This is a genomic window from Candidatus Jettenia sp. AMX1 (assembly GCF_030263775.1).
GTDB lineage: Bacteria > Planctomycetota > Brocadiia > Brocadiales > Brocadiaceae > Jettenia > Jettenia caeni.
Genome location: NZ_SZPP01000040.1, coordinates 1 through 87,674, shown reverse-complemented (window position 1 = coordinate 87,674; position 87,674 = coordinate 1). Strand labels below are relative to the sequence as shown.

The 87,674-nt window shown below is 39.0% G+C and carries 81 protein-coding genes and 3 pseudogenes; 39 read left to right on the top strand and 45 right to left on the bottom strand.

Annotated features, from left to right (window positions below):
- Positions 1-591: 591 nt before the first annotated feature.
- The 7 genes from FBQ94_RS12550 (at position 592) to FBQ94_RS12520 (ending at position 9,946) form a co-directional block, all read left to right on the top strand.
- Complete coding sequence (locus tag FBQ94_RS12550; RefSeq protein ID WP_040543143.1) at positions 592-1,005, top strand: hypothetical protein; 414 nt, start codon at positions 592-594, stop codon at positions 1,003-1,005.
- A 55-nt stretch (positions 1,006-1,060) separates the two neighbouring features.
- Entirely contained in the window at positions 1,061-2,062 is a 1,002-nt protein-coding gene (locus tag FBQ94_RS12545; protein ID WP_007220100.1) for a Vgb family protein, read from the top strand.
- 490 nt (positions 2,063-2,552) lie between these two features.
- Entirely contained in the window at positions 2,553-4,328 is a 1,776-nt protein-coding gene (locus FBQ94_RS12540; RefSeq protein WP_007220101.1) for a hypothetical protein, read from the top strand.
- Positions 4,329-4,960: 632 nt separating this feature from the next.
- Positions 4,961-6,019 (top strand): dual-specificity RNA methyltransferase RlmN, encoded by a 1,059-nt coding sequence (rlmN, locus tag FBQ94_RS12535; RefSeq protein WP_007220102.1) that lies wholly within the window; start codon positions 4,961-4,963, stop codon positions 6,017-6,019.
- Positions 6,020-6,739: 720 nt separating this feature from the next.
- Positions 6,740-8,170, top strand: a complete 1,431-nt coding sequence (locus tag FBQ94_RS12530) for a TldD/PmbA family protein (protein ID WP_007220104.1) — start codon at positions 6,740-6,742, stop codon at positions 8,168-8,170.
- Positions 8,167-9,633, top strand: a complete 1,467-nt coding sequence (locus FBQ94_RS12525; protein ID WP_007220105.1) for a TldD/PmbA family protein — start codon at positions 8,167-8,169, stop codon at positions 9,631-9,633. Before FBQ94_RS12530 ends, FBQ94_RS12525 begins: the two co-directional genes overlap by 4 nt.
- Positions 9,634-9,757: 124 nt before the next feature.
- A complete protein-coding gene (locus tag FBQ94_RS12520) occupies positions 9,758-9,946 on the top strand; it encodes a ferredoxin (protein WP_007220106.1) in 189 nt (62 codons plus the stop codon).
- Between the two features lie 67 nt (positions 9,947-10,013).
- On the opposite strand, the gene FBQ94_RS12515 is transcribed toward FBQ94_RS12520, so the two are convergent.
- Positions 10,014-10,151: a large ribosomal subunit protein bL34 gene (locus FBQ94_RS12515; RefSeq protein ID WP_007220107.1), complete on the bottom strand. Its 138-nt coding sequence runs from the start codon at positions 10,149-10,151 to the stop codon at positions 10,014-10,016.
- A gap of 430 nt (positions 10,152-10,581) precedes the next feature.
- Between FBQ94_RS12515 and FBQ94_RS12510 the strand changes: the two genes are divergently transcribed.
- Both FBQ94_RS12510 and FBQ94_RS12505 read left to right on the top strand, forming a co-directional pair.
- Entirely contained in the window at positions 10,582-10,902 is a 321-nt protein-coding gene (locus FBQ94_RS12510; protein WP_007220108.1) for an HU family DNA-binding protein, read from the top strand.
- Between the two features lie 15 nt (positions 10,903-10,917).
- Positions 10,918-11,373 (top strand): SoxR reducing system RseC family protein, encoded by a 456-nt coding sequence (locus FBQ94_RS12505; protein WP_007220109.1) that lies wholly within the window; start codon positions 10,918-10,920, stop codon positions 11,371-11,373.
- Positions 11,374-11,401: 28 nt separating this feature from the next.
- On the opposite strand, the gene gcvPB is transcribed toward FBQ94_RS12505, so the two are convergent.
- The 4 genes from gcvPB to carA form a co-directional block, all read right to left on the bottom strand.
- A complete protein-coding gene (gene gcvPB, locus FBQ94_RS12500; protein ID WP_007220110.1) occupies positions 11,402-12,892 on the bottom strand; it encodes an aminomethyl-transferring glycine dehydrogenase subunit GcvPB in 1,491 nt (496 codons plus the stop codon).
- 11 nt (positions 12,893-12,903) lie between these two features.
- Positions 12,904-14,244 carry an aminomethyl-transferring glycine dehydrogenase subunit GcvPA gene (gene gcvPA, locus FBQ94_RS12495; protein WP_007220111.1) on the bottom strand — a complete coding sequence of 447 codons (1,341 nt, stop codon included), beginning with the start codon at positions 14,242-14,244 and terminating at the stop codon, positions 12,904-12,906.
- A 93-nt stretch (positions 14,245-14,337) separates the two neighbouring features.
- The gene (gene carB, locus FBQ94_RS12490) at positions 14,338-17,643 is read right to left on the bottom strand and encodes a carbamoyl-phosphate synthase large subunit (RefSeq protein ID WP_007220112.1); all 3,306 of its coding nucleotides are present in this window, start codon (positions 17,641-17,643) and stop codon (positions 14,338-14,340) included.
- A 104-nt stretch (positions 17,644-17,747) separates the two neighbouring features.
- Positions 17,748-18,875: a glutamine-hydrolyzing carbamoyl-phosphate synthase small subunit gene (gene carA, locus FBQ94_RS12485; RefSeq protein ID WP_007220113.1), complete on the bottom strand. Its 1,128-nt coding sequence runs from the start codon at positions 18,873-18,875 to the stop codon at positions 17,748-17,750.
- Between the two features lie 644 nt (positions 18,876-19,519).
- Here carA and FBQ94_RS12480 point away from each other — a divergent pair.
- Complete coding sequence (locus FBQ94_RS12480) at positions 19,520-20,068, top strand: CDP-alcohol phosphatidyltransferase family protein (protein WP_007220114.1); 549 nt, start codon at positions 19,520-19,522, stop codon at positions 20,066-20,068.
- Positions 20,069-20,249: 181 nt separating this feature from the next.
- Entirely contained in the window at positions 20,250-21,479 is a 1,230-nt protein-coding gene (locus FBQ94_RS12475; protein ID WP_007220115.1) for a bifunctional 3,4-dihydroxy-2-butanone-4-phosphate synthase/GTP cyclohydrolase II, read from the top strand.
- 107 nt (positions 21,480-21,586) lie between these two features.
- Here FBQ94_RS12475 and hutU read toward each other — a convergent pair whose 3' ends face one another.
- Both hutU and FBQ94_RS12465 read right to left on the bottom strand, forming a co-directional pair.
- Positions 21,587-23,269, bottom strand: coding sequence for a urocanate hydratase (gene hutU / locus FBQ94_RS12470; protein ID WP_285442168.1), 1,683 nt, complete (start codon positions 23,267-23,269; stop codon positions 21,587-21,589).
- A gap of 20 nt (positions 23,270-23,289) precedes the next feature.
- Complete coding sequence (locus FBQ94_RS12465) at positions 23,290-23,457, bottom strand: hypothetical protein (RefSeq protein ID WP_007220117.1); 168 nt, start codon at positions 23,455-23,457, stop codon at positions 23,290-23,292.
- Positions 23,458-24,295: 838 nt separating this feature from the next.
- Between FBQ94_RS12465 and FBQ94_RS12460 the strand changes: the two genes are divergently transcribed.
- The 8 genes from FBQ94_RS12460 (at position 24,296) to FBQ94_RS12425 (ending at position 30,758) form a co-directional block, all read left to right on the top strand.
- A complete protein-coding gene (locus FBQ94_RS12460; protein ID WP_007220118.1) occupies positions 24,296-26,005 on the top strand; it encodes a 2-oxoacid:acceptor oxidoreductase subunit alpha in 1,710 nt (569 codons plus the stop codon).
- Between the two features lies 1 nt (position 26,006).
- A complete protein-coding gene (locus FBQ94_RS12455) occupies positions 26,007-26,867 on the top strand; it encodes a 2-oxoacid:ferredoxin oxidoreductase subunit beta (RefSeq protein ID WP_007220119.1) in 861 nt (286 codons plus the stop codon).
- Positions 26,868-27,239: 372 nt separating this feature from the next.
- The gene (gene tpx / locus FBQ94_RS12450; protein ID WP_007220121.1) at positions 27,240-28,088 is read left to right on the top strand and encodes a thiol peroxidase; all 849 of its coding nucleotides are present in this window, start codon (positions 27,240-27,242) and stop codon (positions 28,086-28,088) included.
- 79 nt (positions 28,089-28,167) lie between these two features.
- Positions 28,168-28,680, top strand: coding sequence for a type 1 glutamine amidotransferase domain-containing protein (locus tag FBQ94_RS12445; RefSeq protein WP_007220122.1), 513 nt, complete (start codon positions 28,168-28,170; stop codon positions 28,678-28,680).
- Between the two features lie 12 nt (positions 28,681-28,692).
- Complete coding sequence (locus tag FBQ94_RS12440; protein ID WP_007220123.1) at positions 28,693-28,926, top strand: SHOCT domain-containing protein; 234 nt, start codon at positions 28,693-28,695, stop codon at positions 28,924-28,926.
- A 51-nt stretch (positions 28,927-28,977) separates the two neighbouring features.
- On the top strand, positions 28,978-29,202 hold the full coding sequence (locus FBQ94_RS12435) for an SHOCT domain-containing protein (RefSeq protein WP_007220124.1): 225 nt from the start codon (positions 28,978-28,980) through the stop codon (positions 29,200-29,202).
- Positions 29,203-29,299: 97 nt separating this feature from the next.
- Entirely contained in the window at positions 29,300-29,530 is a 231-nt protein-coding gene (locus FBQ94_RS12430; RefSeq protein WP_007220125.1) for an SHOCT domain-containing protein, read from the top strand.
- A 166-nt stretch (positions 29,531-29,696) separates the two neighbouring features.
- Entirely contained in the window at positions 29,697-30,758 is a 1,062-nt protein-coding gene (locus FBQ94_RS12425) for a class I fructose-bisphosphate aldolase (RefSeq protein ID WP_007220126.1), read from the top strand.
- A 95-nt stretch (positions 30,759-30,853) separates the two neighbouring features.
- Here FBQ94_RS12425 and FBQ94_RS12420 read toward each other — a convergent pair whose 3' ends face one another.
- From FBQ94_RS12420 to rpmE, 26 genes and pseudogenes are all read right to left on the bottom strand, one after another.
- Positions 30,854-31,144 (bottom strand): gas vesicle protein K, encoded by a 291-nt coding sequence (locus tag FBQ94_RS12420; RefSeq protein ID WP_040543338.1) that lies wholly within the window; start codon positions 31,142-31,144, stop codon positions 30,854-30,856.
- A 104-nt stretch (positions 31,145-31,248) separates the two neighbouring features.
- Positions 31,249-31,488 carry a hypothetical protein gene (locus FBQ94_RS12415; protein ID WP_007220128.1) on the bottom strand — a complete coding sequence of 80 codons (240 nt, stop codon included), beginning with the start codon at positions 31,486-31,488 and terminating at the stop codon, positions 31,249-31,251.
- Between the two features lie 17 nt (positions 31,489-31,505).
- Positions 31,506-31,808, bottom strand: coding sequence for a gas vesicle protein (locus FBQ94_RS12410; RefSeq protein ID WP_007220129.1), 303 nt, complete (start codon positions 31,806-31,808; stop codon positions 31,506-31,508).
- Positions 31,809-31,969: 161 nt separating this feature from the next.
- A complete protein-coding gene (locus FBQ94_RS17500) occupies positions 31,970-32,176 on the bottom strand; it encodes a gas vesicle protein (RefSeq protein WP_040543340.1) in 207 nt (68 codons plus the stop codon).
- Between the two features lie 301 nt (positions 32,177-32,477).
- Positions 32,478-34,754, bottom strand: a complete 2,277-nt coding sequence (locus FBQ94_RS12400) for an ArsA family ATPase (RefSeq protein WP_007220131.1) — start codon at positions 34,752-34,754, stop codon at positions 32,478-32,480.
- Between the two features lie 222 nt (positions 34,755-34,976).
- Positions 34,977-35,279 (bottom strand): gas vesicle protein GvpG, encoded by a 303-nt coding sequence (locus FBQ94_RS12395; protein ID WP_007220132.1) that lies wholly within the window; start codon positions 35,277-35,279, stop codon positions 34,977-34,979.
- A 208-nt stretch (positions 35,280-35,487) separates the two neighbouring features.
- Positions 35,488-36,234: a GvpL/GvpF family gas vesicle protein gene (locus tag FBQ94_RS12390; protein WP_007220133.1), complete on the bottom strand. Its 747-nt coding sequence runs from the start codon at positions 36,232-36,234 to the stop codon at positions 35,488-35,490.
- Between the two features lie 65 nt (positions 36,235-36,299).
- Positions 36,300-36,617 carry a hypothetical protein gene (locus tag FBQ94_RS12385; RefSeq protein WP_007220134.1) on the bottom strand — a complete coding sequence of 106 codons (318 nt, stop codon included), beginning with the start codon at positions 36,615-36,617 and terminating at the stop codon, positions 36,300-36,302.
- A gap of 13 nt (positions 36,618-36,630) precedes the next feature.
- On the bottom strand, positions 36,631-37,635 hold the full coding sequence (gene gvpN / locus FBQ94_RS12380) for a gas vesicle protein GvpN (protein ID WP_007220135.1): 1,005 nt from the start codon (positions 37,633-37,635) through the stop codon (positions 36,631-36,633).
- A 63-nt stretch (positions 37,636-37,698) separates the two neighbouring features.
- The gene (locus tag FBQ94_RS12375) at positions 37,699-38,049 is read right to left on the bottom strand and encodes a hypothetical protein (RefSeq protein ID WP_040543150.1); all 351 of its coding nucleotides are present in this window, start codon (positions 38,047-38,049) and stop codon (positions 37,699-37,701) included.
- A gap of 134 nt (positions 38,050-38,183) precedes the next feature.
- Positions 38,184-38,342: pseudogene (gvpJ, locus tag FBQ94_RS12370) on the bottom strand (gas vesicle protein GvpJ); the annotation flags it as partial.
- 47 nt (positions 38,343-38,389) lie between these two features.
- On the bottom strand, positions 38,390-38,587 hold the full coding sequence (gene gvpA / locus FBQ94_RS12365; RefSeq protein ID WP_285442166.1) for a gas vesicle structural protein GvpA: 198 nt from the start codon (positions 38,585-38,587) through the stop codon (positions 38,390-38,392).
- 537 nt (positions 38,588-39,124) lie between these two features.
- Positions 39,125-39,508, bottom strand: coding sequence for a response regulator (locus FBQ94_RS12360; RefSeq protein ID WP_007220138.1), 384 nt, complete (start codon positions 39,506-39,508; stop codon positions 39,125-39,127).
- An 88-nt stretch (positions 39,509-39,596) separates the two neighbouring features.
- Positions 39,597-41,078, bottom strand: a complete 1,482-nt coding sequence (locus FBQ94_RS12355) for a PAS domain-containing sensor histidine kinase (protein ID WP_007220139.1) — start codon at positions 41,076-41,078, stop codon at positions 39,597-39,599.
- A 238-nt stretch (positions 41,079-41,316) separates the two neighbouring features.
- The gene (locus tag FBQ94_RS12350; RefSeq protein ID WP_007220140.1) at positions 41,317-42,081 is read right to left on the bottom strand and encodes a GvpL/GvpF family gas vesicle protein; all 765 of its coding nucleotides are present in this window, start codon (positions 42,079-42,081) and stop codon (positions 41,317-41,319) included.
- A 232-nt stretch (positions 42,082-42,313) separates the two neighbouring features.
- Entirely contained in the window at positions 42,314-43,282 is a 969-nt protein-coding gene (locus tag FBQ94_RS12345; RefSeq protein WP_007220141.1) for a GvpL/GvpF family gas vesicle protein, read from the bottom strand.
- A 112-nt stretch (positions 43,283-43,394) separates the two neighbouring features.
- Positions 43,395-46,862 (bottom strand): PAS domain S-box protein, encoded by a 3,468-nt coding sequence (locus FBQ94_RS12340; protein ID WP_007220142.1) that lies wholly within the window; start codon positions 46,860-46,862, stop codon positions 43,395-43,397.
- Positions 46,863-48,983, bottom strand: coding sequence for a CDC48 family AAA ATPase (locus FBQ94_RS12335; protein ID WP_007220143.1), 2,121 nt, complete (start codon positions 48,981-48,983; stop codon positions 46,863-46,865).
- An 81-nt stretch (positions 48,984-49,064) separates the two neighbouring features.
- The gene (gene hsp20, locus FBQ94_RS12330) at positions 49,065-49,586 is read right to left on the bottom strand and encodes an archaeal heat shock protein Hsp20 (protein ID WP_007220144.1); all 522 of its coding nucleotides are present in this window, start codon (positions 49,584-49,586) and stop codon (positions 49,065-49,067) included.
- 53 nt (positions 49,587-49,639) lie between these two features.
- The gene (locus tag FBQ94_RS17625; RefSeq protein ID WP_502872693.1) at positions 49,640-49,786 is read right to left on the bottom strand and encodes a helix-turn-helix domain-containing protein; all 147 of its coding nucleotides are present in this window, start codon (positions 49,784-49,786) and stop codon (positions 49,640-49,642) included.
- A 216-nt stretch (positions 49,787-50,002) separates the two neighbouring features.
- Positions 50,003-51,039: pseudogene (locus tag FBQ94_RS12320) on the bottom strand (AAA-type ATPase lid domain-containing protein); the annotation flags it as partial.
- A 259-nt stretch (positions 51,040-51,298) separates the two neighbouring features.
- Positions 51,299-51,886, bottom strand: a complete 588-nt coding sequence (locus tag FBQ94_RS12315) for a hypothetical protein (RefSeq protein ID WP_007220146.1) — start codon at positions 51,884-51,886, stop codon at positions 51,299-51,301.
- 235 nt (positions 51,887-52,121) lie between these two features.
- Positions 52,122-53,396, bottom strand: a complete 1,275-nt coding sequence (murA, locus tag FBQ94_RS12310) for a UDP-N-acetylglucosamine 1-carboxyvinyltransferase (RefSeq protein ID WP_007220147.1) — start codon at positions 53,394-53,396, stop codon at positions 52,122-52,124.
- 103 nt (positions 53,397-53,499) lie between these two features.
- Positions 53,500-54,435, bottom strand: coding sequence for a peptide chain release factor N(5)-glutamine methyltransferase (gene prmC, locus FBQ94_RS12305; RefSeq protein ID WP_007220148.1), 936 nt, complete (start codon positions 54,433-54,435; stop codon positions 53,500-53,502).
- Positions 54,436-54,763: 328 nt separating this feature from the next.
- On the bottom strand, positions 54,764-55,855 hold the full coding sequence (prfA, locus tag FBQ94_RS12300) for a peptide chain release factor 1 (RefSeq protein WP_007220149.1): 1,092 nt from the start codon (positions 55,853-55,855) through the stop codon (positions 54,764-54,766).
- A complete protein-coding gene (gene rpmE, locus FBQ94_RS12295) occupies positions 55,852-56,082 on the bottom strand; it encodes a 50S ribosomal protein L31 (RefSeq protein ID WP_007220150.1) in 231 nt (76 codons plus the stop codon). Before rpmE ends, prfA begins: the two co-directional genes overlap by 4 nt.
- A 285-nt stretch (positions 56,083-56,367) precedes the next feature.
- Here rpmE and ffh point away from each other — a divergent pair, with 285 nt between their 5' ends.
- From ffh to FBQ94_RS12235, 12 genes are all read left to right on the top strand, one after another.
- On the top strand, positions 56,368-57,723 hold the full coding sequence (gene ffh, locus FBQ94_RS12290) for a signal recognition particle protein (protein WP_040543354.1): 1,356 nt from the start codon (positions 56,368-56,370) through the stop codon (positions 57,721-57,723).
- Positions 57,724-57,778: 55 nt separating this feature from the next.
- Complete coding sequence (gene rpsP / locus FBQ94_RS12285) at positions 57,779-58,033, top strand: 30S ribosomal protein S16 (protein ID WP_007220152.1); 255 nt, start codon at positions 57,779-57,781, stop codon at positions 58,031-58,033.
- A gap of 3 nt (positions 58,034-58,036) precedes the next feature.
- The gene (gene trmD / locus FBQ94_RS12280; protein WP_007220153.1) at positions 58,037-58,717 is read left to right on the top strand and encodes a tRNA (guanosine(37)-N1)-methyltransferase TrmD; all 681 of its coding nucleotides are present in this window, start codon (positions 58,037-58,039) and stop codon (positions 58,715-58,717) included.
- A 38-nt stretch (positions 58,718-58,755) separates the two neighbouring features.
- Positions 58,756-59,109 (top strand): 50S ribosomal protein L19, encoded by a 354-nt coding sequence (rplS, locus tag FBQ94_RS12275; protein WP_352246745.1) that lies wholly within the window; start codon positions 58,756-58,758, stop codon positions 59,107-59,109.
- 127 nt (positions 59,110-59,236) lie between these two features.
- Positions 59,237-59,746 (top strand): YraN family protein, encoded by a 510-nt coding sequence (locus FBQ94_RS12270; RefSeq protein WP_007220155.1) that lies wholly within the window; start codon positions 59,237-59,239, stop codon positions 59,744-59,746.
- Between the two features lie 13 nt (positions 59,747-59,759).
- On the top strand, positions 59,760-61,130 hold the full coding sequence (locus FBQ94_RS12265) for a TatD family hydrolase (protein WP_007220156.1): 1,371 nt from the start codon (positions 59,760-59,762) through the stop codon (positions 61,128-61,130).
- Between the two features lie 129 nt (positions 61,131-61,259).
- Positions 61,260-61,721: an N-acetyltransferase gene (locus FBQ94_RS12260; RefSeq protein ID WP_007220157.1), complete on the top strand. Its 462-nt coding sequence runs from the start codon at positions 61,260-61,262 to the stop codon at positions 61,719-61,721.
- A gap of 103 nt (positions 61,722-61,824) precedes the next feature.
- Positions 61,825-62,874: a 4Fe-4S dicluster domain-containing protein gene (locus FBQ94_RS12255; protein ID WP_007220158.1), complete on the top strand. Its 1,050-nt coding sequence runs from the start codon at positions 61,825-61,827 to the stop codon at positions 62,872-62,874.
- Entirely contained in the window at positions 62,871-63,974 is a 1,104-nt protein-coding gene (locus FBQ94_RS12250; RefSeq protein ID WP_007220159.1) for an RnfABCDGE type electron transport complex subunit D, read from the top strand. Before FBQ94_RS12255 ends, FBQ94_RS12250 begins: the two co-directional genes overlap by 4 nt.
- 49 nt (positions 63,975-64,023) lie before the next feature.
- The gene (locus tag FBQ94_RS12245) at positions 64,024-64,746 is read left to right on the top strand and encodes an RnfABCDGE type electron transport complex subunit G (protein WP_007220160.1); all 723 of its coding nucleotides are present in this window, start codon (positions 64,024-64,026) and stop codon (positions 64,744-64,746) included.
- Positions 64,740-66,155 (top strand): Rnf-Nqr domain containing protein, encoded by a 1,416-nt coding sequence (locus FBQ94_RS12240; RefSeq protein ID WP_007220161.1) that lies wholly within the window; start codon positions 64,740-64,742, stop codon positions 66,153-66,155. Before FBQ94_RS12245 ends, FBQ94_RS12240 begins: the two co-directional genes overlap by 7 nt.
- 99 nt (positions 66,156-66,254) lie before the next feature.
- Positions 66,255-67,883: an NADH:ubiquinone reductase (Na(+)-transporting) subunit F gene (locus FBQ94_RS12235; protein WP_007220162.1), complete on the top strand. Its 1,629-nt coding sequence runs from the start codon at positions 66,255-66,257 to the stop codon at positions 67,881-67,883.
- A 187-nt stretch (positions 67,884-68,070) separates the two neighbouring features.
- On the opposite strand, the gene FBQ94_RS12230 is transcribed toward FBQ94_RS12235, so the two are convergent.
- Entirely contained in the window at positions 68,071-68,316 is a 246-nt protein-coding gene (locus tag FBQ94_RS12230; protein WP_007220163.1) for an HP1242/YdcH family protein, read from the bottom strand.
- Positions 68,317-68,769: 453 nt separating this feature from the next.
- Here FBQ94_RS12230 and FBQ94_RS12225 point away from each other — a divergent pair, with 453 nt between their 5' ends.
- Positions 68,770-70,305: an AMP-binding protein gene (locus tag FBQ94_RS12225; RefSeq protein ID WP_007220164.1), complete on the top strand. Its 1,536-nt coding sequence runs from the start codon at positions 68,770-68,772 to the stop codon at positions 70,303-70,305.
- Positions 70,306-70,404: 99 nt separating this feature from the next.
- The gene (gene murB / locus FBQ94_RS12220) at positions 70,405-71,319 is read left to right on the top strand and encodes a UDP-N-acetylmuramate dehydrogenase (protein ID WP_007220165.1); all 915 of its coding nucleotides are present in this window, start codon (positions 70,405-70,407) and stop codon (positions 71,317-71,319) included.
- A 257-nt stretch (positions 71,320-71,576) separates the two neighbouring features.
- On the opposite strand, the gene FBQ94_RS12215 is transcribed toward murB, so the two are convergent.
- Positions 71,577-72,032 carry an Hsp20/alpha crystallin family protein gene (locus FBQ94_RS12215; protein WP_007220166.1) on the bottom strand — a complete coding sequence of 152 codons (456 nt, stop codon included), beginning with the start codon at positions 72,030-72,032 and terminating at the stop codon, positions 71,577-71,579.
- Between the two features lie 97 nt (positions 72,033-72,129).
- Positions 72,130-72,573 (bottom strand): Hsp20/alpha crystallin family protein, encoded by a 444-nt coding sequence (locus FBQ94_RS12210; RefSeq protein ID WP_007220167.1) that lies wholly within the window; start codon positions 72,571-72,573, stop codon positions 72,130-72,132.
- A gap of 273 nt (positions 72,574-72,846) precedes the next feature.
- On the opposite strand from FBQ94_RS12210, the gene FBQ94_RS12205 reads away from it, so the two are divergent.
- The 4 genes from FBQ94_RS12205 (at position 72,847) to FBQ94_RS12190 (ending at position 76,954) form a co-directional block, all read left to right on the top strand.
- Positions 72,847-74,592 carry a DUF1858 domain-containing protein gene (locus FBQ94_RS12205; RefSeq protein WP_007220168.1) on the top strand — a complete coding sequence of 582 codons (1,746 nt, stop codon included), beginning with the start codon at positions 72,847-72,849 and terminating at the stop codon, positions 74,590-74,592.
- A 520-nt stretch (positions 74,593-75,112) separates the two neighbouring features.
- A complete protein-coding gene (locus FBQ94_RS12200; protein ID WP_285442170.1) occupies positions 75,113-75,514 on the top strand; it encodes a cytochrome c in 402 nt (133 codons plus the stop codon).
- Between the two features lie 123 nt (positions 75,515-75,637).
- Positions 75,638-76,348, top strand: coding sequence for an MBL fold metallo-hydrolase (locus FBQ94_RS12195; RefSeq protein WP_007220170.1), 711 nt, complete (start codon positions 75,638-75,640; stop codon positions 76,346-76,348).
- Positions 76,349-76,594: 246 nt separating this feature from the next.
- On the top strand, positions 76,595-76,954 hold the full coding sequence (locus tag FBQ94_RS12190) for a hypothetical protein (RefSeq protein ID WP_007220171.1): 360 nt from the start codon (positions 76,595-76,597) through the stop codon (positions 76,952-76,954).
- A 137-nt stretch (positions 76,955-77,091) separates the two neighbouring features.
- Here the strand turns inward: FBQ94_RS12190 and FBQ94_RS12185 are convergent, their stop codons facing one another.
- The 7 genes from FBQ94_RS12185 to FBQ94_RS12155 form a co-directional block, all read right to left on the bottom strand.
- On the bottom strand, positions 77,092-78,180 hold the full coding sequence (locus FBQ94_RS12185) for a type III polyketide synthase (protein ID WP_007220172.1): 1,089 nt from the start codon (positions 78,178-78,180) through the stop codon (positions 77,092-77,094).
- Between the two features lie 2 nt (positions 78,181-78,182).
- Positions 78,183-79,610: a B12-binding domain-containing radical SAM protein gene (locus FBQ94_RS12180; RefSeq protein ID WP_007220173.1), complete on the bottom strand. Its 1,428-nt coding sequence runs from the start codon at positions 79,608-79,610 to the stop codon at positions 78,183-78,185.
- Positions 79,611-79,629: 19 nt separating this feature from the next.
- Positions 79,630-80,001, bottom strand: coding sequence for a cupredoxin domain-containing protein (locus FBQ94_RS12175; protein ID WP_007220174.1), 372 nt, complete (start codon positions 79,999-80,001; stop codon positions 79,630-79,632).
- Positions 80,002-80,200: 199 nt separating this feature from the next.
- Entirely contained in the window at positions 80,201-80,401 is a 201-nt protein-coding gene (locus FBQ94_RS12170; RefSeq protein ID WP_007220175.1) for a cold-shock protein, read from the bottom strand.
- Positions 80,402-81,138: 737 nt separating this feature from the next.
- Positions 81,139-82,809, bottom strand: a complete 1,671-nt coding sequence (locus tag FBQ94_RS12165) for a tetratricopeptide repeat protein (RefSeq protein ID WP_285442163.1) — start codon at positions 82,807-82,809, stop codon at positions 81,139-81,141.
- A 1-nt stretch (position 82,810) separates the two neighbouring features.
- Positions 82,811-84,214 (bottom strand): undecaprenyl-phosphate glucose phosphotransferase, encoded by a 1,404-nt coding sequence (locus tag FBQ94_RS12160; protein WP_007220177.1) that lies wholly within the window; start codon positions 84,212-84,214, stop codon positions 82,811-82,813.
- A complete protein-coding gene (locus FBQ94_RS12155; protein WP_007220178.1) occupies positions 84,208-85,356 on the bottom strand; it encodes a glycosyltransferase in 1,149 nt (382 codons plus the stop codon). The genes FBQ94_RS12160 and FBQ94_RS12155 overlap by 7 nt, the downstream gene beginning before the upstream one ends.
- A gap of 224 nt (positions 85,357-85,580) precedes the next feature.
- On the opposite strand from FBQ94_RS12155, the gene FBQ94_RS12150 reads away from it, so the two are divergent.
- Positions 85,581-86,267: a class I SAM-dependent methyltransferase gene (locus FBQ94_RS12150; RefSeq protein ID WP_007220179.1), complete on the top strand. Its 687-nt coding sequence runs from the start codon at positions 85,581-85,583 to the stop codon at positions 86,265-86,267.
- Positions 86,260-86,655 (top strand): Ig-like domain-containing protein, encoded by a 396-nt coding sequence (locus FBQ94_RS12145; protein ID WP_285442162.1) that lies wholly within the window; start codon positions 86,260-86,262, stop codon positions 86,653-86,655. The genes FBQ94_RS12150 and FBQ94_RS12145 overlap by 8 nt, the downstream gene beginning before the upstream one ends.
- A 274-nt stretch (positions 86,656-86,929) precedes the next feature.
- Here FBQ94_RS12145 and FBQ94_RS12140 read toward each other — a convergent pair whose 3' ends face one another.
- Positions 86,930-87,343 (bottom strand): hypothetical protein, encoded by a 414-nt coding sequence (locus tag FBQ94_RS12140; protein ID WP_285442169.1) that lies wholly within the window; start codon positions 87,341-87,343, stop codon positions 86,930-86,932.
- 147 nt (positions 87,344-87,490) lie between these two features.
- Positions 87,491-87,674 (bottom strand): annotated as a pseudogene (locus FBQ94_RS12135) (heme transporter CcmC); the annotation flags it as partial.

Here is an 87,674-nt window from a genome sequence, read left to right as displayed (position 1 = left end):
ATGATGAAATTAGGAATGCCGGAAAGTTATGCGATCTCATAAATTGCATACTACAGGGAAAAACTGCTTTTTTATCGGATTTGTGCAACAAAGCCGTTTGCAGTTAATAAACAGGTGCTACAATTGCTACATCGCTGCGAATAGCTGGTCTGCACTCTGATAATGTAAGTACCTGACAACAAATTTTTGTGCATGTATCTTTGCATACAAGGGTTTTCAGTACGCAAAAATTTATGTCCCGGTACTTATAAGAGTAAAATCCATTGGGGTTAAAAATTATTGGCTGAAGAGAAAATCCCGAAGGGATGATATACAACGGCAATAATGAAAATATATCACCCCTTCGGGGTTAGAAAATAATTGCGTATCGATATGCTATAATAATTACATCCCTTCGGGATTAAAAAAACCATGCGAAAATAATTACGGTGTTGTTTGGGCGTTCAAACCAACAGCGTCTGATTTACAATTGACAAAAGCTTATTTAAAGATAGTAGACAATCTTTAGATAAGCGCCTGACCACAAATTTTTGTGCATGTATCTTTGTATACAGGGGTTTTCAGCATGCAAATATTTATGTTCAGGTACTTATGATATCTCCTTTACGGAAAGATCGCGATATAGAAAACCATGTAGCTTTAAAATCGGTACCGCACCACATACTGATATCTTCTGGACCTGAGATACAAGATTTTACAGATGATATGACTCCTTATGGCAAGTTACCAATTGTAAACTTAGCGTTGAACTATTATAATATTTGTATTATCATTTACTGCGGATTCGAAGGCATGCTGATATCAGAAGACAACAGATTGTGGATATTATTAAAGTATATTATTTCTTTCAAGGGTATTAAACATATTACGATAAGCGGAGTAACAAGCCGGATAGGGACTATAAAAGCCGCGATATACATGCATGAAGATTTATGGCAAATTTATAAACAGGGAATAATTGCTTACCACGACTCAGCAAACGAGATAATTCACGAGCGACTTTAGATTTATCCATCTTTTATGAATATTATGCATGGTATTATGACGGGAGGATGAAGCAATGAGAGGGCCTCTTAATATTTTAAGTATTTTTTGGGGTGTGGTATTCATATTATCCACTTCTGCTATATCGATAGGGGATTCGTGCAATAAATTTATAGAAGGATTCGTTATCACACGGTTTCATACACTTCAAAAGAATACTTTATGCTGGTATGATACAGCCTCACGTAGCCTTACCTTCATGGTAGGTTTTAACCCCTATGGGTTGGCTTTTGACGGTACCAATATCTGGGTTACTAATTATGGCAGTGATAGCATCTCGAAGCTAAGGGCAAATGATGGAACTCTCCTTGGAACCTATGCTGTAGGCTTTAACCCCCGAGGGATAGCTTTTGACGGCGCTAATATCTGGGTAGCAAATGCTAGCAACAATAGTGTAACAAAGTTGAAGGCAAGTGATGGGTCTATGCGTGGTACTTATGGTGTCGGTTTCTATCCATATGCGGTTGTTTGTGATGGAGTCAACATTTGGGTAACAAATTCTGGAAGTGGTACCATATCAAAATTGCGGGCGAGTGATGGAGTTACGCTTGGCACTTATGCTGTTGGCGCCAATCCAAGGGGTATAACCTTTGATGGATCTCATATCTGGGTGACAAATGCTAACAGCAATAATGTGGTAAAGCTGAGGGCAAGCGATGGCGTTATACTGGGCCGTTATGCCATGAACTTCTATCCCTATGGGATTGCTTCTGATGGAAGCAATATATGGGTAACAAATCGCAGCGGCAATAATGTGATAAAGTTAAGGGCAAGTGATGGAAGTGTGCTTGGCTCTTATTGTGCAGGCATCTACCCATATGGAGTAGCTTTTGATGGAAAAAACATATGGGTAACAAATTCTGGCAGCAACAATGTGATGAAGCTAAGGGCACATGACGGAGTCTTACTTGGCACATACTCAGTAGGTTTTAATCCAATGGGAATCATATTTGACGGTACTAATATTTGGGTAACAAATTATGATAATGGTACCGTAACGAAACTACAAACGGACTAAAATATTTCGTTATTGGGAATGCGTATTATTATGTTATTAATCGACGAAATACCGTGAAAATATTTTTATAGATAAACGAAACAGGGAAAAATTTCTGGAATACCTTGCAAAATGAATATCTTGTCCTGCTTTCCCAGTATATCTATCTTAACTCTGTTCGTGCAAAGAGAGTAACATATCTTCTCGATTATTCCCTGAATGATAAGATAATAACTTGAAGAAATAATTTGAGATGTGACTTCCACTCAGATCCAAGATAGAAAAGGTACTATATCCAATGGATTATGATGTAAAAATTTCTTCTTGAGTGTTCGTTTAAATAAGCTATACTTGCGCGAAAGTTTTATTATGCAGACAACATGTGCTTGTGGAAGTATAGATTATATTGAGGTCTTATCCGCTCAGTTTTCATAACTTTTCTTTTTTATTAATTTAATGCAAAAGAAATTGTTATCACGGTATTCAATAATGGAGGCTATGTAAATATACGATGAAAATGAAGGCAGGTCTTATTGCGCTTTTTATCGTCATTTTGTCTTTCTTTTTTTTGAAGAATCATCCAGTGTGTGGGCAAACGGAAAACCGGGAACTCCCTGTTGCCGGTAAACTGGTTGCCACAGAAGAGGTAAATACCGTAGACGCCCTTACTGATATTGTTCAGGTGATTGTGGAATTAGGGAAAGAAATTGAAGACAAAAAAGCGAAACTCCATGTGGCGGAAACACACGAAGAGAGATCAGAAATATCAAAAGAAATTGATAAACTGAATGAACGGTTGGGAGCTCTCAAGGTAAATTTTGAGGAAATTGCAACCGGGCTGGATTTAGGAACGTTTTATACAAAGCCACAAAAACGTTTCGATTGGAAGGAGGAAATCCAAACCCTGATAGGACCGATTATTAATGACTTGAAAAGCTTGACCGCCCGCCCCCGGTTAATCGAAAATCTGCGAACACAAGTGGCTTACTACGAAAAACAAATTTTCCTGATAAAAAATGCCATAGAAAATATCCATAATCTTGCCGCTCAAGTGAAAAGCGAAAATCTGAAAACTCAACTCGTTGGCCTTGAAACCGACTGGTACAATAAAGGAAGACAAATTTCAAGCCAGCTTACCGTGTCAAAATACCAATTGGCTGATAAATTGAGTGAAAGGAAATCTTTTCTTGAATCGAGCAAAAATGTCGTACAGGTATTTTTCAAAAGTCGGGGGAGAAATTTTATCTTAGCCGTATTTGCATTCCTTTTTGTATTCTTTTTGCTTCGTTATATTCATCGTAACATTTATAGAGGCAGTTTTATTCATAGAACGGTAGCGAGTTCATTTTACATTCGTCTTGCAGAAGTGCTATATTATATACTCACTTTTGTCGGCGCCACGGGGGCGTTGTTGCTCGTATTGTATGTTTGCGGCGATTGGGTCCTTTTAGGTATTGCATTCATTTTTATTTTAGGGCTTATTTGGGCAGCAAAACAAACCCTTCCTCGTTTCTATGAACAAGGCGCCCTTTTATTAAACCTGGGAACTGTAAAGGAAAATGAGCGCGTAATTTACAATGGCCTTCCATGGAAGGTGGTTTCGTTACACCTCTCTACCCACCTGGTCAATCCGGAATTGAAGGGAGGAATGCTCAGGATTCCCATACGAGATCTTAAAGATATCAGATCTCGCCCATACCATCCGGATGAACCCTGGTTTCCTTGTAAAGAAAACGATTGCGTTCTTCTGGCAGATGGGACAATGGGCAGGGTGATTACGCAGACTCCCGAGGTTGTACAACTTATGATCGGCGGTGGCAGTTATAAGACGTATCGTACAGAGGAATTTTTGAATCAAAATCCAACCAATATTTCTAAGAATTTCCGCGTTAATGTTACCTTTGGTATTGATTATCAATATCAGTCAATAAGTACTACAGAAATTCCTGAGAAACTGAGAGAAATGATAGAAGCAGGGCTTATAAACGAAGGTTATGGAAATGATATGATCAAGTTTACTGTGGAATTTAGCGAAATAGGCGATTCATCTCTCAACTATGTAATTTTTGCAGATTTTTCGGGACGAGTTGCAAAAGATTATAATAAACTTTCCCGAATTATTCAAAAATTAGCATTGGACACCTGCAATAAATTTGGGTGGGAAATTCCTTACACAACATTTACCATACACACTGCTCCATCCCAGTATCAGCAAGGAATTTCAGCGCCAGTTGAACTCGCCGCAGATACTGTAAAGGTCGCAAGCAGGGCAAACGTATCAAAATGAGATTAGAGAAATAGGAGTAACAAACAGGGCAATTGCATCAAAGTGGGAATTGTTCAGCCCGTTTTGGGTGGCGCTGACAAACTCTGTTTATCAGTGTTTTCCCTTCCCTATCCCTGTGTGCATTCAAACAGGCACGGACAAATCCCATCCCTGTTCAAGACATACGGGGACAGAGTTTGTCCGGGCAACCCCGTCCGGAAGGCATTGCAAAACTTCAAATGTTAATTTCATGCATATAAGGCAATGCCCTATTGGCTAAATTTAATGCGATTGACCTGAGGTCACAGGAACTTCATCTTGATGGTCAATACCCTTACGGTTTTCACACTTCATCTGACTTTGTGCATTCTCAAACGACTTAATAAACACACACTTCTTCTCCATCATATGCCGTTCGGTTTCAACTATTAATTACAATAATCCAAGCCTGAATGGCTGTCATGTTTATCGATAATGAACAAAACCATAAACCAATAACCCCGAAGGGGTAATATTGTATTATGTATTGTATTGATAGTACATACTCATATATGTATAATTTATTAAAAATCGAATATTATAGAAAAATCAACATTACCACGGCCTGTCTCAGGAGAAATGCGTAACTCTACGTCTTTACCATCAAAAATATCATGTATAAAACAGAAATTTCCTCAATTACCAATATGTCTTTGGCAGAACTCGAGGCAGTATGCGCCTCAATCGGAGAGCCTGTTTACAGGGCCAAACAAATACTTTCCTGGATTTATAACAAAGGGGCAACCGATTTTAACCAGATGTCTAACCTGCCGAAAGACCTGAGAAGGAAGCTTGCAGAAAAGTGCCAGGTCTTCCAAACAACAGTCGATACCCTTACACAAACAAAAGATGGAACAGAGAAATTCTTAGTTCGTTTACCTGATGGGAATGAAATTGAGTGTGTCTTATTACGGGAAGGCAAAAGAATCACCGTATGCGTTTCAACTCAGGTAGGTTGTGCGATGGCCTGCCGGTTTTGCGCTAGCGGCATGCCCGGTTTGGAAAGAAACCTTAACGCCGGTGAAATTGTTGAACAAGCCCTTCATGTTAAAAATCATCTTCCGCCTGACGAACGCCTTACCAATATTGTCTTTATGGGTATAGGCGAACCCCTTGCAAATTATGATAATGTTATCAAGGCCATCAGGATCATAAATGCCAAATGGGGGTTAGGAATTGGGGCACGGCGCATCACTATCTCAACCGTTGGAAATATTCGTGGTATACACCGATTGGCTCAAGAGGAACTCCAGATAAATCTGGCAATATCCCTTCACGCGCCAGATGATGTTACCCGGTCTAAAATAATTCCATCGAACAAAAAAACTGGTATTAAAAATATTATAGCTGCAACTCAGGAATATTTTCAAAGTACCGGAAGAGATATCAGTTTTGAATATATCTTAATTGATGGCATGAATGCATCCAGACAAGATGCTGAATCACTGGCCCGTTTACTCAAGGGTATCCAATGCAACATCAATCTTCTTCCCTTAAATCCCATCGAAGAATTCAACTTCAAGCCTCCATCACGAGAAGCAATTGAAACGTTTTGTAAGATATTGAAAAAACACGGCCTTATTGTCACTTTACGAAGGAAAAAGGGTGATCATATCAATGCCGCATGTGGTCAACTCCGCCTACAAAGTATAAATTTTTATGGAAAAGATTAGAAGTTTTTTGTTAAATAGATTCTGCCATTTTCTGCTATTTTACAAATATAAATTAAGCCTTCGGTAACCTTTATCTTTTATCAAAACGTAGGGCAGGGCTTTAGCCTTGCTTCCCCGCCTGAATTGTATATGAGGATAGCAAACCTAAAAAGGCTGTCCGAGAATGCTTTCACACGACAAATTCTATACTATATGCTGACAAAATATTAGCATGATAACAATATTTAGTCTGGCATTTGTGGGTCGATTGAATTCTCGGACAGCCTGTAAAGGTTTGCCCTACGGAATTGAAATTCCTATACATCAAATTAAGCTACCATAAGTAGCAACTTCTTTGCTTATTCCCAAATTCTTCCCCATGCCCTCATGAACATAGGGAAGAATTTGGGAACAAGCAGTTACAAATTGAAATTCCTGAATATTAATTAAGTTCCTCGTTTTGCCCGAATAGCATTTTGGTGTTACCATACATTTTGAAGACAAAACAGCCGAAGAATCTCAAACACTGAGGTTCCGGACATGGACTTAATGCCTATCTCTGTAAATCATACTAAATCCTAGTTAGATCCGTTATTTTTATTAATAAGGAGAATTCCTATCGCAAGTCGTATAAAAATTGCGCTCATAGATGCATTACAGGAAACGGTTACTAAGGTCATTCAACAGACTGATTCGCTGCACACTTGTAAATATGCCGATATTAGAATTGGTATTAATGAGATGAAACATGCAAGCGCTGAGGACGGCAAGGCTAAAGGGGCGGGAGAAGATGTCTCCATCTCTTTTGGAATCAGGGCGCTAGCTGGTGAAATGACTGCATGGGGATATTACGGCCAGGAACTGGGAGAGGCTGAATCTAACCCGAAAAGTATTCATAAAAGACTCACGTTAGGAATGCATACGGCATATGCACGGGCTATTACCAATGCAAAGAAAAAGGCAGAGTTTCAATCTCTTGCCCCCTCATTAAGGGAAGTAAATCTCGCTAAAATTGACATCTGCAATGATACCATTCATGCTACCTTCGATGAGGACCCCAGAAATGTACTCTTGAAAGATATCGTTACTCTGTGCACAACAACATCTCAAGATATGCGCAGTATTAGCAAAGATGTGCGCTATACGTATGCCTATGTGCAAACAGGTATAAACAGGGAGCTCTTTTGTAGCACTGAAGGCGCCTGTATTGACCAATCATATGCGCTTACGCAGGGAGTGGTCTCTGTAGTAGCACAAAAGGTTGGCGGTATTCCGGAAATCTGTTATGATTATGTAGGAGACCTTCGCGGATGGGAAGTTCTCAAAAATAAAAATGTTTATCAGCAATCATTTGATGAATTTGCGTTATTGCGGACACGTGAGACCCTGGAGCTTATCGATGCAGAATTTTTATCCGCTACAGACGAACCGGTTATCGTGGTGACAAATCCACATTTTAATGCGCTCCTCGTCCATGAGATTGTAGGGCATCCAACCGAAGCTGACAGGGCGCTGAAATTAGAAACGGCATACGCAGGACGGTCATGGCTATTCCGGGATTTTGATGATAATGAATTGGGGAAACAGATTGCATCGCCACTCTTAACTGCATATTCTGACCCATCTATACATGGATATGGACATTATAAATACGATATGGAAGGAACACCCGGTAAACGGGTAAATCTCATTGAGAACGGGATATTCAAAGGGTTTATGAACGGACGTGAACAGGCTGCAATTCTTAACCAGCCTCCAAATGGCTCAATGAGAGCAACAGAATCGTATTACGTCCCTGTTGTACGAATGACCAATACCGTTTTTGCAAACGGAGATACCCCTCCCTCAGAGATAATTGCTGAAGTCAGGGATGGATATTATATCGTCAATCATCGGATTCCATCTATTAGCGAATCCCGGGAAAATTTCCGTATATCATCTCAGAGGGTATACAAAATAAAAAATGGACAGATTACAACCTTGTACCGGCAAGGTGGTATCACGGCAGATTCAAAAGACTTTTTAATGAATATCGATGCTGTTGGAAATGATTTTGAAGTCTTTCCCATCCCTCATTGTGGAAAGGGTCAGCCTATGCAAATAATGCGTGTTGGAAACGGCAGTCCAACATTGCGTTCCAAAGCAAGATTAACAGGACATCAGGAATTATGATAACAATAGAAGAACTGAGGACATGCATACGTAACGGGATGGATTTCGTAAAAAAACAAAAGGATGTTATTGATGCAGAGATATTCGCATCATGGAACGAACATATCACCGTACGATTAAACTATACATCTGATATCCCCTGCAATGGAGTTCATGAGCCAAAATCAACTCAAATGAATGGTATTAGCTTATGGGTTGTTTTTCGTGCAGGGAAGGGGATAAAGGTAGGATTTGGCAGTGTTTCCAACACGATAAGTCAAAAAGGCATTAGAGAAGCATTCCGAAAGGCAAGGAAAAATAGAATATATGACCCCGATTTCAAATCTCTTCCCATACCGGCAGGGAAACCAACCTTAGAAAACTATCACGACCCGGCAGCAATGGAGATGAGTGATGAAACAATTGTAGATTTAGGCTGGAAAGGACTAAAAGGGGCGCTTACAGAATTCAACAAAGGGCATTTTAATAAATCCATCATAGTCGGCGGCGATATCACCATCATAAAAGAGCGTGTAGCTATCGCAAATACACACGGTATTGATGACTTTGATGAGTCTACCATCCTTACGACAAACATTACCTCTATGATTGAGAAGGAAAGAGTCAAAGGCACAGGATGGACAACAAGCGCCCATATGCCCTCTTTTAACCCCGAAGAGGCAGGAAAAGAATCGGCTGAAAGCGCAATAAAGACTATTGGCGGAGAAAGGATATCATCAGGAACTTACAACGTTATTTTTGGAAGACAACCTTTGACAGATCTCTTTACAAACATTATAATTCCTGCTTTAAGTCTTTCAACAGTTAATGTATCGGATACACCTTTCCTCAAAAAATTAGGACAAAGGGTTACATCAGACTTATTAAATGTCTATGATGATGGTACGATAAAGGGCGCTGCCGGTAGTAAAAGAATCTCGTGTGAAGGAATTCCTACGGGAAGAACCAATCTTATTTATAACGGATTTTTGGTAGGTTTTCTTGCAAATAATTATCTCTCTCAAAAGCTGGGAAATGTCTTTACTTCATTTATACCGAGGAATGGATTCCGGTATTATAAAGGCGGGAGAAGTCATGCGATACAACCGAGGATATGTCCAACTAATATTGTTATAGAAGGTAAGGATGAAATAGACAGGCAATCTCTCTTCTCAAAAATACATAATGGTGTTTATATCGGTAGAATTTGGTATACTTATCCTATTAATGGTCTTGCCGCAGGAGACTTTACGAGTACAATCATTGCGGATTCCTACCTGGTAGAGAAAGGGAAAATTGTTAAACCTTTACAACCTAACACGGTAAGGATCAATAGTAATATAAAAGATATACTCAATAATATCATTGCTCTATCAAAAGATAAAAAACAAACGATTGTCTGGGGAGGAGAGGAAATTGTACTGGCGCCAGAAATGGCTGTTCAAGGTGTTAAACTGGATAATATCTCAGGTTTTACCCCTTAAGAAGTTTTATTGAATTTTAAAAATATATAGATAACAATCAGATCGAGAAGGGAGGTATGGAAGACGTAAGCAGTTTTTTCATTTACGATAATTCTTTACTACTTATTTTAAAAAGGAGGTAGTCATGCGTGCTAAAGTAGATCCGGATATCTGTACAGGTTGTGAACTTTGTACACAAACATGTCCTGAAGTTTTTTATATGAATGGTGATATAGCTGAAACGAAAGACACTGACGTACCGTCAGATATTCAAGATTCCTGTAGACAAGCAGCGGAAGAGTGTCCGGTAGAGGCAATTATCATCAGCGATTAGCTGTTTGGCAACAATCAAAAAGACCTTAAATATCTCATCGGATAATTAAGGTCTTTTTTTTATACAACTAGACATCAAGGAGCGGCCTTCTCCCAATCCTTCTTCTTCTTTTCAAGATCGCGCGTCCACCCTTAGTTCGCATCCGCTTCCTGAAACCACACATCCTTTTATGTTTTATAGAACTCTTCCTGATATTAACCTTCATAGTTGTTTATCTCCTTAAAATTTATTACATACTCCTGCAATACAATGAATACTAAAGTTTATGGGCATCTTTATGACTTACAATCTTCAGCCAAAAAGAAAAAAACAGCGTTTTTACGATAGCACATTTATCACTGTTCTGTCAAGATATTTTAAAGAACAATTGAATTATGAATCTATAACATATATCTTAAATTTAGAGTTCTAAAAGTGTTAAAATCGTATTGACATTATTCTTTTGAATTGATAATATGTCCAAAATTAATCATAACTATCATTCCTAGAGATTAGTTAAGACTATAAGGAAAGTTTTTTCTAATTTTCTGTTATTATCGAAGGAGGTGATGTTAAGCTTTCTTACGGATCCATCCACGTGGATTCTTCCAGGAATTGTCACTTACTCATCTATTGTTATAAAAGGAGAAATTGTAATGCAAACGACGACAAAAAGGGACCTATGTGAAAAGATTGCCAGAAGGACAAATAACACACATATGATTGTGAAAAAGACAATACAAATGTTTTTGGATGAGATTATAAGTGAACTTGCACAAGGCAATCGTATTGAACTGCGTGATTTTGGTGTTTTCGAGATACGTCAGCGCGCCGCAAGAAAAGCCAGAAATCCGAGAACCGGGGAAGTAGCATTCGTGCCTTCTAAAAATGTCGTGGTATTCAAAGTTGGTAAACTAATGAGGGAAAAGGTTGGAAATGCAACAAAAACCCCAACACAACCCTCTCAGGGAACTTAATTTTTTGTTACGAATATGTTTAGCCAGGAACAAATCGTTGAAAAAGGCATCATAAAATATATACATGGAAATCGAGCAACGGTAGAAATAATAAAGCCCGATTCAAATAAGTGCAAAAGTTGCGGTGTTTGTATGGGTATAGAGAATACAGGAAACCTTTTAGAAGTAGATACAATTCCTCAGGTAAGTGTAGGGCAGCAGGTAACCCTGCAGATAACCGGATATTCTCCATACAAAAGCATACTATTACTTTTTATTCTACCTATCGTTAGCTTGCTCATGGGCAGTTTCGCAGGTCAGAAAATTGATTTTATTTATCCAAATTCACAGGATATGAGAATGATAGGTTGTGGATTTATTTTTTTTCTCCTCTATATTGTATCTCTGGGTATCTACGATAAAAAGCTCCGGGTTAAAAAATATGCGTACCGAAAAATCATATCAATAGATACTATACATAATTCAACCTAACATGATCAGCTCTCTATCAATCATTCCTTTATTTTTTATCCCATCGCAGGATTGGTTCACGTGCAGCCTTAACCTCATCAGGACGGCTTATGGGTGTGGTTTTCGGTGAATTATGCACTACATCGGATTGTTGTTCGATATCTGAGGCTATCTGAATCATAGCAGCAGCAAAAGCATCTAATGTCTCACGTGATTCCGTTTCTGCAGGTTCTATCATAATAGCCTCTTCCACAATTAATGGGAAGTAAATTGTAGGGGCATGGAAGCCGTAGTCAAGCAGCTTCTTGGCAATATCCAAAGCTGAAATGCCCTTCTTCTTTTGCCTTGTGGCAGAGATAACAAATTCATGCATACACGTTTTACCGTAAGGAATATCATACTGTTTTTCAAGCTTGTACCGTAAATAATTAGCATTTAAAACAGCGTATTTACCAACCTTACAAACACCCTCTTTTCCTAACGATAACAAATAGGTATATGCCCTGACCATCATACCAATATGGCCATAAAATGCTCTAATCTTTCCTATTGAATCAGGATAGTCATAATGTAAAATATATTTTTTCTGCACATCATTCCCGATGCTTTTTGTAATTAACTTATCCACTGCTTTAATCCCTGGAACAGGTAAAAAAGAAGCTAATTCATCAGTAACACCAATAGGACCAGCGCCAGGCCCTCCTCCGCCGTGTGGTGTAGAAAAGGTCTTGTGAAGGTTCAGGTGTAAGATGTCTACCCCCATATCTCCTGGCCTGGCAATGCCCAGCAGTGCATTCATATTTGCCCCATCGCAATAAACAAGCCCCCCCATATTATGGGCAATTTTACAGATTTCCAAAATATCTTTCTCAAATAAACCCAGGGTGTTAGGGTTGGTAATCATAATTGCCGCTGTATCCTGGGTAAAGATTTCTTTTAATTTTTTTATATCGACAAGGCCATTTGCATGGGACCGGATTGATTCTGTTTCGTACCCACAAAGAGCAGCAGATGCAGGGTTTGTGCCATGCGCTGAATCAGGAATGATAATCTTGCGCCTTTTCTCACCCTTTTTTTCCAGATAGGCGCGAATGATCAACATGCCGGTTAGCTCGCCGTGAGCCCCGGCTGCCGGTTGCAATGTGAAGGCCGACATCCCGGAAATATCTTTGAGCATTTGCTCAAGGTCATATAATAGTTTTAAAATACCCTGACATTGCTCAACAGACTGATAGGGGTGCAGTTGTGTAAAACCATCCAACCGCGCTGCCTCTTCATTCGTCTTGGGATTGTATTTCATGGTGCAGGACCCCAACGGATAAAAATTAGTATCTACACAGTAGTTCATTTGTGAGAGTCTCGTAAAATGCCGCACAACATCAATCTCTGAGACCTCAGGCAGTTTTGTTTCTTTCTTCCTTAACATATCCCGGGCAAGAAGCTCTGTTATAGGTTTGACGGGAACATCACAAGCGGGAAAAACAAAACATCGTCTGCCAGGCGATGTTTTATCAAATATAAGAGGTTCAATTTGGTTCATTATTCCATTCCTTATATCTGAGACAATTCAAGAATCAGACGATCAATCGATTCTTTGGTTTTTGTCTCTGTCACACACAAAAGCATGCAATTATCCAGTTCAGGATAAAATCCGGAAAGTTCTAATCCGCCAATAATTCCCTTTTTTAACAGGTATTCATTCATTTTGTTTACCGGGATATTGCCCTGAGCTTTTAAGACGAACTCATGGAAAAAGGGGGTTTTGAATACGGGTTTTACCGTATTCAGGGCACAGAGCCTTTCATAGGCATAATGACTTTTTTGTATATTAAGATTTGCCAGCTCTGCCATGCCCGTTTTCCCTAATGCACATACATAAATACATGCCCTGAGTGCCAGTAATCCCTGGTTGGTACAAATGTTGGAAGTAGCCTTCTGACGACGGATATGCTGCTCCCTTGCCTGCAGGGTGAGGACAAAACATCTTCTCCCTTCACTATCTACCGTCTCCCCTACAATCCGGCCAGGCATCCGGCGCAAAAATTCTTTTTTTACCGTAAAGAAACCCAAATACGGCCCGCCGTAGTTTATATAATTTCCTAATACCTGGGCCTCTCCAACGGCAATATCAGCATCATATTCTCCGGGAGATTTCAACACTCCAAGTGAAATAGGATTTACACATGCAATAAACAAGGCGCCCTGCTTATGAGCAATAGTTGAGATGGTCTCCATATCTTCAATACAACCAAAAAAGTTTGGACTTTGAATAAGCACGGCAGATGTTTTATCATCTGCCATCTTTTTCAATTGATCTGTATCGGTTATCCCTTCCGGCGTATCTATTTCAATAATTTCCGTATGCAATCCCTTGAGATATGTTTTAAGTACCTGCCGGTATTCCGGATGAATCGCCCGGGAACAAATAATCTTGTTCTTCTCATGTAAGCGCAAAGATAATAGCGCCGCCTCAGCCAGGGCCGTAGAGCCATCGTACAGAGAGGCATTCGACACATCCATACCTGTTAGTTCGCACATCACCGTTTGGAATTCATAAATGACCTGAAGTGTGCCCTGGCTTACTTCAGGCTGATAAGGGGTATAACAGGTATAAAATTCACTCCTCGATGCCAAATGGTCCACGATGGATGGAATATAATGTTCGTAAGCGCCAGCGCCTAAAAAAGAAATGTATGCATCGGTACTGATATTTCCTCCACTTAAATCCCGTAATACCCTTAATACTTCTGGTTCTGAAAGACCCTGATGAAGTGATAAGGAAAAATTCCGTAGGGGAGCAGGAATATCTTTAAGGAGCGATTCAAAGGAAGGTACCTTCATCTCTCCAAGCATCATTTCCCCGTCATGTTCAGTGTTTGGAATGTAATCCATTGCATCTCCGGTTCAATGTAAAATTTTTAAAACAATAACAATTACTCTGCATCGCCCAGGATAATATACACCCTACGGCAGCATACAATCAGATTATTTATCGGAGGTGTACAGGCTCTCTGTGTGATAATACTCTTGGATAGGTTTTACGTCAAGAATTCCGCTTTTCAGCGCCTCAATAGCCTTTGTAGCAGCAATAGCGCCAGCAACGGTTGTAAAATAAGGGATACGATGAATAAGAGCTGTTCGCCGTATAGAATAAGAGGCTTCCTGGGCAGCTTTACCTTCTATCGTATTAATGACAAGCTGGATTTCATTATTCTTGATATGATCAACAATGTTAGGTCTTCCTTCGATTACCTTCAAAGCACGGGTAACAGAAACATTATCCCCGGAAAGCACCATGGCAGTGCCTCGTGTAGCAACAATCTTAAATCCCATGTGTAAGAGTTTTTTTGCAATGGGTACCATGGACTTTTTATCCCGGTCCCTCACGCTCATAAATACCGTCCCGGTTAATGGGAGACTACAATCAGCGGCCATTTGTGATTTTGCATAGGCGCGGCCAAAATCCATGTCTAGTCCCATGACTTCACCGGTAGATTTCATCTCGGGTCCCAGTATCGTATCAACACCTTTAAATTTCAAAAAAGGAAATACTGCTTCTTTTACTGCAACATGCTTCAACTTCATATTCATGGAGATGCTTAATTCGCTGAGTCTCTTTCCAGCGATCACCTTAGCCGCAATCTTGGCCATCGGAATACCTATCGCCTTGCTGACAAAAGGCACGGTTCTTGACGCACGGGGATTAACCTCCAGCACATAGACCATCTTATTTTTAATTGCATATTGTATGTTAATAAGTCCTATGACATTCAATGCCAGCGCAATAACCTGCGTTTGTTTTTTTAACTCATGAATAATATCTTTTTCGATAGAATATGGGGGCAGGGAGCAGGCGCTGTCTCCGGAGTGGATACCAGCCTCCTCAATATGTTCCATAATGCCACCGATAAATACCTCTTTACCATCACAAATTGCATCTACATCAATTTCTATGGCATCTTCTAAAAATTGATCTATCAAAACAGGATGTTCAGGCGAAACCTGCACAGCATGAGTAACATAATTCTCCAGACCCATTTCATCATAAACAACCCGCATGGCCCTTCCTCCCAGAACATAAGAGGGGCGAAGCATTACGGGATAACCTATTTTACTGGCAATAACTTTCGCTTCCGCATCAGAACGGGCACAACCATTATTCGGTTGCCTTAATTTTAGTTGATTCATTAAGGCTGCAAATCGTTCTCGGTCCTCGGCAATATCAATACTATCAGGAGAAGTTCCTAATATTTTTACTCCCTCTTTTTCTAAGGGCACTGCCAATTTTAGCGGAGTTTGTCCTCCAAATTGAACAATAATACCCTCTGGTTTCTCTTTATCAACAATCTCAAGAACGTCTTCCAGGGTAAGGGGTTCAAAATAAAGACGGTCTGAAGTATCATAGTCTGTGCTCACTGTTTCCGGATTACAGTTAATCATAATGGTCTCATAACCCAATTCTCTCAATGCGGAAACTCCATGAACACAACAATAATCAAATTCAATTCCCTGTCCAATCCGGTTAGGTCCACTCCCTAAGATAATAATCTTTTTTTCCCGTGTTGGCTCAGCCTCACAAGAGGTCTCATAGGTAGAATACAAGTAGGGTGTAAATGCTTTAAATTCTGCAGCGCAAGTATCTACATGCTTAAATACCGGTCTAATGGCTTCTTTTTGCCGGTACTGCCGTATAGTTTTTTCATCAACATTGCATAAATAAGCCAGATATTTATCTGAATATCCACATTGCTTTGCCTCAATGAGCATCTCTTTTTCTATGTTAAATCCATTATCACCCTGATAAAGAGAGGCCTGTGAGAGGTTATCCCTGTGCTTTGGCCATTTCTGTTTTATCTCAACTTCCAGATCTAGTACTTGTTTAATATTATAGAGGAACCAACGATCAATATGTGTCCATGTAAATATCTCGTCCAGATTAACACCAAGCCGTATTGCATCAGCAATATACCACAGCCTATCAGGATTTGGGACCATCAATTTTCCTCTCAAAAACTCTAACCGCTGTTTTGTAGACCATTTGTCGCTTCCCAAAGGCCATAAAGTCTCAAATCCATACCGTCCGATTTCTAACGAGCGAATGGCTTTCCCTATAGCTTCCTTAAAAGTCCTTCCGATAGCCATAACTTCTCCTACAGATTTCATATGAATGGTAAGCGTAGGATCAGTATCCGGAAACTTCTCAAAATTAAATCGTGGTACTTTTACGACACAGTAGTCAATAGTTGGTTCAAAGCATGCAGGTGTATAACGAGTAATATCGTTAGGAATTTCATCAAGGGTGTACCCCACAGCAAGTTTCGCTGCAATTTTAGCAATCGGAAACCCGGTTGCCTTCGATGCCAGGGCAGAACTTCGCGAGACCCTTGGATTCATCTCAATTGCCAATACTTCTCCATCTTCCGGATTAACGGCAAACTGAATATTGGACCCCCCGGTTTCTACCCCAATCTCCCGGATAATCTTAATTGCCGCATTACGCATAAACTGATATTCAACATCGGTAAGCGTTTGGGCAGGAGCCACCGTAATGCTATCACCGGTATGCACACCCATTGGATCAAAATTCTCAATAGAGCATACGATTACAACATTGTCTTTTAAATCGCGCATCACCTCAAGCTCATATTCCTTCCATCCAAGAACTGAGCGCTCTATCAGTACTTCATGCACCGGACTTGCATCTAAAGCTATCTTAATATATTCTTTATATTCTTCGATATTATAAGCAGCATTTCCACCAGAACCTCCCAGGGTGAATGAAGGCCGGATAATAGCGGGAAAACCGATCTTATCAATAATCTCCATTGCCTCATCGTACGAATGAGCATAACCACTTTCAGGCACTGAAATACCAATCCGTTTCATCGCTAATTTAAACAGTAGCCGGTCTTCAGCCTTTTTAATGGCTTCCAGTTTAGCGCCTATCAGTTCTACGCCATACTCATCCAATACCCCTTTTTCTGCAAGCTGAACGGCCGTATTCAGACCGGTTTGACCACCGAGTGTTGGAAGTAATGCCTGAGGACGTTCCTTTGCAATAATCTTTGCTACTATTTCATGGGTAATTGGCTCAATGTAAGTCTTATCGGCAATCTCAGGATCTGTCATAATGGTGGCGGGATTACTGTTTACAAGAACAACGTTGTATCCCTCTTCTCTGAGCGCTTTGCAGGCCTGAGTACCCGAATAATCAAACTCGCAGGCTTGACCAATAACAATCGGGCCAGAGCCAATGATAAGGATTTTCTCTATGTCTGTTCTCTTAGGCATATATTTTTAAAAGGCCAAAATGATGTCGTTTTTTTACTACATGGGTTTAGGGGTTTCAGGAGACCTTGTATTGAATTCTCACCTATACGATGAGGTTCTTGATACTATCTTTCATGTTTCATCATCTCAATAAATTGTTCAAATAAATAGGTTGCATCGTGTGGACCTGGCGACGCCTCCGGATGATATTGCACGGAAAAGGCAGGTATAGAATGACATCTTAACCCCTCCACCGATTTATCATTAAGATTCAGATGGGTAATCTCTACATCACCGTAAGGGCTTTTTTGTCTGGTGCCTTGAGACGGACTTGTTACAGCAAAGTTGTGATTTTGCGCGGTAATCTCAACCTTTTTGGTTGCCAGGTCTATTACCGGTTGGTTCCCGCCATGATGTCCAAACTTAAGTTTATACGTCTTTAGTCCTAAGGTAAGCGCAAGAAGTTGATGCCCAAGACAAATCCCAAATACTGGTTTCTTACCCAGCAAACCCTTAATATTTTCAATCATATAAGGAACGGCTTCCGGATCACCAGGGCCATTGGAAAGTACAACTCCATCAGGATTCATATCAAAAACAGTTTGAACTGGTGTGTGAGCAGGAACTACAAGAACCGAACAACCGGCATCCCTTAGTTTTCTTAAGATATTATATTTTACACCACAGTCATAAACGACAACCTTATATCTTTTAGACTCTTTCAAGTCCTTATCAACATCCTGCCACTCATATACGTCACTACATGTCACTGTTTTTACAAGATCCGATCCGGCTAATCCGGGTGATGCCTGTATCTTTTGTATAAGACTTGCAATATCAAAATCGGTGGTAGAAATAATACCTTGCTGTACACCACAATCACGTATATGTGTTGTTAATCTCCTGGTATCTATTCCCTGGATACCTATAACTCCATTTTTCTTAAGAAAATCATCTAAACTAATCTGTGAACGCCAATTACTCGGAAAAGGACTGCACTCCTTGGTAATAAAACCCTCCAGGAATAGTTTTCTCGACTCGTAATCTTTTTGATTGATTCCATAATTACCAATCAAAGGATAGGTCATAACAACCATCTGTCCTTTATAGGAAGGATCGGTAAGAATCTCCTGATAGCCCATCGTACTTGTATTAAAAACAACCTCACCTATGGCCTCGCCAGAGGCGCCAAGAGAGAAACCTTTAAAAACTATCCCATCTGCCAGGACAAGTATTGCCTTTTTTTTATCCATACTATTTCTATATTATTCTATACAATACAATAAAAGCCTTTCGACCCCTAAAGTTCATACCAATTGCTCACTGGACGCTAAATCGTACTAATAAAACAAGATGATGTCAAGCCAAAGTTTTTTGCTTGACTAACATGACGCCTTTGCTATATTAAACCGTATTATCACAGCAATTAATTATGCTGCGAGGTTTTAACCTGTCCAAATAATAGTCTGTGTGGTTTTCACATAAGCAGGCTGACCATAAGGGTCGAATGCTACATTTGCTTCTTTCACTGCGCCCCTTTAGAGAATGCAAGAGAGAATAATGCTCTCATTTTCCTTAAGATCTTCAAGGTATGCCAATTTACCATGTTTATAAGTTACCGTTTATGTAAATTTTACTTGATAAAACTATGTCTTATGTAAATTTTAAGACTTCCGGGAGATCTCTCATCGCGATACATTATTTAATAGCAGCACCCCCTACGAGCAGTATGAGTTTTATCAATTCACACCGAAAAGGTAAACAATATGCCTTTAGCACATCATTATCAGCTTACAGGGCTAACAAAGGAGAATCTTACCCTCTATTCAAAATGAAATTGAGCTTGTGTCATAACTCCTATGGAAAACAGCGCAAATTCTTTAATTGAGGTTTCTCCATGTTAACCCTCTCTAACAAAATCAGTCTTAGCAGAATATTTTTTATTCCCCCGCTTGTGTTTTGCATCACACAAGTACAGCATAATAGCCACTACCGATATGCCTGCCTCTTCATCATGCTTGTGATTGGGTTAAGCGATATGCTCGATGGCTATGTAGCACGGAAGAGAAATGAGATAACAAAACTGGGAGGATATCTTGATCCTGTTGCTGATAAACTTGTTCTGATGATCTCTTGCATCATACTCTCTTCTGATCGCATATGGCCGGAACCCAGATTTCCCAATTGGATTCCAACGGTTATTGTCTGTAGGGATCTTTTACTCATGCTTGGCACTATGGCGCTACTTCTTGTTACCGGGAGAATGAATTGCAAACCAACAATACTGGGTAAGGTATCGACATGCTTTCAAATTATTGCTATTATATCCGTACTTATCGGAAATCATGTTCCTCTCCCGGCTCTCATTACTATCTGGTGGACAACCGTAGTTTTCACCTTTATCTCCGGTCTTTTCTATATGTATAGAGGTGTAAAACAACTATAATTGACTATTTCATAGGAAAGAAAGTACAAGATATAGGTCGGGCTTTAGCCTTGCCAGGCAAACCTGCTCCGTAATTGAAATTCCTATACACTAAATGAAAAGACTTTACAATATCTATCTTTTTTACTATTATTTATAAATAAAATTTACATTACTTTCCTGAAGTATAAGAGGTATTTTAATGCGATTTAACACAATACAAGAAGCCGTAGAAGACCTTAAACAGGGTAAGATGGTTATCTTAATAGATGATGAAAATCGTGAGAATGAAGGGGACCTCATCATTGCTGCTGAAAAAATTACCCCTGAAGTCGTTAATTTCATGCTCATGCATGCACGTGGCATCGTTTGCATAGCAATTGATGCCGAACGGGCAGAAAAGCTTAATCTTTATCCCATGGTGAGTAACAATACATCAAACTTCCAAACACCTTTTACCGTCTCTGTCGATGCCAGAAAGAATATTACAACGGGTGTTTCTTCGAAAGACCGGGCTACAACAGTATTGACTATTCTTGATGATAAAACAACGCCAGAAGATCTTGTCAGACCTGGTCATATGTTTCCACTAAAAGCACAAAAGGGCGGGGTACTGGTAAGGACAGGACACACAGAAGGTGCAGTCGACCTAACCCGCATTGCAGGGCTTAAACAAGCTGCGGTTATCTGTGAGATTATGACAGAAGATGGGAATATGGCTAAACTTCCGGAACTAAGAAAATTCGCTGAAAAATACCATCTGAAAATCTGTACCATCGCTGATATTATTAAATACCGCCATGAACAGGAGCGATTAATCGAAAAGCGTGTTACCGTAAAGTTACCTACTATCTATGGAAATTTTACTCTCCACCTTTACCGCTCATTTGTTGACGAATATCTCCATTTAGCCCTTTGCCTTGGTGTTGGCAATGAGAGTGGAACCAGCCCTTCTCCTTTGCATACGGAACCTGTACTGGTTAGAGTTCACGATGAATGTTTAACGGGAGATATCTTTGGCTCTCTGCGTTGTGACTGCGGGGAACAGCTTCACAATACCTTGAGAATGATACAAGAAAATGGAAAAGGGGTATTGCTCTACATGCGACAGGAGGGCCGTGGAATCGGTCTGGAAAATAAATTGCATTCTTATTTATTACAAGAGAATGGCTTAGATACCGTTGAGGCAAATGAAAAACTAGGATTTCCCGCTGACAAGAGAGATTATGGTATTGGTGCGCAAATCTTAAGAGACCTGGGCATAACGAAGATGAAATTGCTTACCAACAATCCAAAAAAATTTGCAGCGCTTGCCGGATACGGACTGGAAATCGTAGAAAGAATATCTATCGCTACAGAGCCAAAAGAGGAAAATAAGCATTACCTCCGGACAAAAAAAGAAAAACTGGGGCATATGATAGAAATTGTATAATCAGCCATTTTCGTGAGGTATTTTACACCCTGGTGAACGTGCTCCCCTCATTCCACACATAAGTAGGATATCCTTATCCTTCTAAATTCTTGTCCTTATACAAAAATTTATCCTGGTATCGTTATTCCTTTTTTCTTCGTTACTTCGGCAGCTTCCTCATAACCTGCATCTGCATACCTTGCAATCCCCATCCCAAAGTCTGCTGCTAAAACCTTTTCAAGTCTCTCATCCCTCTCTTTTGTACCATCAGCTACAATAGCCATACCGGCATGGAGTGAGTTGCCAATTCCTACATTGCCCCCGTGATGAAAACTTACCCAACTAGCGCCATTCGAAGAGTTGAGAGAAAAGTTTATGAGCGGCCAATCAGCAATAGCATCGCTGCCATCTTTCATATTCTCAGTTTCCTGGTATGGGGATGCTCCGGATCCGCAATCGAAGCAATCTCTGCTCATAACAACAGGAGCTTTGAGAATACCCTTTCTCACCATATCATTAATTATCAAACCTAGCCTGATACGCTCACGGTATCCTAACCAGCAGACCCTGCCTGGAAGCCCTAGCTGGGGGGCTTTCTCTCTGGCTAGCGTTATCCATTTCACCAGCGATGTATCTTCAGAAAAATTTTTGATAACTGCTTCATCGATCTTTTCAATATCCGCTATGTCACCTGACAATGCTACCCACTGCAATGTTCCTTTCCCCTGGCAGAATAGAGGACGTATAAACGCAGATATAAAACCGGGATACCAATACCTTCCTTCAGAATCTCTCATTGATACACCAGCCATCTCCGCCTGAGACCTCAGATTATTCCCATAATCAAAACATACAGCTCCGTTTCTCTGCATCGTGAGAATTGCTTTTGCATGATCGATAATGGCATCTAATACCTTTTCCCTATAAACTCGTTTATTTTTTTCTCTTAGCTTATCGAGTTCCTTTCTATCGCCGATTGGCAAATAAGACATCAAATCATGAGCGGGGGTTTGATCTGTAACAACATCAGGGATAATATTTCGATTGATCAGTTCAGGATAAATAACAGCCGCATTTCCAACCAGCCCTACTGATAAGGGATGTTGTTTGGATTTTGCATCTAAGATCCAACCAAGCGCTTCATCAAGATTATCCGTTATCTTATGGCAATACCCCTCCTTGATCTTTTTCTCTATACGTTCCCTTCGCATTTCTACGCAGAGGATCACACCTTCATTCATTGTTACGGCCAATGGTTGAGCTCCGCTCATACCTCCCATACCCGATGTAAGCACAAATTTACCTTTCAGGGTTTCTGCCTGAAAGATCTTCCTTGCAAGAGCCGCAAAGGTTTCGTATGTACCCTGCAAGCTCCCCTGTGTACCGGTGTAAATCCAACTTCCCGCCATCTGACTGTACATGGCAAGGCCCTGCTCATCACAGGTATCGAATACCTCCTGCTTAGCCCATGCAGGAGTCAAATTCGAATTTGCAATGATAATGCGTGGCGACCAATCATGAGTCTTTGCAATATATACCGGCCTGCCTGATTGAATACACAGCGTCTCATCTTTTTTCAATGTTTTCAAAATACTGATAATTCTTTGGTATTCCTTCCAGTTCCTTGCAGCGCGGCCGCTGCCCCCATAAACAATAAGCTCTTCTGGCTGGGTAGCCACATCAGGGTCGAGAGTATTCGTAAACATCCGCAAGGCTGCCTCACTATCCCAGTTCTCACAGGTAAGATTTGCACCTCTGGGTGCCTTAACAGGCATCTGCGGTCTACATTCATAAAACATTGGTCGCACCATAAAAGTCTATTCCTTTTCAATTATTCCCCAGGTAAAAATTTAGCCAATTCCTGCATCCACTTCCATGTTTCGTTCTTTACATCCTCAGCTTCAACACCGTCTTTAAATGAATCTTCGTTGTCTTCAATAAAGCAATAAACCTTCCCTAAAAATTCTTTCAGGTCTGACACCTGTTTTAAGATATCCATATATGGTTTCCCTCCATAAAAAGGCCCCTTGCAATCTGGTAAATAACAAACTCCGGAATTATAAGATACAGAAGCGTAATCCTGTTTTAAACTCTTCAGAAGAAAATGTTATTCCTTATGAGAAACGAACAAAGGGATAGTTTTGTTATAATCTGTTCTACCTTCTCTTGTGTATAATCAAAAAATTTCTCAATGAAATATACCATACATTCCTTATGCAATGCAAACAGTTCTTGATACACAGGTAATATAATCGCTTATATGCGCGGATTGTCAGGACTAAAACTAAACCCCCTGCCTTGCTCTATTTTTTCTCTTATTGGCATATCGTTTAAAAATGAGGGAATGTCATCCTTTTTCTTTTATTTTTTCAATCCTAAACATTTCCTCCCTTATTGTGCCATGTCTCACTTTTGCGATATCACGCCGTTGTGCCATGTCTCACTTTTCATCATTTTATTCTTGTAATCCAGTGGTTATATGCATGTATCAATACTCAATGTAAAATACAATAAAACAATTCTTTATAACATTTTCTTTACCTGTGTTTTTCTGATCCAAATGATCTTCTATGGCTCAATTTATGATAATTATAGTATGTACTGGCTTACAATCCACTATGATGTAAACAGTAAAAGAATAACTACGGAGCATTTTTCCTTAGGTTATCTATAGCTTTTCTGCCAAAATAATATTAAACTATTTTTATATTCCTTATAGGTATGGCATAAATTTTTCTGAATAGTCTTTTATACCTTAAAAATTCCTGCAACCAACTCATCAAACAGGGGAAGAGAAACATCATACTTATATAAGTATAAGCTCAAGAGATAATACTATGAATAATGAACTTACTTTAAAGATAACAGGTGAAGCAGGTCAGGGAATGCTAACGATAGGATCAGCATTATGTAAAATATTTGAGAATGCCGGGTTTTATCTTTTTGCTAATAATGATTATATGTCGAGAATACGCGGGGGTAACAACTTTCTTCAATTAAGAATTTCAGACAGACCATTATATACACTACGGCAGAACATTGATATCACCGTAGCATTAGATAGCAAGAGCGTTAGCATGCATAAAGAAGATGTATCTCGCGACGGTGTAATTATCTTAGATAAGAAAAGATTTCATATCTCTGAAGAAAACAGTATATTTCTCGACATACCGATGTATGACATGGCAAAAGAGATAGGAAATGAACTATTTGTTAATTCAATTGCTTGCGGGCTTTTGACAGAAATGACAGGAATAGAATTTCACTATATAGATAAAGTATTAAGGGCTGCATTTTCTGATAAAAAAGAGGATATAATAAACAAGAATATAGACGCTGCTCAGGCTGGATACGATTTTGCTAAAAATAATTTTAAACGAAATACCTTTAAAATAAAAAGAGGCAATGCCAAAGATACACTCTTAATGACTGCCAACGATGCAATAGTATTGGGCGCAATCTCTGCAGGATGTAAATTTTATTCTGCATACCCGATGACACCTTCCACAGGCATTATGGATCTTATGGCTCATTATGCAAAAAAATTTCACATGGTTGTTGAACAAGCAGAAGATGAGATTGCAGCTATAAACATGGCAATTGGCGCATCGTATGCGGGAGTTCGCTCCATGACGGGCACTTCTGGCGGAGGATTTTCACTCATGGTAGAAGGCTTAAGCCTTGCCGGTATGACCGAAACGCCCATTGTCATTTATGAAGGACAGAGGCCTGGCCCCGCTACTGGTTTTCCCACAAGGACAGAACAGGGAGACCTTGCATTCCTGCTTTCGGCAGGCCACGGTGAGTTTGCAAGGGTAATATTCTCGCCAGGCACGATAGAGGAGGCGTTTTATCTAACGATCAAGGCATTTAATATTGCAGAAAAATTCCAGATCCCGGTATTAATCATGTCAGATCAGCATCTGGCAGATTCTTACAGGAATATTGAGATGTTTGATTTGAGTAAAGTAAAAGTACAAAGGTATATCATATCAAAGGAAGATTCCAGAGGAATCAAGGATTATAAAAGATATCAATTTACGGAATCGGGCATATCTCCCCGGGCGATACCTTCATGGATAAACGATCCCATATATGCCGATAGTGATGAACACACTGAAGAGGGACACATAACCGAGGATGCCGGAATACGCACCATGATGGTTGAAAAAAGATTCTCCAGGAAAATGGCTGGTCTTTCAAAAGAGATAGAAAAGCCCAAAGCGTTCGATGTAAAAGGGGCCGATTGTATTTTGATTGGTTTCGGTTCTACGTATGGCGTATTAAAAGAAGCAAAGGAATCGATAACGAACAAAAAAATAGGTTTTATTCATCTGCCTCAGGTTTGGCCTTTTCCCGCAGCCGAGATGATTGAATTACTACAAGGAGCAAAAAAAATCATTGTTGTAGAAAATAATGCCGGAGCTCAACTTGCCCGGCTGTTAAAACAGGAAACAGGAATTAAAGCCGATAAATCTCTATTAAAATTTGATGGCAGGCCCTTTAATTTAGATTTTCTTATCCAGCATATCGAGCAGGAGAAATAATATGCCAGAGGCCAAAGATCTGAAGACAAACGATGAGATAGCATGGTGTCCGGGGTGTGGAAATTTCGGCATTTTAAATGCAATGAAAAAGACTATCGCCAGGCTTGATAGAAATCCGAAAGATATCGTGTTTGTCTCTGGAATAGGTCAGGCTGCAAAACTGCCTCACTATATCAAATGCAACTGTTTTAATGGTCTTCACGGCAGAGCGCTTCCTGTTGCAGCAGCGATAAAAATGGCAAATCATACCTTAACGGTATTGGTTAGCACAGGAGACGGAGACTGTTACGGAGAAGGCGGAAACCATTTTATCCACAACATAAGAAGGAATATTGATATTACGGTAGTTGTCCATAATAATCAGATATACGGCCTCACAAAAGGACAAGCTTCACCTACCACAGATCCGGGGTATGAGACAAAATTTCAGCCGGAAGGAGTAATTTTAGAGCCCCTGTATCCCTTAGAGATGGCAATTGCCATGGGAGCAGGATTTGTTGCAAGGGGATATGCCCTTGATTTAGAGCATCTTTCCTGGTTAATACTTGAAGGAATACATTATAAAGGCTTTGCCTTAATAGATGTATTGCAACCTTGTGTAACATTTAACAAAAAGAACACCTTTGACTGGTACTCGAAGAGGGTTTATAAGATCAATGATGATAGTTCGTATAATCCTCAGGATAAAATATCGGCATTCCGGAAGGCATCTGAGTGGGGGGATAGGATTCCCATTGGAATAGTTTATAAAACCGAAAAAGAAACCTATGAGGAAAGGAGTGGAATCAAGAAAAGACCTCCCCTCGTAGAAGAACAGATAGAAAATATTGATATAAGAGAAGCACTAAAAGAATTTATATAAATTAGGTTGGGTTTTAAAAGACAAAACCCAACGACTTTTTACCCACCCCCCCTCAATCCCCCTCCCAGGAGGGGAATTTTTGATTCCCCTCTTGAGAGGGGTTAGGGGGTGTGTTAATGGCATAATGATAAACTTTCAATTTCCTATACATTAAGGGTTAGGGGAGGGTGGTTGTCCTTTTCCTTCACCCCCACCTAACCTCCCCCATCAAGGGGGAGGAACTCTTTGTTTGAATTTCCTAAGCATTAAAATATGCCTTCGGCAACCTTTTATACCCCGAAGACACAAAGGCATAAAGAAAAACCCTGGTATTTTAGTGACTTTGTGGCACTTTACATTTCCTAAACGTTACATTAAGCAGAAGGGATATCTATGCAAATAAAAGCAACCTTTAAGGGAAAACCGGTAACCTTAGTAGGAAGGAAGCTGCAAGAGCAAGTAAAAGCGCCTAATTTTAAAGTCACATCCGGAGAATTACAAGAAATAACACTTGATGATTTTAAGAAGAAGATAAAAATTATCACGTCTTTCCTCTCCCTCGATACCCCTGTTTGCGATTTACAGGTAAAAGAGTTTAACAAAAGAGCCACTCAAGTATCTGAAGAAACGGTAATCTTGGGAATAAGTAAGGACTTACCCTTCGCTCAAAAGAGGTTTTGTGAAACAAACAACATTAAAAACGCCTTCATTCTATCCGACTATAAGTATTCTTCCTTTGGTATAAACTACGGAGTCCTTATAAAAGATCTCAATCTTTTAGCAAGGTCCGTCATTATTCTGGATAAAAGTAATGAAGTCCGATACGTTCAGATAGTTGAAGAGTTAACACATCCACCTGATTATGATGACGTTGTAAAAAATTTACATGAAATAGTAAAAAATCCGGAATTGCCTATCAAGGAAACAGTTCCTGCCCATTGTAAGCCCTGCGAAGGGGGTACTCCTCCTTTACCGGAAGAAACTATTGAGAGATTAATTCCTCTGTATCAGGATTGGGAATTAGTTGAAGGACAAAAACTTAAGAAAGAATTCAAATTCAAGGATTTTATAGAGGCAAAGTATTTTCTTGATCTCATCTCTGTCATCGCTGAAGAGCAGGGACACCACCCTACCCTGACTTTAGTATATAACAAATTAAGGATTACCCTAACTACGCATGCAGCCGGGGGGTTAACAGAAAATGATTTTATCATGGCAAGGATTGTTGATGAATTACAGTAGATAAATCAAAATAATTTAGCGGGTCTATTCATTTCGTTTCGTCGTTTACGGGAAATAGTAATAAAGGAAGGAACAAGCAATGAAAATAGCTGTACTTATCGAAGATCATTATCAGATTCTGGAAGTCTGGTATCCTTACCTGCGTTTACGTGAAGAGGGTATTGAGACAGTGTTTGTAGGTACCGGTACAAAAAAGTCATATGAGAGCAAAGAAGGATACCCTGCACAAGAGGAACTCTCAATAAAAAATATAAATACCCATGATTTTGAAGGAGTTATTATCCCTGGCGGTTATGCGCCTGATGTCCTAAGGCGTTATGAGGAAATAAATACCTTTGTGAAAACTATGCATCAAAAGGGAAAACTCGTTGCTGCAATTTGCCATGCTGGTTGGGTTTTAGTTTCAGCCGGGATACTAAAGGGTAAAAAGGCAACATGTTTTTATGCGATAAAAGATGATGTTGTAAACGCAGGCGCTGAATTTCTTGATAAGGAAGTTGTAGTAGACGGTAACTTAATCACCTCACGCAATCCTTTTGATTTACCTGCATTTTGCACTCAAATTGTAAAATTCCTAAAACAGCATAGATAAAGGAGATATTATATGTATATGGTAGGTTGGTTAATCGATATACTTATCATTGGTTTTGTGGTCTATTTTTTTCTGGAATACAAAACAAACAAACGCTACCAACACTACAAAAAAGTTAATCCCGAAGAGTCAACTTTGGATATTTTAAAAAGACGCTATGCCAGAGGAGAAATTACCGATATGGAATTTGAAAAAATTAAGAATAAATTAAAAGATGATTTATGGAAGAAAGACATAGTTTCTTAAATTTTAAGATGCTCTTTCATATATGTTTCATACTATGGAAGGAGAAATTACATGTTTTGGTTTCACGGGCCTTTTAGTTGGTTACTTTTTTTTCTCGTAATTGGCATGGTGGCTTATTTGGTTATCAGATACACACCTATTCTAACGAAAAGAGGTGCAAAAAAAAGCCTTGCCGGTAGTGTTGGAGAATCGCCTTTAGAGATTTTGGAGAAACGTTTTGCCAGGGGGGAAATTACTGAAGAGGAATTTGACAAGATTAAGAAAAAACTGGAATAAGCATAAGGGTGAAAGATTTGCAGGAACAGAGAAATGCGCACTCCTTTGTAAATAACATATAATTCACTTCTAATTTATACAGGGAAGGAGATATGAGATGTTTTGGTGGTTTAATCCGTTTACCTGGTTAATCTTTTTTTGCGTAATTGGTGTAGCAGTTTATTTAATTATAAAATACGAACTTGTGGTAACGAGCAAAGGTGTGAGAAAAAGATTTGAAACCGAAACCAAAGAATCAGCTTTAGAAATCTTAGAAAAGCGATTGGCCAGAGGAGAGATTACCGGAGAAGAGTTTGAAATGATTAAAAAAAAATTGGAAGAAACATAAGGATGGGATAGTTATAAGAATAGAGAAGGATGTATTCCTGCATAAGAGCAAATCTTCGTGGCTGCTTTTAATGTAGAGTAGGGCAAGGCTAAAGCCTCGCCCTACATCTTCGTTTTTTCACGAGTCGCTGTCAAGGGTGGCTTATTTTAAAAAATGCGGATAAAATATGGCCAATATGATAGATAAGATTATTACTATCTTAGGAAATAACGCTAAATACCTTTTAGAGCATACATGTACTACCATTACGAAAGACAACTTGCATCTGCCAGGACCTGATTTTGTTGATAAAATTTTTGCTCTATCAGACAGGCCGAACAGGGTTTTAAGAACCTTACAGGAGATTTTTGATCAGGGGAGACTTGCGGGCACAGGATACCTTTCAATACTGCCGGTGGATCAAGGTGTAGAGCACTCAGCAGGTTCTGCCTTTGCGCCAAATCCGCTCTATTTCGATCCGGAAAATATTGTGAAACTTGCTATTGAAGGAGGTTGTAACTCAGTTGCTTCAACGCTGGGAGTTTTAGGAGCTGTCTCACGAAAATATGCTCATAAGATTCCCTTTATCCTGAAAATTAACCACAATGAGCTTCTAAGCTATCCGAACTCTTATGATCAAACCCTGTTTGCATCCGTTGAACAGGCGTTTGATATGGGAGCCGTAGGGGTAGGAGCTACGGTATACTTTGGTTCAGAAGAATCACGCAGACAAATAGAAGAGATTCGTGATGCATTCGAATGCGCACATAACTTAGGCATGTTTACCGTACTCTGGTGCTACCTGCGGAATGAGAATTTTAAAAAGGATGGCATTAACTACGAGGAATCCGCAGATTTAACAGGACAGGCAAATCATCTGGGAGTTACCATAGAAGCAGACATTATAAAGCAGAAACAACCCATGAATAACGGTGGGTATACTGCACTCAGGTTCGGTAAAACACATCCCCTTGTTTATAAGCAACTAACTTCTGATCATCCAATAGATTTGGCACGATATCAAGTGGCAAACTGTTATATGGGAAGGATTGGTCTTATTAACTCCGGTGGACCTTCTGGCGAAAACGATCTACAACAAGCGGTAAAGACGGCTGTGATAAACAAAAAAGCAGGTGGCATGGGACTGATTACGGGTAGAAAGGCATTTCAGAAACCGATGAAAGAAGGGGTTGAACTCTTGCATGCTGTGCAAGATGTCTATCTCGCGAAAGAAATAGACATAGCATAGCAGATGAAAAAATGGATTCTCAATATACCTCTTTCGTTGCCCTGTATCTTTCCTATTTATTGAGGTGCAAGTATTGCGGTAAAACTCTTATGTCTTTATAGCAACTTACCGAGGGGACCAAGATCTACATTCAGGTCTTCCGTTTTTAAACCAAATTGAGATTTAAGTTCTTCCATTTTTTCTGCTAATTTCATAAAAGTAATACCCAGATTATTTACCTCTTCCCTGCTCAATGTGCCGCTATCAATACGCCTGATAGCCTGGCGTTCCAGAAGTTCGCGAAGTAATTCAATAACCGTAAGCACTAATTTTGCAAGCCCCTTACTCACATCCTTCTGGTCAATATTGATATGATTTGGTAAAATGTTTTTTTTCCCATCTGACATGATACAGCTAAATATATCCGGTGCATTCGTTTCAATAGTAGGCATAAATACCTCCAAGGGTGGTATGAGACTTCCTCAAAAAAATGCTTTTTTCGTATAGAGAATCAGCTACTTTCAATCTTCAATGTTGCGTCAAAATACTGTGTTTGCATCTTTTTCGATTGAAAAATCCCTTTATACAAACACCTTGTTTTGTCAATTTTATCAATTTCTTCGGCATATTCCTTTAAGAGCTTATCCAGGGTTCCTTTGTAAAAGGTTCGAGCCATTTCAAGTTCTTTTTCGGTTGCATACACGCTATACCATAAAATGAAATTTTGTTTTTCAAGCTCTTTGCTGTCCATTTTTTATTCCTCGTATCTTATTTCTTAGATTCGAGTATTTCTATACGCTTTTTGAGTGCCTCTAACTCATCTGCATTCTGTACCGTAGTGGATTGAGAGTTGAAATCCTTATTGGTAATCCACCAATCCATACCCATCTCTTTTGCCTTCTCCACAGAGGCAATCATAAGGCGTATCTGAATGGTCAAGAGTTCAATATCAACAAGCTTAATCTTAATATCGCCCGCAATAACAAGTCCTTTATCTAAAATTCGCTCTAACACATCGGCAATCGTTGCAGAATTTGTTGATTGATTTATAACTCCACGCTGTTTGTCCATATTCGGCCTTTCCTGTTTTAGATTATCTGTGGACTCTGTTTCTCCCAACCTAATCTCTTTACTGAATGGGATAGCACAGATAGTCTATTTGTCCGTTCAACATTATTTACAGATCTCCATTAGAGACAGCGCCGGTTGACGATGGTTACTGTAAAGAGATTTCATTTGTATGTTTCCCGGTTAAATCGCTGGGCGGATGATTCTGATTGTGCCTGTCTTGCAGTTTCCACGGAGGTTAACAAAGCCTTCAATCCTATGTATATCAGATCAATATTAGCCACGGAGATAGTAATATCACCGTGTATTACAACACCGGTGTTAAGAACACGATCCAGCGTCTCACAGAGGGAAATATGCTGATTTTCCAAGAATGAAGGGGTTGCTAAACCTTCAGTTCTTTTTTCTATCAGTTCCTTTTCCTCTGCAGACAAATGGACCCATGGCTGATTTTGTATCTGATCATTTCCCTGTCGTAATTCACCCTCACCCATACCCTCCCCCTGAAAGGGAGAAGGATGGGGAGGAGGTAATTCCGGATCTGTAATAAGAAAAAAGCGTTCCCTCAGCATTGAAAACACTTTATGAAATAGCTTAAACAGGTTCTTCAAAATATCCATACCATTGTTACCATCCAATAAAATATTCTTTGATTGTACTTTCTTTCATACCTTAATTGAGGGCATCTCCGTATAACTTCTTTCCTAGTGATTGTAATGCTTTTATTCCTACAATCTCTCCCTCCTGTTTATGAATGATGCATAAGGAATCAACGGGAAACAATTTTTTGAAAACATAAAGCATCTTTTCCTCATATACAATCCTGTTTACACAAACAGGACATTCAGCACCGATGATGTCCTTTCCCGGATATGGATGTACCATATTTAAAATCCCCTGCTCAATGGGAATTTTTAGTCTCTTTACAGCCTCTAAAAGATCTTTTGTTTCTTCGTAGGCCATTTCGGTTGGAATAGCAATGGGAATAAAGAGAGATTTTTCCTTATCATGGAGTAAGGTTAAAAGTTTTTTTATCTTTTTTGATAGATCTACCAAAAAAGCCGAAATCTTCGGCATACGGACATTGTTTTTATATTTTAAAAAGAGATTAAAAAAAAATTTTAACCAATCAAGCGTTAGCTCCGGCATTTCTAAAAATCGTATGAAATGTCCTGTTGGAGCTGTATCAAGAATAAAGATGTCGAAACTCCCTTTATCCATGTAATCAATAATTGAGGTGATAGCCATAACTTCGTCAATGCCAGGTGGTGTTATCTCTATAAGAGATTCCATAATCTCCTTCTCGAACACTACGTGAACAGAAGCATCTCTTTTTGTGAAAGCTGTCATAAAATCCCGGATCTCTTCTGAGTAAAGAAGCTTTAGTTTTTGATACTCTTCTTCTGCATTCATTTCCTGAATGGATAGATTATGAAGAGATAAACCATCACCTCCAATCACTACATCCAGACAATCTGAGAGTGAATGAGCCGGATCTGTTGAAAAAAGTAATATACGCTTTTCCGGATAAGAATTTGACAATGACAGCGCCGTCGCGCATGCTAGAGTTGTCTTACCAACACCTCCTTTACCACTAAACAGTAAAAATTCCAGGCTGGATTTTAGCGCAGGCAATCGCTTCATCTCATTCGAGAATACCTTCATTCCTCCTGGCTCATTTTTATGAAGAGGAAATTCAGGGAAATCCCCTGTCTGTTTTGGAAGCAAGGAACTCAAGCGGGTATCGCCCGGAAATTCTCCTAAACTGCCATTTTGAACACCTTGATTATTATCTTGAGTCAGGCAAAAAGCTTCATCAGCATGCATAATATTTTGTTTTCTGAGGGCAAAGCATTCATCTCCATAACAATTATTTTGCACAGGATATGTATCCTTGATCTTATATTTTGCTGTAAAAATTTCTTTTTGCAGCGAATCATTTACCTCTCCTCTGGTTATTTCTTTTAAGGGAGGTACGGGAGAATGGATCATGAGGTTGCTTCTTTCCCTGGTATCATCTTGATGGAAAGAATTCACCATCGCTTGTGCAAACTTTAGTAATGACTCTTTTCCCTGAATTTCAGCATTGTATAAAGGCATACGTAAGAGATTATATCCATGTAGGGAAGATTTTATCTCATCAACATGCTTTGCTTGCCGTGAATACTGTGTGCTGCAGAAATAACAATCACTTACGGGATAAACGCGGTTAATAATAACCGTCTTTACCGGAACTTTATATTTCTTTAAAACAGACAAAAAACGCTGTGTTTCTTTCATACTCAAAATTTCTGGCAACATTACTGGCACAAACTCACATGACTTATCCTGCAGCATACGCTCAATCTTTTTTGCACCCTTTATAAATGCTTCAATAAATGCATCGGCGTCATCGGGTTGATAGCGCTTTACATACAGCTTTGATAAATATCGATGCTTCTCCATCATCAAGTTGAGAACGTAGGTCCACTTCTTTACGAGATAAGGCATTTGCATGAATTTCATAGTATGCCCGGTTGGTGCAGTATCAAGTATAATACTATCATAAGCATTACTTTCTGTTAAATTCGCCAATTCTATCATTCCCATCAATTCGTCTATTCCGGGTAACGAAATGGAAAGAAGATTAGAAATGTCAGCCTCATCAAGAAAACTACCTCTATTGATTATTTTCTTAAGTGCGCTACTATACTTTTCGATAAATTTCTGGAAAGATATCCGTGCATCTATCTCCCATACCTTAAGATTATCGAAATCGTTTGTATTCTTCAGGCTATCCATAAGGGAGTGTGCAGGATCAAGAGAGGCTAGCAGGATGCGTTTTTGTGGATTTTTATCTGCAAGATAGAGTGCAGTTGCTACCGCTGATGTTGTTTTACCAACACCGCCTTTACCCCCAAAACAAATTAAGGATACTGTGGTATTTGTTAGAAATAAGGGAATCTGCACATATCCTCTTGAGTGTTAATAGTAAGAAAAATAAGAGTTGAATTCTCCCGTTATAGCTAAAAAAATCTATGTTTCGAAAAGTTTTTGGAGAATCCCTTGATTTTAAGCCCGATTCTGGCGTTTACATTTCTAAAATCATAGGTATTTGACTATAATTCAATCGCCTTCAATTGAGCCAGGACATTTCGCATGCTCTTGCCTTGCAGCATGAGGCCAAATTCTTCAATCTTCTTCATCCTCTTCAATCTCACGGCTTTCATTACATTCTTCCTGTTCTTCCGTTACTCCATACTGTTTCTTTTTATATTCTTCTATCTGTTCCAGCCGATTTAAGAGTTCCGATTCTTTCTTATCAAACTCCTCTTCAGTAATCTTGCCCGTTTCAAGCATCATGTAAAGTTCGGATAGTTGTACGGTAATATCCTCTTCGTTTAAGAACTCATCCTCGGCAGCTTTATGAATCTGCTTGAATATATACGACAGGCCTTTTACTGGTGAAAACAAAATATCATCAACTAACAACATAGTATAATCTCCTCCTGATAAACCAAAAAACCGGTAATTATTCAGTTGCCTGAAGTTTGGTTGTACAGAAATGAGAAAGGATATTTTTTTCTCCCTTTGTCACTCTCCGTGGAATAAAAGATCTCACTTTTTTATAAGCGAAAGATTCTTTTCCCGTTCTGAATACCCATCAAACTTCATCTGGCTAAACAATTACACAAACTGATATTCATGCCATTTTCAGTTTTATCTCTACAAAATTATGGGGCGCCCATGGCCCGTGAAAATCAAAGGCATAATTGTCATCAAACACCTTTGCTGCTTCAAAAATTCCCTTTTCAAATTGTTCCAGACTTGCCTTCTCCACAAGGCATGCTAACTTCATCACTGTTTTTTCATCTTTGGGTTTATTTACTTTTATTTCGCAACAGTACCCTTTCAAAATGCTTTGTACCGTTGCCGTATGTTTTTCACGCTCCTGATTCATAATAGCCTCAAACATTCTCCCCAGTTCCATTTTTTCCTCTTGCGTTGCACCGGTAGGTTTTAGAAAAATATTATCCCGGAAAAGCTCAAGCGACCGATGTGTTCTCACCATAAATTCAAAGATATTCTCCACATCCCAAATAACTTTCAGGCCCATTTCAACCTTATCACCTAACCTCTTTAGTTGATTTACAAAGCTAGTATGATTTAATGTTAAGATCTTTTTAATGCCTGTTTCATTATCAGCCACAACACCAAAAGAAACAGGTAGAATCGAGGATGTCTTCATGACCTCTTTGATAACGCTATTGTGGGCACTCAGATTCTTTCGTTCCGGTCGGAGTCTGCCCCCCGGACCATCACTTACCACAGCAGCAATGCCATTATCTGAAATGGTATACACCTGCTTACCATCAATGCCTGCAAGGCTGAAACCGAACCTTACATCGTTCCTCGTAAAGCCATAAATGTATTTTCCGTTATTAGTCATAGTTAATCCCCTGTATATCTCGCGATACGTTTCCTGTGTACTTCAACAGGTATCCCATGTATAACCTAATATCTGAGGAGTTGTCCTCTGTTATCTCTGGCGATGTCATCCGTTTTTATGCTCGCTTTCGTATTCACAGGAAAACTTTCGGTAGTTGCTTTAATACGATCTAATAGGATATTTTTTTCAATATCTATCTCTTTAATCCGGTCAGCAACAGTTTTTATGCGCTGACGCGCACTTTCCATTTCCCTGATACGATGTACCCGCTCCATTTCAAGGGTAGTAATTCTCATGTATGCCTCATGGGGCAAAAATCTTTTATTTACTATACCGGCATGTGTCTTTATATCCTTTACACTCTTCCTTTTTTGAATAGCCATTTTTATTGTACCTTTACTTTTTAGCGGTTAAACCACAGTATGCCATAGAAGAAAATAATGATTCTTCTTTCTGTAAATTTTTCATATTACAAACCTTTTGTACAACCTCAGCAATCTTTTCCTGCATTATCAGTTTCCCGTCACGGGTAACCTTAATGGTGTTAGCGTTGAGCACATCCTGGCAGATCCGGCGAAATATTGGATCCTCCCACGCTGCATGACCGCCCCGGTGAGCAAGTATACGGGCAATCATGATACCGGTTCTGATACTGGGGCGATGATTATTAACCCCCATACTTCTCAATTTTCTAATAATATTAACGATCGTTTCTGCATCTTCCCGTGAAATACCCGATCTGGCTATTAAGATTTTAATTTCTGTTTCACAATCAAAATGATGGATCTGTATCGTTACGAGCCTGTCCATAAGCGCATCCTGTGTCTTATGAGTACCTGCATACTCCTCCGGATTCGAGGTAAAAATAGCGCGGAACTCCGGGTGTACCTCTATATACCCACTTCTCTGCCCGCCACGTTTAGGAACACCAAGAATCCCTTCCTGAAGGACACTCAGTAATACATTGTTTGCTTCCGGTTTTGTGCGATTAAACTCATCGTAGATAAGAATATTACCGTTCTTGCATGCATTGGTAAGAGGGTTATCTTTCCATATAGTTTGCATCACCTCTTCAGATCTCACTACCGAATGAATGAAATTATCATAGAGTTTTTTCTTGCTGTAACCGCTATCCTTGCCAATAAGATCAGAAGTTCCGAACTCATCATCACCATGAATCAGTGTCACATTCCTGCCAAGTTTTGCTGCCACATGGAAGGCCAGTGTTGTTTTTCCTGTTCCGGCAGGACCTGATAAGTGAACGGGGTAGCCGGCTTGAAGATATGCGAGAGCCGATTCAACCACTTCCTCTATACATGGAGTAACTACAAACCCATTGCTTGGCTCTAAGCAAAGTCCCGGTTCTTCAAGTTGGGTATTTTCATTTACGATTGTATCCATATCTCTACTCCCATTATTGTCGTTTTCATTCAAATTTGATCATCATTCTTAATTTTTAACAATTCATTCCACATTCATTATCTTTACAGAAACAACACCACTACCATGGCACCGCAAACAATACATCGCTGAAGCTGACAGATCATCCCCGGAACCACGACAGACAGAGCATACCTGTGAAGAAATAGCAGCGCTTGGCTGAACACCTTTTCCCATACAAGCAGTACAGGTTAATCTCTTAATAGCCCCTGTACCGCTGCAATGAGCACATCGGATATAAGGTGACTGAACCGTTACGATACCTCTTCCACCACATACACAACAGGTAGAAATATAAGACATAATACCAAAAGGATCCTTTCCTCTCCCTCCACAGAATCTGCAAACAATACTTACGGTTTTTGTTGTAAGCATTTCAGAAGCTGATCCTTTCCCGACAAAAACAAAATTTTTCCATTCCTTTGAAAATACAAAATAATAGGAGATTTCTTATATCGGATATGGATGACCGTCATTATGGTTGACGGTCATCCACCCGTTCTATTCCTTTCAACAGATGCAATAACGACTCTGGCCTCTATTGAAAGTAACTCAATACCTACCAAAGATACCTTAACCCAGGCATCAACCACGATACCCTTATCAAGTATCCTATCGACAACTTCTGCCAAACTTGATGAATCAGTAGATTTCTGTACCTTTGCCATGTGTGTTACTCCTTTCAAAATTTTCAGTTAAATAGATAACAAACACGTTATGAATTGCCCGGTAAGATACGGTTGTTACTTATTCCTTCAACAGATGCAATAACGACTCTGGCCTCTATTGAAAGTAACTCAATACCTACCAAAGATACCTTAACCCAGGCATCAACCACGATACCCTTATCAAGGATCCTGTCGACAACTTCTGCCAAACTTGATGAATCAGTAGACTTTTGTACTTTAGCCATGTGTATCACCCCCTCTCATTCATTAAAAAGATTAAAGGATAAATGTAAACCAGGTGTAAGGGTAGGAAAGCGAAACCTATGCCTCGCATACCTGTCAAAAAAAGCTATTCTTAAATAAGTCATATCCTGTTGAAAGTTAAAGGTGTAAAAAACTTACCTTTGAATAGATAAAAATTTTCCGCATGTAGGATATGCCGTGAAGGAAAGGAATTCTATGGAACAATTGCAATAGATATGTTACAAAGTCCATAGTATGGTGTCTTAAAATTGAAGCTATAGATAAATTCATGAGAATTATGGTATAGCCTGGTTTACAATCTCATGTAATGTAAATGTGTCAGAGTACAACGTAGAGACGCAAAATCTTGCGTCTCTACCATTGTGTACATGGTAAAGATTGATCACGATACCGGAGAACGGAGAGCATGTGATTTATAAAACAATTCCCGGATAGCCTATTCAGGGTTGCCATTCCCATGCATGTATTCAGGTGGGGAAGCAAGGCTAAAGCCTTACCCTACATACGGAAATTTTGTGTTATGAGAGGAAAGAGTTTTCTATAGTCAGGCGTATTTCTGAAATACTAAACGGTTTACCGATAAAATAATCAAAGAGACCTTTGGCAAGTCCCTGTTGTACGGATAGGGTATCCCGGTAATAATACCCGGTAATAATAGCAATTTTTATTTCCGGATAATACTGCTTAATGAGATTTGCCAGCTTTAAACCATCAATATCGGGTAGTTTGACGTCAAGGAAGATTAATCGAACACTTGGATATAGCTGTTTGAGCAATTCAAGCCCTTCTTTCCCGCTGGTTACCGAGCATGATTTATAACCTTTCGGTATCAGGATACTTTCCAGCGCCCAGCACATATCCACTTCATCATCTACAATAAGTATTTGTGGTTTTTCTGACATCTTCTTTTCCTTTTCATCATAAGCTATAAGGTCATGGGATTATTATCGGAGACTCGGTGAATCTCTGTCTGGAACCTTTTGGCTTGCATTATTTCTTCACCGGTAGTTGAATAGTAAAAGCAGAACCCTTTCCTACCGTGCTTTCTACCTGTATAGTTCCTTCGTGTTGTCTGATAATACTGTAGGTAATTGATAACCCAAGACCAGTGCCCTTGCCTACCGGCATAGTGGTAAAGAATGGATCAAATATCTTATCAACATTCTCAATTGGTATACCACAACCTGTATCCTCAAAGACAATGACGATTCTATCATTCCGATTAATTGAAGTTGTTATCGTTAAGGTTCCTCCGTCAGGCATAGCATTGGCGGCGTTGAGGATTATATTCAGAAAAGCTTGTTGTAATAAATTCTTCTCTGCCTTCATAATGGGAATATACGGGTATAGATTTTTTTTAATCTCGATTCGCATTAATAGCAACTGTTTTTCAATGAGCGTAAAAGTTTCCATAATGGCATCATTGACATTCGTCGGTTCAGAACGCCCGTCGGAAGGCCGCGCAAATTTGAGCAATTCTTCGATTATCCGGGAGGCGCGTTTAATACCCAAATAGATCTTTTCCGCACACTCTTTACGCAAACTTTCATTTTCCTGACATTCCAATAAAATCTGAGCAGCAGCAGAACTGATACCCAATGGATTTCGAATCTCATGCGCTATGCCACCAGCCATTACCCCCAGAGAAGCAAGCTTTGCAGAATGAAATAATTGTGCTTCTAATTCACGTCTCTCAGTAAGGTCTTGCCCTACACCTACAATACCTACCACGGTTTGTAAATCATCTTTCATCAGAGCAAAACTCCAGGAAATAGGAATTATCTTCCCGGTCTTTGTCTTAAGACCTAATTCTATATGTTTTACGGTTTCTCCCCGGGAAAGATTCTCTATGATAGAGGCCAGTGTTGGCTTTTGTGCATCCGCGCATATTGTTATCAACGGTTTACCCACTAATTCTCTGTCTATATAACCGGAAATTTTCTCTGCCGCATTATTCCATGTGGTAATCATCCCTATAGAATCCAGCGAAGTAACAATATCATTGGCGCTCTCGACCACTCCAGCGAGATGGCGCTCTGTTTGCCTGACTTTCTCGCGCAAACTTACCTGCTGCGTAATATCATCCATGATGAGCAGGACGTTTTCAACAATCCCTTGATCATCTTTGAGAGGAGTTAAACTATAAAAATACACCCTGCTTTGCAAGCCAGGAGATCGATAATACATCTCACGACCCCGATCTCCCACTCCTGTCTCAAATACCCTCCTTAGCCTTTCAGCAAGTCGTGTGTATTGCAGGATAACGCTCGGAAATATATCATCCACATGCTTCCCGATAGTTTCTCTTTCTGTTCTCCGTGATTTCTCGAGAAAATTCTTGTTGGCAATCAACACCCTGAGTTTACGATCAAACATTAAGAGGGAGGATGGGATACACGAAAAGATCATCATACAAAGGCGCTCGTATTTCCCCTCTGACAAATGTGTCTTATCAAGACCTGTACTATTCAAAATTTTCTCCGAAATCTAATGTTTCTATAAATATCTCACCCCCATGGGGTTATTTTTCAAAAAAAACCAAAGTATTACAAATCTCTCCAATGTGCTGTAGTTTTCCATAATGATTTGACATTATCGGCGATTGAAGCCAGACAGCATATGGCGGAGACGCAAGATGTTGCGCCTCTCCTTTACCTAATCCCGCAGGGATGTCATGATTATAGAAAAAAATCCTGTTGATATTTGTACACTATCCTCCGTCCCCCGAAACAAAATGATAAGGAGGCCAGGGACCGGAATACAAAAACCGGAACTCTTTCAAGCTCGCCACGAGATCATAGAATCTGATCCTGAATTCAGATAAAAAATCCCTGTGTATCAAATAATTGAGAGATATTCCCGGCAAAAAAGAAAAACCCTTATCCCACTGAGATTTGGTATAGATACCCTCAAATTGCGCATGACAGGTACTCACTATTTCCTGAACAGAAGTCTTGTTCTCATCCAGAACTGTATAATAGGCGCGTTGCCGTTCTAAATATGCCGTACCTGAGCTTAAACTATTTTTTCCAAATCTATAGGATTGTGGCGCATTTGCCTGATTTCTTTTCGATACATTCCCACTGATATCAGATTGAACAGACTGCGCATTCCTTACATCACTACTCCTCATAATAATGCGTAGTCCCATTTCAAATGTATTGTGCAATTGCTCCAGGTCTGCAATAAACATTGCATATCTATTATTCAGAAATTCAAATACTTCTTTCCCACTCTTAAATACAGATGAAAATCGCATAGGAAGAACCGTTTGTTCTTTTTGCAAGATCTCAATTACCGATGCATGGCGTAATACATTTTCATTCGATATCGGTATCTTGGCCATCGTAACCTCTGATATGAGAGCCGTTATTTCCCGATATGGTAAAGCACGAACACGGATATTTTCAATACCAAGTATATCTTGAATCGGTCTGCGAAACGCCTTTGTGATACCGTATAAATATTGATACATTTGTAAGCTCCATTCTCTTAAAGTTCAGTTTAAAATACAATGATTCTTTCTTTTCTATTTTCTTCTTTTATGTCTCCCTCTTTTCTATTTCATTCTTTTGTGTTTCCCCCATCTCTAAAACATTCACACATTTTTCCCCCTTTTCTAAAGGGGATCAAGAGGGATTAACAACTCCGGTGTTTCTCTTTAGTAAAGATGCAATTCCTTAAATCCTCTTTGCTTTTGAAGTTTCTCATAATTCCGGACAAAAACTATAGGGAGGCCATGGGCCGGTAAGCTCAAACACAAGTCCCTCGTTCTTATATTTTTCTCCTTGTATATTCATACTATCTCTAAATGATACAAGCATCTGCTGTTTTATGAGAAAGGCCGCATTCATAACCATATCAGATGATCTACCATGGATTTTCTTATCAAAACACCGCAAAAATCGGCAACCGTCAGTATACGGTAATACTGTGGAATAAATGTCTTGTAAAATCCGTTGGATTTCTACTCTTAATGCCTCTTCGCATATCTTGTGCTTTTTCTTTGCTAATAAATAACCCTCCCCGGGTAATAATGATGTCTGATCTATTTTTATAGGTTGTCCTTTTCTTTGATCATATCTATCCATAAAAACCTTTTTATCACAAAATATCTTCACTGACCATTCAGTCTTATCAGTAGTATAATTTAGGAATTTGATAATCTTTTCTTTGTGCGGCAGTATCGTTTGAAAGAGGGTCTCCTGATTCTTATAAATTGTACAAAACCGTAAGGGCACTACGGGAATAGAATAGCATCCTGTTAAAACTCCTGTGCGTTGAGGATTTTCTCTCTCCTCTCCCTCATCTTCTTTCTTGAGAATTCCCTCTGGTTCTCCTTTATTGAAGGTTGACTGAGAAAAACGATAGAGAGGTTCGTGACAACCTTTTGAGGTATAAGTCATAACGAACTCGATTACCTCCTCATGTTTCTTTGCTTTTGACGCAATCCACACCATATCTGTCATTTTTTTATCAAGGGCATCTTCGCTAAATTCCTTTAAAGATAGAGCGCTCACTATTGCAAAAAGACCATTTCGTTCAATAGCATACACTTCATGTTCATCGTCAATACCCATAAGAGTATGGGGAAACGATACTGGCGTTTGAGTAAAACAGTAGGCATAAATCCCAAAGGGGATATCCAGGGTATTCCTCTGTATCTGACCCGGCATAATTCTTCCTCATCACTAACCGATTTACAAAAAAGCAGGGCAGGCTTTAGCCTTGCCCTACGTAAGGGCGAACACAAGGTTCGCCCCTACAGATTCAATTCATTTCAAAGGTTTATACTTCCAATACCTCTCGTACTCTTCTTAAAAGCTCGTTTGGTAAAACAGGCTTTGGAATAAAATGTAACCCTTCCTTAAGAATGTCTTTTTTATTTATAACTTCCTCACTATATCCGCTGATGAAAAGGGCTTTAATATCTGGCGCTATTTGCCTTATCACATCATAGGCAGCTTTACCATCCTTAATTGGCATTATTACATCTACTATAAGGCAATGAATCTTATTTTTATTGTCAATAAATTTTCTTATCATATCATCGCCATCTACTGCTTCTATGATTTTATAACCAGCCTTTTGAAGTACTATCTTGATAAGGATCCTAACCTCTTTCTCATCCTCTGCTAATAATATCGTCTCCTTACCACCTTTGGTGACAAGCATTTCTGATTCTATCTCATCAACTACCGATTCAATTACCGGTATGTACATCTTGAATATCGAACCTTTGCCCGGTTCACTATCAACATTTATGTAGCCCTGATGCTGCTTAACGATTCCATACACTATCGCCAGCCCAAGACCTGTGCCTTTTCCAACTTCTTTCGTTGTAAAGAACGGTTCAAAAATCCTTTTTTTCGTTTCATTATCCATGCCTATACCCGTATCTGAGATAGAGACAAGAACATACTTCCCAACCATACCGTAACCATGAATCTTTATAAATTCACTATCTAATTCCACAACTTCCGTAATTATTGTTAAAGAGCCTCCATCAGGCATGGCATCTCTTGCATTGGTTACAAGGTTCATTAAGACTTGTTCTATCTGGTTACTATCGGCCATAACGATACAGTTTTTATCTATAAATATAGTCTTGAGCTGAATATCTTCGCCAATGAGTCTTACCAGTAAGCTTTCGACCCTTTTTATAACCTCATTCAAATTTACCGGTTTTGGGTTGTTTTTCTGTTTTCTGCTAAAGGTAAGAAGACCTTTCGTTAAATTAGCAGCCCTTTCTGTTGATGTAAGTATCTTTTGGATATAGATCATCAATGAATTATCTTTCTCCAGCTCATTCTGTAGCAGGTTTCCATATCCCATTATTATTGCGAGGATATTATTAAAATCATGAGCAATGCCTCCTGCAAGGGTACCAATAGATTCTAATTTCTGAACATGATACAACTGTTCTTTCAGTTTTGATTCTGATTCCTCCGCTTTTTTAATATTGGTAATATCCTCTGCAATCTCAATGAAATGAGTAATAATACCCTCTTTATTTTTTACTGGTGAAATATTTGCAATTTCCCAATAAAGATCGCCATTCTTTTTCTTATTCAGAAACTCCCCGCGCCATTTACCTCCGGAAGAGATGGTATTCCATAATCGCTTATATTCTTCCCTTGATGTTTTTCCAGATTTTAAGATGCATGGATTTTTCCCGATAACTTCTTCTGTACTATAACCTGTTAGTTCTGTAAATTTTGGATTAACATATTGAATATTGCCGCAGGTATCAGTAATAATGATTACATTCGAGCTTTGTTCGATAGCACACGATAATTTTTGAAGCTGCTCTTCCATCTGCTTATGCTCGGTAATATCTGAAAATAAACCATTAGCATACCTGTTACCATCCTTGGTATAGGTTATCACTGCCCTATCATGTATCCAAATCCAGGATTCATCCTTTCTTCTAATCCTGTATTTAACATCAAATATCTTATTTAATTTAAATAATAATGAATATTCCTCTCTCACTCTCTCAACATCTTCTGGATGAATTCTTTCAAACCAGAGAGAGTTACCTGCCTTATAGATTTCTTCCGGCGTATATCCATAAACCTTTTCTATATTTGGGGTAATAAAAAGAGTTGTACCTGTTTGATCGGCGGTCCACATGACATCCGGTATATTCTCGACAAGTAAACGATATTTTTCCTCTTTCTCATGTAACAATTTTTCCATCCGTTTGCGTCCGGTAATATCGGTTGAAATACCACAGATTGAGTGCATAATTCCATGAGAGTCATAGAGGGGAAACTTGACTGAAATGTACGTATGTAATCCATCATCATGCGGCACTACTTCCTCAAATTCCAGGGAAACACTAGCTTCGATTACCTTACGATCATTTATCCTCAAAGCATCGGCAATCTCCTTTGACCACATATCGTAGTCAGCCTTGTCTTTCAGCTCTTCTTGTTTAATCTGTAACACCTTTTCACATAATTTATTAATAAAAGTATATCTACCCTGCATGTCTTTGACATAAATGAGTGCTGTTGCATTATTAAGAATGGCTTGTAGCCTTTCTTCACTATTATATAACGCTTCCTCAATTTGCTTGCGCTGAATAATAACACCTAACTGAGTAGCAACTGATGAAATAAGTCCGATCAATCGCTCATCCTTATCATGTTGTTCCCGCACAAAAAAATTCAGTACAGCAATAACCTTATCATTTGCTATGACAGGAATACCTATCGCCGCTTTTAGACCGCACTCTTTTGCAATTGATGCACGAGGAAAATCTCCATCCACGGTAGCATCTTTCCGCCATTCAGGTGCTCCCAAAGACCATACACGACCAGGCAGACCAACTCCCGGTAAAAAAGTAAACTTTTGGCTTTTCTTTCTAAATTCTTCTAAGCCTTCAGAATTGTTATGCCATACCTGAATACATTTGAGATACCCGTCATCAGAGGATGGAAGCCAGGCTTCACCGTAATCCCAGTCCGTATATTTACACACTTTACACAATACAATATCCAGTACGGAATGCAAGTCATCTGCTTCAGATGTTGATATAATGATGGTTTGCAGGAGTTTAATCTCTTCCTCCATGCGCTCACATTCTGTAATATCCTGGATCGTTCCAATTATTCGGGTAACTTTTGCTGTCCCATCACCGGCTTGAATTTGAGCTGGAACGGTAATATCAGGGGCACCGACGGCAATATACTTTGCAATATTGGAGATTGTACGGAAAGGCTTCACTGCTTTTTTCATGAAGCGAATACAGAGACAGATAACCAGAACGATAACAATTACAGCAGGTATGAGTACACCGATGAGCACTTTTTTTATGGGAACAAGTACCTCATCTTTATGGATCCCAACCAGTAAGACCCATTTCATGGAAGGGATGTACCTTGATGCACCTATAACTTCTCTACCCCGGTAATTCTTATAGAATCTACGGATTTCTTTATTTACTGTTAAGCATACGTTAACCGGGAATGTATCGACCACGTGTTTCAATACGATATCCTTCATGCATTGAGTTTTTATAAAACCATCACTGGTAACATTTTGGATAGGGAGTTTGGCCGCTTCCAGAAATTGAGACATATGACATTCGTAAAATCCTGCAAGAATAGTTATGTCATCAAGGATATGTTCTTTAAGGTATGCTTTATTTTGTTTATAGATCAAAAGGAACGTGATAAAAACAGGAAGAAGGATAATGAGAATCCCGAACAATACTTTTACAGAGAGCGGTCTTGCACATTTCTTCATCTATAGACTCACTCTTTGCTTCACCTCTTCCACTGCATTACCAAAATCACCTGCTGTTACTATAAATCCTTCACTGCTTACCTTCTGTTGAGCGATAGCACTGCGAATGGCCATTAATACCGCCCTCTTGCAAATCAATTCTATATCTGCACCTGTCATCCCTTCAGTCTCCCATGCATATTTTTTCAGATCTATTCCTTTTTCCAGCGGTTTATCATGGGTATGTACCTGAAATATTTTTAAACGGGTATCTGCGTCGGGGATGGGAATTTCAATAAGATAATCGAATCGTCCTGCACGAAGCAGAGCCGGGTCTATTTGCTCCATGCGATTTGTAGCTGCAAGCACCAGAACCCCCTTCAACTCTTCAATACCATCCATTTCTGTAAGAAATTGACCGATGACACGTTCGGTCACATGAGAATCGCCTCCTTCTCCACGTTTCGGAACAATGACATCTAACTCATCGAAGAAGATAATACAAGGAGCCGCCTGTTTTGCCTTCTTGAATATATCCCTGATACCTCGTTCCGATTCGCCAACATATTTTGAAATAAGAGCAGGCCCTTTGATTGAGATAAAATTAACCTTTGTCTCATTGGCTACGGCCTTAGCCATAAGTGTCTTTCCCGTTCCCGGAGGGCCGTAGAGCAATATTCCCCTGGGTGAACTAATCTTTGCATAGGTAAATAAATCGGTATATTTCAACGGCCATTCTACAGCCTCCCGAATCTGTTGTTTTATTGTCTCAAGCCCTCCGACATCTTCCCATCCTACATCCGGAATCTCTACAAACACTTCGCGCAAGGCAGAAGGCTCTACTTCTTTCAGCGCATCGATAAAATGTTCCATACATACTTTCATATTCATCAGGGTCTCATAAGGTATATTGGATGCATCAAAATTAATTTCCGGAATAACCTTTCTTAAGCAGAGCATCGCAGCTTCCCGGCAGAGCGCCTGAAGATCTGCTCCTACAAAACCGTGAGTAATTTCAGCAAGCTTATCGAGACTTACATCTTCAGACAGTGGCATGCCCCGGCTGTGTATCTCGAGGATTGAAAATCGTGCTTTCTTATCAGGAATAGGAATGGAAATTTCCCGGTCAAAACGTCCTGGCCGTCTCAACGCCGGATCCAAAGCGCCTGGAATATTGGTAGCGGCAATGACAATAACATGACCACGGCTATCAAGTCCGTCCATAAGGGCCAGGAGTTGAGCTACCACCCTTTTTTCAACATCTCCTACCACATGTTCCCGTTTCGGCGCTATAGCATCGATCTCATCGAGAAAAATAATGCTCGGTGCGTGCTTTTTTGCATCCTCGAAGATCTCCCGAAGCCGTGCCTCGCTTTCCCCATAAAATTTATGAATAATTTCCGGGCCGTTAATGGTAATGAAATATGCTTCGGTCTCATTGGCTACCGCACGGGCAATAAGCGTTTTTCCACATCCTGGAGGGCCGTAGAGCAATACACCCTTGGGGGCATCAATCCCTAAACGCTCGAACACCTCGGGATGTTTTAATGGAAGTTCAATCATCTCCCGTATTCTTTGTATTTCATGACTAAGGCCGCCGATATCCTCATACGAAAATTTGATGCGATCACCCGATCCCGGTTTCTTCTCATCGATTTTTAATACTGTCGTGGGATTGATAATTACAATCCCTTTCGGAGTTGTGCTTTCAACGATAAAATCGGAAAACCGGCTGCCAAAGAGTGTGGCGCGGATCCGGTCACCCGCAATAACAGGAAGCCCATCGAGTAAACTTCCTATATACTTACTATCCCGGTCGAGATTCGTTGCATTCATAGGAACGAGAACGACATTGTTTGCAGGATTCCATGATCTCTTCCTTACCAGAATCTTCTCATCTAAACTTATCTGGGCATTGCCCCGGGTCAAACCGTCGATTTGGATCTTGCTCATTCCTCTCTCTTCTTTAAAGGCAGGCATTATCTTTGCGACGGTACTTCTCTTACCTACGATTTCTACAATATCTCCAACCGTAGCATGCAACTTTTCAATATCAGCAGGATCGATTCGCGCTAACCCTCTTCCCACATCTTTTCTTACTGCTTCCGCAACCTTTAATGATATTTCACTGTTGTCTTTCATCCTAAAAATGCTCCCCGCCTTCCCTATAAAAGACATAAAATTTTAAAAGAAACGCCTATTTCTCTTAATTAGCCTGAATACTTATCTTGCTAGTTTTATTTCCAGTACCCCATTCTTATAGGTATGTATCATGGTATCTTTGGTAAAGCTTTCTTTCAGAAGGATCTCCTTATAATATTTCTTCTGCTGAGTCTCGGCTGAAATTTCTAATATATCATCTTTTATGGTTACCTGAATATCCTTCTCATCTACTCCGGGCATTTCGGCGATGATTTGAATATAATGTGCCTCCTCAAAGATATCTACTAAAGGCTCTCGCACCTCATCTACACCAACATCGCCTTTTTTGTCCTTGCGTATATTACCAAAGGGTTCGACCTTTACCTTATCAGTACCAAAACCACCTACCTTTATAGAAAAGCCATATACGCCACTCAAATTTTTGTTCAGACCTTTGATCTCGCCCGTTTTCTGAAACTCCTTCCCCTTTTCCGTGAGATCTGATAGCTTGTCCACAAGATCACCCAAACCCTTAAAGATACCGCCTAATCCTATGTCAAAACTGCCCTCTGATTCTCTTTTTTCACCTTTTTTGGATGCCATAACATTCTTCCTTTCTTAAAAAGATAAATGGTTTTTGTAAGAAAAGCTGTACGTCAAGCTAAATTTTGCGCATTGCGGTTAACCTCAGGTGTAGTTTGTATTGTAATTCCGTACTTCTTGACTTTATAATGCATAGTTTTGTAATCAACTTTGAGAATCTTGGCTGCCTGGCTTTTATTTCCTTTGGTTCTTTTTAGCACCTCCTCAATTAACCTTTTTTCTGCGTCTTCAATACATTTAGCTACGGTATCATGGAGGGAAAGTTCTTTACCACTATTAATATCTAAATGTGAAGAAGCGGCACAATCGGCCGCCTGAATTTGGTGTCTTATACCAGATGTCTGATCTTCCCCATGATACTGTTGTTGTTTTGTTTCCAGTATATTTACAACAAGATGTTTAGGCTCAATAATTTCTCCTGATAATAATACTGCCCGGCGGATAACATTTTTTAATTCTCTTACATTACCCGGCCAATGATATTCGAGTAATATCCCGAGCGCCTCTTTTGTAATTCCCCGAATATTCTTGTTTAATTCCTTATTGGTAATATCCAGAAATCTCTTACAAAGAAAGACAATATCATCCTTCCGCCGTCTTAACGGCGGTATCTCAATGCAGAATTCGTTCAATCGCTGATACAGGTCCATTCTAAAAGATCCTGATTCTACGAGGGACTCCAGCCGCTCATTTCCTGCTGCAACAACACGCACATCAATCTCGACTTCTTTATTGCTCCCCAAACGCCGAATCCTTCGTTCCTGAAGGACTCGCAATAGCTTACCTTGCATAGATTTCGGTAAATTTCAAATTGTCCTATTTTCTTCTGTTCTGCGCCGGTAAAAGCGCCTTTCTCAAACCCAAAGAGTTCACTCTCAATCAAAGTTTCCGGAATTGAACCGCAATCCACTACGATAAATGCTTTATCCTTTCTGGAACTTCGGCTGTGAATACTCCGTGCTACTAATTCTTTACCAGAACCAGTTTCCCCATAAATAAGAACCGTAAAATTGGTCGGAGCAACACACCCTAACAGCTCATTTATCTTCATAATCTCGGCACTGGACCCCATTTGTTCGAAGAGCGGCATAGCAAGACCAAATTGCGTTTTCAGTTTATAAATTTCCTGCCGCATAGATCTTTCTTCGATAGCTCTTTTTACGGTTAGTTCTAACTCTTCATTATCAAAGGGCTTTGTAATATAATCATATGCGCCAATTTTAATAGCCTCGACTGCCGATCGTATTTCCCCATAAGCAGTAATTATGATTACAGGAATTTCATTGTTAATACTTCTGATTTGCCGTAATATCTCTATCCCATGCATGCCTGGCATACGAAGATCGAGAATAACAACGCTGGGAAATTCCTTGTTAAAAATCTCCATCCCTGTATTGCCATCGCTTGCCATGTAAGTTATATATCCTGATTTGCTTAAAATACGTGAGATCATATCACACAAGTCCACTTCATCATCTATAATGAGAACTCTAGCATTGTTGTCTGTTATCATAGGCTCTTTTAGTATCAAAAAAATTTCAATGTATACGTGTGTATAGTAAGAAACGCCGAGATGAATTGAGAACAACTCTGAACATAAAAATATTACTTTATTAAGAAATGAATGAACATACTATCATCTTATAGGTTGAGATGATGTTCGTGATACCAAATCCTGCGCTAAGCGTATTTTGGCATGAAGATTTTTCCTGTTAATTGAACTTTTGAATGGCAGATGGTATAGTTAAATATTCAACAACGATATCGGATGGTAGTATTTCAACTATCTTATGGAGCATGCCCAGAAAAAGGATGCCTGTTTCACGATCTTTCAGGGTCTCATGGATTCTGCTGGCAATAAATATATCTCGTTCGGCCATATAATTCTGCCTGATGGTACCCTTTTCAACGGATTTCCCCATGGTTGTATTTTTGATCAGATGATATTCCTTCATTAACAATGCTGCATCTTCAGTCCCTATCAAGGTAGCCCCTTTACTTATAAGTTTTAGCAGTAATTGATGATTTCTCCCGCCTCTCTGCGCAATGTCTTGTACAATTTGTAATTCATTACCGCATACCGGTAAACCATCCTGATAGATTTTAACCTGACGATAGCAAAGGTGTTTTTGATTCAAACACTCCTCAATACTTATCCATAGGTCATTTATTCTCTTGAGATGCTGATGCCATTTGTATATACCGTATTTTTGCATATATTCTTTTTTTAATGACCCTGCCATTGAGCCCATATCGACTTCAGTATGAATAATCGGTATATAAATAAGTTGTCTTCCCATCGTTTATGCACTACAAATTTTTAATACTAGAAAAAGGCAAGTTTTATTCCTACTCCAAGTTTACAAGATCTAAAAATCTTAGAAATATACGTATCCATATATCAATCAAATATCTAGAGCGAATGAAAATTGTCTTTTTTGAATGAAAATGACGGAGAAGGACACATTATTATGGTTTTAATTCCATAAATAATATGATACATTTTCTATACAATTATGGCATGCACACCATACTTTAATCATGAATACGTTTTATAACTGCCCCAAGATCAGTTAACCGTTTTTCAAGCCGTTCATAACCCCGATCTAAATGATAGATACGATGGACATGCGTAGTTCCTTGCGCTACTAAACCTGCAAGTACAAGCCCTGCGCCGGCACGCAGATCCGAAACCATCACATTGGTACCAGATAAAAAAGGTGTTCCACTTACAATTGCGCATGATCCTTCTACACGAATATCAGCTCCCATTCTCTGTAATTCCGGAGAGTGAATAAATCTATCAGGAAACACCTTCTCGGTAATAACACTTTTCCCTTCTACGGTACACAGCAGGGCCATAAACTGCGCCTGCATATCGGTAGGCATGCCCGGATAGGGTAATGTTGTTAAATCAACAGGATGATAGGAACTATTGCCCTTTACCCGGACGCTGTTTCCCACAGGAGTTACTTCTACACCAATTTCTCTTAATTTATCAATTACTGCAGAGAGATGCTCTACTTTAACATTTTCCAATGCAATATCACCCCTTGTAATAGCGCCAGCAATCATAAATGTTCCTGCCTCAATTCGATCGGGAATGATCTCATAATCAACTCCATGTAATTCCTGAACTCCTTCTATCGTTAAACGACTTTCACCAATCCCGGTGATTTTTGCGCCCGCCTTATTTAAGAAATTGGCAAGATCCTGCACTTCCGGTTCACAAGCTGCATGTTCAATTATCGTTGTACCTTCAGCCAATACTGCCGCAGTCATTACATTACAAGTTCCGAGTACGGTTATACCGTATTGCCCCATCAAAGAAATCTCTGCACCTTTTAATCTTTCCACCGAAGCAGTTATATAACCTTCCGTTGTCTCAATCTGAGCGCCTAATGCCTTAAGACCTTTTATATGCAGATCGATAGGACGTTGGCCAATAATACATCCTCCGGGATAGGAAACCTTTGCCTTGCGTCTTTTACTCAGTAATGGGCCCAAGACACATATAGAAGCCCGCATTTTACTGACAAGTTCATATGGTGCAGTAAATTTACCCTCATTTTCTCCATCCCGGAATCCTATCTCAAGGGTGCCATCTTCGTGTCTCTTTATTTCTCCACCAAGATTTTTTAATATTTCCGATTGCGTCTCAATATCAACAATATTTGGTACGCCTCTTATTCGGGATGGCCCATGTAATAACAGACAGGCAGCCATAATAGGCAAAGCAGCATTCTTTGCCCCATTTATCCTCGTACTTCCCTCTAAACGACGTCCTCCCTCAATAACAATTTTGTCCACAACTTCCTCCAGTATTGCTTAAATGTAATCACAGGGCAAAGAAGTGCCTTCAGCTTTCTCTTTTTCCTGCGATTCCTCTTTTCCCCGATTTTTCAGATAGTTTTTACCATCGCCTTTGTGCGGCAACGATGCGATATATATATTGATAATCTCTTATTAATTCTGGTTCCTTAAAATATCCTGTATCCTCTAACAACCGTGCTACTTCCTGCGCTTGTTTCTCCCCGATCTCAAAGATAATAAAACCCTTGGGCTTGAGCCACATAATTGCATCTGCGATCACACGTTTGAACATGTGTAAACCATCCTGACCACTGACTAATGCCTGATACGGCTCAAAACTTACCTCTTTTTGTAATACAGGGAACTCATCATCTGCCACGTAGGGTGGGTTCGATACGATAAAATCTACGTTTAATTTTAGCCCGTATCGTTCAAGAGGTTTGTATATATCACCCTGTAAGAATATTATCCTATCGGAAACCTGATGCCTTTGTGCATTCATTTTAGCAACCGCTAAAGCATCAGGCGATATGTCTGTTGCAAATATCTTTGCATTATCTGTCTTTGCTGCTAAGGCTATCGCAATGTTACCACTGCCGACTCCGATATCTACAATCACCAACTCATGTTTTTTTACCAGGATTTGTGACTTCTTTATGACAGCCTCTACGAGTAATTCTGTTTCAGGACGTGGTATCAATACCCGTTCGTCTACATAAAAATCCATAGACATAAACTCCGCATGATTTGTGATATATTGTACGGGGATACGCTGTGCACGTCTTTTGATATCTTTTTTGTAGCTTATTGCTATGGTAGTATTTACAGGTTTATCGGGATGTACATAGAGATCAACACGTTTGCAACCCAGAAGATGCGATAAAATAACCTCTGCATCCAGGCGTGGAGAGTCGATACTATACTTTTGCAATACACTGCTCGCCCAATAAACAAGATTGGATATAGTATGACATTCTGGAAATGTATTTATATACTTTTCAATATTATTATTAGCTGAAAAATCGGAATCCGACATAAGAACAATTTAATAAATAATATAGATGGCTGCTTATTCATCCATGCTCTGGCGCCTTTATCTGGGATAAAGGGTAACTTTACAACATACTTTTCATTACACACCAGATATATACACAAATAAACACAGATAAACAAGCTTATTCGTGTTATTCTTTACGCCACTATATCTAAATATTGCAAATCATTTTATTCTTATGGGGCAATGGGAGATGTTGTGATATTTCTCTTGTATTTGATCCCGTTGAGATGTGTTTGCTTTATTTGCTTTGGATGACTTCTGGTCCACCTATCATATAATAAAAGAGCCAGAATCTCATGTAAGCCACTTATATGCTTGCTGCCAGTTCTTTTAATCGTTCTTCTTTATAATACGCTGTTAAGGCATCTATAAGCTCTTCCAGATGTCCCAGCATGACTTGATCCAGATTGTATACTGAAAAATTTATCCGATGATCAGTAACTCGATTTTGTGAATAGTTATACGTACGAATTTTTTCACTACGGTCACCCGTTCCTATTTGATCACGGCGGATTTGATCCCGCTCATTCCGTTTCTGCCCTTCATACAATTCGTATAACCGGCTTCTTAAGATACGCATAGCCTTTGCACGATTTTTATGCTGGGATTTTTCATCAAGACATTTCACAACTAATCCGGAAGGAACGTGGGTAACCCTGACGGCGGAGCTTGTTTTATTAACCTTTTGCCCTCCCGGGCCAGAGGCACGAAAGGTATCTACTACTATATCGTTCGGATTTATATCAATCTCAACCTCTTCGATTTCCGGCAGGATAGCTACTGTGGCTGTCGAGGTATGAACCCTGCCACTCGTTTCTGTTTGGGGCACCCTCTGAACACGGTGTGTGCCACTTTCAAAGCGTAATTTCTCGTATACATTCTTTCCTTCAATAGAAAAGGTTACTTCCCGAAACCCCCCAAGATCTGTTCCACTGCAATCAAAAAGCTCTACCCTCCATCCCTGATTTTCTGCATACTTTGTGTACATACGGAACAAATCAGCAGCAAAAATAGCCGCTTCATCACCTCCCGTTCCTGCTCGTATTTCGGCTATTACATTTTTGCCGGAAGTTCTGTCATCTGATATAAACAAACTTTTGATCTCGTCGAACAGAAACTCTTCTTGCTTCTCTAATTCTCCTAACTCATCCTTAGCCATCTCGGCAAATTCCTTATCTATACCTTCTTGATTCAGGAGACTTTCGGCATCCCTTTTCTTCTTCCGAGTTTCCAGCAATTGGGTATATTTATTCACCATTTTGGAGTAGCTTCCATGCTCCTTTAAATATGTTGTATAACGATTGGAATCTGAAATTACCTCCGGATCTGATAAGAGCCTCTCTAATTCACTATATCTTTCGTATATTTTTTCTAATTTTTTTAATAAATTATCATTCATTTTTTCTTTACGGTTTCTTCTGGAGTATGAGCCTTTTGAAGCCTTTTCTGAAACCTTTCTATTTGACCCGCACTATCGAGAAATTTTTGTTTACCGGTATAAAATGGATGGCACTTTGAACATACTTCCACAAATATTTTCGGTTTCGCCGATCTTGTCTTAAAACTTTCACCACATCCACATGTTACAATAGTTTCCATATATTCCGGATGAATTCCTTGTTTCATTACTTCACTTCCCCCTAAAATAAACAATGCGTTCTGTGAACGCATAATAAAATAAGACAATTATTTATCGCTAAATACCTTTAAAATTCTAACAAACCAAAAAGTGTTCTGCAATAGAAATTTTATTATAAAATTCGTTTGAATATTTATGTGAATTGTATATAATGATTAATTTAGTTTCTCATATTTATATTTTTACATAATTTACAGTTTTTGTTAAAATAACTTCTAACGAAAATGGTATATTTGTAGTATCTTATAACTCTTATTTGTTTGGTTTTATACATTATGTTTGAAGCAATTACAAGTAGTTTAGAAGGTGTTTTTAGCAAACTCAGGGGAAAGGGACGTCTCACAGAGGCCAATATTAAAGATGGGCTGCACGAGGTACGCTTAGCGCTTCTTGAAGCGGACGTTAATTACAAAGTCGTTAAGGACTTCATCCAACATGTCACTGAACGTGCTGTTGGAGAAGAGGTAATAAAGAGCGTTGCGCCTGGACAGCAGATTATAAAGATTGTTCACGATGAATTAGTCAGATTAATGGGGGAATCGGACACAACAATTCCCTTTAGAGAAAACGAACAAACATTGATTATGTTGGTTGGATTACAAGGTAGTGGAAAGACTACCACAGCAGGAAAACTCGCTAAGACCATAGCTTCTAAAGGAAAAAAACCGCTCCTGGTAGCTGCAGATGTACAACGGCCCGCTGCTATTGAACAATTAAAGGTGCTAGGTCAACAACTTGATATGCCGGTGTACTTTGAGCATAACTCGCAACCGGTGAAAATATGTAAAAATTCTCTTCAGCATGCCAAAGAGAGGATGAACGATGTTATTATTTTCGATACCGCCGGAAGACTACATATTGATGATGAACTGATGTCGGAATTACAGGAAATCAAAGAAAAATTAAAACCACACCAAATTTACTTTGTTTGCGATTCCATGACAGGTCAGGATGCCGTTAATAGCGCAAAGGAGTTTGATACCCAACTAGGATTTGATGGTGTAATTTTAACAAAACTGGATGGCGATACCAGAGGCGGAGCTGCCTTATCAATACGGGCAGTTACCGGAAAGCCCATTAAATTTGTGGGTATTGGTGAGAAGTTAGATCGTTTGGAAGAGTTTCATCCGGACCGTATGGCTTCGAGAATACTCGGGATGGGAGATGTTGTATCCCTTGTAGAACGTGCTCAGCAAGCTATTGACATGGAAGAAGCTCAAAAACTTAGCAGAAAAATACAAGACGATACCCTCAGCCTGGATGATTTCCTTATGCAGCTCCAACAGATCAGGAAGATGGGGCCGCTGAAAGAAGTTTTGGGAATGATTCCTGGTATGGGAAATAAGGTCGATGGTTTAAATATAGATGAAAAACAGCTCCAAAAGGTCGAAGCAATTATTAAATCCATGACACGCAGTGAGCGGTCAAATCCGGATATAGTCAACGGAAGCCGGAGACAGCGGGTAGCTACAGGAAGCGGAACAACAATCCAGGATGTAAATCAGTTATTAAAGCAATTCAAATCGATGAAAAAACTAATGAAACACTTCAAAGGAAATGAAAAAAATTTAAAGAAGATGGGATTATTATCAAACAAATTGCCTTTTGGTAAAGGCATGATACGATAATTCAGGTAATAATATAACTATTTAGTTACACAATTTATACTGGTAAGGAGAAAAAATGGTAAGACTGAGAATGATGAGAATGGGTCGCAAAAATAGACCTTATTATAGGATTGGCGCCTTTGATGCCCATGAGGAGAGGGATGGAAAAATCATTGAAAATCTGGGGACATATGATCCTATGGAATCGAATAATGAAAAACAAGTCACTTTAAAAAAAGAGCGGGTAGAATATTGGTTAGGAGTAGGTGCAAAGCCAACAGAGTCAGTCGCTAGTGTACTGAAAAAATTCGGTATAGCATTAAAAAAATAAATCATGCGGATCGATATTTTAACATTATTCCCGGAAATGTTTGAGAATGTACTGGGAAATAGCATTTTAAAGATTGCCCGGGAAAAGGAACTTGTTCACTATAATCTTTTCAATATCCGGGAGTATGCTGAAAATAAGCGATGTGTTGATGATCGGCCATACGGCGGAGGCCCCGGCATGGTGATGAAACCAGAACCTATCTTTAATTCGGTTGAATTTGTTGAACAACAGGCACATGCTTGTTCAAAAAAGATATTGTTAACACCACAGGGGCGCCAATTTTCCCAATCAGTTGCCATGGAATTATCGAAAGAACCTTATGTAATGCTCATATGCGGTCATTATGAGGGTTTCGATGAGAGGGTCAGGATAGGATTGGATGTGCTTGAGTTATCTATCGGCGACTATATCCTTTCTGGTGGAGAAATACCTGCAATGGTAATTATCGATGCTGTGGTTCGTTTGATACCAGGGGTGTTAGGCGACATGGACTCGACAGTGAATGAATCCTTTCATAATGGTTTATTAGAACATCCTCAATATACCCGGCCGGCAGAATATAGAGGTATGCGAGTGCCAGAGGTACTAATGTCTGGCCATCATCAGAAAATAAAAGAATGGCAAAAAAACCATGCGGTAAAAAAAACTCTGGAAAAAAGACCGGATCTTTTACAGAAAATATAATCTTATTAGTATATGTTGTAATAATCTAAAATGAGGAGATGATGACTGTGAATATTATTGATATCCTTGAAAAAGAACAGATGAAAAAGACAATCCCCCAATTTTCAATAGGAGATCAGGTAGACGTATCAGTAAAAATTATTGAGGGTGATAAAGAACGTATTCAGGTCTTTAGTGGCATTGTAATTGCTAAAAATGGCGGAAGCCTCCAGGAAACGTTTACGGTAAGACGCATTGTCCAGGGTGAGGGTGTAGAGCGTGTATTCCCGGTCCATTCACCAAAAATTGCTGATATTAAAGTTATAAAATCGGGTAAGGTCAGGCGCGCAAAGCTCTATTACATGCGTACCAGAACAGGCAAAGGCACAAGGTTGCAGGAGAAATTTGAATAAAAGCAATGTAAGGCAGGAAGAATATAGCGTCTCAGGTAAAAAAGGAAACTTAAGATTATTGCATCAGGAAGGAATAGAGTATTAACAGGAGTTTGATCTAAAGGTAGCATATAGCACAGCATAACTTATGGGTAATCCTTATAAGTATTTAAATCCCTGGATTAAAATTTTTATAAGAACCTTGCAATTGCTCTCTGTTAAATATATCACCTCAAACATATATTTGTTCAAAGATAAGATTCAGAAGTTACCACATGCACAAGCTGTAGGTACACAGGGAGAACACAAAGCGGTAAAATTTCTGAAGAAGAACGGATATAAAATACTGCAACGAAATTACCGATGGAAAGGCGGAGAAATAGATATCATCTGTTACGATCGTGGTACGATTGTATTTGTGGAAGTCAAAACACGGCACTCAGATACTTACGGGCCACCGGAACTCTCTGTTACCGAAGCAAAAAAGAGGCAAATCTTAAAGGTTGCCCGGCATTATATTACAGAAAAACGGATAGAAGGCATAGACTTGCGCTTTGATGTAGTTTCCATTTCCCACACGCCTATTCAAAAATATCCAGCAATAACACTTTTTAAAAATGCCTTCACTAAAAATGATTTGACTGCCGCAAGGATATAAGTTCAAAAAAAATATGATTATTGATACCCACGCACATCTTGATTTTCCCGAGTATAAATCAGACCTGGAATCCATTTTGTCCCGCGCAAAAGAGGCTGGCGTTGGATGTATTATCAATGTAGGTACGAGCCTTGCTTCAAGCGAGAAAAGCGTTGTTTTAGCGAGCCGATTTAACACTATATATGCCAGCATTGGAATCCACCCGCATGATGCTTCAAAGGTTTCTGAGCACAACTGGCAAACATTAGAATCTCTTGTGGGAAAACCGAAGGTCATAGCCATTGGAGAAACAGGGCTTGACTACTACCGTAATCGTAGTCCTCACGAGGACCAGCAGCATATATTCCATAAACATCTGGCTCTGGCAAAAGCCCATAGTCTGCCGGTAATTATTCATTGCCGCGATGCGAGCGATGATTGCTTAAAAATATTAGATGAGCATAAAAACGGCATGCTGAATGGAGTTGTGCATTGTTTCAGCGGGACAAAAGAAGCCGCAAAGAAGTTTATAGAATTAGGATTGTACATCTCTTTTGCAGGGTCGATTACCTTTTCGAATGCAAACACCTTGCGAGAGGTTGCTAAATCGGTTCCTGTTGAAAGACTTCTTTTAGAAACAGATTCCCCCTTTTTGGCTCCTCAACCGAAGAGGGGTGAACGCAATGAACCATCATATTTGTCCTTCATTATCCCCGTATTGGCGAATATCTACGGCCTATCCGTACATGATATTGAGCGGATTACCAGCTTTAATACATATAAACTATTCGGAATAGACGAGCCGGAGCAAGAAGGAAAGATTGCTTATGCTATACGAAATTCATTCTACATAAACCTCACAAATCGATGTTCAAATATATGCACTTTTTGCATGAGGGAAACTTACCCTATCGTCAAAGGCCATCATCTAAGATTACAGCAGGAACCAACTGTGGAGGAAGTATTACATGCAATTGGCGACCCAGACAAATACGATGAGGTAGTGTTTTGCGGCTATGGTGAACCAACCGAGCGATTAGATGTATTGATACCTGTTGCAAAGTTTCTAAAATCAAAGAACAAACGTATCCGGTTGGACACCAATGGACATGGAGATTTAATCAACGGAAGGCCTATTATTCAGGAATTAAAAGGGTTGATCGATACTATTTGCATTAGTTTAAATGCCGATACTGCAGAAAAGTATGAGGAAATCTGTAAGCCTGTTTTTGGGAAAAAGGCCTATCCTGCACTTATCCAATTTATTAAAGATGCGAAAAAGGCAATACCGAACGTACAGATTTCTATTGTAGATATACCGGGTGTTAATGGAGAAAAGTGTAAACAGATAGCGAAAGATTTGGGCGTCGATTTCAGAGTAAGAGAATACAATGTACTAGGTTAGTATTATAGTTCACCGCTGAGTACATAAAGAGCGCAAAGAAATAATTTTCCGATTTTGATATCTGATTTAAATTATCCACGTATTTTCTCAAAGTCTCTGCGGTAAGAAATTTTTATAGAATTTTCATCCATGTTACGAAAAGCAACCATAGAAGATATTGAAAAGATTTATAAACTCATAAACGAATTTGCATCAAAGAACGTCATGCTGCCACGGTCTCTCAGCGAACTTTATGAAAATATCAGGGATTTTTTCGTGTTTATTCAGCATGATAAAGTGGTTGGCTGTGCAGCCTTGCACATTTTTTGGAAAGATCTTGCGGAAATAAAATCGGTTGCCGTATTGGAATCTCATCAACGCGAAGGAATTGGGAAAAAACTGGTAATGGCCTGTAAGCGTGAGGCGAGTAAATTACATATTGCAAAGATATTTGCCCTTACCTACGTACCAGAATTCTTTGAAAAATGCGGATTTATCAGGGTAGAAAAGGAAAGTCTCCCTCACAAGATATGGTCTGAATGCGTCAAATGCCATAAATTCCCAGATTGTGGAGAAATTCCAGTGATTTATGAATTACAGAAAACTATCTAATCTGAGATATTATTACTTTCAGACTTGATGTTTCCCTGATATTTTGGCAAAATGGCTTCTTAAAATAGTTATCTGAATTTTTACCGCTTTACGATCAGAAAATATGTGGAAAGAAAAAGAAATAACAGGATTTCACGGGGGTTTTAACTTCCTTGATACCTATCTGTTAAAATTTTGCAATATTATAGAGGAAGTTTCTTCTGGCAGCACGCCGGAGACATTTAAATACAATATTCCTGACCAGGAAGTAAAATATGGTATTGTGAACCTCTGTCCTACAGAGCCGTGGGAATTACCGAACTGGGCAATCCTGGAAAACAAGACCCTGGCATTCCTTGATAAGCTGGAAGAAATAAAAGTACGTTACTTTCCAAAAGCACACTTTTTCATTGCTATCAATAAAAAAGAGGACAGAACCATTGCGGAGGCAGTGAACTATGCAAGCAACGCCGATAACGCCGAGTGGATGAAGATTTTTGCCTTAGACCCAAAATATCCGCAGAACGATCCTGTTTTGTTAGCAAAAGTTATTTTAGGTATAGATATTAATTTTGGTCAGGATACCATGGATCTGGGTATTTTAATCCTTGATGCCCAAACGGTATCGGCTGTCTACGAAAGCTGCATTCTGGAGAATAAGGTTAATTCACGACTCATAGCTATTTCTGGCACAGGTCTGAAAGAAAACGAGATTATCAATGTACAACTGGGAACATCTGTAGACAAGGTACTCCATTACAGGACTGTTGAAGCGGGCGACTATCGGGTTTTTATAAACGGTCCTTTGCGTGGCAAAGAAATATCAGACTTATCACAGAAGATAGATTGGTCTACCAATAACATTGTAGTCTTAAAAGAACAGGATAGTAAGGTTATGTTTCCCATGCTCAAGTCTGGTGAATTAACATTTACTACTAATACACACGGGGAATTACGGCAGTGTATTTATTGTAATTTTTGTGATAGTATTTGCCCTGCAGATTTAGAACCTGCCCTCTACTACCATAGTTATATCCGGGGAGAAAAGCACAAGGCACGCCTCTATAATTTAGAAAAATGTATTGAATGTGGGTTGTGCAGCTTCATATGCCCCTCAAAGCTGGAACTCTTACGGATTATCAGGGAATGCAAGGCGCTGGGTAAAAAATTATGAAAAAATCGCTTAAACCAATAGAAGATATTCTGAGTAAGAATCTTGACCGTACAGAATCATTTATCCATACCCATCCAAAAATCAACTTCCTGTTTGGGAGTCTTTTTGAAGCCTTTGACAGTCTTATTCGTAGCAGAAGAGAAACGGCACAAACACAACCCTTTATCCGAAATAATTATGATGTAAAACGGTTTATGGGGGCTGTACTCGTGGCATTAACTCTCGGATGGGTTTTCCCGTCCATTTATTTTTATGGCTGGCAGTGTGTAATACCCAAGCTTATGGTTTCGTTTATTGTAGGTGTATTCATCGTTGATGTAAGTTGGGCCATTATTGCACAGGAAGGTCATATCAGCGAAGGCGGATTCGTATCATGCATGTTCATTCCTGCCATATTGCCTCCACAATCGCCGCTTTGGCTAACCGGTTTAGGCGCAGCGTTGGCTATTCTCTTCAGGAACATACTGGGTGGAGTCGGTAATAATCTTGTAAACCCCGCCCTTTTCAGCCGTTTGTTTTTGACAATATGCTTTCCGGCCCTTCTGGTCACCGGTTATCAAATACCCTTTGTAGGTATCCCGGATATCCATGTTCTCCGCTATGGATTAGATACTATTACCCATGCTACACCATTAACGGCATTCAAGGCTAACGGGGAAATACCCTCTTACCTTTCTCTATTTCTGGGAACTGCAAGTGGTTCTTTGGGTGAAACGTGTCGACTGGCGCTGATACTATCGGCTTTATGGTTAATCAAAATAAAAGTTGCGAATTGGAGAATACCCGTATCCTATCTTGGCAGTGTGTTTATCTTCTCCCTGTTTTTTTCATTGATTTTAGGTAAAGCTGTAGCTCCACCCTTGTTTCAACTTTTTAGTGGTGGTTTAATTCTGGGGGCATTTTTTATGGCTACAGATCCGATAACAGCAACATACAACCAAACAGCAAAATGGGTCTTTGGCGCAGGATGTGGATTTACCACGGTACTGATAAGAGATTTTACCACATTACCTGAAGGGGTTATGTATGCAATCCTGCTTATGAATCTCCTGGCGATACCAATCCAGTCTTTAGCAGTAAAGATGAGGTATCGTATATGAGGAAAAACTTTCTTTCATTCGTAAAACTTACAGTTCTCCGAACAATATAATGGACGAATTTAAAAAAATAATATCTCGTATTATTTCAATTCTCCTGATTACTTTTTTACCCTGTGCAGGACTTCTTGTAGTGTACTTCTTTACAGCTCCAAGAATCGCTGAATACTACGATATAAAGGAAAAGCGCGCTGTTTTGGATATTTTTCGTATTCCCTATCGTACGGTAGAAAAGAAATTTATGGGATTTCATTTTACGGTATATGATAAAAAAGATATTCAAGAAGTTTTTCGTAAAAATATAACCATGGAAACACCTCCCTTATCCTGGGAAATTCAACCCACAGGCCGAGATTCCTCTGAAGAAAGACAAAAGGATACGAGTGGAAAAAGGATATTCAAATACGTGAAAGAAGGAAGCCTTCAAGGTGTTGGATTTGTGGAATCAAAAATGGGATACGGTTACAATAAATCAAGCACTATGTCTCTCTTTATTTGTCTGGAACCTGACGGGGAAACATTAAAGGGTATAGAAGTATTAGACCATAGCGAAACACCGGGTTTAGGCGGTAGAATTACTGAAGATCAATTTAAAAAACAATTTATCGGGAAAAAGTTAAAACCGAAGATAATAATGGTCAAGGAAAGAAAAGCTGAAGGCGCAAATGAATTTGATGCAATTACCGGTGCTACCAACACCAGTAAAGGAATAGCAGCCTTTATCAACGATGCTGTAAAAGAATTTTGGGAAGGGCAAAGGGAGATAACATGGTAGGATTAAAGCGAAATATACGAAAAACCTCTAAATTCCTCATGAGGGATAATCTGATCCTGACTGCTGGCGCCGGACTTGGATTTTGCTCTTCACTGGCTGTAACAAACAAACTTGAAAATTCTCTAACCATGGGACTCGGAGTAACATTTGTAACCGCCGGGAGTTTTTGTCTGGTCTATCCCTTTAAAAGACTTATATCAACCGCAGGTACACACCATAAGATTTCTCTCCTGATGATTATCGTATCTGTCTTTGTAGCTATATTCGGATTCTTTGCACAATCATTTGTCCCTGAGATAGCAGCAAATATAAAAGCATATATTGACCTAATTACCACAAATTGTATAGTGCTGGCTGTAATCTCTGAGGGGTTAACCGTAAACTTTTGGGAAGCGCAAAGGAAGATATTTAAAGCATGCTTAGGATATTCCCTTGCCTTAGTTCTGCTTGCATTTTTAAGAGAACCTCTGGGTTTTGGGACCGTTATGGGTTTCTCCGTGCTTCCTGCTACCTTTCCACGGGTCGTCCTTATGATTACCCCTGTGGGTGGATTCTTTGCACTGGCAGGATTTAGGCTTTTATTGCGTCCGATTCTTATTAAGGCAGGAATTGTATATCCGGAAGCTCCTAGCTCCGGCCTGGTAACAGCAACAGACGGAGGGGAACCTGTACCGGTTACTCAACCAAAGCGAAGAGTATCTAAAACATCTTTCATTGCTATAGGATTAGGGGTTTGTCTGTTTCTTAGCATTATAATACATATAAAAACAATACCTAGTCTTCATCAGCAATTCAGTATTCTCATCCCTGTCCTTCTGAGCGCCCTTTTCTTTGATGGAATTGTATTAAGCAAACTTTTAGGAATATGTCCCTTACTAAATAAATCACGCCAAATTGACGCAGCGTGGAAGATGGGTGTGGCGGTAATTATTGTAACAACATTATCCACTGCATTAAACTGGTTGGTATATCACCATATCTTAGTTAAGTGTAGTGACTTCTTATCCCGATATTCGCCTTTGCCATTACGATTAGAAAACATCTTCTATCTAACGGTTTTTATTGTTACTATCGCTGTATTTGTACAAGTCTTAAGTGTATTATTAAGAAAATTTGCAAAGAATGTATATGAGCAAATGGGTCAGTTTCTGGAGCTTATTACCGTTAACTGTATTGTCCTTGCCAGCGCCACATTTACCATTCCTACAGGAGCAAAATTTTTTGTTACAACGGTGACAGCGCTTGGATATGGTCTTCACTGGATGATGGTAGTTATATGGCTTGCCCTGTTAAGGCGTCAACGTCTGGTTGTTCCCACTACGGTATGGGATGAAGATACTATTGCTATCCTGCTCTTAGGTATCATGGCGGCTATATTTACCGGTATTGGAATGATACAAATTTTTTAAATTGTAGCGCATAAACGGTAAAACTTTGGCTGATAAAAATATGCGGTATCTTACCTGGTTTTTATCAAAAGAGAATTTAGAAGAATTGAGGAGTAAATAATGGTTACCCCCTTAGTAATAGGAGCTGGTATCCTTGCCTTACTGGTATTGTTACTGAGCTTATTCAGCGAAATCATCTATCAATTCTTCGGTCGGGGTGAGAAACGAAAACTCACTATTTTAAGTGATGATGATTACCGGAAGGAACTAACTATTGAGGGAGGGGAAAAACTCCTGCCTTTGCTTCAGAGCAGAGGGTTTAACGTTCCTGCCGCTTGCGGGGGTATGGCTACCTGTGGCCAATGTAAGGTAAAGCTCTACACAAATGTAGGCCCATATACGGCTGCTGAAACTCCTCATTTTGATATGAAAACAAGGGAAACATCCCGGAAATTTTTAGAACAAGGCACCGGAGATGGTTATGTACGATTGGCATGCCAGGTCCGGGTAGAGAAGGATGTGGATCTGTATCTGCCCAAAGATACGCTATCGGTAAAACAATATACGGCACGATTGGTTAAGAAAAAAGCGCTTACCAGTGATAAGACAGAAATCTGGTTACAACCATCAAAGCCCATTCAATATAGACCTGGTCAATATATCCAATTGGCTATTCCTGAAGACTTCGTAGAAGAACATTATAAAAAATACGACACATTTATCAAAGAAGCTTGTAAGAATTTAGGGAAAGAGTTTATCCCTTATACACCCGGTGCAACTCTATACAGAGGCTATTCCCTTGCCTCTACAGAACCAGACCTTTTGAAACTTATCATTCGTATGGCCCCTGTTGACCCAAGTAGGGTTATAGAGAAGGGAGGGGCTCCTTGCATAGGACCGAGTTGGGCGCACCACTATATCCTTGAGAAAAATCTGTGGAATTTCTTCCGGGGCGAAAAAATACATTTCACCGGACCATATGGACATTTTACTTTAAGGGAACAACCACACACCGCAGTATTTGTAGCAGGCGGTGCAGGTTTAGCGCCTATCATTGCCCTCCTTGAGCAATGGTTCAAGGAAGGCCGCAAGGATAAGGCTATCTTCTTCCTCGGAGAACGAAGATTTCAGGATATTCCAACGTCTTATTTACCCAGGTGGTTAACCTGGCAACAAAAAAATCACAATTTTAAATTGGTGCCGGTACTTTCCGGAGCATTTCGCGGTGATAATCCTGCAGAATTAAACGATGTAGATAAAAGGTGTTACCATTGTCTTTCCGTTGATGGTAAACAGATTATCAAAGAACAAGGTCTGATAGATGATCAGGAAACTCACTGGAAGGGAGAAGTAGGATTCATTGGGCCTCTTCTCAGGACGTATCTTTCACCTGATCAGAATATTGTGTTTTACCTTTGCGGACCAGCTCCTATGACAGTTACCGTAATCGATGCGGCAGCAAACGTATTGAATCTGAAAAAAGAAAACGCCTTATTTGATGACTTTACGGGTACTTTAACTCCATCGGTAGATCTGCTGTATCAGAAACTTGAAATCAAAGAAAAGATCTACGCTTTAAATATACCAAACGCAGATAAGCTTATCGAAAAGATCAGTCACATCCTCATTATCCAGTTGATATTAAAAGACAAAATTGATGAAAGTTACCGTTTTCTTGAACAAGTAAAAGAGGCGATTGGCAAATCCGGGCAAGAATTGGAACTCATGCTTCTTTCATATAAGAGTTAAAACATACCTCAAGTTCGCTTGGAATCTGCTCGTGAAGCAAGAGAAAGATAAGCCTACGGTTTAGACTAACGAGCCTTTGTATAATAATGGTCTTGTTAGTTTCAATGTTTTAGGTACAGACAGAAAGACTTACTCCATTCTTTCCTTAAGGCAATAGGAAATAGTATTATTTTACAGATGAATTGGACTAGGATTTACTCTGTTTAAGTATCAGAAAAAGTTCATCCTTTAGGGCAAGCCGCCTTTTCTTAAGAATTTCCATTGCCATGTCTGATCTGGGTTCAATATTGTTCTCTACCCGATACACCTCTCGGTCGAGTTTGTGGTATTCATCAAATAGATTTTTAAAGTGCTCATTCGTCATTTTCAAATTATGAATTTCCTGACTATATTCAGGAAATTCGTGAATAAGACTATGATGTTCATTGTGCATACTATTTTTCCTTTCTCAATACATGTGATTTTCGGATATCCAGTCGGCTATCAGAAGAAAAAAAAAGAATTTGGGAATATATCTTACGCTAAGAATTAGATATTACAAGATCTCTATGTTAAACACATAACTATACAAGATCAAAGAAATATGTTGCTCTATAAGTTAGTTTTCCTTACCTTGCAAATATATAACAAAGCAGGTAATTTTGTCAACGAGGATATAATAATATAATACGAAGGTAAGGGTATTACAGGAAATTGCCGATCAATTCTGTAACGTAATTTGGAGAAGCACCTTGCTTACCGGAACATCTCTGATTTTGCAAGCATTCTCCATGAGAAGGATTTCTTGCGAAATATACCTAATCAATGTATAGTGTGTAAAAAATATACCTTTTATTTTTTCATAGTTCAGAAGATTGTATAATCAGATTCCAAATCTGGAGCAATTATGATTTTAGAAACTTTTATCAGTACGGCAAAAAATAATTTCAAGAAAACAGTAATCAGGGACTCCTTAGGTACTACATTGAATTTTGGACAAACACTTACTGCTGGTATCCTTTTATCAAAACATATCCGTGCTTTCGAGGGAGAAAACATCGCTATTGTATTTCCTGCTTCAGTGGGAGGAGCTTTAGCATATATTGCAACAATTTTTGCCGGCAAAATTCCTGTTGGTTTGAATTTTCTGGCAAGTAAAGAAGATCAGGATCATGCCCTCAGTATTTGTAACGTTAAAACAATTTTCACTTCTAAAATCTTTATAAAGAAAGCGGGAATACCAGAAGACCCGAGAATGGTTTTTATTGAGGACGTAAAAGAGAGGACATCAAAGCTCCAAAAGATCGTAACCTATGTATCCTGCAAATGGGGATCAAAACGTTCGCTTATTCAGAAATTTAAAAAGTACGACGCCCCTGATAAGACAGCCATCATACTCTTTACCTCTGGTTCAGAATCAACTCCCAAAGGGGTTTCTTTAACACATCACAATATATATGCAAGTATTCAAAACTTTGGCACGGCATTTAACCCTATCGGGGAAGATGTCATTTTAGGCACATTGCCATTCTTTCACGTTTTCGGTTTTACTGTTTGTTTATGGCTTCCTTTAACGATGGGGATAGGGGTTGTTTTTCATCCAAACCCGACAGAATACGAGCGAATTGGCAGGGTTATTGAGGATTATCGTGTAACCATGCTTTTAGGAACCAGCACCCTTTATCGTGGTTTTATGAAAAGGTGGAGTCAAGAACAGATTAAGAGTGTACGTCTGGCATTTGCTGGAGCTGAAAAATTACATGAGCATATAAGGAAAAAATTTCATGAGAAATTTGGGATACCTATATTTGAGGGATACGGCCTTACAGAAAGTAGTTCCTGTGTAAGCGTTAATCATCCAGGCGATTTCAGACATGGAAGTGTAGGTAAGGTTTTCCCAAATATTACCTGCCGGATTGTAAATCCAGAAACATACGAAGAGGTCACACCAGGAAAAGAAGGATTGATACTTATACAGGGTCCAAATATCATGAAAGAGTATTATAGGTCGCCAGACCTAACCAAACAGGCATTTTATAATGACTTCTATGTAACCGGTGATATAGGGAAAATAGAAAATGGATTTCTCTTTATTACCGATCGCTTAAAAAGATTTGCAAAAATTGGTGGAGAAATGGTTCCTCTTACCTTAGTTGAGAACAAATTATCGAGCATATTAGATAAACATACAGATCAGGAAAAAAGGAATTGTGCTGTTATAAACATCCCCCATACGCACAAGGGAGAGCAAATCATTGCATTCGTTGTTCACAACAATCCTGATAAATTCCTGTTGAATACTGAGCTTGATGAGCTCTGCGTTACAAGACTCTCACAACCAGATCATTATATTCCTATAGACACTATTCCCATACTTCCATCAGGAAAAGTAGACTATAAAAGGTTAAAACATATTGCGTTAGAACAACTTGCCGAGGTCTAACAACACCTGTATTTCCTTCGTAAAGTTGGCATGGTTGGCCATGAGATAATAAACAATAAGTTTAACCTTTACTATTTTTGATTGCACCTCCATTGTATTATGTCAATTATATCATTAAATATTCCAAACCTGGAAAGAAATAAACCGCTTGCGCCTTTTACAACATATCAAATCGGTGGACCGGCGGATTTATTTGTGGAGGTATATACCATTGATGAGCTGACACATGCTTTGTTGGAGGCGCAACGAAAGGGTGTCCCTTTTTTCTTACTTGGTTGTGGAGCTAATATTCTCGTTACTGATAAAGGATTTCGAGGACTAATTATCCGGAATTTAGCAAATAAAGTTACTTTCTTAGATAATAGCAGAGTATTAGCAGAAAGTGGCGCAACCGTCGCCCATCTTATAGAACATTGCAGGAATCGAGAGTTATCCGGCTTTGAGCACTTTATTGGTATTCCCAGTACTGTGGGTGGGGCCCTATGGCAAAATTTACATTTTCTATCGGCAGATAGACAACGTACGCTATTTATAGAAGAGATCGTTTTGTCTAGCCATATCTTAACAGAAGAGGGACAACACCGTACAGTTCAAGTTGATTACTTTCAATTTGGTTATGATCAGAGTATTTTACAGAAACGTCAGGATGTTGTGCTCGATGTTACCTTTCAACTTATTGCGAAAAGAAAAGACGAAATTCAGATAGTGATGGATGAAAATACGGCCTGGCGTAACGCTAAACAGCCGCAATTATCAGAATACCCAAGTTGCGGCTCTGTATTTAAAAAAATTAAAGGTATTGGAGCTGGAAGGTTGATAGAGCAGGCCGGACTCAAGGGCGCACGTATCGGCAATGCAGAAGTATCGAAGAAACATGCAAACTTTATTGTCAACACGGGTAATGCCCGGGCTGCTGATATTTTACAATTAATTAGGTATGTACAAGAGGAGGTAAAACGGAAATTAGGATACACCCTGGAAACAGAGATTACAATAATCGGGGAACAGGAATGAGTATTCCAGAACAAACTGACCGACGCTCTAACTCAAATATTGAAAAAGCTCTTAAGACCGTAGAAACAGAAATTTGAAAGCTTGGAAAAACGGAGAAGATGAGAGGATGGAAGATTGAAAATATGGATATTTCATACTCCCACCCTCATATCTTCTTAACTTCTAAATCACCGTGCCTCTGTAACCTCTATTAAACCTAATGTATATTATAAACCAGTTTTTCTCTGACAGGCTTAGAAATACCCGTATACCTCTCTCTAGCTAGCTTTTACAGAGATCTGCTTTGGTTTTACCTCTTCTTTCTTTTGCAAGGTAATCTCGAGCACACCATTTTTATACTCTGCCGTTACTTTGTTTGAATCTACAGACGGAGGAAGAGGAATAGAACGGGAAAAACTCCCGTAACGTCTCTCCATACGATAGAAGCTTTTATTCTTTTCTTCTTTTTCCTCCTTCTTCTCACCTTTTATTAAAAGGGTATTTTCCTGTATCGAAATATCTATATCCTTTGGGTCAATTCCTGGAATTTCAGCTTTTACCGTAACTTTTTCATTGGTTTCTGACAGATCAATAGGGGGTATCCAGCCACCTGTTTCCATACCAAATTCTGATAAATCAGATCCTTTAAAAAAACGGTCAAACATGCGGTTCATTTCATTTTGTAGAGAAGAAATGGTTGGTAATTGCGACCACTTTATTAGCTCTCTGGCCATACTATAATCTCCTTTAAAACAGAAAATGAAAGATAATAGATACAATTTTTATACATCTCAATATAACTGTCACATCAGCGGCAAGATTAAAAGGTTATTAGCTAACCTTTATAGAAATTTGTTTCGGCTTCACCTCTTCCTTCTTTTGCAAGGTAATCTCTAATACACCGTTTTTACACTCCGCTGTTACTTTATCTGTATCAACAGTAGCAGGCAGAACAACAGAACGGGAGAAACTTCCATATTGCCTTTCTATACGATAGTAGTTTTTTCCCTTTTCCTCTTTTTCTTCTCTCTTTTCACCTTTCAAGAAAAGGGTGTTCTCCTGTATTGAGATGTCTATATCCTTCGGGTCAATACCCGGTATCTCAGCCTTTACTGTAATTTTGTCATTTGTTTCTGATAAGTCAATAGGTGGTAGCCACATACCCGTTTCAGTTAAACTTCCCTCTCTAAAAATCCTATCCATCATCCTATTCATTTCGTTCTGTAATGAAGAAATAGTTGGCAAATACGACCACTTGGTAAGCTCTCTTGCCATAACAGGCTCCTTTCAAAAATTAAATTAATAAATGATAAAGCATTTGTTCTGTTATGAAGCAAAAATAATACCTAAAAATAATTTTTTACATATAATTTAATTAATATACCGCAAATTAATGATTTATGGCTTAGTAATATTATTCGAAGCATGAATAAGCACTGCCATATTGACAGTACAGTATTGAATAAATGCCACTAAGTTCGTACCATTATGTAAAAGTAATTTTTAATTTTCTTGAAAGGTTTAATAAAATTTGTTTTATTTATTCTCATGAAAATAAATAGAAACACTATAATTAAAGATCTTATTGAATTTCACCCGGAAACTCTTGCTGTATTTAAAAAATACAATCTCGTCATCGCCGGTGGTGTCCGTGGACCTAATGAGCCTATTGCCTTCTTTGCAAAGGCACATGAGGTTGATTATGATACCCTTGTTAAAGAGTTAAATGAAGCTATTGAAAAGGGTGGTGGAGAGCATATAGAAATACCGAAGCTTGAAGAAGACAAGATTTATGAGAAATTTGCTAAAACAGCTATCATTCTGACACTTACGGCAGGTGTAACTTTTGGCGCTATTATCCTGAGTTACATTGCTATGAAGGCAAATTTTAATTCGATTTACTATGCGCTCATTCAGGCACATGGCCACGCACAACTTTATGGATGGGTTGGACTTTTCATTATGGGCTTTGCTTTGTATATCGTACCAAGGGTAAAGAATACTCCTCTTCAAAACAAAGGCCTGGTAAATACCTGTTATGGACTTATTGTTACTAGCATTTTACTGAGAGCAATCATACAACCCTTACCTTTTCATGCTATTAGATTTTTACTCCTGGTATCCGGTATTCTTGAAATCCTTTCAATTTGCCTATTTATCTTTATTATTCTCAAGACTATTTTCTCAAGTAAAGAAAAGATCGCTGTCTTTGATAAGTTTTTCAAGATGGGAATTATTTGGTTTATCATAGCTGCATGTATTGATTTAGGAATGGTAATCTATTTATATGCCCATTCCTCCTACGAGATTCCCAGATCTATTTTCAGCCCTTATGTTCATCTTTATCTCTTTGGCTTTGTATGTATGTTTATTTTTGCTGTAAATATAAGGACTGTATATGCATTTCTCGATATTAAGCCTGTCAGGGAAGAAGCTGTCAACTCGACCTTTTGGATTTTAAATATATCGATCCCAATTTATTTCATTGCACATATATTTGCAGATAAAAGCGTCCTGGCGCTTCGCTGTTCACAGATCATTGTATTCCCTATGGCATTTGCTATTTTCGCATTTATCTATGGCTTACGTGTCTTTGAAAGGTCTACAAAAGAACTCCATGATGTAATTATGGATAGGAGCTATGCCAAGACGATTCGTACGGCGTATATTTGGCTTATCGTCAGCACTATTATATTACTTGTAATACCGTTTTTAGGGCATGGAACACACGTGCAGAAATTATTCCACGGTTCGCTGAATCACGCCCTCACCGTTGGATTCATAACGATGATAATTATTGGCTATGCATCTAAAATGGTCCCAACCTTTAAAGGGATTGATATGCATAGTCTGAAGTTGTCAAATATCACCTTTGTCCTGTTGAATATTGGCTGTTTTATCAGAGTATTCTCCCAAATATTAGTAGGTATAAGCGAAGGAAAATCAGTATTTTATGTAGCGGTTGGCACATCTGGCTGGTTTGAGTTGGCGGCGCTAGGTATTTTTGGATACAATCTATGGAAGACTATGGATACTACTATCCAAGAATCCAAGCCTTCGCTCCCTAAAAAATTAACTAAAGTTACAAAAGATACAAAGGTATTTGATATTGTAGATCAACACCCGGAAACACTTCAAATATTCCTGGATTTTGGATTTGCTCAAATGGCAAATCCAGTTATGAGAAATACTATGGGGCGAGTCGCAAGTATAGAGATGGCAACAAAGATGCATAACGTAGATCTGGATAAGTTCCTTGATGCCCTTAATAATAAGATTGCAGAAAAAAAATAAACCATTACGATCTGATATCAATATACTCCAGCCTTTTCACTCATAATAGACTTTTCCATTTCAAATTACCTCTTAAAAAGTAGTTTTCTCACTCTTTTTTGTCTAAAAAAAGAAATAACAAAAATGTGCCATGTCACATGACACACTTGTGTGACATGGCACACTTATACTGTTTTATCTAAATAATTAATTCTATATGTTTACATTCTATAACAGATTAGCTTTATTGATCTTATTTAAATAAAAATATACTTAAATTATTTTTTCCTCATTATGGTACATTTTTTGTTAATTAAAGATTTATATTCATAATTTCAAATTATTATACATTTTATTAAGATGCTCCATTAAGTAACAAATTAATAATAACAACGTCACACGATTCGCATAACAAGTCCAATTTAAGAAAGGAGATGGATAATGAAAAAACGTTTTATGTTAATTTGTCTATTTACCCTAGCTGCAGGAGCTATATCCTATCCCTATACATGGAATATTGGCTTCTCCAACCCGTGAACTCATGCGGATGATTAGCTCTCATATGTCTAAGATATTCGATGCTATAATGGCGGGGGATCATAATACCGTATCTAAGGAATCCAATGCAGTAGCTGAAACTAGTAAAAGTATCATGAGAAATTTCTTTCCGGAGGATGGGAAGATTGGAGAGTGGTTCAAAGAAACGGGCAAAGACCCAAACAATCCCGAAGAAGTAACTACAGTAAAAAAGGACTTTGAACAATATTCAAAAAGCATTGTTGATGCTGCAATGAACATTGCTGAAAATGTTAAAAAACAAAATATTGTTGAAACATATAAAAATTTTGACACCATGTTAAAAAATGCATGTTTTGCTTGTCATGAAACTGCCCGTCCGAAATGGCCAGAATGGCCGGAATGGATGCAGATAACCGGAGGTTAATTTATATAAGATATAGAAAAACTATCTTCTTATACCACCATTCTATATCTCAATCGCCCTCAAATTGTTTCTCTACTGAGATTTTTATGGCACGAAACAAATAGAAATAACCAAGAGGAGATTATGCAAGAGGAACAATATGTCTGCATCGTATGTGGTTACAATATGGTAAATTACCATCCAGACTTTTGCCCATTCTGCGGAGCGCCAAAAAAAAAGTTTATCACCTCAGAAGAGTGCTCTACAAGGTTTAAAGTGGAAGGTACTCTGATAAACGAAAAAGTGACACGCTTAAACTCCGTGCCGCCTCTCGGACTAGAACACGCCGCTTATCGTATCGAGACAGGTGGGAAAGTCTTCTGGGTAGATTGTCCTTCATGCTTCGACAGGAATCTAAAAACGGCAGACGTCATTACATTTACCCACCATCACTTTCTTGGTGCAAGTAATCAATACCGCAATTTTTTCCATTCCCAGGTATGGATCCATACGCTTGATTCTTCTCATAATATCTGTCGGGGATTCACTTTTGATACAACCTTTAAAGAAAATTTTGTTCGATCCTACATTGAGGCATTCCATATCGGAGGCCACACACCAGGCTTCACCTTGTATTTTCTTGAGGATGTTTTATTCATTTGTGACTATGTCTTTTTTAAAAAAACTGATATGCAATTTAACCCTTTTGGCCCGCAAGAAGAAACTAAGCAATGTGCAGCTACAATTAATAACGTATTACAGGGCAGAAGAATAAATAATGTTTGCGGGTTTAATTATGTAGCTGAGTACAGGGATTGGAGAGAAAGATTTGACCGTTTATTAAGCGAGGGCTAAGTATCAATTGATTGGATTCTTCCTGTTTTGTTAACTAAAAAATGTTTGACAATATACTAAGTAATTTTATAGAATATTAAATTAGTTTTTTCGCTTGAGAATCTCTACATGTTAGGTTTATTCTCGGGAAATCAAGTTTCTTTCGAAAATATATTGCTGTAGTTAAAACGTAACTACCCCAGTAGCTATGCTGAGAGTGTTCTCAGAAGCACGGGATGTTTTTTCCTGATCTAGGAGGAGAAGGAAATGTTGAAAAAGTTGGGTCTTAGTGTTGCTTTTGCTGGTGCGTTAGCCTATAGTGGTGTATTAAATACGGTATTTGTAAGCTCTGTTACAGCAGAGGAGAAGAAAGAGGAAAAGAAGAAGGAAGGTGGACACCTCATACAATTAGTAACAGAAGAGAAAAAAGAAGAAAAAAAGAAAGAAGGACACCTCATACAAGTAACGACAGAAGAGAAGAAAGAGGAGAAGAAAAAAGAGGGTCACTTAATACAGATGACAACAGAGAAGAAGGAAGAAGAGAAAAAGAAAGAAGGACATCTCGTACAGATAATAACAGAAGAAAAGAAAGAAGAAAAAAAGAAAGAGGGACATTTAGTACAATAAGCAAGAATTGCTTAACGTAATAATGTATTCCTTAAAAATAACAAAAAAGGCAACTCAAAAGAGTTGCCTTTTTTGTTGCCATTATCGCCAAATTTTATCATGATAATCCTTGAGTACCTACAGTAATTCTTTCTTTATTATGATGCTTTCAGAAGGAAAGCATGTGCACAAAGCCCGGCGCCAAAAGCTACCATGATGCACCAGTCACCAGGTGCTATTCCTTTCTCCAAAATCTCCTGCAACACAAACCATACCGTAGGCGAAGACATATTACCATACCGGGCTAAAATATCACGGGTTGCTTTCAAATGTGTTTCGGAAATTCCAAGTTCATTTCTGATTGCATTAATTACCTTTTCCCCTCCCGGATGAAAGACCCAATGCTGTATATCTTCAATCCGTAATCCTCTTGGTTTCAAAAGATCCATCACTACCCTCGCAACCGTTTTACTTGCTATTTCCGGTATGAGAACAGAAATTTGATTATGGAGTTGACCATTCCTATAGATATAACGTATATCATTACGATATTGAGGATCGTAAAGGCTTGCTGAACCAACTAAAGCCAATCCTTTTGAACGCTGGCACAATATGGTTGCAGACGCACCGTCCGCAAAGATTGCATTCGAAACTATCAAACTCAAGTCATCAGACATTTGAAATGTGGCGCTGCAAATCTCCACCGAAACACTTACAATCACACTATCGATTGATCCACTAACCAGCCCTTTGCATATTTGCAAATTCGGAATTGCCCCTCCACAACCACTGCCAACCAAATCATAAGCTTGTACTTGATGAGACAATCCCAATCGTTCTATAAGATAGGTTGATATGCCAGGGCAAATATAGCCGGTACACGTGTTAACCACAAGTCCCGACACATCATTTACAGTCAATCCAGCCTGGATAAGGGCATTCGTAATCGCCTGAGAGGAAAGACCAACTGCCCAATTGGTAAAACGCGCAATACGGTCATCAGGGTTTTCGTTCACAAGACATTCGATATCTTCGACAGCAAGATATCGGTTCGATACACTTGGATGAGCAAAAACTCTCCGCATAATCGATAAGCTTCTTTGACTCAGTTTATCTGAGTAATATTTCATAAGAAACGCTTCAGCCTGGGCCTGGCTTATATGAAAAGGTGGCGTAGCAACTGCTATTGATGCTATGGAAACATCTTCCTTTAAGAAGTTTGAAGCCGTTATCTTATCACAGGTCATCTTTATGTATCTATTCTTAAAAACCTCAGTATACGCCGAATAGAACGTGTGTATCTCCACAAGGGAGTCCTAACTCCTAATCTGTATCCCAAACGATTAATTGCTGGTAGAATTGATAAACCAATAGAATTCGAGTCGATATAGTTCATGTGCGTGGCCAGAGTGTGATGCATCTTATCTATAAGCCAATCCTGATCAAGGGTAGGGGAAACATAAAACACCGGATCAAGCATTTCCGGTGAAGAAAGCGTCAAGACTCCTTCTTTTCGTGCAATATGTTCAAGTTCGGTTCCGGGATATATCCGAATTCCTATATTGAAAAATACGATGTCTCTCGGATGTATACATTGCTCTGCAAAACGTAAAGTTTCCCGAACTGTTTCTTCTGTTTCGCATGGACCACCGAGCATAAAGATCCAAAGGCAAGGCAACCGGTGACGTTGGATAATTTGGGCTGCATTATAGACGTCTTTCACGGTAAAACCCTTGCTAAGTCCCTCAAGGACAACACCAGATGCACTTTCAACAGTAATCCCAATACCAACAAAACCGGCCCGCTCCATTACCATAAGAAGATCTTCGTCGATAAAGAGTGGATTCAACTCCAGGCTTTGGAGGCGAACATTAAGTCGAACACGGGCAAGGTCTTCACATACCTTTACTGCATGATCATAAGGAGAATTAAACACATTGTCAACAAATTCGATATCCCGCAGTCCTTGGGAGGTGAGGTGTTTAATAGCATGAACGATAGCTTTGGGGTCACATAAACGGTAATCATGTCCTTCGATTTTTCTATAGGTACAGTATACACATTTGAAATGGCATCCAAGTTTGGTTTGAATGGGAACGGTAGATAATCTGGACAGATAGGCGCGCACATTAATCCACCGATGAAAATTAGGAACGAGATAACCATCTAAAAAGCGGGCTACATACCCGGTATTTCTTTTGAAATTATCATCCTCAAGGTATGCTATACCGGGTATCTTATTCGGCGCCTCACCTTTTGAAAGAGTCCCTAATAGCTGAGGAAAGACAATCTCTCCATCTCCTAGCACTGCCCAATCCGCTCTTGTATAGCGAAGCAATTCTTCAGGCATTACAGCAACTGCAGAGCCTCCCAGGATAACGGTTGCTTTTGTCTTATTACGAATACTGTTTACAAGAGGTTCTAAATCCTTGAAAAATGCTACCGGATTTTGCATATCATTATTGTCGATATTTCGAATGGAAAGGCCAACAATGTCTGGTTTTATCTTAATCAATGCTAACTCCACAGTATGGAGTGGGTCTGATTCAAACATCAAGTCCAAGACATTGACTGTATAACCAGCACGCTCTGCGGCCTCTGCAACCAGGCACGCGCCAATAGGCATAACTGGTACAGGGCCGCTATAGCGATTTGTGACAATAATGAGAATATTCACATTCTTTACCCTTTTCTCATCACTCTACAATAAGTTTTCCGTTCATTCCAAAATGTCCAACGCCGCAAAAGTGGGCACATTTAAAAGGATATGTTCCGGGTTCCTGAGCATAAAACTCAACGGTAGTTTTTGTTTTTGCAGGAATGGTCACATTAATTCCATACTGAGTGAGCTTAAAGCCATGAGTAACATCAAGGCTCTCTATCTCCAAAACAACATGAGTGCCTTGTTTGACATGAATTATATCAGGTGTAAATTCAAATTGTCGCGCAGTCATATAAATCTCCTGTACCGGAGCATCAGGAGGTAAATATTCTAACGCCTTTTTTTTCTCTCCAGAAGCACATCCAGAAAGAATAATAAAAACGAGTAAAAGAATTGTGTATTTCATTCTATAATTCCTCCTTTTGATGATTGCTCCCTATTTTATTCAAACACAGTAAATAAAAAACCCCAATATCCTCAACAGATATTGGGGTCTTGGCATCGTAATTATAATTATAATTTAAGTGACAACTCCATATTTTTAAACACCAAGACTATTGCAATTGATTATACTGTGAAATATAAGAGTGCGCTTTTCAATAAATTTATAATTTGACGACTTTTGCGGCCTTGTAGCCTTTTTGGTCTTTTACGATTTCAAATTCTACTTTATCTCCCTCTGCAAGAGTCCTGAACCCCTCAGATTGGATCGAGGTTTGATGCACAAAAACATCTTCTCCATTTTCCTGAGAAATAAAACCGAATCCTTTCTTATCGTTAAACCATTTTACTGTTCCAGTTGCCATTCTAAATTCACCCCCTTTCATTATTTTTAAAATTTAAAAACAAAAAGGCTACGAGGTTTCAGCCTGTAGCCTTAATTATCACTAATCATATAGAATATGTTTTTTCCCATGCAACCAAACCACATGTAATAATCTATCAAACACTATCTACAAAAGCAAGAAAAAATACTGATAAATTTTGCATCTTTGTATTTCTCATAAAGAATGGAAAAATATCAGTATTACTGACATTCAGAGGTTTTCACGAGCATCGAGAGATGGTGATTGATTTTTAAGAAGGTTACAAGAATCTCACCAGGAAAAATCTTCGGAAAGAAAAAGGTATACCGGGAAGTGATGCTTTTGAAATGCTTGCTACCAGGAAATGGGATCATCTGAGGTAAGCGGTTTTTGAAGTAGCAGGACAATGTTATTAAGCATCTTTATTAAGGGAATGGTAAAAATGCTAAGGGGTTGCCTGCAAAGCTCATATCCATGCCCGGAATTTATCCCTTTGGCGGCAGGGTAAATCCTATCTCGGTATGTCTTGAACAGGGATTAGTTGCCCATAGAGAATATCATCCCTGGATGTTTTTTCTGCCATCCCTACATGTTTTCTTTCATTCCCCTGTTTCACTTGTCATTCCCGAATACTTCCCCGTTTTCACGAGAACAAGTTTATCGGGAATCCAGTGCCTTTCCTGTTTTCTTCCCCATGCTCGAATATCAGTTATGAAAGTCATTAAAATAAATTCACATTATAGGTTAGTCTTTATTTCTTCTATTTCTCTCTTTATTTCCTCAGCATCAGGGGCATTTGGGTTGAGCTTCAGGTAGACTGAGTAATCCCTTAAAGCATTTTTCATCTCTCCTAATTTTTTAAAAGTATTCCCACGGTGGAGGTAGGCAAGAGGATTGTAGGGAAAGAGTTCCAGTGAAGTGCTAAAATCCATAAGCGCCTCACGGGATTTTTCTAATTGGTTTTTGATTTGACCTCGTTCATAATATACACCAGCCATTCTAGGATTTAATTCTATCACCCTGTCATAATCCGCCATTGACTTTTCAATTTCTCCCTTCCCACGATATGCCTTGGCCCGGATATAATAGGCGAACGCATTATTTGGCACACACTGAATGAAGGTCGTCAAATCTTTAATAGCATCATCAAAGTGCTGCAGGTCAGCATGCAGGATACCTCTTTTCATATACGTTTCGGCATGATTGGGGTCGATTTCTAACGCCTTATTGAAATCTGCCATGGCTTTTTCTGATTCACCTGATTCAGCATATGCCAGACCACGATGAGCATATGCGACTGCAAATGTATGATCTAAAGAAATGACTTTGCTCAGGTCTTCGATACTCAAATCAACCCTGCCAACCATTTTAAAGGCAATGCCCCGGTTATAGTATGACAGAATTGAATTGGGGTCTAAAGACACTGCCATACTATAGTCTATAATAGCCTTTTCAAGCTTTTCCATAGATGCATAAAGAGAACCTCGATTGTAGTAAGCTGGCGCATAATCGGGATTCAAATCAATAGACTTATTATAATCATATATAGCATGTTCAACATTGCCCGTCTTTTCATAAATAACACCGCGATTGCAATAGGCAACCGCATCGTTCTTGTGCAATTCTATGGCACGGTTTACATCTTTCAATGCATTTTCTATATTACCTTGTTCCTTTTGTATTATCGAACGATTCAGATAAATATTGGCTATAACCTCGTCCATAGTTAGATTTTTTAGATAATATCCCTTTTTGATACTCATCTGTGAGATGCGTTTGCCGGGCATATTTACATAGTAGCTGTCAGGAGTAGCCATACCCTCATAACCTATTTCAATATTTTTACGAAAATCTCCATCATCATACCGCACAAATATATGTTCAGGGACACTTACCCCATAAATAGGAAGGTGTAACTCTTCTGCTATGCAGAGATAAAGAATGGACAGACCTTCGCAATTACCAATCCTTGTATCCAACACCTTATGTAAGGATATATATTCAAGACCACCCGCCTGAACATATTGAAATTTCAATTCCTTAAAAAGGACACTATTCATGGTTTTAATAATCTTTTCTGGCTCTCTTTCATCATTGAGAATTGTTTTAATATTTTTAATAATAGTATTGAGCTTTTCAATATACTGTTCTATATCTATTTCCGGGTAGGATTCCTGAGCAATTTTAAGGACAATCCTTGCAAGGCTTGTTTCCTGAGTACTTATTTCCCAAATTGGTTTTGATCCTAAATCGTTTGCGAACGAATCTGATGAAGTAAAACCCAGACTAGTAAAAAAACATTTGAAACCACAAATTACACAAATTACACAGATACATAGATTTTTTACTAAGAGAATAAAGAAATTATTTACATCTTTTATCTGTGTAATCTGTGATTGCCTTTCCATTTTAATATGCATGCTTGTCTATAAATCCATTCAACAAGGTAAGCCAGATTATCTTTAAATCAAAATTTAGCGACCAATTTTCGATATAATAGAGATCGTATTCTATTCGTTTTTCCAACGATGTATTGCCACGTAAACCACTAACCTGAGCCCAACCGGTAATTCCGGCCTTCATCTTGTGTCTTAACATATATTTTGGAATAGTACCCTTAAAACTTTCTATAAAAACAGGTCGTTCAGGCCGTGGACCAACAATACTCATGTCTCCTTTTAACACATTAAAAAACTGTGGCAGCTCATCCAGGCTGGTCATTCTCAGGAGTTTACCTATTCTCGTACGCCTCGGATCATCTTCTTTTGTCCAAACAGGCCCCGTTACCTGTTCCGCATTTATAAGCATCGTTCTGAATTTAAGTATATGGAATGTCTTTCCATCCATCCCCATTCTCTCCTGCTTAAATAAGACAGGACCTTCGGAAGTTAATTTGATCATTACTGCAATAATAAACATGAGAGGACTTGCAAACGTTAAGACAAGAGAAGCAAAAATAATATCTAAAAGCCTCTTTACAATAATATTCCATCCGTAAAGAGGTGTATCGCGTAAGCTAATAAGCGGCATACCCTCAAATTCACTCACGCTACCACGTAAAGTAACGAAATCGGAGATATCAGGCAAGACCATAATACTAACCATCTCATCACCGATCCAATCCAAGACTTCCTTTAACTGATGATGTACAGAGAAAGGTAAGGCGACAAAAACAATATCAATCTTATGCTTGCTTATTAAGGAGCGAACATCTGAATACTTTCCCAAAACAGGTATTCCTTGTATTTTATTTCCAGCACTATCCATATCACGGGTTAGAAATCCGGATATCCGAATCCCAAGTTCGGGATGTTTCTTTAATTTGTTTACAAGATCTTGACCCAACTTTTCCGTACTAATAATTAAAGCATATCGTAAATTATACCCTTGCTTCCGTAAAAAACGAAGGAATTCCCGAAACATGATACGTGTCAAACTAAGGAATATCGTATTAATAAGCCAAAAGTAAAAAAACGTCAACCGGGAAAATTCATATTGGCGAAAAAGAAATGTCAGTGAAATGACGATCAATGTAGCAAAAGTAGAAGATTTACTGATATCGATCACCTCAGAAATTTTCGTGGAAATTCTCCGCGGACGATATAAGCCAAACATCTTAAAAACCATACCCCACAGAGGAATCATAAAAATAAGGAGAGTGAGATAGCTTTTAAGGGGTGGAATTCCTTTATAAACCGGTACAATCCCGGAATAAAAGCGCAAATAATAGGAAAACACCCATGAAAGGGAAATGATGAGCCAGTCCAAAAGCAGTAATAATGATTCGAAAAATTTGCTATGTTTTTTTAGCATAGGAATCTTTCCATATATTGTTTCATTTTTTCTTTACATATCAGACGATCAAAACTCTCAGCATGCTTCCTAATAGATAAAGGATCAAATAGAGATTTGTGCTTTTCAAAAAATCTTACAGCCTCTATCAAAGATTCCGTCGTTTGTTCTTTAAAAAATACCCCTGTTAGCGCTTTGGACTGTTTTCGTATCATATCTCCTGGAAATTCAGGATAAGGATATATTCCCTCCACAGTCTCGAGCACTCCACCTCTGGCAAAGGCAATTACCGGCCTACCACACGCTTGTGCTTCCAAGGGAACGATGCCAAAATCTTCTTCACCGGGAAAAACCAATGCCTTACAATTTCTGTAATATTTCTTCAATGATTCGTCCGATTGCCATCCTAAACATTGTACGTATTTTTTTGCCATATTCCTGATCAGGTTATCCTCTTGCCCGCATCCAATAATAATCAAAGGTAAACGAAGTTCCTCAAATGCGTCTACAGCAATATCGATTCTCTTATATGGGGCAAAAGCCGATACGATAAGGTAGTAATCTCCTTCTGTTTGAACATCTGGAGGCGTATAAAAAGAACAATCTACAGGCGGATGAATAACCTTCGCCGGCCTTTTATAGTATTTTTTTATCCGATGGGCAACATTATGGGAGTTCGCTACAAAGTAATCCACCCGGTTACTGGAGGTAACATCCCACATCCTTAAATAATGAGCTATGGCAGGTATCAAAAGCCTTGAGAATAATCCTTTCTTATCATTACTAAAATAGGTATGGTAATAATCCCATACATAGCGTATTGGAGTATGGCAGTAACATATATGAATTGTGGATGGAGAGGTTATGATCCCTTTAGCCACACAGTGACTGCTAGACAAAACGATATCATAATTTCTCATATCGAAATTTTCGATTGCCAGAGGGAATAAGGGAAGAAATGAGCGATAGCGGCTCTTAGAAAAAGGTATTCTTTGAAGAAAGGAAGTATGTATCTTTTTGCTTTCTATAGTTTTCGAAACAGAACCATAGATGTGAATCAGGGTAAAGATTTCCGATTCCGGAAAAATCTCACAGAGGATCTCTAAAACCTTCTCTCCACCTCTCATCCCTGTAAGCCAGTCGTGAACTATTGCTACACGCACGATGTGCTCTCTTGTTAAGTATTGTTTAGAAATACGTATACTTATATTAGCAAAAATTTACGTAAATAATAAGAGAAAGTCAAGGGTAAAGTACTATAATATGACCGTTACTATCGGGGAAAAACAGGTTAGAAATAGATTATTAACGAATATAATAACTCCTGCACCATTGGATTCAGGAGAATGTTATTGCATTCTCAATAATAAACCTTTACATTGAAGGTATGATAAACCAAATTACCCGAAACCTAAAAACATTCTTAGTTTTTACCATAATCTTATACCTGTGTAGTAGTACGTATGCCGGAGAAGAGAGAAAGCGTGAGCGTCCTGGTCATCTTTTTAGCCCTTTAAAGATACCATTACTTGAAGACGCTGAGCGGGATACATGGCAAAAACCGGAAAAGATATTACATGCCCTGGAAATTGAAAAAGGACAGGTCGTTGCAGATGTTGGCGCTGGTTCAGGGTATCTTACGGTAAGATTATCTGAGCGTGTGGGAATAACAGGAACTGTTTATGCTGTTGACGTACAACAAGAGATGCTTAATTATATAAGCAAGCGATTACGGGGCACAGGACTAAAAAATGTAATTACCATACTGAGTGACATGGATGATCCTAAACTACCTGCTAAAGCTTTGGATATTGCTATTTTATTAAGCACTTATCATGAAATAGCACAACCTATTGATTTTATAAAAAAAATTAAGCCGGCCTTAAAACCTAATGGGAAATTGGCTGTTCTCGAATTTACTGAAGAAAGTCCCATTGGTCCTCCCTTGCCATTTCGTTTACCTGAAGATATTGTTATACGCGAAATAATGCAAGCTGGTTTTATATTGTCAGAAAAGCTTACATTTCTTCTGCCTTATCAATACGTTTTGATTTTTACTTCATCCCATGAATAAGTTACGCCAAAGGTTATTTAAACAAAAGGTCTTATTCCTTTCTCTAGCGTGTCTTTGTATCATCCTCACAAACTCCTGTACACAACTTCCCCGTTACAGTGAAGAACTAAATATTATTGTCAGCCCTCACAAACTCAGTGTCCACTCAGGCTCTGAAGACACCGTATTCGTTAGCTTATTAAACAGGCAGGGAGAACCACTTACCGGTATGAAAATCGAAGCTACAAGCACCTCTCCAACTGTGGCTACTGTTACACCAGAGGCATTAACCGATACAGCAGGTAAAGCAACGTTTGCCGTAAAAGGTATTTCTCCGGGTACCACCAGAATTATCATTTCTGTCAATGGATATAAGGCTGACATGGAAGTCGTTTTTGTAGAACACTGAAGAAAAAACTACGGTAAGAGGGACTTCTCAAATCAAGATTATAGGGCTTCTAAAGAGAACCATCTTGTAATCACAGGATGGCTTTTTTCGTTAGTAAGGGGTTTGAAATAGAGTACGCTAATTAGAAGCCCAATTTTTTTAAAAGGCTAAAAATATCTTTGGAATATTAGTAACAAATAACTTCTTTTTTATATATGTATTCTCTATTTTATTATTTCCATGCATCTCAAATTTATTTACTATAGAGCAATAACCGTACTTTACTACGAAGTTCTTAATACCATAAATCTTGTTTTACCTTAGTATTCCCACGCTCCTCAATAGTTTTAATCAGCTTTTCTTTTGTCGTCCATCCACGGTAAAATACAACCTTTATCGTACTCGTATCGACACCTACGTCGGAATTACATACTCCAAAAACCCCTAAAAGATATGCCCGTACATCATGCGCCTCTACCTCAACCATACCTTCTGTTTCAAAAATAATGGTATCCGTAAGAATATGTGCTTTAAATCCATTATCTTCCAGTGTCTTAACTATTTTTCTGGCAAATCTGATCCAGCCCTCGTAATAGTTAATAGCAACTTCCCTTGTATCAAGGGCAATATCTTTGGTCGTAACTCCTGGAAGTTCATCCAATACCTGTCTCAATCTTTCTGCATCTGATATACTGGTGAGATTATCAATTCTAAAAGCAAGATTGTCCGGCAGTGAGGTATGAAAGCCCGCATCATGAACGACCTTTATAATTTGTTCTTCCGTTTAAAAATATATTTTGAAAGCCTTCCAGAGAAAACGAATGGCCCGTTAGAACGGGCCATTCGTTTTAAAACATTATAAAGCCTTCATGAATTCGACTAAATCTTCCAACTCCTGTTGACTCAGATGCGATGTCCTGCCGTGCATATCCTTCTCATTTACGCTATTGTTGATCGTATCCATCAACGTCCTTGCACTCCCATCATGGAAATAAGTCCCTGATGCATAAATGTCCCTCAAGGTCGGCGTATCAAACTCC

Coding starts and splice junctions, on each gene's coding strand:
- FBQ94_RS12550 (WP_040543143.1), top strand. CDS start 592: ATGATATCTCCTTTACGGAAAGATCGCGATATAGAAAACCATGTAGCT.
- FBQ94_RS12545 (WP_007220100.1), top strand. CDS start 1,061: ATGAGAGGGCCTCTTAATATTTTAAGTATTTTTTGGGGTGTGGTATTC.
- FBQ94_RS12540 (WP_007220101.1), top strand. CDS start 2,553: ATGAAAATGAAGGCAGGTCTTATTGCGCTTTTTATCGTCATTTTGTCT.
- rlmN (WP_007220102.1), top strand. CDS start 4,961: ATGTATAAAACAGAAATTTCCTCAATTACCAATATGTCTTTGGCAGAA.
- FBQ94_RS12530 (WP_007220104.1), top strand. CDS start 6,740: ATGAAACATGCAAGCGCTGAGGACGGCAAGGCTAAAGGGGCGGGAGAA.
- FBQ94_RS12525 (WP_007220105.1), top strand. CDS start 8,167: ATGATAACAATAGAAGAACTGAGGACATGCATACGTAACGGGATGGAT.
- FBQ94_RS12520 (WP_007220106.1), top strand. CDS start 9,758: ATGCGTGCTAAAGTAGATCCGGATATCTGTACAGGTTGTGAACTTTGT.
- FBQ94_RS12515 (WP_007220107.1), bottom strand. CDS start 10,151: ATGAAGGTTAATATCAGGAAGAGTTCTATAAAACATAAAAGGATGTGT.
- FBQ94_RS12510 (WP_007220108.1), top strand. CDS start 10,582: ATGCAAACGACGACAAAAAGGGACCTATGTGAAAAGATTGCCAGAAGG.
- FBQ94_RS12505 (WP_007220109.1), top strand. CDS start 10,918: ATGTTTAGCCAGGAACAAATCGTTGAAAAAGGCATCATAAAATATATA.
- gcvPB (WP_007220110.1), bottom strand. CDS start 12,892: ATGAACCAAATTGAACCTCTTATATTTGATAAAACATCGCCTGGCAGA.
- gcvPA (WP_007220111.1), bottom strand. CDS start 14,244: ATGGATTACATTCCAAACACTGAACATGACGGGGAAATGATGCTTGGA.
- carB (WP_007220112.1), bottom strand. CDS start 17,643: ATGCCTAAGAGAACAGACATAGAGAAAATCCTTATCATTGGCTCTGGC.
- carA (WP_007220113.1), bottom strand. CDS start 18,875: ATGGATAAAAAAAAGGCAATACTTGTCCTGGCAGATGGGATAGTTTTT.
- FBQ94_RS12480 (WP_007220114.1), top strand. CDS start 19,520: ATGTTAACCCTCTCTAACAAAATCAGTCTTAGCAGAATATTTTTTATT.
- FBQ94_RS12475 (WP_007220115.1), top strand. CDS start 20,250: ATGCGATTTAACACAATACAAGAAGCCGTAGAAGACCTTAAACAGGGT.
- hutU (WP_285442168.1), bottom strand. CDS start 23,269: ATGGTGCGACCAATGTTTTATGAATGTAGACCGCAGATGCCTGTTAAG.
- FBQ94_RS12465 (WP_007220117.1), bottom strand. CDS start 23,457: ATGGATATCTTAAAACAGGTGTCAGACCTGAAAGAATTTTTAGGGAAG.
- FBQ94_RS12460 (WP_007220118.1), top strand. CDS start 24,296: ATGAATAATGAACTTACTTTAAAGATAACAGGTGAAGCAGGTCAGGGA.
- FBQ94_RS12455 (WP_007220119.1), top strand. CDS start 26,007: ATGCCAGAGGCCAAAGATCTGAAGACAAACGATGAGATAGCATGGTGT.
- tpx (WP_007220121.1), top strand. CDS start 27,240: ATGCAAATAAAAGCAACCTTTAAGGGAAAACCGGTAACCTTAGTAGGA.
- FBQ94_RS12445 (WP_007220122.1), top strand. CDS start 28,168: ATGAAAATAGCTGTACTTATCGAAGATCATTATCAGATTCTGGAAGTC.
- FBQ94_RS12440 (WP_007220123.1), top strand. CDS start 28,693: ATGTATATGGTAGGTTGGTTAATCGATATACTTATCATTGGTTTTGTG.
- FBQ94_RS12435 (WP_007220124.1), top strand. CDS start 28,978: ATGTTTTGGTTTCACGGGCCTTTTAGTTGGTTACTTTTTTTTCTCGTA.
- FBQ94_RS12430 (WP_007220125.1), top strand. CDS start 29,300: ATGTTTTGGTGGTTTAATCCGTTTACCTGGTTAATCTTTTTTTGCGTA.
- FBQ94_RS12425 (WP_007220126.1), top strand. CDS start 29,697: ATGGCCAATATGATAGATAAGATTATTACTATCTTAGGAAATAACGCT.
- FBQ94_RS12420 (WP_040543338.1), bottom strand. CDS start 31,144: ATGTCAGATGGGAAAAAAAACATTTTACCAAATCATATCAATATTGAC.
- FBQ94_RS12415 (WP_007220128.1), bottom strand. CDS start 31,488: ATGGACAGCAAAGAGCTTGAAAAACAAAATTTCATTTTATGGTATAGC.
- FBQ94_RS12410 (WP_007220129.1), bottom strand. CDS start 31,808: ATGGACAAACAGCGTGGAGTTATAAATCAATCAACAAATTCTGCAACG.
- FBQ94_RS12395 (WP_007220132.1), bottom strand. CDS start 35,279: ATGTTGTTAGTTGATGATATTTTGTTTTCACCAGTAAAAGGCCTGTCG.
- FBQ94_RS12390 (WP_007220133.1), bottom strand. CDS start 36,234: ATGACTAATAACGGAAAATACATTTATGGCTTTACGAGGAACGATGTA.
- FBQ94_RS12385 (WP_007220134.1), bottom strand. CDS start 36,617: ATGGCTATTCAAAAAAGGAAGAGTGTAAAGGATATAAAGACACATGCC.
- gvpN (WP_007220135.1), bottom strand. CDS start 37,635: ATGGATACAATCGTAAATGAAAATACCCAACTTGAAGAACCGGGACTT.
- FBQ94_RS12375 (WP_040543150.1), bottom strand. CDS start 38,049: ATGCTTACAACAAAAACCGTAAGTATTGTTTGCAGATTCTGTGGAGGG.
- gvpA (WP_285442166.1), bottom strand. CDS start 38,587: ATGGCTAAAGTACAAAAGTCTACTGATTCATCAAGTTTGGCAGAAGTT.
- FBQ94_RS12360 (WP_007220138.1), bottom strand. CDS start 39,508: ATGTCAGAAAAACCACAAATACTTATTGTAGATGATGAAGTGGATATG.
- FBQ94_RS12350 (WP_007220140.1), bottom strand. CDS start 42,081: ATGTATCAATATTTATACGGTATCACAAAGGCGTTTCGCAGACCGATT.
- FBQ94_RS12345 (WP_007220141.1), bottom strand. CDS start 43,282: ATGCCGGGTCAGATACAGAGGAATACCCTGGATATCCCCTTTGGGATT.
- FBQ94_RS12340 (WP_007220142.1), bottom strand. CDS start 46,862: ATGAAGAAATGTGCAAGACCGCTCTCTGTAAAAGTATTGTTCGGGATT.
- FBQ94_RS12335 (WP_007220143.1), bottom strand. CDS start 48,983: ATGAAAGACAACAGTGAAATATCATTAAAGGTTGCGGAAGCAGTAAGA.
- hsp20 (WP_007220144.1), bottom strand. CDS start 49,586: ATGGCATCCAAAAAAGGTGAAAAAAGAGAATCAGAGGGCAGTTTTGAC.
- FBQ94_RS12315 (WP_007220146.1), bottom strand. CDS start 51,886: ATGGGAAGACAACTTATTTATATACCGATTATTCATACTGAAGTCGAT.
- prmC (WP_007220148.1), bottom strand. CDS start 54,435: ATGTCGGATTCCGATTTTTCAGCTAATAATAATATTGAAAAGTATATA.
- prfA (WP_007220149.1), bottom strand. CDS start 55,855: ATGAATGATAATTTATTAAAAAAATTAGAAAAAATATACGAAAGATAT.
- rpmE (WP_007220150.1), bottom strand. CDS start 56,082: ATGAAACAAGGAATTCATCCGGAATATATGGAAACTATTGTAACATGT.
- rpsP (WP_007220152.1), top strand. CDS start 57,779: ATGGTAAGACTGAGAATGATGAGAATGGGTCGCAAAAATAGACCTTAT.
- trmD (WP_007220153.1), top strand. CDS start 58,037: ATGCGGATCGATATTTTAACATTATTCCCGGAAATGTTTGAGAATGTA.
- rplS (WP_352246745.1), top strand. CDS start 58,756: ATGATGACTGTGAATATTATTGATATCCTTGAAAAAGAACAGATGAAA.
- FBQ94_RS12270 (WP_007220155.1), top strand. CDS start 59,237: ATGGGTAATCCTTATAAGTATTTAAATCCCTGGATTAAAATTTTTATA.
- FBQ94_RS12265 (WP_007220156.1), top strand. CDS start 59,760: ATGATTATTGATACCCACGCACATCTTGATTTTCCCGAGTATAAATCA.
- FBQ94_RS12260 (WP_007220157.1), top strand. CDS start 61,260: ATGTTACGAAAAGCAACCATAGAAGATATTGAAAAGATTTATAAACTC.
- FBQ94_RS12255 (WP_007220158.1), top strand. CDS start 61,825: ATGTGGAAAGAAAAAGAAATAACAGGATTTCACGGGGGTTTTAACTTC.
- FBQ94_RS12250 (WP_007220159.1), top strand. CDS start 62,871: ATGAAAAAATCGCTTAAACCAATAGAAGATATTCTGAGTAAGAATCTT.
- FBQ94_RS12245 (WP_007220160.1), top strand. CDS start 64,024: ATGGACGAATTTAAAAAAATAATATCTCGTATTATTTCAATTCTCCTG.
- FBQ94_RS12240 (WP_007220161.1), top strand. CDS start 64,740: ATGGTAGGATTAAAGCGAAATATACGAAAAACCTCTAAATTCCTCATG.
- FBQ94_RS12235 (WP_007220162.1), top strand. CDS start 66,255: ATGGTTACCCCCTTAGTAATAGGAGCTGGTATCCTTGCCTTACTGGTA.
- FBQ94_RS12230 (WP_007220163.1), bottom strand. CDS start 68,316: ATGCACAATGAACATCATAGTCTTATTCACGAATTTCCTGAATATAGT.
- FBQ94_RS12225 (WP_007220164.1), top strand. CDS start 68,770: ATGATTTTAGAAACTTTTATCAGTACGGCAAAAAATAATTTCAAGAAA.
- murB (WP_007220165.1), top strand. CDS start 70,405: ATGTCAATTATATCATTAAATATTCCAAACCTGGAAAGAAATAAACCG.
- FBQ94_RS12215 (WP_007220166.1), bottom strand. CDS start 72,032: ATGGCCAGAGAGCTAATAAAGTGGTCGCAATTACCAACCATTTCTTCT.
- FBQ94_RS12210 (WP_007220167.1), bottom strand. CDS start 72,573: ATGGCAAGAGAGCTTACCAAGTGGTCGTATTTGCCAACTATTTCTTCA.
- FBQ94_RS12205 (WP_007220168.1), top strand. CDS start 72,847: ATGAAAATAAATAGAAACACTATAATTAAAGATCTTATTGAATTTCAC.
- FBQ94_RS12200 (WP_285442170.1), top strand. CDS start 75,113: ATGCGGATGATTAGCTCTCATATGTCTAAGATATTCGATGCTATAATG.
- FBQ94_RS12195 (WP_007220170.1), top strand. CDS start 75,638: ATGCAAGAGGAACAATATGTCTGCATCGTATGTGGTTACAATATGGTA.
- FBQ94_RS12190 (WP_007220171.1), top strand. CDS start 76,595: ATGTTGAAAAAGTTGGGTCTTAGTGTTGCTTTTGCTGGTGCGTTAGCC.
- FBQ94_RS12185 (WP_007220172.1), bottom strand. CDS start 78,180: ATGACCTGTGATAAGATAACGGCTTCAAACTTCTTAAAGGAAGATGTT.
- FBQ94_RS12175 (WP_007220174.1), bottom strand. CDS start 80,001: ATGAAATACACAATTCTTTTACTCGTTTTTATTATTCTTTCTGGATGT.
- FBQ94_RS12170 (WP_007220175.1), bottom strand. CDS start 80,401: ATGGCAACTGGAACAGTAAAATGGTTTAACGATAAGAAAGGATTCGGT.
- FBQ94_RS12165 (WP_285442163.1), bottom strand. CDS start 82,809: ATGGAAAGGCAATCACAGATTACACAGATAAAAGATGTAAATAATTTC.
- FBQ94_RS12160 (WP_007220177.1), bottom strand. CDS start 84,214: ATGCTAAAAAAACATAGCAAATTTTTCGAATCATTATTACTGCTTTTG.
- FBQ94_RS12150 (WP_007220179.1), top strand. CDS start 85,581: ATGATAAACCAAATTACCCGAAACCTAAAAACATTCTTAGTTTTTACC.
- FBQ94_RS12145 (WP_285442162.1), top strand. CDS start 86,260: ATGAATAAGTTACGCCAAAGGTTATTTAAACAAAAGGTCTTATTCCTT.